The following is a 115,343-nucleotide window of genomic DNA, read 5'->3' on the forward strand; positions in this document are numbered from 1 at the left end:
CAAAGCTGCGACTGCGGGCATCTGACCAATTCTGGTGTTCGCCATATGCCGTGCCTGCGGCGGCAAGAGCAGCAGAGGCGAAGAAGTGCTGAGCTTTGTCTTTTCCCGTCCAGCTTTGAGCGGCCAGCAGGATAGTCTGCTCAATCAGGGATGTCGAGGATCCATTTTGGCGGGAGCCAGGCTAGCGTCCGGTGAGTCGGAAAGGGATAAAAAGGTCGCCAGTCGGGAGGCAAACATAGGTTGTCTCTGCAGGATTAATCATAAATACCAATAATTCGGTGACACTCACTTACCACTTATTATTGGTCAGCGTTGGCCACTCACGCACCATCAATCATCTCCAATAACCTTCGCATATCGTGCTGATTACTCTATTATTTAACGTTATAAAGCGGTGATGAAGAGTTATTCTGCGAAGACATTTAGGAAATGTGGCCGAATCCAAAGTAGCCCATTCTTAACAGCGAAAAAGCCGCTGCTCTGAAGGCCATTTAGGCTCTGATCTTTATTGCTGTAAGGTAAAACCATTCCGCTTATAAATTCTCTCTACATTTAATCTGAATTAGTCTGACCCTCTGCACGACTGATTTTTATTTCGTTATATTGCGTTGAATGAGATGAAAAAAGACCCCGAAGGGCCTTTTTTTCATCTAACATATTAAAATATATAATGAATATAGATACTTAATGGTCGCCACCTTGAGATGCGCCCAGACCGGTTTGCGAGCGAACGAACTGCGCTCTGAACAGCAGGCGTTCTTTCTTGCCGGTTTCTGAATTATCAGTGATAGAGAACAGCCATGTACCGACAAAGGCTACAATCATTGAGAATAAAGCTGGGTATTCATATGGATAGATTGGTTTCGCGTGACCGAGAATCTTGACCCAAATGGTTGGCCCCAAAATCATGAGCACTACGGCGGTAATCAATCCTAACCAGCCACCGACTAATGCGCCTCGCGTAGTCAGCTTGTCCCAATACATTGAAATGATGATTATTGGGAAGTTACAGCTGGCGGCGATTGAGAAGGCTAGGCCTACCATGAAGGCAATATTCTGATTCTCAAATAGAATCCCTAAGCCGATTGCTACAACCCCTAATACCACCACGGTAATTTTAGAGACGCGTAATTCATCACGTTCCCGTGCTTTACCGTTCTTAATTACGCTGGCGTATAAGTCATGGGAAACCGCTGAGGCGCCGGCTAATGTCAGGCCGGCAACGACAGCCAGGATGGTGGCGAAAGCTACGGCGGAGATAAAGCCAAGGAAGAAGTTGCCCCCAACGGCGTTAGCAAGATGAACCGCCGCCATATTGCTGCCGCCCAACAGTGCGCCAGCCGCATCTTTAAAGGAAGGGTTTGGGCCAACCAGTAAAATAGCGCCGAAGCCGATAATAAAGGTCAGAATATAGAAGTAACCGATAAAGCCAGTGGCGTAGAACACGCTTTTACGGGCTTCTTTTGCATCACTTACGGTAAAGAAGCGCATCAAAATATGTGGCAAGCCGGCGGTACCAAACATCAGAGCCAGACCCAGTGATAACGCAGATATAGGATCTGAAACCAGTCCTCCGGGGCTCATGATTTTGAGACCGTTAGGGTGAACTTTGATGGCTTCGCTAAACAAAGTATTGAAGTTGAAGCCGACTGATTTCATGACCATCACGGCCATGAATGTTGCGCCCGCTAGCAGCAAGACTGCCTTGATAATTTGTACCCAAGTGGTTGCCAGCATCCCGCCAAATAGCACATATAAAACCATCAGAATGCCGACTAATACTACGGCCACATGGTAGTTCAGGCCAAAGAGCAGCTCGATAAGTTTACCTGCACCAACCATCTGAGCAATCAGGTATAAGGCAACCACAACCAGCGATCCGCAGGCTGATAGGGTACGGATTGGGCGCTGTTGCAAACGGTATGACGCAACGTCGGCGAAGGTATAGCGACCCAGGTTACGTAGACGTTCGGCAATCAGGAACAGAATAATTGGCCAGCCGATCAGAAAACCAATGGAATAGATCAGCCCATCGTAGCCCGAGGTATAAACCAGTGCAGAAATACCAAGGAATGATGCGGCGGACATAAAGTCACCGGCGATCGCTAACCCGTTTTGAAAACCGGTGATGCGACCGCCAGCGGTGTAATAATCTTGTCGGGAGCGAGTACGTTTTGAAGCCCAATAGGTGATATACAGCGTAGCGCCAACAAAGAGTAAGAACATCACAATAGCTTGAATATTCAACGGTTGACGCTGAACTTCACCGCTGATTGCCTCTGCCTGTGACAGCGCAGGCAGAGTCAGTAAGGAAAGTGCAGACCAATGGCGGATCTTCATTGCTTCACCTCGCGAAGAATTTCTGCCGTCATGCGGTCGAACTCACCGTTAGCGCGGACAACATAAATACCTGTAAGAACAAAAGAAATTACGATTAAACCTATGCCGACCGGAATACCGCGCGTGATGCTGGCCCCCGCATATAGCGGAGTCCCCAACCATTGAGGTTCAAAGGCAATGAGAAAAATAAAGCCAACGTAGAGTGCTAAGGTAATTGATGATAACAGCCAGGCAAACCGGCCTCGTTTTTGTACCAACTCTTTGAATTTCGGATTATTTTCAATCTCTTGATAAATGCTGTCATTCATCAGAGTTCTCCTGTGAGGCATTAATTAAGTTGCCGCTCTCTGGCGGTGTAATTTACGACGTTGCTTGCATTGATTGTTTTTCTTCCAGTAATTTTTCTACTACGCTCGGATCGGCCAGCGTTGAGGTATCCCCCAGATTGCTGGTATCACCTGCGGCAATTTTGCGTAATATGCGGCGCATAATTTTCCCAGAGCGGGTTTTTGGCAATGAATCTGTCCAATGCAAAATATCCGGCGTCGCAATTGGCCCAATCTCTTTGCGTACCCAATTACGTACTTCGCTATAAAGTTCCGGCGTGGGTTCTTCTCCGTGATTCAAAGTGATATAGGCATAAATTGCTTGACCTTTTATATTGTGGGGAACGCCAACCACCGCTGCTTCAGCGATTTTCGGATGAGAAACCAGCGCCGATTCAATTTCAGCGGTACCTAAGCGGTGACCGGAAACGTTGAGAACGTCATCCACGCGGCCAGTAATCCAGTAGTAGCCGTCTTCATCCCGACGGGCGCCATCTCCGCTGAAATACATACCTTTAAAGGTTGAGAAGTAGGTTTGCTCGAAACGATCGTGATCGCCAAACAGGGTTCGGGCCTGACCCGGCCATGAATCGGTAATCACCAAATTACCTTCGGCTGGACCTTCCTGCGGATTCCCCAGATTATCCACCAACGCTGGCTGTACGCCGAAGAACGGGCGGGTAGCTGAACCGGCTTTCAGCTCGGTTGCACCAGGTAGTGGAGTAATCATGAAACCACCGGTTTCGGTCTGCCACCAGGTATCCACAATTGGGCATTTACCGTTACCGATCTTGTTGTAATACCACTCCCAGGCTTCGGGATTAATTGGTTCACCAACTGAACCCATCAGACGCAGCGATGTGCGCTTGGTGCCTTCAATCGCTTTATCGCCTTCGGCCATCAATGCGCGAATCGCCGTTGGAGCGGTGTACAGAATATTGACCTGATGCTTATCGATAACCTGACCTAAGCGGTTAACGCCCGGATAGTTAGGAACGCCTTCAAACATTAAAGTGATAGCGCCGCAGGCCAGCGGGCCGTAAAGCAGATAGCTGTGACCGGTGACCCAGCCCACATCGGCGGTACACCAATAGATATCGCCCGGATGATAGTCAAACACGTACTTGAAGGTCATGGCGGCATAAACCAAATAGCCGCCGGTGGTGTGAAGTACGCCTTTAGGCTTACCAGTAGAGCCAGAGGTATAAAGAATGAATAATGGATCTTCTGCATTCATCTCTTCAGCCGGGCAATCCGCTGAAACGCTCCCAATCAGGTCATGCCACCATAAATCTCGACCTTCCTGCCAGTAGCCCGGTTTGCCGGTACGTTGGAAGACCACGACATTATTGATACTGGTGATAGCTGGGTTTTTTAGCGCTTCATCAACGTTCTTTTTCAACGGAATAGCGCGGCCAGCACGGATACCTTCGTCAGCGGTGATAACCAGTTTGGAGTTGGAATCAATAATACGACCAGCAACCGCATCCGGTGAAAACCCGCCGAAAATGACCGAGTGAACGGCACCGATACGCGCACAGGCCAGCATAGCCACAGCTGCCTCCGGCACCATTGGCATATAAATAGCCACTACGTCGCCCTTTTTTACGCCAAGTTTTTTCAATACATTGGCGAACTGGCATACATCGTGGTGTAGCTGTTTATAACTGACGTTCTTGGATTGGGTGGGATCATCACCTTCCCAAATAATTGCGGTTTGATCACCGCGCTCGGCCAAATGGCGATCCAGGCAGTTAGCGGATAAATTTAGCGTGCCATCCTCAAACCAGCGAATACTGACGTGGCCAGGATCAAATGAAGTGTTTTTAACAATGCTATAGGGCTTTATCCAGTCGATAATTTTCCCCTGCTCTCCCCAGAAGGCATCGGGGTTTTGTACAGATTGTTGATAATAATCATGATATTGGGCTGGGTTGATCAGGGCATTTTCTGCAATTGCAGCGGGAATTGGGTGTTTATGTAGTTGGCTCATATTTATTCTCCTTTAGATTGTTAATAATATGTCAACTAAAGGTTAATTATAGTGTTGGCCATCGTTTTGTTTCTTTTTTGGGCGACAGATCACGCAGAAAAGATGTTGTTTTAGGGACTTACTTAATGCGCTGTGTGTTGTATCAATATCTCAATAGGGAAGGGATTTCATCGAGAAATGATGTTTGATGAGATGAAATACTCCTGTGGGCCATTTATTTCATCGAAAGAAGTATTACACCGTGATTGTATATGTAGGTGACTTTTCCGTTCAAATAGCGACTAAGACAAAATCCATTCGCAATAATAGCAGGGAGTTTATCTAAAAATAATTTTGATTATGATTAGCCCCGGCCGATGATTAAGTTTTTATTATTACTTAATGGTATTTAAAATAAGTAGATATTCTTAATAGAAATAAAAAACCGAGTTTAAAAATAACAGCATAGTTATGCAGCAAAGGTTTGTTCGATTAATCATGATTTTTCTCATTTTCAGATGAAATTATTGGGGGCTTTGGTTGCAGAATACCCAAAATAGGTAGAAAATCGAAATAGCACCCATTTAACAAAACGCGAACAAAATAAGACGTTAAATACAACAATCCGCTGATTTTATCGGCGAATTAATTTCGCCTATTTTTTATACCTAAAGGTGAAGTGCTTATTTGCTATGGTTTAAATTTATTATTTTAATAACAGTTGGTTATGGCTTATCACTCTTTCTTCTTACCAGAAGATATCCAGCCTAGTGGGTTAGGCCAGAGTAAACAAGGCTTGCAGAACAACGGGTTGAAATGATACTGATTGAAAAGGTGGACGGCTGGCGGGAGGCCGATCCGCGGATTTTATTAACTATAGCCCCGTATTTAATGATTAAGTATTCCATCTGAAGTGCATGTCCATCATGCGCTTTGGGGAATGCTTTGAGGGATTTTTTTGGGTATGAAAAGTGTAAAAATAAGTCTTGCTTGGCAAATCCTAATTGCGCTTGTATTAGGTATTCTGGTGGGTGCGATTCTCCATAATCAGACCGAGTCTCGTGATTGGTTAGTCAGTAATATTCTCAGCCCTGCTGGCGATATCTTTATTCGCTTAATTAAAATGATTGTGGTTCCTATTGTTATTTCAACGCTGATTGTGGGTATTGCTGGCGTTGGAGATGCAAAGAAATTAGGGCGAATTGGCCTGAAGACCATTATTTATTTTGAAGTGATCACCACTATCGCCATTATTGTCGGTATCACTTTGGCGAATGTTTTCCAGCCGGGTCATGGCATCGATATGTCGACGCTAACCGCAGTGGATATTTCTCAGTATGAAAAAACCACGGCACAGGTACAAAGCGGTAGCCATAGTTTGGTGAGTACGATTCTATCGCTGATCCCATCGAATGTTTTCTCCTCGATGGCCAATGGCGATATGTTGCCGATTATCTTTTTCTCGGTACTGTTTGGGTTAGGGCTATCTTCTTTACCTAAAGAAACCAAAGAGCCGCTGCTTAACGTGTTCAAAGCCGTTTCCGAGAGCATGTTTAAAGTCACACATATGATCATGCGTTACGCCCCAATTGGTGTATTCGGCCTGATTTCCGTGACCGTAGCGAATTTTGGTTTTGCCGCCTTGCTTCCGCTCGCCAAGCTGGTGATATTGGTTTACGCCGCAATTCTTTTCTTTGCCTTGGTTGTGATGGGCGCAGTTGCCAGAGCCTGTAATCTGCGCATCTGGACGTTAATTCGCATTCTAAAAGATGAGCTGATTCTGGCTTATTCGACCGCCAGCTCAGAAACTGTTTTGCCGCGTATCATCGAGAAAATGGAGGCCTACGGCGCGCCGAAGTCGATTACCAGCTTTGTGGTGCCAACCGGCTATTCCTTTAATCTGGATGGTTCTACGTTGTACCAAAGTATTGCGGCGATCTTTATCGCGCAGCTATATGGTATTGAGCTTTCTATTGGTCAGGAAATTGTTCTGGTGCTGACCTTAATGGTTACCTCTAAAGGTATCGCGGGGGTTCCGGGCGTGTCATTTGTGGTGTTGCTGGCAACCTTAGGCAGCGTGGGCATTCCATTAGAAGGTCTGGCATTTATTGCTGGCGTTGACCGAATTCTGGATATGGCGCGAACTGCGTTGAACGTTGTGGGTAACGCATTGGCCGTATTGGTAATTGCCAAGTGGGAACACCAGTTTGATAGGAAGAAAGCCCGTGAATATGAGAAATCTTTCTTCGCAGAACAACAAACTCCAGCTAGCCAAGGTTAGTTAACGCTTATCTGGATCGAAGCCCGCGGTTTGCCGAATGTACGCCGCGGGTTTTTTATACCTGATACCTTATTTCTCTTCGATAAACTCGATTATTTAGCGTTCTAACTTCTGTTCTGCACCCATGTAGCTTCCCTTATCCCGATAATATATCTCCGTTCCGCTGCGTGGCTGGAAAGATAAAACCCTTACGAATTATACAGGATTAAATACTCTGCAGGCTTAAATTGCCTTATCATTGCGAGTCTTTTTAACTTTTTATTCTATCGGCGATAACAAACCTTGCTGCGTGGGGGGATGAATATTGCGTGGAGGAAGCATGACCTGGCAGTCGTTTAAATCCGAATATCTGGTGCGATTTTGGGCGCCGCTTCCGGCGGTGATCGCCGCGGGGATCTTATCGACCTACTATTTTGGTCTGACCGGTACTTTTTGGGCTGTGACCGGTGAGTTCACACGCTGGGGCGGGCATGTAATGCAGTGGTTCGGCGCTAACCCGCAGGAGTGGGGCTACTTTAAAGTGATAGGTTTCGAAGGTACACCGCTGGATCGCATCGACGGAATGATGATTATCGGCATGTTTGCAGGTTGTATCGCTGCGGCGCTGTGGGCTAACAATATTAAGCTACGTAAGCCTCAACACGGTATTCGAATTGCTCAGGCGCTGGTAGGTGGGATTATTGCCGGTTTTGGCGCTCGTCTGGCTATGGGCTGCAATTTAGCTGCATTCTTTACCGGTATTCCTCAATTCTCATTACATGCCTGGTTTTTTGCCCTAGCAACGGCGGCTGGCTCCTATTTCGGGGCAAAATTTACGCTGTTACCGATATTCCGTATTCCGGTGAAATTGCAAAAAGTCAGTTCAGCAGCGCCGTTAACGCAAAATCCTCAGCGCGCAAAGCGCCGTTTCCGTCTGGGTATAGTGGTATTCGCGCTGGCGTTATGCTGGGCGTTAACCGAATTATTCCAAGCGCCTAAACTCGGCATTGCTATGCTATTTGGCATTGGTTTTGGCTTATTGATCGAACGGGCGCAGATTTGCTTCACATCGGCTTTTCGCGATCTTTGGATTACTGGCCGCACCCATATGGCAAAAGCCATTATTCTCGGTATGGCGGTGAGCGCTATCGGTATCTTTAGCTATGTTCAACTGGGCGTTGCGCCGAAAATCCTGTGGGCAGGGCCAAATGCGATAATTGGTGGCCTGTTATTCGGTTTCGGTATTGTGCTCGCTGGTGGCTGTGAAACCGGCTGGATGTATCGTGCTGTAGAAGGGCAAATTCACTACTGGTGGGTCGGTTTAGGCAACGTTATGGGTGCCACTCTATTGGCATATTACTGGGATGATTTTGCCCCAGTGCTCGCGACAGACTACGACAAAGTCAATCTGCTGGACACCTTCGGCCCAATCGGTGGGCTGCTGGTAACCTATCTGTTATTAGGCATCGCTTTTGCCGCTATGTTGTGGTGGGAAAAACGCTTCTTCCGCAGTCGTAAAGCCGCCGCGCCGATTTTATCTAAGGAATCACTATGAGCACCCAACCGATAGTTCCAGATTACCGATTAGACATGGTCGGAGAGCCCTGCCCATATCCAGCAGTCGCTACGCTGGAAGCTATGCCACAGCTCAAACCGGGGGAAATACTGGAGGTGATCAGCGATTGCCCACAATCGATCAATAATATCCCGCTAGATGCACGTAATTATGGCTATAAAGTGTTGGATATTCAGCAGGATGGGCCGACCATTCGTTATCTCATTCAAAGGTAGATACTCCCTAGGCTTTATTGACGGTTTGGCTACTGCGCATCGCCATTCTGGTTTTGCGCAGTGTTCGCTAATAAGCGCCTTTAACGTTGTAGGCGATAGGGGCGATCACTTCGATAGTTCCGTTGTTTAGAATGTCTGCCGGTGGCGCGGGCATTGGCTGAGCGCGGGAAATCAACGTCATAGCTTCGTGGTCAAGAATTCTGGCTCCGGAGCTGGTGATCAGCTCTGCTAATAACACCTTTCCTTTCAGATCAACCACAAAACGCACATGACTCACCCCTTCCAAACGATAGCGTAACCCTTCTCGGGGATAACGTTTATAGCGATCGATATGGGCTAACACTTCCCCTTGCCATGCGGCTTTACCGTTGATTGCCGCTGAAGAAGCGCTGGAAAAGTTGGCAGCGTTTTTCTCAGCCGAACCGGGCAATGGGGCACTGGTGGTTGATGCGGGATTTTCGGCGATGACCGGCAACGAGGTTTCGGCTGGTTTTGGTTTTACTACCGGCTTTTTCTTGCTATCGACATTCTCTGGCCGAATCGCGTGAGTACCACGGGGAGAAAGCGCCAGCTTCGGCTGCTCCAGTAATTCCTTCTTTACCGGTTGAACGTCATCAGGAGCCGCCATTTGCTGCAAAACACCTTGTGGTACGTCAGTTGGCGGGGTTTTAGCTTGCTGAAAAATCGCTATTTCCACCATTACCGCCGGTGGCAAAGCGCCCTGGGGTGAAAGCTGACTCCATCCGCCTAGCATTAACACTGCGGCCAGTAAATGTAGCGTTAATCCCATCAGTAAACTGGCGGTCCAGCGGGTGCGTGTGCCGTCAGGTTGTCCAAAAGTGTGTGGTGCAAAGTGAGCCGCTGCGGTGATTGGGCCGTGGCTATGGGCTGGCTGTGGGTAGAATGATTTCATTGCCGACTCCGCAAACGCCGTATTCTCGACGTTATTCTATTGATTATAAGCACTTTTCATAACTGACTGTTCATGCCGCGCCCATGATATTTATCACGATCTCTGCACTCAACAACACCGACAGCCAAGTCGCGAATTATACGTAACAATAAGCATATTGATAGTTATAGGCATTATCATTTGCATTTATTCTGGGTTTTGCTTATAACCGCCAGCTTCAGAAGAGCGGAGCCTATGAGTATTCGCCGAGTCAGCAGAGAAAATTGTGGAACGCTATTTTACAGCCAGATGTGGGCAACCGGATTGATGTACCTGACGGCTTCAATACCTATGCTGGCCTGAACAGCACAGGGCAAAAGGACCGCACGACTTTAACGGATGCATTCATGGATAAACCACCATCAAACAGGGTGAGTTTGGCCTATCAGGCCACTTACGGTCAGTTGGTTAGCTTCTTTCGTAAAAGACTGGATAACGCCAGCGATGCCAAGGACTTATCACAGGACGTATTTACACTGTGGTTGAAACGCGCCAGGCAAACACCGGTGGAGCATTCGCGTGCCTTTTTGTTCAAAATTGCTCATCGGGTGCTTATCGATCATTGGCGTGCCACCGGGAAACAGCGACTATTATTATCTGAAAATCATGAAGATAGCCTGGATAGACAGGATATTGCGCCGGCAGAAACCGAACCGCAGCGTTTATTTGAACACCAACAGCGTTTAAATCGGCTGGAGGACGCGTTGCAAAGCCTTTCCCCTCGTCGTCGGGAGGCTTTTTTAATGCACCGCTTTGACGGTTTATCGCAAATTGAAGTGGCCGAGAGAATGGGCATTTCTGTCAGTATGGTAGAAAAGCACATTGCCGGTGCTTTGGTGCATTGTAAACGCTACGTAGCGGAACAGGAGAGTGAGCACAATGATGGACGCTAGCCGCCTTCTGGAAACAGAAATCGACGAACAGGCTGCGCTGTGGTTTAGCCGCAGTCAGGGGCGTCGCCTTACCGATGCGGAACAACGGCAATTTCAGGAATGGTTACAGCGCTCAGCGGCTCACGCTGAGGCTTTTCGGCAGATGCAGCAAATCTGGGGGGATTGCGCCCTGATTGCGCGCCCGGCCAGTGCGGCACAGCCTAAGGTGAAACCGAGCTGGTGGCGTCCGCTGCGCGGCTGTGCCGCTGGGGCTTTCTTTTTGCTTGCTCTGTGGTTGCCTGCCAGTCAATTGCCGCTAGTGCTGATGCAAGATATTCATCTGCAAACCGATAATTATGCTCGCGAAGTGGTGCTGTCCGATGGCAGCCGCGTGCACTTGAATCGATATACTAAAATGCGTGTCCACTATGCCAAGGAAAAACGCCAACTCTGGCTGGATCGTGGCGAGGTGTATTTGCAGGTGGCGGAAAATAAGCAGCGACCTTTTTTAGTCTATGCCGGAGAAAGTCAGGTACGGGTTGTGGGCACCGAGTTTGACGTCCGCTATGACGCTGAGGAAATGGGGGTGGCGGTACGTCAAGGTATCGTCGCGGTGACCGGGCGGTCATCTATGGAAACCGTGATGCTGCATGCCGGAGATTCAGCTCGCTTGCGGAAAGGGGAAAACGATCTCCAGCGAGGTCAGCGGCAGGCGGATGAAGTCGGCGAATGGCGTAGTGGGCAGATTTCATTCCGCAATCGCCCATTGGGCGAGCTACTAAAAGAGGTGGCGCGCTATCGGTCAGGGAAAATCGAGTTGATCGACGAGCGTTTGGGATCGCTGCCGGTTTCCGGTTCGTTGGATTTAGCTCACCCGGATGAGTTCTTAAACGCTTTACCGCTGCTTTTGGCGGTGAATGTGGTACAGGATGATCAGGGTAACGTATTGATTCTGCCGCGCCCGCAACAAAAGTAAAAAATAATTCATTTCATAGGTGAGGATAATTCTCATTCTCTCGTCTTCCCTGATGCCTCTGCCCATTGGCAAGGCATTTTTATTTTCTAGGGAAGAAATTGCGAGATGACTTACAACAAAAAGAAACCTTCTGGGGTGCCTGTTCTTTCTGCCCTAGCGCTGGCAACGCTGCTGATGAGTCAAGAGGCAGGCGCCGCCGATCTACAGCTCAATATGGTGGAACAACCGTTAGCCAACGCTATTGCCAATGTGGCGCAGCAAGGCCAACTGCATGTGTTATTCGATGAATCCGAGCTGCGTAACCGGCGGGCGCCTGCTCTGCATGGCTATTACAGCCCGCAGTCTGCGTTACAGCAATTACTGGCGGGCAGTGGTCTGGAGTTGGTTAGCAGCGGTAGCGGTTTTGTTATTCGTCCACAGGCGGTGAAAGGCGCTAACACCGGCGCTATTATCCTTCCGACCACCTCTGTGATGGGTGAAACCAGCGGTCGGGCAGCGGATAATCTGATGTCGGCTCCGCAGGTGATCACTTCGGAAGAGATTCGCCAGCGTCCCACCGGCAACGGTAACATTACCGAATTATTGCGTACCAATCCGGCGGTACAGTTTTCTAACAGCGGTAACACCAGTCTCAATCAAGGGGAAATCAAGCCGAGTGCGATTTCTATCCACGGTTCCTCCAGCTACCAAAACAACTATAAGCTGGATGGCGTTAGCTTTAACAATGACGTCGATCCGGCCAGCAGTGGCAATGGTGAAACCACGACCCGCGTTGACAGCAGCGATCAGGGGATCTATCTCGATAGCCGTTTAATCGACAGCGTGACTGTGTTCGATAACAACGTTCCGGTGGAATACGGCGGTTTTACCGGCGGTACGCTGGATGTCACCAGCCGTCGCTGGCGCGGCGATAACAGCGCCCATTTATATTTCCGCGAAACCCGTTCGGCGTGGAATAAGGTGTTTACCGATCCCGGCACCGCTTTTGACAGCTCAAAGAATGACACCAGTCGGCCGGATCGCTTCCAGCCGAAATACAGTAAACAGAACTTCGGCGGTTGGTTTGAAGCCGGTATAACCGATAATCTGGGCGTGGTTTTCTCTGCTTCGCATCGTATTTCGGATATTCCGACTTATACCAGCGGCGGCAGCGGTTTACTGATAGGGCCGAATAATGAACTAGAAGGCGTCTCAATGGACGGCGGCTACCGCAGCCAGAAACGGGTGTCTGATAACTATTTCGCCAAGTTCTCATGGGATGCCAATGAGCGCACCAGCCTGCATTTATCCGGCAATTACTCGGCCTATACCAGCTCGCTATTTTCCAGCAGCGTAATCAATTCAGGCTATGATAACGATCATAATGGTCTGAGCACGACGTTGCAGTTAGAGCACCGCTTTGATTTTGCCAACCTAGACTTAACCGCCGGTTACCAAAAGCTAGTGGATGAGCGCACCAATGATGTGAAAGATTTCTTCGCCCTTGAAGATTATTCAAACTGGCCGGATACGGGTTATTACAACAATGGCGGGCAGGGAGACTTGATCACCCGACAAAACAGCGCCACGACGAAAGGGGTGCTGCGCTTTAATCAATTCGAGGCGCTGGGGATGTTCCACTCGCCAAACGTTGGTTTTGAAGTAAATAAAACCGAGGCGCGCTATCAACGGGATCGAGATTACTACCGCTATCGGTTCTATGGATCGCCAGACTGGCTCACTTCAGATACTCAGCCCAGCAATATCACCCGCTTCCGCGCTGGAACCTATAAAGCGGATTACACCAGCTACGCTCTGTTCCTCGACGACAGCATGCAGTATGGCCGTTTGACCCTGCGTCCGGGCGTACGTGTGGATCGGGATGATTTTGTCGGGCAAACCAATATTGCTCCGCGTTTGAGCAGCAGCCTAGATATTTTCGGAACCGGTGATACGGTGCTGATCGCCGGGGCTAACCGTTACTATGGTCGTTCAATGCTGACCTATGCGCTGTATGAAGCGCAAAACGCCGGTATGCAGAATTGCTACTACGACTGTAACCTCGATCCCCATCAGGTTGAATGGGACGACGTGAAAGATTTCGAAGGTATCGATAAGCTTTCAACGCCTTATAACGATGAGTTAAGCCTCGCTCTGCAACAGCAAATCATGAAAACCCAGTGGCGCTTGCAATATGTTCATCGCGAAGGTTATGACGAAGTACGCAGCCGTACTAAGTATCCGAACAGTGGTAATACTTTGCAGTCGCGCATTCGTACCTTTGATAACGGTGGCCGCAGTAGCAACGATACGGTCTCACTTTCCGTGAGCAACAATCAGCCGTGGGAAACAGGCGCAGTGACTCATGCGATGACCGGTTCCCTGAGCTGGCAACAAAGTAAGAGCAATACGCCGAAAGATCAGGGTTACGCTTTCTTCGACCCAAGCACCAAGCTGGATTCGGATAAAGTCTGGTACGACGGTAAGGTAATTAACGCTTCCGATTTACCTTCCACCAACTTTAACTCGCCGTGGCGCTTCAATCTGGAGCTGACCAGTGATTGGCAGGAACACAACTTGACCTTCTATAACTTGCTGCAATGGCGTGGTCCGCGGGATCAGGCGGTACGTTACCAGCAAGATTATTACACCGATCCGACCACCGGCTCGCAGATGTTGAAATACGAGAAGACCCACTTTGCCAGCACCCTCCGCTGGGACACTAAAGTGACATGGAAACCTGATTTTGCCTATGGCGCGGGGATCTCGGTCGAGGTGAATAACGTACTGAACAAACGCAACGTGGCGGACACTTTTGTGTATGAAGACAAAGTGTTGCACTCCTATGAACCGGGGCGCCAGTTCTGGCTGCAACTGAGTTACGACCTGTAATTTTGTTGCGAAGTCACTGAACACAGTCGGGTTGCTCAGGCAGCCTGACGTTTTGGTTTTTAGGTCAGTACAAGATCGGTTGATTGATGAAAACGTTAAAACAGTTCTGTTATCTCGCTAGGCCTTTTTGGGGCGTTGGCAGCGCCTGGTTTGCTTGGTTGCTATTGGCGGTAGTGCTGGTGCTCAGCCTATCATCGGTTTGGTTCAATGTGCGTCTTAACCAGTGGAACGGTGATTTTTACAATGCGCTACAGCAGCTAAACAGTCAGGCACTCTATCAGTTACTCCAGCATTTTATCGTGCTGGTTAGCGCGTTGATTCTGGTGGTGGTGTTTGCGGATTATTTGAAACAACGGCTAATCATGCGTTGGCGAATCGGTATGACAGAATATATTCTGGCACGCTGGCTTTCTCGGGACGGGCAACACTATGCGCTGAAAATCAACGCGTTGGAGCCAGATAACCCAGACCAGCGAATTGCCGAGGATGTGCGTTTGCTGATTGAATCTAGCCTGCGCCTGTTGATTACCTTCCTGCATTCCATGCTAACACTGGTGTCGTTCGCCGCCATTTTATGGCAACTCTCTGGCAGCCTGAATTTTTCCCTGTCGTCCCACAGTTTCACCATCCCTGGTTACATGTTTTGGGTGTGTATTTTCTACACCTTGATTGGCATTGGCCTGACCCACTGGATCGGCTATCCACTACGTCAGCTCAATATGGAAAAACAGCGTCGTGAGGCCGATTACCGCAGTGGGCTGATTGCCCGACGGGAAGCCAGCGACGCTATTGCTGGCCAGCGCGGTGAATTACACGAGCGGGCGGCTTTGCTACAGCATTTTCGCGCCATTGCCGATAACTGGTATCAGCTGATTCGCTATGAGAAAAACCTATCGTTCTTTACCGTTGGTTATCAACAGGTTAGTGCATTGGCGCCGATTTTTTTTGCGTTACCAAAATTCCTTGCCGGTGAACTGTTATTGGGCGGATTGATGCAAATCCGTCAGTCATTTGCTCAGGTGGCGGGTGCGCTGGGCTGGTTCATTTTCTCCTATCGGGACATTGCCGCCTGGCAAGCCACCGTAACCCGTTTGTATAACTTTGTGGTGCTGCTGGAAGCGGAGCCGTCCAGCCCGGTAGAAACGGCATCGGACGACGCCATGCCGCTACGAGCCCGTCTGAATTTACAAACTGCCGATGGTAATTCGCTGCTGCGAGGCATCATCGTAGAGGCTGTGCCGGGTAGCTTGACGCTGATTCAGGGACGATCCGGTATTGGTAAGTCCACGTTATTACGCGCATTCAGCGGCCATTGGCCACATTACCGTGGGCAGATTACCCGCAGCGCCAGCGTGCACTGGTTGCCGCAGCGTTTATATCTGGCGCATGAGCGACTGGACGATTTACTGGCATACCCGGCAGAACGCAGTGCTTTTAGCGATGAACAGTATCGGGACGTCCTGACACAGGTTGGTTTACCGCAGCTAGTTTATCAATTGCCCTTATCGACGGCGTGGCAACAACGCCTTTCCGGCGGCGAACAGCAGCGGCTGATGTTTGCCCGTTTGTTATTGAATAAGCCAAGGTTGATTCTGTTGGATGAAACTACCTCGGCGCTGGATGCATCCAGCGCGCGCCATCTGCTGCGGTTGCTGCGTTCGGAGTTACCGTGCAGTGCCATTTTACTGGTCAGTCACCAGACATTCTTGGCCGATCTCGCCGACCATCGCTTGTATCTGGATGGCCAATCTTTTGTTTCTCAAGGAGTTGCCACACCATGTTTAACCGACTAGTGCTTGTGTCGCTTGTCTGCGTATTGTTGGGTTGCACGCCGACAACCCGTGACATCGAGCTAACTGACGGGCAGTCCTTGCCGATTCGCCGTGATGTGCAGCACTTCACGCTGGATAATGGCCTACAGGTTTATTTGCTACCGCGAGCGCAGCCGGGCGTGGAAATGCGGCTGCTGGTGAACAGTGGTTCATTGCAAGAGAGTGAAAAACAGCGTGGTTTAGCGCATTTTGTCGAGCATATGGCGTTTAAAGGCACGCGTAATTTCCCCGGCACTTCCAGTTTTAAATCACTAGAAAAACAAGGTATTACATTGGGAAGTCACGTTAATGCAGTGACTAGCCTAAATGCCACGACTTACAAGCTTTCTCTGCCTAACGCAGAGGAAAAGCAAATTCAGCTCGGGCTGCGGATTTTATCCGATTGGGCGACCGGTATCAGTTTTGAACCAGAAGCTTTTGATAAAGAGCGGTCGGTGATTGTAGAAGAGTGGCGTTTGCGTCAGGGCGTGGGTTTCCGTATTAACCAGTCACTGGAGCAACTACGTTATTACGGTAGCCGCTATGCACAACGCGATCCTATTGGCTTGCTGGATGTGGTACAGCAGGCTCCGGTATCTGAAGCCATGGCTTATTATCAGCAATGGTATCAGCCGCAGCGAATGGCTTTGGTGATGGTTGGAAACTTTGAATCTACGGAAATACGTCAACAAATTAATAGGTTATTCTCCGCTCCTGCTACCCAACCCTTGGTTCAGGATAATCCAGATTGGAAGAAGTTTGTGCCTCAGTCTGGCATATTAATCAGTGAATTATTCGATGCAGAACAAGGCTCGCGCATTATTCAGTTGGGGTTACAGCGTGATTTGCCGGTTTCATTCAATAGTGCTAACGGCCAGTGGCGGGATCTGCTGGATACTTTGTGGCTGACCATATTTAACCAGCGCTTATCACTGCTGGTGGATAACGAAATGCTTTCGGTTGCCAGCATTAATCAACAGCCCGCGTTGCTGGATAATCAGCGTATTCAGCATTTATTAATTGCTCGCCCGCTGGGGAGTGATTACAACGGAACGCTGAAACAGCTATTTACCGAGCTACAGCGCATGGCCAGCACACCGGTGAGTGCAGAAGAACTGAATGCCGCGCGTCAGCAGATATTAACCAAATTGCGTCAGCAGGCTGCTGGCGAAAGTCGTTATCAGCATGGTTATCTTGCGGATAATTTGACTGCGGCGATTGAGCTCAATTTACCAATGCTGGATAAACAGCAGCAACTAGCAATGACGGAAACTTGGTTGGCCGCGATTGGCCCGCAGCATGTTCAGGCGCAGGTGGCGGAATTGCTGGATACTGGTTCAGTACGATTAGCATTAATTGGCCCGGATACGGATAGAAAGCAGGTGGATAGTCAAGCGATCGCGGCGTTGTGGGACGCAACTCGTCAAACCCAGCCCGGAGCGTTCACCCTAAAACCTAAAGCGGTGACTTTAACGCTGGATACGCCGGCGGCCGGGAGGATGGTACAGCGCCAGATTTTGCCTATCGCCAATACGCAACGGTGGACGCTGAGTAACGGAATGCGGGTTATTGTTAAATCGGACGCGGGAATGAAAGATAACGTACAGATTTCATTACGTATTCCCGGTGGACGCTCGCTGGAAGAAGAGAATGGGGTCGGTGAGGTTAACTGGGCGATGCGCTTACCTGAAGTCAGCGGCTACGGGAAATACAGCCCGCGCCAGTTGGCTCAACTGAGTAAACAGCAGAATTTGGCACTGACGCCTTACGACGAGATGTTATTCCACGGTTTACGCGGCTCTGCGCCAGCGGAACATCTGGAATCCCTATTGCAATTGCTGCACTTGAAAATGACTGCACCGCAGTTTGCAGCCGATAAACTGGATCGGCAGAAACAGTCCTATGCTTTGGGCATTGATAAGCAACCGGTAGAGCGCCGTTTCCTCGATAGCATTACTCAAGAAGGCTATCAACATGGGGAGCGCTTATTGGTGACAGCTAACGGTCCGTGGCGCAACTTTAACGTAAAAGGGCTAGAGCAACGCCATCGTCAGCTATTTTCCGCCACGCAGGATATGACGCTAACTATTAGCGGTTCGCTGGATGAAGGGACGTTGCAAACGCTGGTGGAACGTTGGATGGGCAGTCTTCCTCGTACTGAGCAGCGACTACATTGGCGTGATTTGGGCATTAAGCCGCTGAATCGTGCAATGTCAAAGGACTACCCGTTAGCCAGTAGTCCTAAGACTATGGTTAGTATGCAATTCTCATCGTATGCGGTCTGGTCGCAGCCGAATCAGCTAGCCTTACAACTGATGGATAAAGTGGTTTCTCTACGCTTGCGCTATGCGCTGCGGGAACAGGCCAGCGGCGTTTATACTCTGGGCTTTAGCCAAATGGTAGCCAAGTTGCCAACGCCTTATTATTTGGCTCGATTGAACTTTACCTCTGCGCCAGAAAGGGCAGAAGAAATGGCACAATTGGCGCAGAAAGTGTTGACGCAGGTTGCTGAAGAAGGAATCAGTCCGCTGGAGTTGAGTAAAGCCAAAAAAGCCTGGCGAATTGAGCAGGAAGAAGGGCGAACCAGTGCCAGTTATTGGACTGATGCTCTGGCTCAGGTTGGTAGTGATGACGGCAATTTTGCCCTGCTGGCTCAAGAGGTAGAGCAGTTGGAAGCGGTGACGCCAGAACAGGTCAATGCACTAGCCGCTCAATGGTTAGGAAGAAACCCGAAAATATTTACCCTTAGCCCCGCGAAGTAATTTTATCGTCGGATAGCCACCTTCCTTGAAGGTGGCTTTTAATATGCGAAAACCTGCGAATAAATAAAAACATTCACCTTAGTAAATAGATAAAATATTATTCGTATTTATTACTTTAACTACTGAAACGTCGAATAATGGAAGAAAAATTCTCGCTACGTATTTGCGTCACTTCATTAGGCCAGAGTGGATTGACGGGAATGTAATATTTTTCTTTTTTAGCTTCGATGATCAACTCCTTAAATTCGTCTATATCTTTTATCACGCAAATATCATTCAATCTTCCGAGTGGCTTGGGTAGCACGAAGGTCGCCGGGAAATTGGCCTCTATGTCGCTTGCCGGGCTGCCTGCATCAGTGCTGTGATGAACAACCGGTTCACCATCGCCCACCATAGTTTTATTTATAAGTGGTATCATTGCGCGAATTCGCGGTGAGGCATTGCCAATATTGCTGTCTTCCCGCTCATAAAATTTAGCGGGATCAAGATATTCCGCCTGAAAATATTTATTAACTACCTCACTATGACGACGATTCTTATAAACATCCATATTTCTTTTGAACACATCATGGGAAACTTCTTTGAGCATGAAGTTATCTTTAGGACCGTAATCTCGTAAGTGTGGCGCAATCATCAATAAATCGTAATCAGCGGTCAGCGGTTTGTTATTTTCACCAGGCGGTGCCAGCACCTCAATGGTCTCTCCATGATGTTGAACTAAATATAAATCCGCTTGTTCTTTTACTGGTATTAACTCAAATTTATACGGTTTTCCATTGGGGGTTCTGGCATCTAGCGCGATGGGCAAACCCTTAGCATCTATTTGAATATCGACTATGTTTTTCTTCATCAAGAGATCTAACCTTGATGCAGTTATTTTCAGCGGTACTTTTTGCGCGTAGCCTTCGTCAATGCAGGCTTGAATTTGTTGATTAAATAACGCAATTTTATCTGGCTTATCTACCAGTTTGCTCAGCTCCTGCTTAACGCAGATAAATGCAGTCTGAGGCCCCCAGTTAGCACTTTTGCCCTTAATATGAAAACCCTTAGTTGGATATCCATTTCTAATCAGATCTGTTGCCATAATATCCACGGGCCTGATACCTATCAGGCAATTACTTTCTTGTGCTAATACCTGTAATTTAATTAGATGCTCAGGCACTATACCTACGCCGCTCTGATCACAAAGCGTTTTTATTTCCTCTAGTCTAGTTATATCAACTTTAGGTATTGAAGATGTAGAGGCATTCGCTCCTGGTGTAGGGGGTTCTGACGCAGGTAACGGCAAGTTTTGGGGTGTTTTATAGTTATTGTTTACAAGCATTCGTGTCCCCAGTGATTTATATCGTTATTGATAGTATCTATTCTGTCTTTTTTTTGTGTTTTGTTTTTATATTTTTCGCTTATTTATTATTGTAATAATTAGGTTGTTGATTTTTTTACTTTAATGGGTTTTTTAATTAATGATGAGAGATGCAATTTATATTATTGTTGTATTGGTTGCTTATAGTTTATTTTCTCAGTATATATATTATCTTAAGTTACACCTTTATAAGTTTAGCGATGATTAAATAAGAGCGGTGAGGAATATTTTAGTATTGCGCTTGATTTATACAGCGCTATTTTCGTTATTTTTAAATGTGACGATATGTGTTTTGCTGAAACATTTGATGAGTACAGGGGTGATCGTTATCACATTTTTATTTTCTATCCACCTTTATGGTTAAAACTACAGATTTGTTATATTTAAACATAAACACAACCATTTATTAACATTGGGTGTGACATAGCGATAAAGTATTAGGACAGTAAAAAGGTTTGCTCTGACGGTCTTGATTTTCATTAAATTTATTCTTATTCCTGAACGCCGGACTCTCTTTCGTCGATTTCCTGTCAATTTCATTTTGTTATTAACGTTTTTTAAGTGAAATTTAATTCCCCTCACCTTTTCGGATAAATAAAAATAATCTCTCTCTTAATGTCGACTCCGTTGCATTTCTCGAAATAAACTACTGTTCATTAGATGTTAGCCGCTTCTTTTTGCTATTTCCGTCACATTAATCCAGTTTTTCGTGCCGTAGCATCCAGCCCTATTATATATATTATTCTTTGAATTATTATTGGCTAGGGCTATAAAGATGAAAATTTACAATGACTTAAGAATGACGATTAACGACGTGATTAGCGCGCAAAAAAGATTAAAGGGACATATCTATAAAACGGGTCTGGCGAGATCAAATTACCTTAGCGAGCGTTGCCATGGTGAGATTTACCTCAAATTTGAAAACATGCAGCGTACCGGTTCATTCAAGATTCGCGGGGCATTTAATAAACTCAGTTCACTGACTGAGGAAGAAAAAAAACAGGGTGTCGTTGCCTGTTCCGCAGGGAATCATGCGCAAGGCGTTTCTCTATCCTGCGCCATGTTAGGAATTAACAGCAAAGTTGTTATGCCCAACTGTGCGCCAAAATCAAAAATTGCGGCGACCAGTGAATATTCTGCTCAGGTGATACTGCACGGGGAAAATTTCAATGACACCATTGCCAAAGCCAGCGAAATTATTGAATTGGAAAATAGAATTTTCATTCATCCCTTTGATGATGAAAAGGTGATTGCCGGTCAAGGGACCATTGGTTTAGAAATACTCGAAGATCTTTACGATGTCGATAATGTGATTGTTCCTATTGGCGGTGGTGGTTTGATTGCCGGTATTGCTTTGGCGATCAAATCAGTCAATCCAACCATTAATATTATCGGTGTGCAATCGGAAAACGTTCATGGCATGGCGGCCTCTTATTATAACGGAAGCATTACTAATCATCGTAAAACCTCGACATTGGCTGATGGTTGTGATGTCGCGCGTCCAGGTAATGCAACCTTTGAAATAGTCAAAGCGCTGGTTAATGACATTGTTTTGGTCAGCGAAGATGAAATAAGAAGAAGTATGATCGACCTTATTCAACGTAACAAAATCATAACCGAGGGTGCGGGGGCATTAGCATCAGCGGCATTACTGAGCGGAAAGTTAAAAGATTATATCACCGGCAAAAAGACCGTCAGTATTATATCAGGCGGCAATATTGATTTATCACGAGTATCACAAATTACGGGGTTAAGCAGTATTTCGTAAAATATCTTAATAAGGAATTTATTAATGGATATCGATAATGCTATATCAACACCACTCAAAACAAAAACGTGGCGTAAGTCAGATACAACCTGGACTTTAGGATTATTTGGCACCGCGATAGGCGCAGGTGTTTTGTTTTTCCCTATTCGTGCAGGTATTGGCGGGCTCATTCCAATATTAATCATGTTGGTTTTGGCTTATCCAATCGCTTTTCTTTGCCACCGCTCATTGGCTCGCTTGTGTTTGTCAGGTAAAAATTGTTCAGGGGATATTACTGAAACGGTTGAAGAGCACTTCGGTAAAACCGGTGGCGTCGTTATTACCTTCCTCTACTTCTTTGCTATCTGCCCGCTTCTATGGATTTACGGCGTTACTATTACCAACACCTTTATGACCTTTTGGGAAAACCAGCTTCAGTTAGTTCCGCTAAACCGAGGTTTGGTGGCGCTAGGATTGCTGCTATTGATGTCCGCAGTGATTTACTTTGGCAAAGATCTCATGGTTAAGGTCATGAGTTTCCTAGTATTTCCATTTATTGCTTGCTTGGTGCTTATTTCAGTCTCGCTGATTCCTTACTGGAATACCTCGGTTATTGAGCAAGTGGGTGTCAATGATATTTCTCTGTTCGGACATGACGGAATACTGGTAACGGTGTGGTTGGGCATTTCCATCATGGTGTTTTCCTTTAACTTTTCACCTATCGTTTCTTCTTTTGTCGTATCAAAACGTGAAGAATATGAGCCGGAATTCGGCCGTAGTTTCACGGAGAAAAAATGTTCTCAAATTATAAGCAGAGCCAGCATATTAATGGTCGCGGTTGTTATGTTCTTTGCTTTCAGCTGTTTATTTGCGCTATCGCCTCAGAATATGGCAGAGGCCAAGGCGCAGAATATTCCCGTACTGTCCTATCTCGCTAACCACTTTTCCGCCATGGCGGGAAGCCAGTCGGCTTTCTCAGTTACATTGGAGTATGCCGCTTCACTGATTGCGCTGGTTGCCATTTTTAAATCTTTCTTTGGGCATTATCTGGGCACGCTGGAAGGCCTTAATGGTTTGATTGTTAAATTTGGCTATCAGGGTGATAAAACCAAAGTCTCTAGCGGTAGGTTAAATCTGATCAGCATGGTCTTCATTATGGGATCGACCTGGATAGTGGCATATATCAATCCCAATATCCTCGATTTGATTGAAGCTATGGGAGCACCCATTATCGCCTCATTACTGTGTCTGCTGCCGATGTATGCCATTCATAAACTGCCAGCGCTGGCCCGATTCAGGGGTCGACCAGAAAACTATTTTGTCACTCTCGTCGGTCTACTGACCATTCTCAATATCGTCTACAAATTAGTTTAAGTATGGCGCTAAAAGCCCTCAACTTGCCCTCAATAATACATGGGCGGAGTAATGACATGACTTTAAACCCTACGGTTCTGGTTATTAATAGCGGTTCATCATCCATTAAATTTTCAGTCCTGAATTTGAGTAATTGCGAAGCCATCACCTCTGGAATTGCAGACGGTATTGGTTCCGAAACATCTTTTTTAAGAATTGATAAAAACGCGAAGATTCAATTGGGTAAGGGAAGTTATGCTGATGCGTTGACAGCTATTTCCGATGAGTTGGCAAAGTGCGGACTGGATAAATCTATTACCTTAATTGGCCATCGAGTTGCCCACGGTGGTGAAATATTCAGTGAATCAGTGTTAATTAACGATCGCGTTGTTGATGAGATAAAAAAAGTTTCACCTCTGGCACCTTTACATAACTACGCAAATTTGCATGGTATTGAGGCTGCGCGTCAGTTATTCCCTGGCATTAGGCAGGTGGCCGTTTTTGATACCGGTTTTCACCAAACGTTGAAACCGGAGGCATATATTTACGCACTGCCTTACCGTTATTTTCGCGAGCAAGGTGTCCGACGCTACGGTTTTCACGGCACGTCTTATCGTTATGTGGCGAGTAAAGCCGTTGATATTCTCGGATTTGATGAGCAGGACTATGGCCTGATTATTGCGCACCTTGGCAATGGTGCATCTATTTGCGCCATTCAGGATGGTAAAAGCGTCGATACATCAATGGGAATGACGCCATTGGAAGGTTTAGTTATGGGAACCCGTAGCGGTGATATGGATTTTGGGGCACTAGCTTATCTGGCGCATCGAACCGGACAAAATCTAGAGGATTTGGATCATGTCTTAAACAAGGAATCCGGGCTTTTGGGCATTTCTGGCTTATCCGGCGACATGCGGGTTTTGGAGAAAGCCTATCGTGAAGGGCATGCAGGGGCACGTTTAGCGATAAACGTTTTTGTACATCGGCTTGCCAAACATATAGGCGGACACGCCAGTTCGCTGCGAAGGTTTGATGCTTTGATCCTGACTGGCGGCATTGGTGAAAATTCGGCGCTGATCCGTCAGCTAACATTGGAGCATCTTGGCGTTTTTGGTTTTGAGATCGATTCAGGGAAGAATGCTCAATTACAGTGCGGTGTCACTCAGGTTATTACCACTAAGGCGTCGAAAGTCATTGCCGCTGTGATTCCGACAAATGAAGAGAAAATGATTGCCCTCGATGCTATCCGCCTTGGCTATGCGCAATGCGGTGCTGCGGTTCCCGAGGCGGCCTTTTGACGGAGACACAAAATGGGACGCAATAGAGAATTCGGATAAATATGGGTGTCTGGCTATGCGGATTTTCGGCGATGTAGAAAGTTTTAATGCCTTAAGCGGTGAATCTCAGTAGCGGTAATGAGTTTTCGTGTCGTCATCAGGGTACTCTTATTTTCAATCCAACCCTCCTTTATCGGAGGGTTGGTAGTGGCACGATATGCTCGTATTTTCAGTGCATTGCGGTAGTATAGGTCGGGAAATATGAGAAACGGAGAAGGGTAATATCAATATATTGCTTATTAGGTCAGATCATAAACAATAATTTAGTTGATAATCAAGTTCATGGGATTTGTTTATATTTTACTGGTAGATAGTATTACTCAGTGTGTTTTATTTAAAATAATAAAAACCCGACATTGGCTTTTTTAGTATAAAAAATCGCTTTAGAAAAATTATAATATTTATATCTGCGCTCGTTGGCAACGATGTATCGGGTAACATTGATCTCATGTTCTATCTCCATTACCCTCTTTCCCTTTGAGTCCATCTCCTTGCTATGTAATAGGGTATTAAACCTTAGCGCTATTAATTAAGGAGACGCGTATGTTGAGCGGGAATATGGGGGCGGCTGGCCTGCGGTTTACGCTAAATGTTGGTGCTCTCCCACCTGAAAGATTACACCTTCAAAAATCCCCGCGGGTCCGCAGAATTCAGTGAATATGCCCGCGATCTTGAACACCAGGAGGAGAGATATCTCCATTACGATTATCCTGGCCGTAATAAAGATACCCAACCGGTTAGATATTGACTGTATTTTGACGCTGATAACTCTATCTGCTTGACCTATGCCAATGGTATTAGCAGTTTCTATCATTATTATGATAAAGGGCCTTTTGTATCAGGTGTTAATATCACTCCATTTTTGGTTAATGGTAAAAATAGTCTCCCTGTAGAGGTCGCTGGATTAGGGGGATTAGAGGGAGATGAGACATACCCAATTGATGCCAAATATGAGCTATGGATTACTACTGCAACATTACAAGGTGAAACAGAAATAGCTAGGGTAATTGCGACGGAAAATGAAAAGAAACAACCAACAGGTTTAAACAGTTCTGATTATACAGGGAAGAATAGTGGTTTTCCAGTGATGGGAAATTCAATAGAAAGCTATATTACTTATAAAATAACTCGTGATTTTACCATTCGTGATATTCCTGATTGGACTTGGATTAAAGCCACGCCCTTTGAACCCTCGGTAGAGAATATGGCTAAATTACGCCGGGCATATACTGACCTCAGACAACTAATATTGAATAAAGATGGCGCGGGCATTCGACGAATGGCGCAAATGGCATTTAGTGAAAAAGAAATGGTAGAGGGACTCAGGTCGGGAGCTTGGTACGTCTCTCTTGACTTTGATTATTTTCCACCTCAATTTATCACTGTAGAACCTATCAAATGGGAAGATTTTGAATGAGTAAGTGTGAATGGTGGAAGATTAGTTAAATTAGTCTATAAAGGAAATCCGGCTACTGGTTTTTTAGATAAGGATGGCAAGTCTGTCTTTAGCTATGCCCTTTATTTCTCTTTAATTAATGGAAAAGTAATACTGACCGGCAGTTATCAATAAACGGTGGCGGAATTTGATAATTTCCTGCCGGCGTATTTAATGTCTTGTTGGACATATTATTAAGTAATTTACCGGGCAATAACTACCGTAAACGGAGGAGGCGCGATGTCACAAGCAGTAAAAATAGGTGATACAGGCACTGACCATGATGGTTTTTCTGCAACGGTTAAGGCCGACAATAAAGCCATGGCATAAGAAGGTGATGCGTTGCTAATCGAACCTATTTAATGCGGATGCCAGAAAGCAAAAAACCAGCCATAGGCTGGTTTTTCTAAATAGTGGTGCCCGGACTCGGAATCGAACCAAGGACACGGGGATTTTCAATCCCCTGCTCTACCGACTGAGCTATCCGGGCAACGGGGCGTATTAAACTCGATTACCGTAGGCTCGTCAATGTAAATCCTTCCACTTCTTGATTGCCTGCCTAATGTTTCAGCGTTTTAGCCGATTTTGATGCGTTATCAGTCATTTTTTGGCACTGAGTGACATAGCGCAGTGAGTTTCTTAAAATGTCAGGGATGACAAATTGCCCATTACGATGTTGCTAAGCTCATCATTAAATTGGTTATAAAGAGCCTGACTGATTGGTTCTGGGTAACTCAATACCACCAGTTCGTGATCGGCAATATCCGGATGATAGCTGGGGTGATGGTGCGCGAAGCTGTTTTCTACGAAGCTGAGCCGTTGGTAGAAGCGAAGGCGCTGACGGGCGATATCAGTCGTCAGTGGGTCGATCTCCAGAATAATAACCGGATGCTGTCGTATAACTTGCTGAAGTATGCGTTTGCCATATCCTTGCGAGCGCTGCTGACTACTGACAGCCAGATGTTCAATATAGGTATAACCGTTAAATGCCCATGAACACATCATTCCTACAAATAATTCCCCATCGAACCAGGCAAGTAACGAATAATTATCGTTGTTTAGCGCGTTAGTTTTGGCTTCAGGAGTGCGTTTTTCATGGCGGGGGAAGGCGCTTTCATACAGTTTGTCTACTTCGGCAAAGTAAGGTGCATCGGTGTGTGTAATGCGACGGCTGGTTAACATTCCGGTTTTTTCCACAGCGAGAATGAGTCATATAAACGAAATAAGCCCCGCTTGAACACGGTCAACGCGGGGCTTATCTGTTTGGTTCAATGGGAAAACTTAATCTATCAGGTGAGCAATGTCATCATGATCGACAGAAGGCGGCGCCTGGCGCAGGCCTTTGGTCAAATAAACCAGATAGATAAACCCAATGACCAACCATATCAATCCTACCTTCAGTGCGTCGGGTTCCAGATTGACCCAAAGCCACACCGACATCACAAAACCCATCATCGGGAGTAGGCCATACTTCATCATGGCGCTGGTGCCGCGGCGTTTCTCATTGATCAGGAAGTGTTTGATCACACTGAGATTTACAAAGGTAAATGCGCCAAGTGCGCCGAAGCTAATCATTGATACCACCATGCTCAAATCGAGGAACAGTGCGGAGAGCGAGATAATCGCGACAAAAATGATGGCTCGATAAGGCGTGTGGAAGCGTTGGTGAAGATGGAAAAAGATTTTGCGTGGCAGCACGCCTTCACGGCCCATGGCGTAAAAGATGCGTGAAACCCCGGTCTGAGCCGTCATGGCAGAGGCATACACGCCGGTCAGATAGGTCGCCATAAAGAAGGTGTACATCCACTTGCCGCCTACTTTTTCCGATATCACCAAACTGGCGGTATCTTGTACCGGAATCAGCGCTTTCCAGTCTGGATAGATAAGGTGAGCGGCATAAGAAACGGCCATAAATATTGTACCGGCCGCGATAACGGTAATCAGAATAGCGCGTGGCAGCGTACGTTTGGCGTCATGCGCCTCCTCCGCCATGGTCGCTATGGCATCAAAACCGAGGAAGGCCAGACAAAGCACCGCCGCGCCGGATAACAGACCGGAAAAGTCGGATGAGTCGACCAGCAGCGGTTTTAACAGTGCTTCTGGGCTGAGGTCGGCCTGACTGAACGATAGAGCTAAAAATAGAACGATAAAGACCATTTGCGCCGAGATCAGCGAGAAGTTAACTGAAGTGAGCAAGCGAACGCCGAGGATATTCAGCAAACTGACGCTGGCGATCGAACCCAGGACAAAGACTGCCGCAGGAATAGCCGGGAATGCTTCGTGTAAAAATATACCTAAAACTAAATAGTTAAGGATCGGCAGGAACAGATAATCCAATATTTGCGCCCAACCCACCAGAAAACCGGTTTTACCGCCAAAACAACGCTGTACGTAAGAATAGGCAGAGCCAGCCAGCGGTAGCGCGCTGGTCATACGACAATAGCTCAGAGCAGTAAATAAAATGGTGATGATAGTGATGAGATAAGCGATAGGTAAGTGGCCATGACTGAGAACCGTCACCTGACCGTAAGTGGTGAATACACCCAGCGGAACCATATAAGCGAGGCCGAAGGCGACCAAGGCTGGCGTTTTAAGAACTCTGCGTAACTGAATATTTTGTGGCATTACCCTATCATCTCCTGGTATCAACGGATACCGTCGTTCTGGTGTTCAAATATAAAAAGGGAGCGGATTTTGACACAGGGGGTTCGGGTTGGAAAGCTTAGCGTGAGTACAGAGAGTAATAATAGCCAAAGACGCGGTTTTTTTACGGGTGAATAAGATTTATTTTAATTAGCAGAGAAGGGCGATAGCGCGATTATTTTTTTTAATTATTGGGAATATATAAAATTCATCAATGTTAATAATAGATATCCTAAAGTGGTGTGTTTGGTTAATTTGGTCAGCGTTTATATTCTGCTATTTAAATACAAAGTGATAATGCTTAATAAAGAGTGATAATGGCCTAAAATAAAAAAGGCAGCGCCGCCGCACTGCCCCTTTCTTATAACGTTAGATTAACTTTGGTAAACGATTTTTCCACCGATCAGCGTTTTTTCGATTTTGGTCTGATAAATGGTTTCTGCCGGTTGCTCAAACAGATTATTTTTCAAAATAATTGCATCGGCAAATTTACCGACTTCCAATGAGCCAATGTATTGTTCTTTGGCAATCATATAGGCAGCGTCAATAGTTGCCGCTCGCAGTACTTCGATTAACGTCAAATCGCGGTCGTTATCTAAACGCGGGCCAGCAGGTTTTCCTTCGCTATCCCACGCGCGACGAGTCATTCCCACCTGAAGGTTATACCACTCATCCAGACGATCAATCGGCCAGTCGCTGCCATAAGCCAGACGCGCGCCCGCATCGAGGAAACGTGCGGTCGGCTCCATATGCTGGAAACGTTCTTCTCCCAGCATTTCCCGCTCTTCGTCGATCAACACTCCCGGCAGGCCACACCATTGAAATGACAGCACCGCTGTAGCTTTCAGTTTGGCAAAACGTTCGTATTGATGGGCTGCAACCAATTCATTGTGTGCCAGACCCGGACGAATATCCTTCTCAGGATAAGCTTCACGCATCTTCTCAACGGCGTTGAGCACCATTTCTATGGCACCGTCGCCGACGGTATGGGTATGGGGATGCATACCGGCGCGAGCACATTCCACCATCAGGGCGTCCACCACAGGAGCCGTAAAGTACAGATCGCCGTAACGTTTGGTTGGCTGCCAGTCTGGTTGCTCGGCTGTACCGCGATTTTCACGATAGGGTTCCAGCAGCGAGGCCGTCATTGTCGGCGGTTGGAGTACACCATCAATAAATAATTTAACGTGATCTACAGCTAAACCTGGCTCTGGCGTCCAGTTTTTATCACCCCATTGGCGGCCAAACGCGACAATTTCATCAACGGCTCGTCCGGCATCCTGCGGGCCTTGCAGACTGTCGGGAGTGACTTCTTTTGCTCCCAGCAGTCGCAGCGTCAGTTCACCACGATCGCGCAGTGCGCCGAATGCGGATAATTGTTCGGCAAAGACGCGGGTATCCATCACCGTTGTAACGCCCTGAGCATTTAAAACCTGCTGCACATAGGCGGCGGTATTGATATTTTGCTCTGGTGTGCCGGATGGAATGCTATCGAAAGCGCGCATGGCGGGCGCATCTTCCAGAATTCCGGTCAGTTTTCCCTGCTCATCACGGGCAATTTTTCCATCGGACGGCGTTGGGGTATTTTCATCGATCCCCAACAGTTCCAGTGCGCGACTGTTGGCGGCCAGAGTGTGGCAGTCATTGGAAAACAGCACCACCGGACGGCGAGTCTTTAAGGTGTCCAATGCAGCGCGGCTCATATCTGCGCCGACAGGAATCATGGCCTGACGCTGCCACGCCCGCACCGGTAGCCAGTCGGTATCACCCTGACTTGGATCGGCATCCAGATGTTGTTGGATGAATGCCAGCGTCTGTTCAACGGTCAGCGCCGCATAGTTCAGGTGGCAGCCGCGTAGCTGCTTGCCGCCCCAAAACGGGTGCATATGGCTGTCAATCAGTCCCGGCATCATCAGCTTGCCTTGCAGGTCAATTAGCTGAGTTTCTGGGGTGGCGAGGCGAAGTATCTCGTCATCGCTGCCTATTGCCAGGATATAACCCTGCCCGATAGCGATAGCGCTACAGATCGTATTATCCCGATCCGCAGTATAAACAGCGCCGTGGTAATAAATCACTTCGGCAACAGAGGTTTGTTGGGCCATTTCTGGAATCTCTATGAGTCTTACTGAAAATAAAGGGCCACTATAATGCGGGTTGAGCGCGATAGATGCAAAGCCGCTGACCCGGAACTTAACTCAGCGCGCCGTTTTTACGGCACTGGGCGACGGCCAGAACGTCTTCCGCCAGACGTTTTGCCACTTCCACATCCTGCGGCTGACGTTTGATTAATAGCTTGCTCAGGCAGCCTTCCAGAATTAACTCCATTTGCTGTGCCACCATTTCAACGTCGTCGGCCTCCATTTCATGCAGTAATTCTTCGGTATATTGCAGGGAGGCCTGTTTCTGCTGTTCCGCCAATTGATGGATCGGATGGTCGGTTTCTGGGAAGAAGCTACAGGCGGCGATAAACAGGCAGCCGGGATAACGCTGTTGCTGAACCTGTTCATTCAGTGTCTGGTAGCGAGCCAGCAGCTTTTGCTGTGGCGTCAGGTTTTCGTCGAGCTGTAGCTGCCGACGCCAGGTGTCGATTTGCTGGCCGTGGTAGCGCAGGCAATCGTATAGCAGCGCTTCCCGATCCGGCCAGAAACGTTGAAGGTCGCTGACGGGCAAGGATAATTTTTCTGCCAGCATTTCCAGACTGGTCGTTGCGAGGCCTCGTTGCTCTAACAGGTTGAGGGCGCTGCTCAAAACGTCTTCTCGTTGCACGTTGCTTCTCCTTCCACATCGGTGTTTTGCTAGTGTGGATTACCGCTGGCTATTCTGCAAATGAAGCAAAAACGCTTCGGCATCCATATAACCTGTGACCCGCGATGGCGTCATTTCATTTCCCTGTTCGTCGAAAAACAGGATGGTTGGCAATCCCAGTACGTTGAGCGCTTTCAGCATTGCAGCGCTTTCCGCATTATTGGTTGTCACATCGGCCTGTAGCAGCACCGTGTTGGCTAACTGAGATTGCACCTTAGGATCGCTAAAGGTGTATTTTTCAAACTCTTTGCAGGCTACACACCAATCGGCGTACAAGTCCAACATCACCGGTTTACCTTTCGCTTTTGCCAGCGATTCCTGTAATTCCGGTAGATTATTAACCTGCTGGAAGTTGAGATGGCTAATCGTCGTTTGCTGCGTAGCACTATGACCAAAAGCCCAATCCTGCAACGGTCGTGCTGCAATCAGTAATCCTGCCAGCAGCAGAAGTTGCAGCGCTCGAACCCAGCCTTGATGCGCTTTTAAGCTGATAATAAATGCCCAGCCAAAGAAGGCTACCGCCAGCATGCTCCACAGGCGAATGCCCCAAATATCGCCAATAATGCGTTCCAGTAGGAAGACTGGCAGTGCCAGAATTACAAAGCCGAATGCTTCTTTCACATATTGCATCCACGGCCCACTGCGCGGTAGCAGGCGGTTGCCAAATAGCGTGACCGCAATCAGTGGAATCCCCATTCCCAGTGCGTACAGGTACAGCGTACCGCCGCCGGCCAGCATGTTTCCGCTTTGGGCGATATACAACAAAATGGCGCTGAGAGGCGCAGTGGTACAGGGGGAGCAAATTAATCCGGCTAGCGCTCCCATGGCAAAAACGCCGAATAGGGAACCGCCGCGTTGATGGTTGCTCCACTCGGCTAAACGGGTTTGCAGGGAAGCTGGTAATTGCAGGGAATACAGGCCGAACATCGATAGCGCCAGCAGCACAAACAGTACCGACAGCCCAATCAGTACGTAAGGATGCTGCAACGCCGCCTGAAACTGTAGCCCGGCAGCGGCCACCACTAATCCTAATAAGGTATAAGTCAGCGCCATTCCTTGGACGTAAACCATAGCTAAAACGAAAATTCGTCCTTGGCTATGGGGTTTTTCTCTTCCAAGAATAATGGCTGAAATCAACGGATACATTGGCAAAACGCAAGGTGTGAAAGCGATGCCTATGCCAATCAACAGAGCCCAGAGCGGAGAGAAGGGCAATGAGGCCGGTTCAGATTCGGTTTGTGTTGGTGGCGTAACTGGCGTTTCCAAAGCCGTGTACGCCGTGGCGACAATAGCGCTCAGCGGTACAATTCGGGTTTCCGGCGGATAACAGAATCCGGCATCCGCGCAGCCTTGATAGGTCACGCTGACGCTGGCTCCTTTCTCTGTCTGACTTATCGGGATTTGTAAATCCAGACGCTGTTTGAAAATCGCGACTTCGCCGTAGAACTCGTCTTTATGAGCAAGGCCTGCGGGAATGTTCACCGCGCCAAGAGTCGCCTGCTGCGGAACAATCTTGATCTGCTGGCGATACAAATAATAGCCGGGGTGAATTTGCCAGCTTAAATCGAGCTGCTCGCCCTGTTGTCTAAAATCAAAGGCAAATGCCTGATCGACCGGCAAAAAGCGGCTCTGACCGTTTTGGCTAAAAAGAGATGCCTGAGCACTTTGAGGTGCCAGTAGCGCGCTGCACAGCAGCAGTATCAGTGTAAAGAAGCGTTGAGCCATGACAGGTAATCTTTATCTCCATCCCGAACCGGCAAGACCAACAATTCTGGCGTCTGGTAAGGGTGATGTTGTTTGATAAAACTCAGTAATGCCTGCTGATGGGTGCTATTGCTCTTGAATAGCATTTGTACTTCGTATTCCTGCTGCAAACGTCCTTCCCAGTAATAAAGAGACGTTGCGCCGGGCAGCAGCGTAGCGCAGGCCGCCAGCTTTTCCCCCAGAACTCGCCCTGCGAGATCTTGAGCACTGGCTTCATCAGGTGCGGTGCACAGTATGACAATCACATCAGAATCAGACATTTTAACCTCGTTAGGAAAAGCTGACAGTCATGCACTATACCCCGAAGGAGGGGCGTGTCTGAAGATGATTTATCCAATATGGAGATTAATGCAGCGGAAGAAGAGGGGATTGATGAGGGCGCACTGGGCGCCCTCGGGGAGAACTAGAGAACCAGGCCACCCATCACGAAGCCGAATACAACGGCCAGCGCGACCCCAATGGTGCCGGGAATAAAGAACGGATGGTTAAAGACGAAGCGACCAATACGAGTGGTGCCGGTATCGTCCATTTGAACCGCCGCAACCAGCGTTGGGTAGGTTGGTAGAATGAAGAGACCAGAAACCGCTGCAAAAGAAGCAATCGCCGCCAGTGGAGAAACGTTCAGTGCCATTGCCATTGGCATTAGCGCCTTGGCAGTCGCAGCTTGAGAGTACAGCAGCGCAGAGCAGAAGAAGAAAATCACCGCCAGCAGCCATGAATGAGCCTGAATCAGGCCACCCGCCGTTTCTTTAATCCATACCAGGTTGTGCTGTACGAAGGTGTCGCCCAGCCATGCCACGCCCAGAATACAGATACAGGCGCTCATACCGGCTTTAAACGTGCTGGAGTTGAGGATGGCATCTGTATCCACGGAGCAGACCAGCGTGGTCAGCGTTGCGACGCTCAGCATGATAATCAGAATCGCGTTGGTGGTGTTCATCAGCGGCGTTTCTACCAGACCGACGCTTGGGCTGTTGATAATGGCATAAGCCACCACGCATAAAACGCCCAGCAGGAACAGTAATACCGAGGTTTTAGCCCGAGGCTTGATCACTTTTACCTGGTCGCCGCGCAGCGTGACCAAACCTTCTTCGAGGCGTTTTAGATAAACAGGGTCATCGGACAGTTTGGAGTTAAAACACCATGACACGATCAGCGACATTAAGAATACGGCGCACAGCGTGGATGGAATAACGATCATCAGCAGATGCAAATAGCTAACTCCGTGGCCTTCCATTACCGAGGACATATAGACCACGGCGGCAGAAATCGGAGATGCCGTAATGGCGATTTGCGCTGAAACCACTGCCGTAGACAGCGGACGGCAAGGTTTTATGCCTTGCTCCTTCGCCACTTCGGCAATCACGGGTAATGCGGAAAGAGAGATGTTCCCTGTACCGGCAAAAATGGTCAGAAAATAGGTGACCAGAGGAGCCAGAATAGTGATGTGTTTTGGATTTTTACGCAGCAATTTCTCAGTTTGCTGTACCAGATAATCCATACCGCCTGCGACCTGCATCGCAGAGATAGCGGCAATTACAGCCATAATGATTGAAATAACGTCAAAGGGAATACTGCCGGGTTTTACACCAACAATGGCTAAAACCAATACGCCAATGCCCCCTGCAAACCCTATCCCGATACCGCCCAGCCTGGCCCCTAAAAAAATGGCCAGCAGAACAATGACTAATTCTACGGCTATCATAGTGTTTACTCCTTGAATGAAATGAAAATAAAAAGTTATGAAGTTGTGTTTGTCAGAAAGTAAAAAGGCACGCTGTCCAGAGGAGCTAGCGTGCCTTTAAGGGCTACCGGATGGTTATTTTATTGTTCGTTTTCATCGGTATAGCGTTTTGCTTTGTAGGCTGGGTGCATCAAGTTCTCAACGGAGAAAATATCATCCAGCTCGGCTTCAGTTAGCAGGCCGCGTTCAAGAACGACTTCCCGCACATTTTTACCGGTTTCCGCACAGATCTTCCCAACGATGTCACCATTATGGTGGCCAATGAAAGGGTTCAGATAAGTTACAATACCGATGGAATTAAACACGTAGCTTTCGCAAACTTCTTTATTTGCCGTAATGCCATTAATGCATTTCTCCAGCAAATTGTAGCAAGCGTTAGTCAGGATGTGGATAGATTCGAACATCGCCTGACCAATCACCGGCTCCATAACGTTCAACTGGAGCTGGCCCGCTTCGGCCGCCATAGTAACGCAAGTGTCGTTTCCAATCACCTTAAAGCAAACCTGATTCACAACTTCTGGAATCACCGGGTTGACTTTAGCTGGCATGATAGAAGAACCAGCCTGCAATTCTGGCAGGTTGATTTCATTCAAACCGGTACGTGGGCCGGAGGACAGCAAGCGCAGGTCGTTACAGATTTTTGACATCTTAACAGCCAGGCGTTTCAGCGCACTGTGTACCATCACGTAAGCGCCGCAGTCAGAAGTTGCTTCAATCAAATCTTCTGCTGGAACTACTGGCAGATTACTGATTTCAGCCAATTTCTTCACGGCCAATTCGGAATAACCTTCAGGAGTGTTCAGTGCGGTACCGATAGCGGTCGCGCCCAGATTCACTTCCAGCAGGAGTTCGGCGGTGCGTTGCAGGTTTTTGGTTTCTTCGTTTAGTAATACCTGGAATGCGCGGAATTCCTGACCCAGAGTCATAGGTACAGCATCCTGCAATTGGGTACGACCCATTTTCAGAATGGTTTCGAATTCTTTGGATTTTTTACCGAAGCCGTCACCTAACTGGTTGATAGCATCGATCAATTTCATGATAGATGCGTAAACCGCGATGCGAAAACCGGTAGGGTAGGCATCGTTGGTAGACTGGCACTTATTCAGATGGTCGTTAGGGTTCAGGTACTGATATTCACCCTTTTGATGCCCCATCAGTTCCAGACCAATGTTGGCCAGAACTTCGTTGGTATTCATATTTAATGAGGTACCTGCACCGCCCTGGAATACATCGACCGGGAACTGGTCCATGCATTTGCCTTTATCCAGAACTTCGTCACACGCCCGAATGATGACGTCAGCAATTTTGTGTGGGATGGTATGTAATTCTTTGTTAGCCATCGCGGCGGCTTTTTTTACCATCACCATACCGCGGACAAATTCAGGCACGTCACTGATTTTGCTATTGCTGATGTAGAAGTTTTCAATCGCACGCAGGGTATGAACACCGTAGTAAGCCTCTGCGGGGACTTCTCGTGTACCTAACAGGTCTTCTTCGATACGAATGTTATTTGACATGAGAACCTTCTCTATTGTGCTGTCTAATTATTTGCTTGTTGAATAATTTATGTCGCCGTGGGCAACAAGTGCGGAAGGATTAACCGTTCAACTTATTGCTGCCACGATCATATGCTGCTTGTAGATAAATGCCTTGAACTCAGATCACTATATGGTGGTAATTAATCAACAGGATTTGATATCTGTGATTGTTCTCACAGTTAGATAAAACCTTAATAAAAGAGAGTGGACTGCTTGAAAAATGTCATGAGCACCACCACGTTAGTGTAGTCGGCATAATGCGCCGCGGCGGCGTTGCCCCCATTCTCATGGTTTTCGTCTGAAGTGCCCTGATACGGCCCTCGACGGAAGCTAAATGAACTGAATAAGGAGAGTACGGTGCGTTGGTTACCGTTCATGCTGATATTTTTATTGGCTTACATAGAAATATCGATATTTATCAAGGTGGCAGCCGCTTTAGGCGTGTTGGTTACTTTACTGTTGGTGATTTTTACCTCCTGCGTGGGTGTGTCTCTGGTGCGCAATCAGGGGGTGAAAACTTTTATGCAAATGCAACAGAAGCTGGCTGCGGGTGAAAGCCCAGCGGCAGAAATGGTGAAAAGTGTATCTCTGGTGCTGGCTGGCTTCTTGTTATTGATACCGGGCTTCTTTACCGATTTCCTCGGTTTATTATTGCTGTTGCCGCCAATTCAAAAGTCTCTGACTTTGAAACTGATGCCGCATTTAAATATTTATCGTTCAGGGAGCACTGGCCCGACGGCGGGTGGGAATACCTTTGACGGCGAATTTCAGCGTAAGGACGATGGTCGCTTCCACGTGGAACACCGTGACGAAGAAAGCGAACGTTCCCGCGATGACCGTTTTAAAGACGATAAATAAGCGCAACGAAATTTTATAATGCTATGTTTTTCAAAAATAAAATCACATGGTGAATATGACCGTGGCCGCAGTGGGGCTGAGTGAGCCCAATTTGCCCTTTTCAGACAAAAAAATTAAAAATTTTTTGTCTTCTCCCTTGAAGGGAGGGGCAAACGTCCCCACTTAGAAAGCCACGGTACTGGTTATGAAGGCAGACCGGTATCAATCCTAAATCTGATACGGACCTTCTCAAAGGAGAGCTATCAATGAAAATTCGTCCATTGCATGATCGCGTTATCGTCAAGCGCAAAGAAGTTGAGTCTAAATCTGCTGGCGGCATCGTTCTGACGGGCTCTGCAGCGGGTAAATCTACCCGTGGTGAAGTTCTGGCCGTCGGCAATGGTCGCATCCTGGATAACGGCGAAATCAAGCCACTGGATGTGAAAGTAGGTGACGTGGTTATTTTCAACGATGGCTACGGCGTGAAGTCAGAGAAGATCGACAACGATGAAGTGTTGATCATGTCCGAAAGCGACATTCTGGCAATTGTTGAAGCGTAATCGCGCTCTCACTATCTTCTGAACTGAACGAGTTTAAAGGAAATACCAATGGCAGCTAAAGACGTAAAATTCGGTAACGACGCACGCATCAAAATGCTTCGCGGCGTAAATATCCTTGCTGACGCAGTTAAAGTCACCCTGGGCCCTAAAGGTCGTAACGTAGTTCTGGACAAATCTTTCGGTTCACCAACTATTACTAAAGACGGTGTTTCTGTCGCGCGTGAAATCGAGCTGGAAGACAAGTTCGAGAACATGGGTGCTCAGATGGTAAAAGAAGTTGCCTCTAAAGCGAACGATGCTGCGGGTGACGGTACGACCACTGCAACCGTGCTGGCTCAATCCATCATCACTGAAGGCCTGAAAGCTGTTGCTGCTGGCATGAACCCGATGGATCTGAAGCGCGGTATCGACAAAGCCGTTATCGCGGCGGTTGAAGAACTGAAAAAACTGTCTGTACCTTGCTCTGACTCTAAAGCTATCGCTCAGGTCGGTACTATTTCTGCAAACTCCGACGAAACCGTGGGTAAACTGATTGCAGAAGCGATGGAAAAAGTTGGTAAAGAAGGCGTTATCACCGTTGAAGAAGGTTCAGGCCTGCAAGACGAGCTGGACGTTGTAGAAGGTATGCAGTTCGACCGTGGCTACCTGTCTCCTTACTTCATCAATAAACCAGAAACTGGTTCTATTGAACTTGAAAGCCCATTCATCCTGTTGGCTGACAAGAAAATCTCTAACATCCGTGAAATGCTGCCAGTTCTGGAAGCCGTTGCTAAAGCCGGTAAACCACTGCTGATCATCGCTGAAGATGTTGAAGGCGAAGCGCTGGCAACATTGGTAGTTAACACCATGCGTGGCATCGTGAAAGTTGCTGCGGTTAAAGCACCTGGCTTCGGCGACCGTCGTAAAGCTATGCTGCAAGACATCGCGACTCTGACTTCAGGTACCGTTATTTCTGAAGAGATCGGTCTGGAACTGGAAAAAACCACTCTGGAAGATCTGGGTCAGGCAAAACGCGTTGTGATCAACAAAGACACCACTATCATCATCGACGGTGTGGGTGACGAAGCTGCGATCCAGGGCCGTGTTGCTCAGATCCGTGCTCAGATCGAAGAAGCAACTTCTGACTACGACAAAGAAAAACTGCAAGAACGCGTAGCTAAACTGGCTGGTGGCGTTGCGGTTATCAAAGTTGGCGCAGCAACCGAAGTTGAAATGAAAGAGAAGAAAGCTCGCGTTGAAGATGCTCTGCACGCAACTCGTGCTGCGGTAGAAGAAGGCGTAGTAGCGGGTGGTGGTGTTGCACTGATTCGTGCAGCTCACGCTATCTCTAACCTGAAAGGCGATAACGAAGATCAGAACGTGGGTATCAAAGTTGCGCTGCGCGCAATGGAAGCTCCACTGCGTCAGATCGTGGTTAACGCCGGTGAAGAAGCTTCTGTTATCGCGAACAACGTGAAAGCAGGCGAAGGCAGCTACGGTTATAACGCTTACTCAGAAGAGTACGGCGATATGATTGCAATGGGTATTCTGGATCCAACCAAAGTTACCCGTTCAGCTCTGCAATACGCAGCTTCTATCGCTGGCCTGATGATCACCACCGAGTGCATGATCACTGACCTGCCACGCGACGATAAAGGCGCTGACATGGGCGCTGGCGGCATGGGTGGCATGGGCGGTATGGGCGGCATGATGTAATGCCCCACACCCTATAGCTTCATTGATTGCGAATAAGCTATAAACCTAAAGCGAGCGGGGAAATCTGCTCGCTTTTTTCTTTTCTCCTTCTCTACTCCGGCTCTATCACGGCCAACTTTGCCATAATCAACAATCCCGCACCTTTCCTTCACTTGTTGCTAAATTGATGAAATCCGTATTTCTCCGTAGATATAATCTTGTTAACGGATGTTAGGGTTATCTCTTTATTTAATGAATTTAATGGGTGGCTTAATTCCGCCATGTGATGCCCACTGGGATTTTTTTAGCCACAGCGCAGAGTTAGCGTGTAAACTGTAGACTATTATTGCCCAGATAAATGTGGCAACGGATGCCTAAGCGGCGACTTTGCTTTCTGGTAAACTTTGGCGTGATTCTCAATATCTGATGGGGAAAAAAATGCGGATTAAAGTATTACTTGGTCTTTCAGCGGCAATGTTGCTGGCTGGCTGTAGCTCTACCACCCAGCTAACTGCGGCTGGCGAGCAGGTTAAGTTCTCAGATACTAAGCCTGGCAGCGAATGCCAGTTAGTTGGCGAAGTCAGCGGCAGCCAAAGCAACTGGTTATCCGGTCAGGGCGGTGAAAGCAGTTCTATGCGCGGAGCAGCCAACGATCTGCGTAATAAAGCGGCAGCGATGGGCGGCAACGTGATTTTTGGTGCAACCAGCCCGAGCGAGACCTTCTTGTCCAGCTTCGCTCCGTTAGACAGCAAGATGGTTGGCCAGGTTTATAAGTGCCCATAACCTTTGCTGACCAGAGTTTAAGCGAAAAGAAATAAATCATCAGGAGATGCCAAGGTATCTCCTGATTTATTTTGCAGGCTAGCTTTGCGTCAAACGTAAATCCAAAGGCGTTTTACTCGGCTCCCCGCCAATTTCCCGCGCTAGCCTTGGCACCAGATAACCAGAAACCCGACTGAGTAGCCCTTTCATTAGCAATCTTGCCTCATCATCATCCACCATAAAATGCGCAGCGCCCTGTACTTTATCCAGCACATGGATGTAATACGGCAGAATTCCTGCGTCAAACAGCGCATTACTTAACGCTGCCAGCACGTCGGCATCGTCATTTACATCCCGCAGTAATACACTTTGATTCAGTAGAGTTACGCCGGCCTGTTTGAGGCGCGTCATGCTGTCACGCAGCGGTTGGTCGATTTCATTTGGATGATTGATATGCGTCACCATCAGTACCTGCAAGCGAGAATCCACAAACCGCTGACACAGGGTAGAGGTAACGCGCGCAGGAATAACAACCGGTAGACGGGTGTGAATGCGCAGGCGTTTCAGGTGTGGAATGGCCTCTAACTGGGTGAGCAGCCAATCCAGTTCGTGATCTTTGGCCATCAGCGGATCGCCGCCGGAGAAAATAATCTCATCCAGTTCTGGGTGGAGAGCAATATAGTCCAAAGCCTGTTGCCAGTTGGCCTTGTTGCCTTGATTGTCCTGATAAGGAAAATGACGGCGGAAGCAGTAACGACAGTTAACGGCGCAGCCGCCTTTTACCAGCAGCAGTGCGCGATTACGGTATTTGTGCAGCAAGCCCGGAACAACACTGCGCTGTTCATCCAGCGGGTCGGTAGTAAAACCGGGAGCGGTGACGAACTCTTCGCGTGCGGTAAGGACTTGTAGCAATAAAGGATCTTTTGCATCGCCGCTACGCATCCGCGCAGCAAAGGCGCGGGGCACGCGCAGCGGAAACAGGCGACGGGCGTCTCTACCTTGCTGTAGCTCGGCATGATCATTTAGCGCTAAAAGACGGAGTAATTCATCAGGATCGGTAATTACATCGGCGAGTTGCTGCAACCAATCTTCTCTAATTGGCATGTTTCGGGTTACAATGTTTGCCATTTTTTGGGCTTAACACCAGTTTCAATATTCAGAGGGCCATTATGGCGACTTATTCTAGCAACGATTTCCGTCCCGGTCTTAAAATCATGTTCGAAGGCGAACCTTACGCCGTTGAATCAAGTGAGTTCGTGAAGCCAGGTAAAGGCCAGGCTTTTGCGCGCGTGAAAATGCGTCGCCTTCTGACTGGCAAACAGTTGGAAAAAACCTTTAAATCTACCGACTCTCTGGAAGGCGCAGACGTCATGGATATGAACCTGACTTACCTGTACAACGACGGTGAGTTCTGGCATTTCATGAACAACGAAACTTTCGAACAGCTGGCAGCAGATGCTAAAGCCGTAGGCGAAAACGCCAAATGGTTAATCGATCAGGCTGAATGTATCGTTACCCTGTGGAACGGTCAGCCTATCGTTGTGACTCCACCAAACTTCGTAGAGCTGGAAATCACTGATACCGATCCAGGCCTGAAAGGTGACACTGCTGGTACCGGCGGCAAGCCTGCAACCCTGAGCACCGGCGCAGTGGTTAAAGTGCCATTGTTCGTACAGGTTGGCGAAGTCATCAAAGTTGACACCCGCTCTGGCGAATATGTTTCTCGCGTCAAGTAATTGTCGTAGAAGCATTTAAGATATGTGCCATTGATTAACTGTTTTGAATGTATCAGGCAGTTAATTGATATTACGCCCCAATAATTGGCTAGTATGCCCAAATATTGGGGTGTTTTTATTTGAGCAGATTTTATTTGTACTTTAAATATTTTGTGCTGATCAAGTCACAACGATGTTATTAAGTTACCCTATGAATTATAAAAAGAAATTGATACTTTATTTTAACTATTCTGGTTAATAACTTTTATCTTACCTTAGTGGTGAATAATAATATTAAAATTAATATCAGGGTATTATCCCTATTATTAGAGGCTGAGCCTGAATCTACGTTGAATGAATTTGTTGTTTATATCGCAAGCAAAATATGCAACATAGCCAGATTCTGGCTGAGTGGGTAGATTTGTCTATTTTAGACTAACCTTAATAGGATTGTGCTATTTCTCATCCTATAAGGATTTTTACTATGCTTAAAAAAAGCCTCGCAGTTATCTTCTCTCTTTTGGTTATTTCCTTCCTAAGCGCCTGCAACACCACCCAAGGTATTGGTAAAGACGTGCAAAAAGCAGGTAGTGCTATTGAGCGCAGCGCGGAATAAACCAACGTGTGTCCTAATACGTCAAGGCCGGCGGTAACGAGCCACGTTACTGCCGGGTGTTTTATTTAGACTCCCTGATTGTTGGCTAAATCCAGATAAAGTGAAAGACGATTACTTGCCCCCAGTTTGAGGCGAATATTGCGTTTGTGCGTGTACACCGTTTTAACGTGGATATTTAGCATCTTGGCTATTTGCTTGTTAGGCAGGCCTTCCTGCCAGTAATGTAAAATGGATTCTTCCCTATGGCTAAATAACACTGGGGCAGACTGCAACGGCGGCTCTGAATAGTTCCCCATGGGGTTGCATAAGGCCGCATCAAGCAGCTTTTCCAACTGGGTTATTTCCTGTTGCTTAGTAATCACTTTCCAGGCGCCGCGATCCAATAGGTATTTACTAATACGTGGGGAAGGAGAGTTTAGATAAACCAATAATTTACTGTATGAGCAGGCGCGTAATAGCGATTCCAGAATCTTGGGGTTATGCATCTCGAGAAAGTAAGGGTAGAGATCGGCAATAACCAGTTGGGGTCGCCACAGTTTAATTTGCGCATCAGCGACCACCAGATTATTCGTTTGCGCCAAGGCTACCTGTGCCCGCGAGTTAATTAGCCACTCCACCCCAACGCGGCTAAAGCGGCATGGGTCAATCAATACGACTTTCTTCATTTCAATCCCCTACAAATCCATATGAAGGACGTTCAACCGCATCTGTCCCGAAGTTTAGAGATAGAGAATTTCCACCGTCGCAGTGGCAGAAAATGGCCCGACTTTAATTTCGCCGAGAGGGACCAGCTCAGCGCTGAGTAACACTTCGTGCTGTGTATCTAACGCGGTGAAATCTGCTAAAAAGAACGGTTTAGCCAATGGAATCTGATTATTGGTTGCCAGATCGGTTAGTTTGATACCAAAGCCACTGTCTGCGCTGGGTAGCAGATAGTCGCCATAAGCATTGGGAGTCGTGATATAGCCGTTAATTTTAATCGGTGTTTTACAGCCGCTTTTATCCAGAACCAGTGAAAAAAACTGTTTCGGTACCGCCGGTGAAAAACCGGTAGGCGTCTTCTGCACGGTGCCGAAATCGACGACACCGGGGGACGGTGTAATGGTGACATCCACGGTACAGTCGGTTGCGGTAATGAGATTTAAGTCGGTAATAACATAGGTAAAATTGGCGCGAGCGTTATTTAGCCCGTATTTGCCGTCCAGTTGGTACAGGGTATAGGTGCTATCCGGCGTTGGTGAGAACGGGTCCAGCCCACGTTTGCGGATAATCGGCTGAAAGGTGACGGCAAAGGTGACATCAGGACACTGTGCTAGCGGAATTCCCGCTTTACAGGCTGGTATCACGCTACCGGTATTAATTCCCGCACCATCGCCGCCGCCCTGCGGCCACTGGTCAATGCCGTTAAAACGCATGCCGAATTCAATTCCCCAGTTCAATGGGTTGGTGTTTCTGGGATTGACGTAGAAGTAAACGTTCTCCATTTCGCGAATATTGTTATCGCGATAACAGCGAGCGGAAATACTCCGTGTGGGGCCACGCCAAATCACGCTGTAATCGGGGAGAGTGGTGGGTACTTTGACCGTTGAGCCGATACTTTCGGTCAGAGTTAAACCGCTGCCATCGGTGCGAACGCAGGCCAGGGCCCAAACGGTGGGTGACAGAAAGGCCAAAGCCATACCTAGGCAAAGAAGAGAGGCTAAACGTCGCATTATGACCTCTGCTTATCGTTACTGGTGCATTGAGAAGCTAAGCAATCGTAGGCGGTATCCTGCTGGCCACCATAATCATTCATATGAGATATATAAATTCGGCCGTTAACAGGACGGTTGGTGGGTACAACGATGCTTTCTCCTGGCGATAACATTTTTGGTTCAAATACCAGCGGGGACTTTCCGGCTCCTATGGCGATGGCCACTAAGGTGACATGCAGCGGCGTCGTATTTTTAATGGTGAGCTGTTTACCTTGGGTGGTGATGGCCAGTTTGGCGGCATTATTTTCCCCGCGCGGAGGAATAATGGCGGTAGGCCGGTAAAATAATTTGATTTTAGAATGCAGGGCAATTTGCAATGCGTTCGGTTTATCTGTTTTCGGCGGGATTTCGCGAATATTTAAATAAAAAACTGACTCTCGATCTTTAGGGATCGTGTTATCCGGTAGGAGGGTGACGCGAACGACGTTGCGATCGCCTGGCTCCACTCGTTGTAACGGAGGTAATGCTAGAAAAGGCGAAGCGATCTTTTTCCCTTCGCTATCTTCGATCCAAGACTGCGCCACATAAGGCAAGGTGCTCTTATTGGTCAACGTGATGCTAATAGACTGCGCGCCTTCCTGATAAATGATCCGTGTGCGATCCAATACCAGAGCCGCCTGAGCAGAGCTTAGTCCAACGCAGAAAAGCAGCGTCAGTATGGTGATGAAATAGCGATGTAATGTTCTCTTCATATTCAATTCCTAAGCGTCATTTTTAACAAAAGGGTTAGCGGCAACTTATGGGTTGAGGCGTCGTAACGGTGTCAGGCAATACCTGCGGCAGGACGAGGGTGCAGCTTTTATCCGACCAGCGAACTTTAAGCTGACTCTCTGGTTTCACGCCGATCAGGTAGGTCAAGCCGTCTTCGCCGACAATGGCGTTAGCTTTACCGGTTTGGGTATTGGTGACTTCGGCCCCGAACGGCACGGAAACACCCCGGTAATCCTTTAGTAATACCAACAGCTTGCTGCCCTGATTCATTTCAAACGGCAGATAGCCGATGGCACCTTCAGTCAGTACTAGGCTGCGGATCGGCGCATGGGCTTCGGCATTCGCGGGGAGGTTATTCATATCCACTCGCGCCTCGAAATTTTCATAGGGAGGAGCGCCATCGATAATGGAATAACCGAATGAATTAGTGTGGTTTTTACCGTTATTAAAGGTCACATCTGAAACACCGTGGGTATCAACCAATAAGCGTGTATTGCCGGAACTACCAGAGGAATGTAGCGCGGAGCCGTGCAAAGTACTGACCATAGAACCGCTGAGATTAGCGCTAGCGGAATGATAGCTGTCAGATACATAACTGCCGCTTAATCCCAGCTGATAAGCATCTGATTTATGCTGATAGAAACCGCTGACCAGCGCGTTATTTTGCTGGCCGCCGGTAGTTAGCTGGTAATAATCGTCCTTACCTCGGTTTTGTCGTAGAGACACGGTTTGGTCAAAGCGACCACGGCCAGTTTGCTGGTTATAGCTCACGCGGGTCTGCCCTTCGAGAGGTATGCTGATCCCCAAATAACTCACCAGATCGTTACGATCCTGATCTTTGTTATAAGACAGGGAAATATTGAGAGAGACATTTTTGAATTGCTCAATGTCAAATAGCGTGCTGGCAGAAAGATCGAAACGTTCGCTGGATTTAGCGTTCCAGTACGCATCGTGGGTATAAGAAAGATAGGTAGAAAATCCATCGAACTGTTTAGCCGTAACGAGCGAGTAGCGTTGTTTATTATCTCGCTGTAATACCCCGTTGCTGGCATGGGTAAATTCGCTGAGGGAAATGAATTTCTTATCGGAAAAACGATAGCCAAAGAAGCGGATATCGGCATCGAGGCTGTCGAAACGTTTGGCATAGTTAAAACGATAGGAATGACCAAGATATTGTTGATCTTCCAAAGTCGCGCGAGCTTGGGTCACATCGAGCGAAACTGCGCCGAATTGATATAAATCTTTACCCAGACCAACGGCGGCAGAATGGTAATCGTTAGCCAGAATGGTGCCACCGTAGGCAGACCAGGTGCTGCTGAGGCCATAGGAGATTTCACCCATGGTAAAAAATGGGTTTTGTACGTGATTGCCGCCGTTGGTCGGTTTACCCATCGCGGTGTTATAGCGAATTTGCCCCTCTCGCGTTAGAAAGGGAACTGAAGCGGTGTTCACGGTAAATTGGCTGGTGGAACCGTCTTCTTCTTCAACGCTGACCTGTAGCTCGCCTTGTACGGCGCTGCTCAAATCCTGAATATTGAACGGACCGGGCGGCACGGTGGTTAAATAAATGGTTCTACCCTGTTGGCTGACGGTTACCTTGGCATTCGTTTTAGCGATACCGGTGATCCGCGGCGCGTAGCCGCGCAGGCTGGGTGGCAGCATACGCTCGTCGCTGGCGAGCTTGATGCCGCTGTAACTGAGCGTGTCGAAAATATCCGAGGTTAAATAGGTTTGCCCCAAAGTGAGCTGCGATTTTATTGAGGGCAACGGACGAAAGGCATGGATGTTATTAAAATCTAAAGATTGATTGCCTTCGTTATTACTGTAATTAGCAAACTGATAGTCGCCGCGAAAGCGCCATGCACCTAAATTAGCCCCAGTGGTGCCAAATGCAGAAAGGGAATTAACTCTATCCTCATGTTTATTCTGGCGTGTATTTCCGATGATGCGGTAATCCATCATCAGGCCGGCAATACCGTTATCCCATTGTTCTGGTGGAGTATAATTTTTGTCATAATATTCCAATAGGGATTGCGGCACGGTAATTTTCAACTGGCCGTTATTCTTATAATAACGTGCGGTAATACCGGGTAAATCAGCAGGCATTAAGCATGAGTGTTCAGGCAGAGATGAGATATATTCTTGTTTCAAACCAAAAGTGTTAATCAGACTGCGTGGCAAACAAGGTTGTGTTTGCGGATGTGTCGTATTTTCGACAAAGTTAATTTCTTGTTGTTTGTAGTAGTTATTATTTACAACTATATCGACGAGATAATTTCCCGGAGCCAATCGATCGGGCGCAGAGAATTGTGAAAGGTCAGCCTGACCTTGTTCACCAATTTTTAAAAATTCAGTATTAAACTCTACGCCAACAGCCTCGAAGGCAAAAAAAGGTACGCAGAGTACCCACTTATAAAAGCTATAAGTTTTCACAATTCTTGCCCTGTATGTTTAGGGGGAATATATTCCCCCTTAATATTAAAGCCGTTGAGTCTTATTAGAGATAATTAACGGTAAATTGCGCTGTAGAATCTGCGTCACCTGCGGTTACGCCAGCATCAGTGGCTTCATACATGGCCGAAAATTGCAGTCGGTTATCCCCGTTGCTCAACATAATAGGTTTAGTGGCGGTACCTAATGCCAGATATTCATTATTGCCGGCCTGTAGACGGATACCCACGTGAGTTGCTGCGCCGGTAACGCCTAACAGTTCGCTATTTTCTGAGTGGCCGGCACCGGTAAAGGTTACGGTGGCATTTTTAGACGTAGTGGTATCGCAGTCGGTCAGTACGATATCGAACTTAGCAGCAGTCGAGCGGTCACCTTTTGCCGTAAATAAATGGGAAGGAACCTGACCTAAATTAACGGTTTGATCTAAAGAATTAGAGTCAATACCGCAGGCGCCGGTGACGATTTCGCCTTCAAAACGAATGGTTCCAGGGGAACCGGCAGCAGGTGGTGCCGCATGAACAGCCGCAGAGAAAGATGCTGCAATAACAGCAGTTAATAATAACTTTTTCATTATCAAATCCTTGAGATAAAAATGATGTTGTTAAATTCCACATATTACTGGCGTGGGGAATAAGCAGGCGAAGCCCTGATTTGTTAAATCATGAATTTAATTACCTAGCTTAATTCTCGGCTTAATATACTGCAAATTTTGTTTTTTACATTATATTCGATCGATGATTGTGCTAATTTAGGATAATTATTTGTCTCTAAAGTAAATATTGAAATATAAGATCGAATTTTGCAAAAAAAATAGCTGTGAACTAGTGTTAAATAATGAATTTAATGGAATTTTCTTTGGCGTGTTTTTGTAAAATCAATAAATAAATTGTGATTAAGATAATGGAAATGAAATATAACCATGCTAGGACTATTCTTAATTAGGTGTTTAAGGTTATTCCTAGTGGTGATTATATGTACTTCAATAGCTGATTAATAATTTTAGATATTTAATTTTTGTTTTTTTATTCTTTTAATGGTTTTATTAAATTTTAACGGGTGAAGGTCATTCCTGTTATATCGTTCTATCGCATTCCTTAGCTTTTCTTCGGCGTAAGGTTATTCCTGCTAACTTATTGATGACCGTTAGGCGTCGTGCTAATTTAAACACGGTTTTATTTGCAGTCCGGGACGACCCGGCAAAACCGCTGCTATCTGGGGACGACCCCTCCCATTAGGATGATTACTATGGCTTGGGTTATTCTGGTTATTGCCGGATTATTAGAGATTATTTGGGCTGTTGGCTTAAAATATACTCAGGGTTTTACTCGTTTGGCGCCCAGTATTATTACGCTGGCGGCGATGGTTGTGAGCGTGGTGCTATTGGCTCATGCAATGAAAAGCCTGCCTGCGGGAACCGCTTATGCGGTTTGGACTGGAATTGGCGCGGTGGGTACGGCCATTTTAGGTATTGTGCTGCTCGGTGAGTCCGCTAGCGCGGCACGTTTGCTTAGCTTAGGCATGATTGTCGCTGGTATTGTCGGTTTGAAATTAGCGAGCTAAGCTAAACGTTAACGAATTGATAAATATCAGAATAGAAAAGGGTCGATCTTCGACCCTTTTTCAATCTCAGCTCTCGCTTATTCCTGCTTCACCCAGATCAGTTTTTCCACTGGGAAACCATAGCCTTTGGCAGTTAACAGTAGTTTTTCACGTACTTCGGCGCTGAGGTTTGGCGTACGGGAGAGAATCCACAGATAATCACGATTAGGCCCGCATACTAGCGCATAGCCATAGTTTTCATCTAACTCAAAAATGTTGTAGCCGCCATAAAATGGGCCGAAAAAGGAGACTTTTAGCGCCGCCCGATTGGGTTCCCCAATGAAATAACCTTTGCCTTCACTTTCCTGCCAACGCTGTTTTTGTGGGTTATAGCCGCGGTTAATCACTTTTATCCCGCCATCACTGCGTAGCGAGTAATTCGCCGTCACCTGCTCTAAACCTCGCTCAAAGGAGTGATCCAGACGGGCAATCTCATACCAGGTGCCCAGATAGCGAGGTAACTGAAAGTTATCGACAACTTTGACATCTTTTGGCGGCGTTACACTGCACGCCACGGAGAGCAGGGCAGACATAAGTACTGATATTTTCGACCACAGTGGGATAGACATAGTGAGGCATCCTGTTAGTGATAAGTTCTTATTGAAAATAACTCTCATTTATCAGTGATGCAAATCTATCAGTGATGCAAATATAGGAGGGCATGACAAGTGGAGCAAAAGGAAGACGGCCCGCGCGAGGCAGGCCGTTTTGTGCAGAATTACAGAGTGAGAACGCCAATAGCAGCAACTACGCTGAGGATGGCAGCCAGACCATAGAAAACCCATTTTCCCGCTGGCACATGAATTTTCAGATCATGCATAGCGTGATGAATACGGTGCAGGCCACACCACAGCGGCAGAATAATCATCAGCAGCAGGAAGACGCGACCGATGAAGCTCTGGCTGAAAGCCAAAACCCGCTCGTAGCTTAAAGCGTCGCCTGGATATGCGCCGAGGGGGAGCAAAATAGCAACCAGCAGAATAATCGCCGGTGCAATAATGGCTCCCCACATGCCGCCAGCACCAAAAAGACCCCAGAAAATCGGTTCATCGGAGCGCTTAGGAACTTGATTCATCTTATTTCCCTCGGGTTAGATTAAGGCGACGGCCAAAATGACCGCTGTCGCCACAATAGTCACCACCCAAAGCGTTTTAATGATCAGCTCTGGTCCCATTTTGTCGTCTTTTACCACTATATTGACGGCCTTAGGTGCCAGTTCAAACCAGGTTTTGGTATGAAGCAACGCGGCCAATAGCGTGATGATATTAATCAGTAGCACCAGCGGGTTTTGCAGGAAGCTAACAAATCCTTCCCAGCCTGCTGGGCCACCTTTCAGGGCGAAAACACCGTAAATCAGGATAATACTAAACCAGACCGCCGGAACGGAGGTGCCTTCACGCAGCATATAGAAGCGGTAAAAACCCAGCTTCTGCCACCAGTTCGGGGCCATGGTGCGGACATAAGGTTTACGTTTAGTTGTCATTGCTGTTTCCCCTCCCTTATTGTGGCTTCAGCATAGCGATCATGAAGTCTTTCGCACTCTCAACCTTGCCCTGCTGAATCGCGGCGGCCGGGTCAACGTGTTTAGGACAAACTTCAGAGCAATAGCCGACGAAGGTACAGCTCCACACACCGTTGTTACCGTTGAGCTGCGGCATACGCTGTTTCTTGCCGTGATCGCGGGTATCCAGATTGTAACGGTGTGCCAGTGTAATCGCTGCCGGGCCGATGAACTCTGGGTTTAGACCGAACTGTGGGCAAGCGGCGTAGCACAGACCACAGTTGATACAACCGGAGAACTGATGGTATTTCGCCATCTGTGCCGGAGTCTGGCGGGTTGGGCCATCTTTGGGATCTTGTTTATTGCCGATAATGTAAGGCTTGATGGCTTCCAGACTCTCGATAAAGTGAGTCATATCTACGACCAGATCGCGTTCGATCGGGAAGTTGCCTAAGGCTTCGACTTTCATGCCCTCGGTGTATTCCCGCAGGAAGGTTTTACAGGCCAGTTTGGGTACCCGGTTGACCATCATGCCGCACGAACCGCAGATCGCCATACGGCAAGACCAGCGGTAAGACAGATCTGGCGCCAGATTGTCCTTGATATAACCCAAGGCATCGAGCAATGAAGTTTGCTCATCGTAAGGCACTTCGAAAGTTTCGAAGTGAGGTTCGCTATCCTGTTCAGGGTTGTAGCGCATGATCTCCATTTTCAGGACTTTCATATCAGCCATTCGCCTGCTCCTTATCCTTTTTATCTTGTGCCGTCTTCTTATCTTGCGCGGTGGCTTCTGCGCCGTAGACACGCTTGGCCGGTGCCAATTTGGTAATTTTCACATCGCTATACTCGAGGCGCGGCGTGCCGCCCGGCGTGTGGAAGGCCAGAGTATGTTTGAGGAAGTTGACGTCATCACGTTCGGTACAACCTTCGTCCAGACGCTGGTGGGCACCGCGAGACTCTTTACGGTTAAGTGCGGAGTGCGCCATACATTCAGCCACATCCAGACCGTAACCCAGCTCGATGGTGTACAGCAGGTCGGTATTGAATACGCTGGAGTTGTCGGTGATTTTCACGCGTTTAAAGCGCTCTTTCAGCTCGGCCAGCTTATCGACGGTTTTCTGCATGAGTTCTGGCGTACGGTAGATACCACAGCCTTCCTCCATGGAAAGACCCATTTCATCGCGGATTTTAGCCCAGTTCTCCGTTCCTTCCTGTTTCATCAGGTTGGTCAGGCGGGCCTCTACGTCGCGGGTTTGCGCATCCAGCGCGCTGCCGTTCGCTGGACCACTTTCCATGGCGCGTTGTGCGGCTTGTTCACCGGCTACGCGGCCAAAGACCACCAGTTCGGCTAGTGAATTAGAACCGAGGCGGTTTGCACCATGCAGACCAACGGAAGAACATTCACCGACGGCAAATAGCCCTTTAATACGGGTTTCACACTGCTGATTGGTTTCGATGCCACCCATGGTGTAATGTGCGGTTGGGCGCACTGGGATCGGATCTTTTACCGGGTCGACACCCACATAGGCTTTTGCCAGTTCGCAGATGAACGGCAGGCGTTCCAGCAGTTTTTTCTCACCCAGATGACGTAAATCCAGATAAACCACATCGCCACGCGGTGTCGCAATGGTGCGGCCAGCGCGCCATTCGTGCCAGAAAGCCTGAGAAACTTTATCTCGCGGCCCCAACTCCATATATTTGTTTTCTGGTTTACCCAACGGAGTTTCTGGCCCCATGCCGTAGTCTTGTAGATAGCGGTAGCCATCTTTATTCACTAGAATACCGCCTTCGCCACGACAGCCTTCGGTCATCAGGATGCCTGAACCAGGCAAGCCGGTTGGGTGATACTGTACAAACTCCATATCCCGCAGTGGAACACCGTGGTGGAAAGCCATGCCCATGCCATCACCGGTGACGATACCGCCGTTGGTGTTGTAGCGATAGACACGTCCGGCACCGCCGGTCGCCATGATAACGGCATTGGCGCGAATCTGGATTTTCGTGCCTTCCATCATATTCAGCGCAACAACGCCGCGCGCCTGTCCATCATCCACTAAGATATCGAGAACAAAATGTTCATCAAATCGTTGTATTTGTGGATATTTCAGGGAGGTTTGGAACAGAGTGTGCAGCATATGGAAGCCGGTTTTATCGGCGGCAAACCAGGTGCGTTCAATCTTCATACCGCCAAAACGACGAACGTTTACAGAACCATCGGGTTTACGGCTCCACGGACATCCCCAGATTTCCAGCTGCGCCATTTCTTCCGGGCAACTGTGAACAAAGTGGTCAACGACATCCTGTTCACAGAGCCAGTCGCCGCCAGCAACCGTATCGTTGAAATGGTAGTCGAAAGAATCGTGGTCCTGAGTGACGGCGGCTGATCCCCCTTCGGCGGCCACGGTGTGGCTACGCATTGGGTAAACTTTCGAGATAAGAGCAATCTTCAGTTGGGGGTTGGCTTCCGCTGCGGCTATTGCTGCACGTAAACCAGCACCCCCGGCCCCGATAATGGCAAGGTCGGCGTTAAAGGTTTGCACTGCGCTTCTCCATTGTTCAAGTTAAATTCTTATAACCTTGGTACCTGAAGCTGCGGTGGGTTAACTGTATTTTCTCAACCAAATCACAGACCTGAATCAGTTTATCGGGATCGGTTTACCAGTTGCCTACCTGTAACTTCAATGGCCTCGGCTATATAAAAGGAATGTCTATTCTTAATATGGTTTTTAATATTATTTCCTTGCTAATCAATTGCTCGATGCAAGGGGGAACTCATTAAGAATAGCAATTTCTTACTTTTTGTATGGGAATGAGTATACCTAATCATAAGTAGTAGAAATTTGATGTGATCGATTGTTTTGTTTTATTTGAACCTCTGCGCGCGGGCTAACTGGCAGAAACGTGATCGCAGACAGGATCTGCTGTTGCTAAGGATTTTTGACGGCGGGTTATGCTGAATTTGTGGCATAAATAGGCAATCTTTGTCGCAAATTTGTTTGCCTGATAGGATGCGAGTAGACTGCATCCCCTGTTTGATTTCGGAGTTAACCACCATGAGCGAAACGGCAAGCTGGCAGCCAAGTGCACCTATCGCCAATTTGTTGAAACGCGCAGCAATAATGGCAGAAATACGACGGTTCTTTGCCGATCGTGGCGTATTAGAAGTTGAAACGCCAGCCATGAGCCAAGCGACAGTGACAGATATCCACCTGTCTCCTTTTGAAACCCGGTTTGTTGGCCCGGGTGCTGCCGATGGCATGACGCTGTACATGATGACCAGTCCGGAATATCACATGAAGCGCCTACTGGCGGCTGGCAGCGGCTCCATTTATCAATTGGGTCGTAGTTTCCGCAATGAAGAGGCCGGTCGTCACCATAATCCCGAGTTCACCATGCTCGAATGGTATCGTCCTCATTATGATATGTATCGCTTAATGAATGAGGTCGATGACCTGCTACAGCAGATTCTGGATTGTAGCAGCGCAGAAACGCTGTCTTATCAGCAGGCTTTCCTGCGCCATTTGGATGTCGATCCACTGTCAGCGGACAAAACCCAACTGCGGGAAGCGGCAGCGAAGCTGGATTTGAGCAACATCGCCGATACAGAAGACGACCGCGACACGCTGTTACAGCTGCTGTTCACCGTTGGCGTAGAACCGCATATTGGCCGTGAAAAACCGGCCTTTGTGTATCATTTCCCCGCGTCTCAAGCGTCATTAGCTGAAATCAGTACCGAAGACCATCGGGTAGCTGAGCGTTTCGAGGTGTACTTCAAAGGCATGGAGTTAGCCAACGGTTTCCGCGAGCTGACCGATGCCAATGAGCAGTTAAAACGCTTTGAACAGGATAATCGCCGCCGCGCCGTTCTGGGGTTGCCGCAAAATCCAATCGATGTGAATCTGATCGCAGCGTTACAGCACGGTATGCCAGATTGCTCCGGCGTTGCGCTGGGTGTCGATCGTTTAGTGATGCTGGCCCTAGGAGCGGAGCGATTGAGCGAGGTTATGGCTTTCCCTGTCGATCGGGCCTGATGACCTGTCGTCCTTGACGCTGCAGCGGTGTTCGCTGCGTTCACTCACCCGAATCACTGACAGGTGTCAGCTCATCGGGATGAGTTCGCTGGCTGCCTTGCTGCAACGGCAATGCCTGTGGGTAATGTCAGGGAATCTTTGACGCTGCAGCGGTGTTCGCTGCGTTTACTCACCACAACCAGAGGTGGGTGAAAGTTCTCTAAGATTGTCCGATGGTAAAAATGGCCCGATTCCGCAAAGAATCAGGCCATTTTTTTACCCAAAAACCAGGCTAATGAATCACTACAGGCTGCCCGGTGTGCGGGTATTATTGCGAGTTGGCGTGTTACCCACGCTACGGCCAGCGCGCCCCAGCGTTTCCATTCGAACCTGGAATGGTGGAAACGGCAGAACAATACCGTGCTCGCGGAAGCCTTCCAGAATCAGTTGATGTATCTCGTGGCGCATTGGCAGGCGATGAAGCATTTCGGCGGCATAGATGCGCAACTCGAAAATCTGGATGCCTTGCTGTAGATCCATCAGGAATGCTTCTGGCCCAGGGTTATCCAAGACCATGGAACAACGTCTGGCGGCGGTAAGCAGCAGTTCGGTCACTTCTTCGCTATTGGCTTCTGCCGGAGCCGGTACTGTTAAGACCACACGAGTAATCGGATCGGACAGTGACCAGTTAATGAATTGCTCGGTGATAAAGGCCTTATTCGGCACGATAATCTCTTTGCGATCCCAGTCGGAAATGGTGGTGGCACGGGTATTGATTTTGGTTACGCTACCGGTCAAATCGCGAATAGTGACGGTATCGCCAATACGAATCGGTTTTTCAAATAAAATGATCAGCCCGGATACGAAGTTGGCAAAAATTTCCTGTAAACCAAAGCCTAATCCTAAACCTAGAGCGGCGACCAGCCATTGAAATTTCGCCCATTCAATCCCCAGTAGTGAAAAGCCTAATAGACCGCCGAACAAAATTACCAGATATTTGGTAATAGTCGAAATGGCATAACCGGTGCCAGGCGTCAGATCCAAATGCTGTAATAACGCCAGTTCCAGCAGGGCAGGCAGGTTCCGCACTAACTGTGCCGTCACGATCACGACCAAAATGGCGATGATCAGCGATCCCATAGTGATCGGCTGGATAGATTCGACGCCGTTGATAGTCGAAGAAACATCCCATAGGCGAATATTTTCTAGGAAACCAAAGGCTGAATGGATCTCTGACCACAGGAAGATCACTGAAACCAGCGCGATCATAGTGAGTATGGAACGTACCAGACGCAACGATTGAGCGCTGATCACGTCCAGATCGATAACCGGCTCATCTACATCGACCGAACCCTCGGAACTGTTCGTATGCGGCGTATCTTCTTCACCTCTGGCACGCTGCGCCAAGATATCGGCCCGACGCTGTTTCGCACGGTCAAAGGCAATACGGCGGCGCTGAATCAGCATCCAGCGGCGAATAATATGGTAAATCACTAGCAGGAAGAACCAGATGGCGACCGAGGTTTCCAGACGAGCCAGCAGCGCCTGAGATGTGGTTAGATACCCCATCAGCGACGCCAGCGCGGCAATCAGTGGAGCGGAAAGCAGCAGTCCCCACAGCGCCTGATTGACCTTATTCTCTCCCGAACCTTTTTTATCAAGATACAGTGGAATACCGGCACGTTTCAGGCTGTTGGTGACCAAACTTAGCGCGATACACAGCAGTACAAAGCACAGTCGGCCTAATGTTCCAGCGAATTCGCGGTCGTTATAATTTTCAAAGGTAATCAACGCCATCATCAACGGAATAATCAGCCACACCGACATACGGTAAAAGCGCATCGCACGCGCGACCTGATCCGGTGCCCAGCGGAAATGGGTAATAAACAGGCCGTGAGGATGAGCAAAAGCGGCACTGATCATAAACACCCACAGTACCGGAACCGTGGCGGTCACCGCATTGCCAATGGCAATCGCCATCGGGTAGGACCAGGCGTTTTGCAATCCGTATCCCAGCGCCGCCCAGAGCACAGGTAGCGGCAAGGCCACCAGAATCGACCAGAAAACGGTGCGTAACGTTAATGAAAACTGATCTTGGGTAACTTTGCCGACCCGGCTGCTGGCTCGCTCCAAAAACGCATGATAATGGCGACGGGAACTGACGCTAAAGCTAACAAACAGCAGCGCGCCGATAATCGGAATCAGCGTTTCCTGACTGGTCACCATCATCACAAAGGCGCCGCTGAGCTGGGATAAGGTATCCAGCGAAAGCAGTCGTGTCAGGTCACGAGCGACATCAATCGGATAAGACAAGGAAATTGGGCTAACGTCCGCAACCCAAAACAGGTAGCGGTGGGTCGCCTCGCGGATTTCATTCAGGGCATCAACCAGTTGACTATTGGCGACTTTCAGCTTCGTCAGTTCGAGAATCTGCGTGTCATAGCCAGAAAGCAGCGAATTGAGTAGTTCTCGCTGGGTGCGCAGTTGAGCGTCCATGATGCGTTGTTGCTGAGCCGTCAGCGGCGTACCGTCGTCCTGCGTCGCTTTAGTATCTTTTTGCTGCTGCTCCAGCATCCCTTCATAGGTTAGACGCTGAACTCGTAGCTGAGCCATATCTCGATCCAACTGTTGAGATTTTGGCATTTCAGGCAAGCGGGCTACGTGCGCTCGCAGGGTTTCCCCCAGTGCAGTGGATACACCCAGCCATTGCGCCTGTTCGCGGATGGTGCTGAGAGTCTGCCGAACTCGCAGAGTGTCTGCCGCCGCCTGACGTTGTTGAGAGGAAATCAGGTCCATGCGCTGAGCCTGACTGTTCAGCGCGCGGGATAAATCTCGGTTAGTTTCTAGCTGCTGGCTGATGGAGGCAGGGAGATCCCCCCCTTGTTCTGCCAGTAATTCGGTGCGCTCCAGCGCTCTTTCCGCTTCAAGCTGGCGCTGATTATTCAGATTATTACGCAGCGTCTGCAATAAGGTGTCTGTCCGTTCATGGCTATTTTTATACACTTCGGCGCGCATGCGGGACAATTCTTGGCGGTTATTGGCAGAAAGCTGAGAAAGCTCCAGCTCATTCACTTTGGCTTTACGAGCCGTAACTTCCGCCTGTAATAGTGCAAATTGCGCCTGTGCCAGCGGAGACGTTGGTGAGTTTTGAGATTGAAGACGCGACGTAGCTTCACCTAACAGGCGGCGAGCATCTGATTGTTGTTGAGGAAGTTGTCCCAGAGAGTCGCTAATTTCCCGCAAACGATCCTGTTCTTGCTGCATCTGACGCGAAAGTTCCAGCAGTTGGCTGCTGGTTTGCAGGATTTGCTGCTCCATCTCATTGGTCGATAAATTAGTTGGCACCGGCAGCGGCTTATCGCTATCCGGCGTCAACTGTTGACGTAACTCTCTGGTTAATTTAGGGAAATCATCAATGACTTTCTGGTACTGCTGCGCCCGCTCGTCGGACTCTTTCGCATCATTAAGCCAGTTGAGAGCACCTTGCAGCGCCTGAACAATTTCCGCCTGGTTGGCGGTTCCTTTATTCGCCTCTGCCTGCTTCAGCTCTTGCCTGAGCTGAGCCTCATTAGGCTGAGTTGCCGCATAAAGCGGCAGAGAGAGAAAAATACCAAGCAGGAATGTGGTTATCAGGCGCACGTTTTGCTTCCTTAAATCAAGTTACGCCATAAAGCGTTAGGTTAGCATGGAGGAGTCGGGGGAACGGCTTCAGCCAGTAGCTCACCCATACGGGTGATGGAGCCACTGTTTAGCTGCGGAGCCAGATACACTTTGCCTGATGCAAACAGGTTAATCACCGTTGAGCCCAGTTTGAAGCGACCCATTTCCTGCCCTTTTTCCAATGTAATCGCACCTTCTTCACCGGCCTGTGGGTAGGTCCAGCGGCGGATAACCCCTTCGCGGGTTGGATTGGTTGTTCCTGCCCAAACGGTTTCAATGCTGCCGACAATGGTGGCACCGACCAGAATCTGCGCCATCGGGCCAAAAGCGGTATCAAAGATACAGATCACGCGTTCGTTACGGGCAAACAGGTTAGGGACATTGGCTGCGGTCAGCGGATTGACGGAGAATAAATCCCCAGGCACATAAATCATTTCACGCAGTACACCGTCACAAGGCATATGCACTCGATGATAATCGCGCGGCGCCAAATACGTGGTAATAAACGTGCCGTTCTTGAATTCTTCAGCCAACAGGTAGTTACCGGCCAGTAAAGCTTCCAGCGTGTAATGGTGGCCTTTTGCCTGCAAGATTTGGTCTTCGCGGATAGCACCAAGTTGACTGACGGTACCGTCAGCAGGCTGTGCTAGCACATTGTCTTCCGCCACAACAGGACGTGCATCCGGGCGTAATGGACGAACGAAAAATTCGTTGAAAGTGGCATAAGCGGTGAATTCTGGGTTCTGCGCTTCTTTCATATCCACGTTATAGAAACGGGCAAAGCCTTTAATAACCAGTTGAGTCAACCAGCCGCCTTTTTTGTCTGCACCCCAGCCAGCCAAGCGTGTAAGCCCTTGCTTGGGAAGTAAATATTGCAGTCTGATTTTGATGCTATCCAGCACGAGAACCTCTTGGATTAGGCATTAGCCATTAGATAAAAGGGGCGCATTGTAACGATCGGCGCCCGCAATGTTAGTTATTCAGAATCTGAAAGCGGTTTGCGTGGTTTGACTTGTTCCATGCTTTCCAGAATTCGATGGTAGTTATCGAAACGCTCTTCGGCAATATCACCGCGTTCCACCGCTTCGCGCAGGGCGCAGCCGGGATCGCTGGTATGGCTGCAATCTCGGAACTTGCAATGACCAATGTAGTTACGGAATTCGACAAACCCTTGCGTGATTTGTTCCGGTGCTAAATGCCACAGGCCAAATTCGCGCACTCCGGGTGAATCGATCACATCGCCGCCGTGCTGGAAATGATACAAGCGCGCAGCGGTGGTAGTGTGTTGTCCTAAACCGGAGTTATCAGAAACTGTGTTGACCAAAATTTGCGTATCACTTGGTGGTAACAGGGCATTCAGCAGGCTGGATTTACCCACGCCGGATTGGCCGGCGAAAATGCTGATACGACCAGCCAGCGCCTGTTCAAAGGCTTCCATCCCTTCGCGGGTTTGGCTAGACACTTCCAGTACCTTGTAATCGATGCGGCGATAGATATCCATCATGCCATCGACGAATTTACGGCCTTCGGCATCTAACAGATCGACTTTATTCAGTACGATCAGCGGCTCTACGTCCAGCGTTTCACAGGCCACCAGATAGCGATCAATTATATTGAGTGAGAGTTCCGGCAAAATGGCCGAGACGATCACGATTTGATCGATGTTAGCAGCGATCGGTTTCACGCCGTCGTAAATATCAGGGCGGGTTAAAACCGAAGTACGTTCATGTACCGCTTCAACGATACCTTTAACTCGAACACCTTCCTGCTGAATACCCGGTCGCCAAACGACACGGTCACCGGTTACCAAAGAGGTAATGGTGCGACGGATATTACAACGGTGTTGGGTGCCATCAGTGGCTTCAACGTCGGCATGCTGACCGAAACGGCTGATTACGATACCTTCTTGCGCATCGCCAAGCTGAGAGTCATCTAACTCAGGTTTTCTATCAGTGCGTAGCCGGCGCTGATGGTTAGCCTGCACGCGGCGTTGTTGACCTTTGGACAGTTTATTCTTGCTCACTGCGCCTCACTTGAATCTGCATTTATCGCTCGTTGCGACCAAAAGGACTATGATACACATAATTTTATCATTTAACCGTTTGTTCGGTTGATCCCCCCGATGAATAGGCAGGAAATATCATGGTAGGAAATGAAAATAATCTGATCTGGATTGATCTGGAAATGACCGGTCTCGATCCAGAACGGGATCGGATTATTGAGATCGCAACGTTGGTAACGGATGCCAATCTTAATATTCTGGCAGAAGGCCCGGTTTTGGCGGTGCATCAATCTGATGAGCAACTGGCGCTAATGGATGAGTGGAATGTGCGTACTCATACCGGTAGCGGCTTGGTTGAGCGCGTAAAAGCCAGCCCATTCAACGACCATGATGCAGAAATGCAGACCATTGCTTTCCTCGAACAATGGGTACCCGCCGGTAAATCGCCTATCTGTGGTAACAGCGTGGGTCAGGATCGCCGCTTCCTGTTCCGCTATATGCCTGCGCTGGAAGCTTACTTTCACTATCGCTATTTAGACGTCAGTACATTGAAAGAGCTGGCTCGTCGTTGGAAACCGGAAATCCTGCCGGGCTTTAAAAAGCAAAATACGCATCAGGCGCTGGACGATATTCGTGAATCTGTGGCGGAACTGGCTTATTACCGCGAACACTTTATCCAGCTTTAGTCTTTAATAGATAAAATCTGGCTTAAACACGGCAGAATCTTGTTCTCAGTACTATGATTCTGTCGTGCAAATCACGGGTTTTCAGCGCGTAGCCGATTTATTCGACACCCGTCGCTGGCAAAAAGTACATATTGCTGATTTAATCGACACTTGAACGAAAAAATGATTTTTTTGCTTTCAGGGGCTTGCAGCAAAACGGAATTCTCGTATAATGCGCACCCCGTACCGATGAAGATTTTCGCCAGTTAGCGAGATCGAATTTAGTACGTAGAGCGGGAATAGCTCAGTTGGTAGAGCACGACCTTGCCAAGGTCGGGGTCGCGAGTTCGAGTCTCGTTTCCCGCTCCAAATTTTTAAAGTAGTGGCAGAAGCTAACGATGTCGGCGAACCATTCGCTAATATCTGTGATGCGGGAATAGCTCAGTTGGTAGAGCACGACCTTGCCAAGGTCGGGGTCGCGAGTTCGAGTCTCGTTTCCCGCTCCAATCTTCAGCCATGAATACCAAATGCCGTCAAGCAGACAGCAAGGTGCATCAGCATCTCAATGCGGGAATAGCTCAGTTGGTAGAGCACGACCTTGCCAAGGTCGGGGTCGCGAGTTCGAGTCTCGTTTCCCGCTCCAATTTTATCTTCATCTCCAAAATAATTATCCACAGACAGTTCGCGCTTTTTGCCGTGCCTTTCACAGAATGTATTAACTTCTTCAACAGACTTATCCACAGATTCTGTATTTTTTATATACTGATGCTAATTAAACCAATGACTATTGCCTAATTTTAACTATTTGTTTTAATTGTTTATTTATTTATGGGAAAACGTTATGGCGATCTCTTGCGCTTTTTTTCCCACTTGATTGGCAAGGCATTTTTATTTTTATGCACAGGGCGCTTGACGGGTTTATTACGGAAAAGCCCACGGGTGAAAAGTTATCATGCGTCCCGCGGCAGCCCTTTCTCAATGGCCCGAATCAGCCTTTTTTTCTGCGATAACTGCACTTCTACACTTTGTTCTGCGCGCCGCGCCAACTGCCTATCGATAGCCCAGGCGATATGCTCATCTAGCATAGGGTCGATTCCTTTACGACTTTCCAGCGCTAGCACAATTTCATCCTGATAGGCGGCATTTCCCAAAGCCACCGAGATATTACGTAACCAGCGCAGATGGCCAATACGGCGGATCGCGGAACCTTCGGTAACTCGTAGAAACTTTTCTTCATTCCAAGCGAACAGATCCAGCAGCTTTGGCGTATGTAATATCGCACGCGGGCTGAAATCTTCTTCATCTGTTAATTGAGAGAAGCGATTCCACGGGCAAATCAGTTGGCAATCATCACAGCCATAAATACGATTTCCCATCAACGGCCTAAATTCTTCGGGAATAGCGCCTTCCAACTCAATGGTGAGATAGGAAATACAGCGGCGAGCATCCACGGTGTAAGGTGCGACAATGGCTCCGGTTGGACAGGTTGTCATGCAGGCCACGCAGCGGCCACACTGTTCCTCTTGCGGTTGATCGATTGGCAACGGCAAATCAATCAGTAATTCCCCAAGGAAGAACCAGGAGCCAGACTCGCGATTAAGAATAAGTGAGTGCTTGCCAACCCAGCCAATGCCAGCTTTGGCGGCGAGTGAACGTTCCATTATCGGCGCTGAGTCGACAAACGGACGAAAGTTGACGCCGTTTTCACTCGATTGCTGCGCGCAATATTCCTGAATTTGATCGCCCAATTTCTTTAACCGTTGCCGCAATAGCTTGTGATAGTCGCGTCCCAAGGCATAGCGGCTGACATAACCCAATTCTGGGTTGCTCAAAGTGCTGGCAAAGGCGGCTTTGGCTGGCAGGTAGTTCATGCGCACGCTGATAACCCGCAGCGTACCGGGCAGCAGTTCATGAGGTCGCGCCCGCAACATACCGTGGCGCTCCATCCACGCCATTTCACCGTGGTATTGCTTGTCTAACCACGCCTGCAATCGAGGTTCTTCCACAGAAAGATCGGTATCGCAGATTCCAACCTGCTGGAAACCTAGCGATTGCCCCCATTGCTTGATATGTTGGGCTAATTGATTCAGATCGAGGGGGTGTGCCATGACGGACCATAGTAAGAAACAAAACGGCCTAAGTTTACCACACTCTGTTTTTTCTGCGGACTGGGTCAGACAACATGAAAGCGTTGCTGCTGCCGCTTTGTCACTTTCTCTGTTTGAACTGATGGTTAGAGCGGGTGAAGCCGCTTTTGCTCTGGGTCGCCAATATTATCCGAAGAGTCGACACTGGTTGATTCTGTGCGGTCATGGCAATAACGGCGGTGATGGATATATCCTGGCGGCACGCGCTCAAGCGGCGGGTTTGAAAGTGACATTAATTGCCTGTGAGGGCAATCGTCCATTGCCTGCTGAAGCTGCTCTGGCGCGTGAGCAGTGGTTATCGGCGGGGGGCAATATTTTTCCTCAGGATTATGTTTGGCCGCAGAATATTGATTTAATTATCGATGGGTTGCTGGGCACCGGTTTACGTGCCGCGCCACGGGGTGGCTACGCTACTTTGATTGAAATGGCAAATAGATATCGGGCACCCAAAATTGCGCTGGATATTCCTTCTGGTTTAGGGGCGGAAACCGGCGCGGCTCCTGGTGCAGTGATGCGAGCCGAGCACACTCTGACGTTTGTAGCGCTAAAGCCAGGGTTATTGACTGGGCAGGCGCGGGATTGGGTTGGCCAGTTGCATTGCGACGATCTGGGTTTGTCTCCCTGGCTTGATCAGCAAATACCACACATTGAGAGAATTACCACTGATAATCTCAGCAAATGGTTGAAACCGAGGCGACCTTGTTCTCACAAAGGTGAGCAAGGTCGTCTATTGTTGGTAGGGGGCGATAGAGGTTTGGGGGGCGCAATACGGATGGCGGGAGAATCCGCACTTCGCAGCGGTGCTGGATTGGTGCGAGTGCTTACTAACAGCGTTCATGTTGCTCCTCTGCTCACCGCTCGCCCTGAACTGATGGTACAGGCACTCAGCGATAATTTATTGATTGAGGCTATCGATTGGGCAGACGCTTTGGTCATTGGACCGGGGCTGGGGCAAGGAGAATGGGGAAGGAATGCTCTGAAATTACTGCAACAGAGTGATAAACCTGCGTTATGGGACGCAGATGCGCTCAACTTGCTGGCATTAAATCCGCAGAGGCGTCAGAATCGAGTGTTGACCCCTCATCCCGGTGAAGCGGCTCGTTTGCTCGGTTGTACCGTCGCTGAAATTGAGAGTGATCGCTTACTTTCAGTTCGCCGACTGGTAGAGATATACGGCGGCATAGTGGTACTAAAAGGTGCCGGTACGCTGATAGCCAGTGAGCAGGGCGAGATGGCGATAGCCGATGTGGGGAATGCGGGCATGGCGACCGGCGGTATGGGCGATATTTTGTCCGGTATCATCGGCGGTTTGATAGCGCAAAAGCTGGTGCTGTATGATGCGGCTTGCGCAGGTTGTGTGGTCCACGGCGCGGCAGCAGATCAACTGGCTGAACAACAAGGCACCCGGGGTTTACTGGCGACAGATTTATTGCCGGTGATTCCGAACTACGTTAATCCTGAGTTAGCAAAATAGATATCAAGAATGAAAGAACTCGTTTTACCTTTGCCTGATGAGGCAGCGACCGTTGCATTGGGGGCTCGTTTGGCGCAAGCCTTCGAAGGTGCCAGCGTTATTTATCTGTTCGGCGACTTAGGTGCCGGAAAAACCACATTCAGCCGCGGCTTCTTGCAAGCCTTGGGACATCAAGGCCACGTAAAAAGCCCTACCTATACCTTGGTGGAGCCTTACGCGTTGACGCCTCGGCCGGTTTATCATTTCGATCTTTACCGATTGGCGGATCCGGAAGAACTTGAATTTATGGGGATTCGCGACTATTTCGATCAACAGGCTATTTGCCTAGTGGAATGGCCACAGCAGGGAGAGGGCTTCTTGCCTAAGCCTGATATCGAATTACATTTGGACTATCAGCCGCAGGGGCGTGAAGCCCGGCTGGTAGCGCTGTCTGATTCTGGTGCAAATGTTCTGCACCGCTTAGCCTCTGCGCAAGGATAAACTGTCGATGATGCTTAGCTGGAGAGGCTGTTTAGCCACCGCATTGTTGGTTGTTTCTAGCGTATTGGCCGCTCCGGCGGCATGGGCGATGAAGTTAACCGATATCAAAGTTACCAACGGTTCCGGCGAAAGTCAGATAACCCTGAGCTTCGACGGCAAGCCGATTTATGCTTTCTTCCCGCTAAGCGGGCCGGAGCGCGTTGTGCTGGATATTCGTCAGAGCGGTAATCTTTCCGGTTTACCGCTAGAGTTCAGTGGGCAGAATCTGCTGAAAAGAATTCGCTCCAGCCAGCCGAAAGACCCGCAAAGCACCCGATTGGTATTTGAGCTGACGCAAAAAGCCAAAACACGCGCAGTGACGCAGCAAGTGGGCAATCAATATAACGTGGTATTCACTCTGACAGCCGCTGGTACGCCGGCGCGTCAAACTCAAACGGTGACCACGGCGACGCCAACGCGACAGGCACCCAAGGTCACCGGCAGTAATCCGTTCAATAATAAGCCAACGGTAGTGACCAGCAGCCCGACCATCACCACCTCAACCACGCGTCCGGTTAAAACCAGCGCGCCAGCCAGTAGCGATCGCGTGGTGGTGGCTATTGATGCCGGTCACGGCGGCCAGGACCCTGGCGCTATTGGGCAAAATGGTCTGAAAGAGAAAAACGTTACCATCTCCATTGCCCGTAAACTGGAGGCATTGCTCAATAATGACCCGATGTTTAAGCCGGTGTTGACGCGCAACGGCGACTATTTTATTTCGGTCATGGGGCGTTCAGACGTGGCGCGTAAGCAGGCTGCCAACGTGCTGGTTTCCATTCATGCCGATGCGGCACCGAATCGCAGCGCCAACGGTGCTTCGGTCTGGGTACTGTCTAACCGTCGCGCAAACAGTGAAATGGGTAACTGGCTGGAGCAGCATGAGAAACAATCTGAGTTGCTGGGGGGCGCGGGTGACGTACTCGCTAATACTTCCGCCGATCCTTATCTCAGTCAGGCGGTGTTAGATTTACAATTTGGTCACTCCCAGCGGGTGGGTTACGACGTAGCGGTAAAAGTGCTACATGAGCTTCAAGCCATTGGTTCTATTCATAAACGTAGGCCGGAACACGCCAGTCTCGGGGTGTTGCGTTCACCGGATATTCCCTCTTTATTAGTGGAAACCGGCTTTATCAGTAATGGTACGGAGGAGCGGCTGCTCGGCAGCAGTGCGTATCAGGATAAAATTGCCCGAGCGATTTACAAAGGCTTGCGCAGTTATTTCCTGTCGCATCCGCTACAAGCCGACCCAAAGGTCGAAAACCGTCCGCTGGGCGCAACAGCGGCGGTTGAAAGGTCAGCGCGTCAAAGTGGTGTTAATCAGCCTGGTCCTGTAGTCAGCGCGGCCAGCAGTGGGGGGAAAGCCCCCACCAGCGGTAAATCGTTGATTCACGTGGTGAAACGGGGTGAAACTCTATCCGGCATTGCCAGCCAGTACGGTGTCAGTATGGTGGCGATGCGGCAGAATAATACGCTAAAGAAAGACGTGGTGTGGGTTGGACAGCGCCTGCGAATTCCCGCCTCCAGCGGCGCGGTAGCTAGCGTTGCTAAGGCGCCTAGGGTGAAGAAAACCAGCCCAGCTAAACCGATCAAGCATCAGGTTAAACGCGGGGATACTTTATCCGCTATTGCGGCGAAATATGGTGTATCCCAGAGTGAGATTCAACGAGTGAATAAGTTGAAGTCTGGTTCGGTTCAACTTGGCCAAACGCTCACGATTCCACAGTCTTAACCCAAGGGATTTGTCATGCCGATTCAGATATTACCGCCACAGCTCGCCAACCAAATTGCCGCCGGTGAAGTGGTCGAGCGGCCTGCGTCGGTAGTCAAGGAGTTGGTGGAAAACAGTCTGGATGCCGGTGCCACGCGAATCGATATTGATATTGAGAAAGGCGGCGCAAAATTAATCCGCATCCGTGATAACGGTTGTGGGATAGCTAAAGACGACTTATCGCTGGCGTTAGCGCGCCATGCAACCAGTAAAATCAGTTCGTTGGAAGATCTGGAAGCCATTCTCAGCATGGGCTTTCGCGGTGAGGCATTGGCCAGTATCAGCTCGGTTTCCCGTTTGATGCTGACCTCGCGTACCGCCGAACAGAACGAAGCCTGGCAGGCTTACGCAGAAGGGCGGGATATGGCGGTGACCATCAAACCCGCAGCCCATCCGGTAGGCAGTACGCTGGAAGTGCTGGATTTGTTTTATAACACGCCAGCGCGGCGTAAATTTATGCGCACGGAAAAAACCGAATTCGGCCATATTGATGAAGTGGTACGCCGCATCGCGTTGGCGCGCTTCGACGTGGCGATTAATCTGACTCACAACGGCAAGCTGGTTCGCCAATATCGAGCGGCCCCAGATCCTTCGCAGCATGAACGCCGTCTGGCCAGTATTTGTGGCCCGACCTTCCTGCAACATGCGCTAGCAATTTCATGGCAGCACGGTGATTTGAATATTCGTGGCTGGGTGGCCGACCCCAGCGCCGCCCGAACGCCTAGCGAGATGCAATATTGCTATGTCAATAATCGCATGATGCGCGATCGGCTGATTAATCACGCTATCCGTCAGGCTTATCAGGATCTGCTGAAAGACGATCAGCAGCCCGCTTATGTGTTGTATCTGGATATTGATCCTCATCAGGTGGATGTGAATGTCCATCCGGCCAAGCATGAAGTTCGCTTCCATCAGGCACGTTTGGTACATGATTTTATCTATCAGGCGGTGACCAGCGTTTTACAGCAAAGCGCAGAACCTGCGCTGATTGTCTCCGAAGATGGCGAAATTGAAGCTCCGCGCTGGCAGCCGGAGAATCGGGTGGCTGCTGGTGGAAATAAATACGCTCAGCCACAGCCGGGAAAAACCGCCGTTCAGCAGCAATACGTGGCTCCACGGGTTGCCTGTGCGGGATCCCATAGTTCTGCACGTGAGCCTCGAGCGCCAGCCTATACGCCTCCAGCGCCTTATCAAAAACAGCAGGGGGAGCTGTACCACGAATTGCTGAAACCGGCTCCTGCGACGGATAAATTGCCAGATAAACAGCCTGCGGCAGTGACAAAAAGCAGAAAGGGTGAAGAACCGCTGCGCAGCGGACAATACAGTTTTGGCCGGGTGTTGACGGTGCTGCCACCATGTTACGCGGTGATAGAATATGGTCCAGGCTTGGCATTGCTTTCTCTAACGGTTGCCGAACGCTGGCTGAAACAGGCGCAGCTTAATCCGCCAGAGGAAGGGTTGCGTCCGCAGCCGCTGTTGATTCCGCTTAAACTGACTTTGGATAAAAACGAAGCCACGGCCTGCCAGCATCACCAGAAATTATTGATTACCATGGGAATAGAACTGGCGATTGAACACGGACGAGCGACGCTACGAGCAGTATCTTTACCATTACGCCAACAAAATTTACAAAAACTGATACCGGAACTGTTAGGCTATCTGTCGCAACATAAGGAGATGTCGCCGGAGGTACTTGCCACTTGGATTGCCCGCCGTCTTGGCAGTGAGCATGAGGTCTGGAACGTATCCCAAGCGATACAATTATTGACGGATGTCGAACGTCTTTGTCCGCAGCTGGTGCAATCACCCCCTGCCGGGCTTTTACAACCTATTGATATACAGGCCGCATTGGCAACTTTAATCCATGAGTAATACTGAGAATTTGAACCGGCCCCCAGCGATATTTGTGATGGGGCCGACCGCTTCCGGCAAAACGGCGCTTTCCATTGCGCTGCGTCAACATTTGCCCGTGGAGCTTGTCAGCGTGGATTCCGCGCTGATTTATCGCGGTATGGATATCGGCACCGCCAAGCCCAGTGCAGAAGAGCTGGCACTGGCTCCCCACCGATTAATCGATATTCGCGATCCGGCTGAATCCTACTCGGCCGCTGATTTCCGTAAAGATGCTCTGAAAGAAATGGCTGAGATTACCGCCGCCGGGCGTATTCCGCTGCTGGTGGGGGGCACTATGTTGTACTTTAAGGCACTGTTAGAGGGATTGTCTCCATTGCCTTCTGCCGATCCAGAGGTGCGTCAGCGTATTGAGGAACAGGCTGCTGAGCGAGGTTGGGAAGACCTGCATCAGCAACTGGCTGAAATCGATCCGGTTTCTGCCGCGCGGATTCATCCCAATGATCCTCAGAGACTTTCCAGAGCACTGGAAGTTTTTTTTATTTCGGGTAAAACTTTAACGGAACTGACTAAAATTTCGGGTGAAACCTTACCTTATCAGGTTCACCAATTTGCGATTGCGCCTGCTAGCCGCGAATTATTGCACCAGCGTATTGAATTACGTTTTCGTCAAATGCTGGATGCAGGATTTGAAACCGAGGCTCGGGCGCTTTTTAACCGTGGAGATTTGCATACGGACTTGCCTGCCATTCGTTGTGTTGGTTATCGCCAGATGTGGTCTTATCTCGCTGGTGAGATCGATTATGACGAAATGGTTTTCCGCGGAATTTGTGCGACGCGTCAGTTGGCAAAGCGACAAATGACTTGGCTACGAGGTTGGGAATCTGTTCATTGGCTCGACAGTGATAAGCCAGAACAGGCTTTAGACTCTGTAATACAGGTTGTTAGTGCATAGGTTGAATGATTGTGTACAATTGATTAGTACTCAGCGCGCAGATTTTTTTTACGCAGTTTATTTTCGAGCCGATAGGTTCTTAGTTAAAAACAACAAGCAAATAAGGAAAATATAGAATGGCTAAGGGGCAATCTTTGCAAGATCCGTTCCTGAACGCATTGCGTCGTGAACGGGTTCCGGTTTCTATTTATTTAGTGAATGGCATTAAACTGCAGGGCCAAGTTGAGTCTTTCGATCAGTTTGTCATTCTGTTGAAAAACACAGTTAGCCAGATGGTATATAAGCACGCTATCTCTACTGTTGTCCCGTCTCGCCCGGTATCGCATCACAGCAATAATCCGAGTGGCGGCACCAATAATTATCATGGTAGTAATCCGTCTGCGCAGCAACAGCCGCAGCAGGATAGCGATGACGCTGAATAAAGCGCATTGCTGGTCAACCATGACGGAGAGCATAAGCAACATTGATTGTCTTATGTTCTCCGCACTAGCGGTTTTTACCCGTTTGAGAGGTTGCACGCTTGTTTGACCGTTATGAAGCCGGTGAGCAGGCCGTACTGGTTCATATCTATTTCTCGCAGGACAAAGACACAGAGAATCTCAGCGAATTCGAATCGTTGGTATCTTCTGCTGGCGTAGAGGCACTGCAAATTGTGACGGGCAGTCGCAAAGCGCCTCATCCCAAATACTTTGTCGGTGAAGGAAAGGCCGAAGAAATTGCAGATGCCGTTAAGGCCAGTGGCGCATCTGTTGTCCTGTTTGATCACGCACTTTCCGCCGCGCAGGAGAGGAATCTTGAGCGCCTGTGTGAATGTCGGGTGATCGATCGTACCGGATTAATTTTAGATATTTTTGCCCAACGGGCGCGTACGCATGAAGGTAAGTTGCAGGTTGAATTGGCGCAATTGCGTCATATTGCCACTCGACTGGTACGCGGCTGGACGCACCTTGAGCGTCAAAAAGGTGGGATTGGCCTAAGAGGGCCGGGGGAAACCCAACTTGAGACCGACCGCCGTTTGTTACGTGACCGCATTAGCTTGATCCTCAATCGCCTAGAGCGCGTGGCCAAGCAGCGTGAGCAAAACCGACGCGCGCGCAACCGGGCTGAAATACCGACTGTTTCGCTGGTGGGATATACCAACGCCGGCAAGTCCAGCCTGTTTAACCGAATTACGTCAGCCGACGTTTATGCGGCCGACAAACTATTTGCCACGCTGGACCCAACGCTGCGCCGTATTAATGTGGCCGACGTTGGCGATACGGTATTGGCGGATACTGTAGGATTTATTCGACATTTGCCGCACGATTTGGTCGCCGCATTCAAAGCGACATTACAAGAAACGCGGCAGGCTTCGCTGTTATTGCATGTGATTGATGCAGCTGATTCACGCGTAAGCGAGAATGTAGCCGCGGTCGACACCGTGCTGGCAGAAATTGAAGCGGACGAAATCCCTACGCTGTTAGTGATGAACAAAATCGATATGTTGGACGATTTCGAGCCGCGTATCGATCGCAACGAAGAAAACCTGCCGGTCAGGGTTTGGCTCTCAGCCGAAACCGGCGCAGGTATCCCGTTGCTCTTTCAAGCGTTGACGGAGCGTCTTTCTGGTGAAATCGCACACTATGAATTGAGCTTACCGCCTCAGGCTGGCCGTCTACGTAGCCGTTTTTATCAGCTTCAGGCAATTGAAAAAGAGTGGATAGAAGAGGGCGGGCATATCGGTATGGTGGTTCGACTGCCTATCGTTGAATGGCGTCGTCTCTGTAAACAAGAGCAGGAGCTGATCGACTACGTCGTTTAATTGGCCCCTTGGGTTAATGAAAGAGTCGGGTTTGATCGAACTTGTGAGATTGAGGGCCAGCTTCTTATAGGGAAGTGCGCTCTTGGCCTGAAGAAAACCAATCATAGAAGAATGGAGCTAAAACATGGCGTGGAATCAGCCCGGTAATAACGGACAGGACCGCGACCCGTGGGGGAGCAGCAATAATAATGGCGGCAACTCTGGCGGAAATAATAATAAAGGTGGCCGTGATCAGGGGCCGCCGGATCTGGATGATATCTTCCGCAAACTGAGCAAGAAACTGAGTAGTTTCGGCAAAGGTAGCGGAAGTGGTAATGGTAACGGTGGCGCAACACAGGGTCCAGGCTTTAGCGGACGCATTGTGGGTATCGCTGCAGTAGCCGTTGTCGTCATTTGGGCCGCAAGTGGTTTCTATACCATTAAAGAAGCCGAGCGTGGCGTTGTGACACGTTTGGGCAAACTGAGCCATATCGTTCAACCAGGTTTGAACTGGAAACCGACCTTCATTGATGAAGTGACGCCGGTGAACGTTGAATCCGTGCGCGAATTGGCCGCTTCAGGCGTGATGCTGACATCCGATGAGAACGTGGTTCGCATCGAAATGAACGTTCAGTACCGTGTAACCGATCCGGCAGCTTATCTGTTCAGCGTAACCAACCCTGATGACAGTCTGCGTCAGGCGACGGACAGCGCAGTACGTGGTGTTATCGGTAAATACACCATGGATAAGATTCTGACCGAAGGTCGTACCATCGTTCGTAGCGATACTCAGCGCGTATTGGAAGAAACCATTCGTCCATACAACATGGGTATTACTCTGCTGGACGTCAACTTCCAGGCCGCTCGTCCGCCGGAAGAAGTGAAAGCCGCCTTTGATGATGCGATTGCTGCACGTGAAAACGAACAACAGTACATCCGTGAAGCAGAAGCTTACGCGAATGAAGTTCAGCCACGTGCTAACGGTCAGGCGCAGCGTCTGTTAGAAGATGCTCGTGCTTATGCCGCGCGTAAAGTGCTGGAAGCGCAGGGTGAAGTCGCAGGCTTTGCCAAGTTGTTGCCAGAGTACAAGGCTGCACCGGAAATTACTCGTGAGCGTCTGTATATCGAAACCATGGAAAAAGTCCTGGGTCATACTCACAAAGTATTGGCTAACGACAAGAGTAATAATCTGATGGTACTGCCATTGGATCAAATGCTGCGTGGACAGGTCGGTGCGGATAAAGCCGGTGCTAGCAAAGACTCAAGTCTGATTCGTTTGAATCCGTCTTCCTCTGCGGCAAGCAGTCCGGAGAAGAGCACGACTAGCTCAGACTCTGGCTCTGTCATGGATCAGCGCAGGGCAAATGCCCAGCGTGACACTTCCACTCGCGTAGGGAGAGAATAATCAATGCGTAAGTCGATCTTATTCGTCGTGGCTGTGGTGCTGATTGCGCTCTATGCTTCATTATTCGTGGTACAGGAAGGCCAGCGCGGAATTGTGCTGCGTTTCGGTAAAGTACTGCGTGATAACGATAACAAGCCTTTGGTGTACGCGCCTGGGCTGCATTTCAAGATTCCTTTCATTGAAACAGTGAAGACCTTGGATGCGCGTATTCAGACCATGGATAACCAAGCTGACCGCTTCGTGACCAAAGAGAAAAAAGACCTGATTGTCGATTCATACCTGAAATGGCGTATCAGTGACTTTAGCCGTTACTATCTGGCAACCGGCGGTGGCGATATTTCTCAGGCAGAAGTGTTATTGAAACGTAAGTTCAGTGACCGTCTGCGTTCTGAAATCGGTCGTTTGGATGTGCGTGATATCGTTACGGATTCTCGTGGTCGCTTGACCTCCGATGTCCGCGATGCCCTAAATACCGGTACCGTAGATGACGAAGCTGTTACTACCGAAGCCGATAATGCGATTGCTTCCGTGGCTGCGCGTGTTGAAGAGGAAACCCGTGGCAAGCAGCCAGCTGTGAATCCGAACAGCATGGCGGCACTGGGTATTGAAGTGGTTGACGTGCGTATCAAGCAAATCAACCTGCCTGCTGAAGTCTCTGATGCGATCTTCCAGCGTATGCGCGCTGAGCGTGAAGCGGTAGCTCGTCGTCACCGTTCACAAGGTCAGGAAGAAGCGGAAAAACTGCGTGCAACTGCCGACTACGAAGTGACTCGTACTTTGGCAGAAGCTGAGCGTCAGGCGCGTATTACTCGCGGCGGCGGTGATGCAGAGGCAGCTCGTCTATTCGCAGATGCATTCAGTAAGGATCCAGATTTCTACGCCTTTATTCGTAGCCTGCGAGCCTATGAGAATAGCTTCAACAGCGGCAACGATGTGATGGTGTTGAGTCCAGACAGCGATTTCTTCCGCTATATGAAATCTCCGGATAATTCCAGCAAACGTCCGTAAAGGGGGTTCGCGTGTGATGCAAGGCCCGTTAACGCGGGCCTTTTCTTTTTAAGGCAAACAATGAACTCCACAATCTGGTTAGCTCTGGGGCTGGTTTTGGTGCTTGAAGGGCTAGGTCCGATGCTTTATCCCAAAGCATGGCGCAAAATGATTCAGGCGATGACGCAATTACCTGACTCCACGCTACGTCGTTTTGGCGGTGCATTAGTGGTTGCTGGCGTCGTGATCTACTACATGTTGCGTAGCCGCATGGGTGGCTGAATCCAAGCGCAAAAACTGTGCAAGCATGTGTTAAAAAGTGCTGAAAGCACACGGGTGAGATGTTAGAATCCTTTTTTAAGGCAACCTGGTGATTTTTGAGATGGGTAAGAACGTCGTCGTACTGGGCACCCAATGGGGTGACGAAGGTAAGGGCAAGGTCGTCGACCTGCTGACTGAACGGGCTAAATATGTTGTGCGCTATCAAGGTGGGCATAACGCTGGCCATACTTTGGTTATCAACGGTGAGAAAACCGTTCTTCATTTGATTCCCTCAGGTATTCTGCGTGAAAACGTCACCAGCATCATCGGCAACGGTGTTGTACTGGCTCCTGATGCGTTGATGAGAGAGATGACAGGGTTAGAAGCGCGCGGCGTACCAGTACGTGAGCGACTGTTACTCTCTGAAGCATGCCCGTTAATCCTGCCATATCATGTGGCTCTGGATAATGCGCGTGAAAAAGCACGTGGTTCGAAAGCGATTGGTACCACCGGTCGTGGTATCGGTCCTGCCTACGAAGATAAAGTTGCTCGCCGCGGTCTGCGTGTGGGTGATTTGTTCAATAAAGAAACCTTCGCTGCAAAACTGAAAGAAATTGTGGATTACCACAACTTCCAGTTAGTGCATTACTACAAAGTTGATGCAGTTGATTATCAGGAAGTTCTGGATAGCCTGATGGCTGTCGATCCTCAGACCGGCGTTTCTGTTGCCGATATCCTGACTGGCATGGTTGTTGACGTTTCTGAACTGTTAGATAGCGCCCGTAAGAAAGGCGAGCTTATCATGTTCGAAGGCGCGCAAGGCACCTTGTTGGACATCGACCACGGTACCTATCCGTACGTGACTTCGTCTAACACCACCGCGGGTGGCGTTGCGACAGGTTCTGGTATGGGTCCACGTTACGTAGATTACGTACTGGGTATCATGAAGGCTTACTCTACTCGCGTAGGTGCTGGCCCATTCCCTACCGAACTGGAAGACGAAACCGGCAAATTCCTGCGTACGCAAGGTAACGAATACGGTGCTACCACCGGTCGTGACCGTCGTACTGGCTGGCTGGATATCGTTGCCGTCAAGCGCGCCGTTCAGATCAACTCTCTGTCAGGTTTCTGCATGACCAAATTGGACGTGCTGGATGGCCTGAAAGAAGTGAAAATCTGCGTGGGCTACCGTATGCCAGACGGCCGCGAAATGGATACGACTCCATTGGCAGCTGAAGGTTGGGAAGGTATCGAGCCAATCTACGAAGTTATGCCAGGTTGGTCAGAAAAAACCTTCGGCGTGAAAAAGTACGAGCAGCTACCTCAGGCAGCGTTAAACTACATCAAACGTGTAGAAGAGCTGACTGGCGTTCCGGTTGATATTATCTCTACCGGTCCAGATCGTGACGAGACTATGATCTTGCGCGACCCATTTGATGCCTGATTGATAGAAATACCGTCAAATCTATGCGATCAAAATACTCAAACCGGGCTTATGCCCGGTTTGTTGTTCCTCGGTAAGCAGTTTTTACGCCAAAAACCTCCACCTCCATCTAAATGATTAGCCGCAAGCTTTGTGGCTGGTTTATCATTCAAAGAATACGCTTTCATAAATAACACTTAGACTGGTGTCATCGCAGATGAGTTTTAGCAGAGTAAACTGATACTCAGGGGTATACGTGCAGTTAACAAGTTTTACTGATTATGGCCTACGGGCGCTTACCTACATGGCTTCGTTACCACCGGGGCAGATGACTAGCATCTCTCAGGTGACTGAGGTCTATGGGGTATCGCGCAATCACATGGTGAAAATTATCAACCAGTTGAGCCGTGCCGGATTAGTGACCGCAGTTCGAGGCAAAAACGGCGGTATTCGGCTAGGCAAACCGGCAGAAAGTATCCGTATCGGCGACGTCGTGCGTGAGCTTGAGCCTCTGTCTTTGGTGAACTGTTGCAGCGATTTTTGCCATATCACCCCAGCCTGCCGTTTGAAACAGGTGCTCCACCAGGCTGTACAGAATTTCCTTAAAGAGTTGGATAACTACACTTTGGCCGATATGGTTAAAGATAACGCTCCGCTCTACAAGTTATTACTTGTTGAATAGTGTGTTTGCTTAATGAATAACGTTGAGCAACCTGCTGATGACTACGGAGGAACCGCAATGTCACAAGATCCTTTCCTGGAGCGAGAAGCAGAGAAGTATGAATCACCGATCCCAAGCCGGGAATTCATTTTAGAGCATCTCGCCAAACGCGAAACGCCAGCCAGCCGTGAAGAGTTGGCCACAGAACTCAATTTATCCGGCGAAGAGCCTTTAGAAGCTCTGCGTCGCCGCCTGCGTGCCATGGAGCGCGATGGCCAATTAGTCTTTACCCGCCGTCAGTGCTATGCGCTGCCTGAGCGTCTTGATTTACTGCGCGGTACCGTTATCGGTCACCGTGATGGTTTCGGTTTCTTACGAGTTGAAGGCAGCAAAGACGATTTTTACCTGTCCTCAGACCAAATGAAAATGGCTATTCACGGTGACGTGGTGCTAGCTCAGGCCATGGGTGCCGATCGTAAAGGTCGTCGTGAAGCGCGTATTGTTCGCGTATTAGTGCCGAAAACCAGCCAAATTGTAGGCCGTTACTTTACCGACGCAGGCGTTGGTTTCGTGGTTCCGGACGACAGTCGCCTCAGCTTTGATATCCTGATTCCGCCAGATTCCATCAGCGGCGCCCGTATGGGTTACGTCGTGGTGGTGGAACTGACTCAGCGCCCAACTCGCCGCAGCAAAGCCGTGGGTAAAATCGTTGAAGTGCTGGGTGAAAACATGGGCACTAGCATGGCGGTAGATATCGCTTTGCGCACCCATGAAATCCCTCATACCTGGCCACCGCAGGTAGAGAAACAAGTCGCAGATTTGAAAGAACAGGTTCCTGAAGAAGCGAAGAAAGGCAGAGTGGATCTGCGGGACCTACCGTTGGTCACTATCGATGGTGAAGATGCCCGTGACTTCGATGATGCGGTGTACTGCGAGAAAAAACGTGGCGGCGGCTGGCGGTTGTGGGTAGCGATTGCGGACGTGAGTTACTATGTGCGACCGCGTACCGCACTGGATGACGAAGCTCGTGCTCGTGGTAACTCGGTGTACTTCCCGTCGCAGGTTGTACCGATGTTGCCGGAAGTGCTGTCTAACGGCCTCTGCTCGCTGAATCCGCAGGTAGACCGTTTGTGTATGGTGTGTGAGATGACCGTCTCCTCCCAAGGCAAACTGTCTTCCTATAAATTCTATGAAGCGGTAATGAGCTCCCACGCGCGTCTGACTTATACCAAGGTTTGGCGAATTATTGATGGCGAAGAATCATTGCGTGAGCAATATAAGCCGTTGGTACCGCATCTGGAAGAGCTCCATGCGATGTATAAAGCGCTGGATCACGCGCGTGCAGAACGTGGCGGCATTGCTTTCGAAACTGAAGAAGCCAAATTTATCTTCAACGCAGAACGTCGTATCGAACGCATTGAGCCAACTATGCGTAACGATGCGCATAAACTGATCGAAGAATGTATGATTCTGGCTAACATCGCTGCGGCGCGTTTTGTCGAAAAACATAACGAACCGGCTTTGTTCCGTGTCCATGATCGCCCAAGCGATGACCATATTTCCGCACTGCGTAGCGTGCTGAATGAGCTGGGTCTGGTATTGGGTGGTGGAATGAAACCAGAGCCAAAAGACTATGCAGTTCTGATGGATGAGGTTGCCGATCGTCCGGATCACGAAATGCTGCAAACCATGTTGCTGCGTTCGATGAAACAGGCGATTTACGATCCGGAAAACCGCGGTCACTTCGGTCTGGCATTGGCATCTTATGGCCACTTTACTTCGCCGATTCGTCGTTATCCTGATTTGGCGATGCACCGGGCAATTAAGTATCAGCTAGCCAAAGAGCAGGGTTCGGTGAAAGAACGTTGGACACCAACCGGCGGCTGGCATAGCGATTACGAAGATATGTTACAACTGGGCGAACATTGCTCTATGACTGAACGTCGGGCGGATGAAGCCACGCGTAACGTTGCTGACTGGCTGAAGTGTGACTTCATGCAAGATCAGGTAGGCAAAGTGTTTACCGGTATTATCGCCAGCGTGACCGGTTTTGGCTTCTTCGTACGCCTAGATGATCTGTTTATCGACGGTTTGGTTCACGTTTCCAGCCTAGACAACGATTATTACCGCTACGACAATATTGGCCAGCGGCTGATCGGCGAATCTTCCGGCGTGGTTTACCGTTTGGGTGACACCGTTGAGATTCGCGTGGAAGCGGTCCACATGGATGAGCGTAAAATCGACTTTGCTTTGGTGTCTAGCACGCGTAAACCACGCGGCGAAGGGAAAACGGCTAAAGACAGAGAGAAAAAAGCGGGCCAACGTACCATGCGTGGCAGCGCACCTTCACGTCGTGAAGGCGGACAATCTCGTCGCGGTGCTGCCGATGGCGGTGCGAGTAGCGGACAAAAACGTAATCGTCGAGGCAAGAAACCGGCTAATTTCGAGCCTGATAGCGCTTTCCGTCCTGATGCTGCCAAGCCAACGGACAAAGCACCTACGGAGAAAAAAGCCAAAGCGAAAAAAGCTTCTGAAAAGACCCGGAAGATTGCTGCGGCGACTAAAGCCAAACGTGCTAAGAAAAAGTCGACCAGTTAGTACTCACAGGGCGGCGTAGCGTCGCCCTGATCAAAGCCTAACCCTTAGTGTTACGCATTATTTAATCAACGGCGGGTCATGTACAGGACTCGCCGATACATGTAAAAGAGCATCATGAGCGAAATTATTTACGGTATTCACGCCGTCAAAGCCCTGTTAGAACGCGACCCACAACGTTTTCTGGAAGTTTTTATCCTGAAAGGACGGGATGATCGTCGTTTGCAGCCAGTAGTTGCAGAGCTGGAGGCCGCCGGTCTGGTGGTGCAGGTTGCCAGCCGCCAATGGTTGGATTCTCAGGTAGAAGACGGTGTTCATCAGGGGATCGTCGCGCGCGTGCGGGAAGGCCGCCAGTATCAGGAAAACGATCTGCCGGGCCTGCTGGCCAGCGTAGAATCGCCTTTCCTGTTGGTTTTGGACGGCGTTACCGATCCGCACAATCTGGGCGCTTGCCTACGTAGCGCCGACGCTGCTGGCGTTCATGCGGTTATCGTTCCCCGCGATCGTTCCGCTCAGTTGAATGCGACGGCGAAGAAAGTAGCCAGCGGCGCTGCGGAGAACGTACCATTGATTCGAGTGACCAATCTGGCTCGTACTCTGCGCGTATTGCAAGAAAATAATGTCTGGATCGTGGGTACCGCAGGGGAAGCCGGTTATACGCTGTATGAAAGCAAGCTGACTGGGCCAATGGCTCTGGTAATGGGTGCTGAAGGTGAAGGTATGCGTCGCCTGACTCGTGAACATTGCGATGAATTAATCAGTATTCCGATGGCGGGGACCGTATCTTCTCTAAACGTATCTGTGGCTACCGGTGTGTGTCTGTTCGAAGTTGTGCGTCAGCGCGGTTTGAAAGCTAAACTCTAATTATTTTCATAGCGTCATATTTTTAAAATTTAATGTTGTTAAAGGCAGTTCCCGCGGGAACTGTTTTTTTTGCCTGAAATATACTTAAGGATATATTTAATACACAATTAAAATAAGTACTTAACGATATTTCCATGATTTAATAATTCAGTAAATTGATATTATTATTGTTTTAAAGTTCTAATAAAATCTAATAATTATTAATTACGGCTCAATCCTATTCATACGTATATTTATCCAGTAGTAAGCATTTATGTCAGTGATCATAAAATGCATTACTTCTGATATCTTTTGATATACATGGAGATTTATGAAATGGAAATTAAATCTATAAAAGTCAAAATAATTTCTGCTCTGATCCTTTCAGCTGCGTTATCTCCTGCGGCCTTTGCTGCGGATAACAGCGCAGAAATTACGGTTAAAGGTAAATTAATGCCGGGCGCATGCAAATTGGATGTAAACGGCGGGGAAATTAGTTATGGGAATATTTCTTTACAGGAGTTGGTTGAAAAAAATGAGAGAATCATTGAGTTAGGAAAGAGAGATATTGAGTATGTTATTAACTGTCCTCAAAAGACAACAGTATCAATGAGTTTTGTTGATAACCGTAAAGGTAGTGTTCCGGCTGAAATTGGCACCTCTTATTTTGGTTTGGGTGAAGGTGCTCTAAATATGGAAGATGTAAAGGTCGGGTTTGGTGGTTATAAAGTCTCACTGACCGAGCCTAAAGTTGATGGAGAGTCTGCGCTTCTAGGTGGTATTAATGATGTCGAAGGACAAGCATCGGTCGACTTAGACAAGTTTGAAGATCAGAATATTACTTATTTCAATGTTGATAAAAGTCGTTATGAAGGGGCACTATTTTCAGGTCGTTATAACGTAGATACTAAAATCATCAACCCTAAAGAGTTTAAGCAAGGTTCTATTATTGAGCTTGATGGTTCCGTTACCATGAATGTGTCTTATCTCTAATAACCTCTGTTAATTAAATGGATGCTTTATAGCATCCATTCATTGCTATTCTATTGCCATTATAAGTAACGAAAGTAAGGCTATAGGGATGTAAGTTCATATAAAAAACGGATAATTTATGATGCGGACTCATCTGGTTTTATCAGTGGCTATTTTATTTTTTATCGCAAATTTTTCCCATGCGAAGACAACAGGTGCTTCGACTCCAGGCATCCAAATTAATGACTCAGTGATTGTCATTAATACTGCGGAAGGGGAAGCAACCACTACGTTGACCAATAAGGCCGCGAACCCAGTAATGTTACATTCTTCCTTGGAGTTTGTAGCCGAAGATGCCACTGAGAAAGTGATTGTCTCACCCAGCGTTGCCCGTATTGAAGCCGGCGAGACACAAATGGTTCGTTTCTTCCTAAAGGACGAATTTAGAAACTCACTGACTAAGCAAACCATGGTCAGAGCTATATTCCAAAATATTCCACCTAAAGGAAAGAATAACGTTCGTTTGACCATTAGGCACAACATTCCGTTGATTATTCATCCATCAGGTTTAGCAACTCACAATAAACCTTGGGAATTTCTCAAATTCAGTCGCAATGCTCAAGGGAATATTCTGGTGAAGAATGAAGGAGACTATGTAGTTCGTTTATCTAATTCTATCGAGTTGCAGCCAGGAAAGGGTTCTGCTGAGTTAACGCAGAATTATATTTTACCAGGAAGGAGTCTGGTGGCAATTACGGATAAGGCATTCAAAGGTCAGGCGAGTAGCGTAAAAATACAACCAGCTAATTTATACGGATATATTACTGAGTCTTATTCTTCCGAACTGAAGTGATCGTTAGATAATATCGATGTAAAGCTCGTTGTATCACACGGAGATAGAAAAAATGAAACCGAAGAAGAAAAGCATTCGGTTATTTTTATATTTTAGCATTTTTCTTATTTCCGTGAGATCTTTGGCTGATGATGGCGTTGAGTTTGATACTGGCATTCTTGAAGAACGCGGTGTGTCTGCCAGTACGGCAGATTATTTTAAATATAAAGCCAGATTTAGTTCAGGAAATCATTCCATTGAGTTAAATATTAATGGTGTAGCTCGCGGCTGGGTCGATATCACGTTTAATCAGCAGGGTGAGCCGTGTTTTAGTCCAGATTTTTACCAAAAAAGCGGAATTATTCCTCCTCCAATGGAGAAAGGCTGTAGTGATTTACGGCTACATTATCCCAGAGCTTTGGTGAATTTATTCCCCAGTACGTCACGTATTGAAGTGATACTCCCGGCGGAGTTATTGCAAGTCGGTGAAACTGTTACGGGGAATTATGAAACCGGCGGCTCAGCGCTGTTAATGAATTACGACGCGCTGGCGATAAGGAATCAGAACGGTAGCAATAATCTGCAAGCCTCCACGGAGGCTGGTTTTAATAGCGGCAACTGGATTTTTCGTTCCCGTCAGATTTTCAGCTATAAAGATCGGCGACAGCAATGGAGTCGGTTATATAGCTATTTACAGCGTACTTTTATCGAAAAAAAAACGACGCTGCAAATGGGGGAAATTAACCTGAATAGTGGCTTATTCAGCACGCCACAAATTTACGGGTTGCAGATAATACCTGAAAGCGCTTTAGCCAGCAGAGAAGGCCGCGGAGCAACGGTATCAGGCATTGCCCCAACTCAATCGAGCGTAGAGATACGTCAACGCGGAGCCTTGATTTATGTGACTCAGTTGCCGCCGGGTCCTTTTACTTTAACCCAAATTCCTATTACTTCGACCCGCGCAGATTTATTGGTCTCGGTGATAGGCATTGATGGGCAGACTCAGCGTTTCAGCGTGCCAGCGGCGAGCTTCAGCTTGCAGTATGTTCCCAGAGCGCGCGGTATTTATGCCGGAATGGGCAGAACCGGGCCAGGTGCCAATCGGCATCAGGAAAGCTGGCTAGGAACGTTGACAGACATTCGCCCGTTAGGTGACTTATCGGATATCACTCAGGGTATTTTGCTAGGCCCCCGTTACCACTCTGCCGGATTGGCAGTAAATACCGGTTTGATTCCCCGAACTTTTTGGGCGGTAAATACAGTGGCCAGTTGGGATCGCCAGAATGAGAAACAAGGCGTTCAATGGGGGAGCCACGTTGGCGTGAAGCTGGTTTCCTCATTGAAACTGAATTTATCGACTATGCATCGAACGGTCGGATTTCGCCAGTTCCAGCATAGTTTGCAAGAAAGGCCAGTGGCGGAGTTACCCGCGGTGGAGCCAAAGAATAAACATCCTAACGCGGATAAAAGTGACGTTAAGAATCAATACAGAGCGCAGTTAGGTTATAGCCAATCGCTGTTGGGCGGAATCAGTCTGGGTTATACCCAATCGGAATCTTTTGCTAAAAAACGGGAACGCCGTTGGAGTTTGGGGTGGAATAAACAGCTGCCCTACAACATTAATTTTAATCTGAACATGGAAAGAAACCTGAATAGCAAAGGAGACAATATTATCTATGGAAATATCAGTATTCCACTGAATTCTAAAATGTCCTTAAGCAATACTCTTTCTCAAAGCAGAGGGAGAACTCAGCAACGCGTTGGTTTGAATCATCAGGTTAATAATCAGTTGGGTTACAGTCTGGGGGTCAGTAAAACCGCGGCTCAACCGGGGCAGACGCTAAGTGGTACGCTGAGGTTATTACCTAAATATGCCCAGCTAGGCGTGGGGTATTTTCAGGATAATGCGCGAAATAGCAGTTATCAGCTTCAGGCCAGTGGTGGCGTGGCGGTGCATAGTGCAGGCGTGACTCTTTCACCTTATGCGATTCAGGATACTTTTGCCGTTATCGCGCTGCCGGGCATCAGTGGCGCAGAAATACAAACTAATTCAGGTCCGGTATGGACCGATCGGCGAGGCTATGCGTTAGCTCCCAGTTTGTCGCCGTTTAGCACCTCCCGACTGGAAGTTAACACGAAGAAACTGGCGCGAAATATCGATATTAAGAATGGTATTCGATTAGTGGATGCCAGTCGGGGAGCGGTGCTTAATTACAATTTTAAAGCAAATAAAACTCGGCGGATTTTGCTCTCGATACGCCTTGCATCGGGGGAGTATGCCGCTGAAGGTAGTGATATCACGGATAAAGAAGAGAATTATGTTGGCACTGTTGGTAGAAAAGGAGCGTTGCTGCTGAGCAATAGCGACGGAAATCCGGACTTATACATTAAGGACAATGAAAATGGGGTATGCCAGTTGGATTACAGCCTGCCTGAGGCAGATGATGCGCCAGTTTTATATGAAGAAGCGGATGCTCTCTGCCTGTAAAAATAATTCTATAAGCGGCGGTTTTAAACTGGCGGTAGCGGCCCTGCTGCTAAGTTTTACCGGAACGGCACTGGCGCAGTGTCAAATCAGCGTGACTCAGTCCCAACTGCATTTCGGCTCTTTTTCTCGTGCCCAGCTTAAGGGCGCGACGGAGCGCGGCGTCAGTTTGGGAAAACACTATTTCAATGTGGATGTGCAGTGTCCGCAGCCGCGTTTATTTGCCATCGCTTATCGGGGGAATAGCCAAAGCGGTGAAAGCTATTCTTTGGATTCAGGCCGCGCCAGAGTTGAGCTGATGCCTTCTGCAGCGCAGGCTGACGGGCAGCCGATCATATTGTATCTCGGCGCTCGCTCTGCGTTTCCTGCTGGGAATAATGCGGAACAAGCGAAACGCCCTTTGCACCCATTGACGCGAAATATGATTTACCCCGGTCGGCAAGCGGTTAGCCAATTAAGTTTTCAGATGACGGCAGAGGTGTGGCTGGCGGCAAATGCGCTAAACCGCGGTGAGAGGGTTCACCTGAATGGCATTGGCACATTTGATGTGATGGAGTACCAATAATGAACCGCTCTCTCAATAGGTATTTTGCTCGTTCTCTTTCGATTGTCATCGGAGCGGCGAGTTACGTATTCGCTAATCTGGCTAGCGCAGATACTTCTGTCAGCATTCATTTCAGCGCTGAAATCGAGCCGGTAGCCTGTCGGGTTTCCATCGATAGCGCCGTTGATTATGGCGAAATAGCTCAGTCTAAGCTCTCTGATACTCACTTTACTGCTTTGTCACATCGGGCTTTGCCGCCTATCAGCGTAGAATGTGACGCCAAAACTGCGCTGGGATTTAGGGCTACGGATAACCGTTCTGGCATCGCGGCAGATGCCAAACTGACGGGCAGCAGCGGTACGGTTATTCCGCCAGAACATCACTTTAGCCTTGGGCGAACCTATGACGGACGGCCGATTGGCGCTTGGGGCGTAATATTTTCTTCCGGCACGGTGGATGGTCGCACGGCGTGGATTACCGGAGCCTCGACGGAGCCATTCCATGCGGCACATACGTTAAACCCGAAAGGAAAAGTGGCTCAATGGATGGAGAATGGCACCCTCGCTATGGGTAAAACTTTTACGCTGCAAGGGGAAGTCGTGGCCGGTATCGCGAAGAAATCCGAATTACCTAGCGGCGATATTATCGTTCTGGATGGCATGGCTACGCTGGAAATTGTTTATTTGTAAATTAGTTAGCTGTAAATAGTGAGCGATTAACTTTACGCCTTGTCCCGCATTATCTGCAGTGATTACCGGCAAAAATACAAGGCTGAACCATACTTAATCCTGATTTTTATGCTAATAAATCTTAGGGAGAAAGGTATGGATTGGCGGACGCACGAAGTGTTCAATCAGCCTAAGCCATTATCAAACAGCAATTTATTTTTGTCTGATATGGCATTAAAGGAAGCTGTCATACGCGAGCAGGCCGGTTGGGATAATGAAGCATTAATTTCAATGGGCGCGCAGTTGGGATCGGCCGAATCGCTGGAGTTAGGGCGTCTGGCTAATACAAATCCTCCTGAACTATTACGCTTTGATGCCGCTGGGCGACGTCTGGATACGGTAAGGTTTCATCCCGCCTGGCATGTCCTGATGAAAGGATTGGTCGGTAATCGGGTGCATAACCTGAGCTGGCAAGAAGATGCTCGTATCGGCTCTGTGGTGGCCAGAGCGGCCCGTTTGATGCTGCATGTACAGGTTGAGGCTGGAACCCTTTGCCCGATAACCATGACTTATGGTGCTATTCCTCTTCTGCAAAAATCCCTACCGGCACAATTTCAATCTTGGATACCTCCTTTACTCTCAGATCGTTACGATCCTCACGTCGTCCCCGGCGATCAAAAACGCGGTTTATTAATCGGTATGGGAATGACGGAAAAACAGGGGGGGTCTGACGTCTTGAGTAATTCCACGCGAGCAGAGCCTTTGGGCGCTCGCGGTGCCGGTGAGGCTTATCGGTTAGTCGGTCATAAATGGTTCTTTTCCGTGCCGCAAAGCGATGCGCACTTAGTTTTGGCACAGGCCGCAGGTGGATTGTCCTGTTTCTTTATGCCCAAAATTCTGCCTGGTGGTAGCAGTAATTCCATTCGTTTAGAACGTCTGAAAGACAAGCTGGGCAACCGCTCCAATGCCAGCAGCGAAGTGGAGTTTGATAATGCCATCGCCTGGCTATTGGGTGATGAAGGCGAAGGTATCCATCATATTTTAAAAATGGGCGGTCATACCCGTTTCGATTGTGCGTTAGGCAGCCACGGTATTATGCGGCGAGCCTTTTCCGTCGCTCTGGATTATGCCAGCCAGCGGCAGGCCTTTGGTAAGAATCTGATCGACCAACCGTTGATGCGTCAGGTGCTCAGTCGTATGGCGCTGCGTTTGGAAGGCCACACGGCGCTGTTATTCCGCTTGGCAAAAGCGTGGGAACACGGCAGCGCGGAAGATGCGTTATTCAGCAGGCTAATGACACCAGCCGCTAAGTATAAAATATGCGGGCAGGGCAGCGCTTTTGTCGCCGAAGCGATGGAGGTGTTAGGTGGAATCGGCTATTGCGAACAAAGCGAATTGCCGCGCTTATACCGTGAAATTCCGGTTAACAGTATTTGGGAAGGCTCCGGCAATATTATGTGTCTGGATGTGCTGCGGGTTTTACGTAAGCAGCCCGCAGCGATTGAAATGTTGAATCAAAATTTTTATGAGGTTCGCGGGCAGAATCGTTTGTTCGATCGTTCCTGGCGCCAGCTGACTTTCCGGCTAAAAAATCCTCAGGAAGCGCAGGGGCGAGAATTGACGCTACAACTGTTTAATCTGAACTGTGCTGCTCAATTGCTGCGTTTTGCATCACCGCCGCTGGCAGACGCATGGTGCCGTATGACGCTGGATCATCGGGATCAATATTCTATTCCGGAACCGCTTTGCGAACTGCTACTGACCAGAGCCGCAGCCGTTTAGCGATACAGAATGGCCTGTGAGTACCACAGGCCCGGAATGACAGAATCGCTATTCATAATGACTAAATAGTAACGCGCTCCGCTGGCATTGGCTTTGCTACGGAGCGCTGCTTCAGCATCCATCGGGCTGCCGTATACCTGCACCGAAGCCATCCCAATTTTTTGTAATGTTCCGCTTTGAGCGCGGTTAATTTCCTGCGCGAAAGGCTGCGGCGCGGGAGGAGGTAGCGGCGTGGTTTTCAATGCACTACAGGCGGAAAGGCCCAGCGTGAACAGCAGAACGGCTAAGGCGCGATAATAGGTCATGGTGTGTTTCCTGTGTCGATATTGCCTCACTTTCTCTCAGTGTAACGCTCAAACATTCATAACTACCAGACATGTGTCATTTCTGATATATCTCGGAGGAAATTGGTTTAAGACTTTATTCAGCAGGTTTGGCACTATGGTGGTGCGTTTAAAATTGTTTTGGCTGATAAGGCTTGTTTGACCCATAAGGACTGTTGTTATGGTTGAGATGTCGTTAGAAAAAGTACAGGGCATTGAGGTCATTCACGCCGCGCCAGCAGGCAAGCGTCATCAGCCTTTGCCGACCCTTTTCTTCTATCACGGTTATACCTCCTCCAAAGAAGTGTATTCCTATTTTGCCTATGTTCTGGCGCAGGCGGGATTTCGCGTGGTGATGCCGGATGCCGATATGCACGGAGCCCGATTTGACGGCAATGAAACCCGGAGACTGGGCTGTTTCTGGCAGATTTTGCGTTCAAATATTGATGAGTTGGATGAAATTAAGCAGCATTATCAAAAAGCTGGATTGATTGATGGCGATCGAATTGGCGTGGGCGGCGCATCAATGGGCGGAATGACGACTCTGGGAGCCTTGGTGCGCTATCCGTGGATCAAGGCGGCCGCTGATTTTATGGGGTCAGGTTATTTCACTACTCTGGCCAAAACGCTGTTTCCTCCTTTGCCTGGTGCTGATTCAACAAAGCAGGATGAATGGGAACGTCAAATTGCTCCATTGACTGAATATGAGGTGACTCAGCAACTGGAGATAATTGCCAGCAAACCTTTGCTGGTCTGGCATGGTGAAGCGGATGAAGTGGTTCCGGCGGTGGAAAGTGAGCGTCTGGTCGCGGCTTTGAAAGAGCAGGGGTTGGATCATCATCTGAGTTACCTGACCGAGCCAGGTATCGGCCATAAAATCACGCCAACGGCGCTGACGGCGGGCGCGGCATTCTTTCTGCACTATTTATAGTTTTTGCACTATTTATAGTTATTGCCGCTCATTTATGGATAGGCACTAAAGGTAAGAAAAAACCCCCGATAGACGGGGGTAAAGTGTTTTAAGGGCTGGATTGTCTTATTGTCGGTCTTTCTCTGGTGTTGTATTTATCGATGCAATTCTAGCGGTAAAGAACGGCGTTAACGTGAATAGAACTGTTGTCTCCCGGTTCATGCATAGCGATGATTTGGTAGGCGGTTGCGCCGCGTTCATCGGCTAATTTGCTAACCTGCGAGGTGGCATCGTCAGGGGAAACCACATTGTGGCCCAGTGACACTGCGCCAACGCTAACGCGCTGTTGCTGCATTGCCTGTTGAGCGCTGATTTCAGTGGCGGCGAAAGTGCTGGCCGACAGGAATAAACTGAGGGCCGCGGCGATAGTGAGTGTGCTTTTCATAGGTAACTCCAATATCTTATTTATATACTTTGAATAAGTTATCTGTCTGCTGCGCCGCTTGTTTTGCGGTGGATGTAACTAATAATAGTTCTCTTTCATAATTAATAAATGCGCCATCTCTGACCGACTCTTTCAAAAAATATGAATAATTTTTTCGCTGACCTGATGATTTTGTTGAAAGATTTAAAAAACTAATGGATCCCCATCCATAGTTCATGGGGTGAACAAAAAGTGCTATTTATTGGCTAGAACGGATATAGCTCGAATAATTCCTCGGCAATCCTTGAGTTTCCCCCCTCACGCAAGTATAGTTACGCGTCATTTTTCAGCCGCACACAAACACGTTCCTTGCCTCCATGGGCCGCGGCTGACCCTATCAGGAGGCTGAATAATCCGTAAGGAGCAATTCGATGCGTCATTACGAAATCGTTTTTATGGTCCATCCTGACCAAAGCGAACAGGTTCCGGGCATGATCGAGCGTTATAGTGCAACAATCACTAACGCCGCTGGTCAGATTCACCGTCTGGAAGACTGGGGCCGCCGTCAACTGGCTTACCCGATCAACAAACTGCACAAAGCTCACTACGTTCTGCTGAACGTTGAAGCCCCGCAGGAAGCGATCGATGAGCTGGAAACAAACTTCCGCTTCAACGACGCCGTTATCCGTAGCATGGTTATGCGCGTTAAAAACGCGGTAACTGAAGCATCACCAATGGTTAAAGCGAAAGACGAGCGCCGTGAGCGTCACGACTTCGCATCAGAAACCAATGATGATTCTGAAGCTGGGGATTCTGAAGAGTAATTGCCGTGGTGGCCGCTAATCGACTGGTACTCTCTGGCACTGTGTGCAAGACACCCATTCGAAAAGTGAGTCCTTCCGGTATTCCTCACTGCCAGTTCGTGCTTGAGCACCGTTCAACGCAGCAGGAAGCCGGGTTTAGCCGACAAACATGGTGCCGAATGCCCGTGATTGTCAGTGGACACCAGTCACAAGCATTAACTCACAGTATAACGGTCGGCAGTCAGTTAACCGTGGAAGGCTTCATTAGTTGCCATCAAGGGCGCAATGGGCTTAACAAATTGGTTCTGCATGCCGAGCAGATTGAATTGATAGATTCTGGAGACTAGCCTAATGGCACGTTATTTCCGTCGTCGCAAGTTCTGCCGTTTCACCGCGGAAGGCGTTCAAGAGATTGACTATAAAGACATCGCTACGCTGAAAAATTACATCACCGAAAGCGGTAAAATTGTCCCGAGCCGTATCACCGGTACTCGTGCCAAATACCAGCGTCAGCTGGCCCGTGCTATCAAGCGCGCGCGCTACCTGTCTTTGTTGCCGTACACTGATCGTCATCAGTAATCGGCCACTGTCCATTAACGACTTTGAGAGGATATGGTAATGCAAGTTATTCTGCTTGATAAAGTAGCAAACCTGGGCAGCCTGGGTGATCAAGTTAACGTTAAAGCGGGCTACGCTCGTAACTTCTTAGTACCGCAGGGCAAAGCTGTGCCGGCAACTAAGAAAAACGTTGAGTTCTTCGAAGTGCGTCGCGCAGAACTGGAAGCCAAACTGGCTGAAGTTCTGTCTGCCGCTGAAGCTCGCGCAACTAAAATTAACGAATTGGGCAGTGTTACAATCTCCTCTAAAGCAGGGGATGAAGGTAAACTGTTCGGCTCTATCGGTACTCGTGACATCGCTGATGCAGTATCTGCAGCTGGCGTTGAAGTAGCGAAGAGCGAAGTTCGTTTGCCGAATGGCGTTCTGCGTACTACTGGTGAACACGAAGTTCACTTCCAAGTACACAGCGACGTGTTCGCAAAACTGAACGTAGTTGTGGTTGCAGAAGCGTAAGTTACGCTGCTGTTAACCCGTTAAAACGCCAGCCTTGTGCTGGCGTTTTGCTTTTCTGAGAATGACTAAAAAGCCCCTGTAACCCTGCCAGTGACGATAATTCCTTTCCAGCCTCCAGACGTAGCGATATCACGCCGCGAGCCTTTGGCTGGGCGCTGATAGCCTACAGAGAGAGAAATGGGAGACCGGGGCGTTTGGATCAAAGCCCAGGCCAGATTATGGCTGTGAAATCTGGGCTTTATAACGCCTTAGCATTCGCGCTGAGGATTAACGATCGCGGCGGTAAGAACCGTCTGCTTGGCGGCTAAACAAGACTTCCGCACTGTTGGTCGTTTCAATAGCTAGCGCGGCTACGCTGCCTTGCGTGTCCAGCATGATTTTCACTTCTTGTCCGGCTTTCAGGTTACTCAGTGGCTTATCATTGCCTTCTACCTGCGCCATGGCAAACACTTCATTTACCGGTAAGTTATTATCGCGGAACAACTGAGCCAGCGTTTTACCCGCTTGTACCTGATAACTTTGCCAGCTCCCCTGCGGTAACGTCGAAGACGGCTGGTTTACTGTGGGATTGCTCCCGCGTAATTCGGCCTGTAACGGAATATCTGTCGGTTCTGCCGTCACCGGAAATTGCCCATTGCCGTTGTTACTGGAAGAAGGCCAAAGCAGCGCCAGCAACAATACCGCTGCGGCAATGATGACCCAGCGACGATGGAAGAGAGGCAAGGGCTCCATCCAATGGAAACCATCCGGCAGATGCCAGATTTTTTGCAGCCAGTCTTTAATAACGCGTTGTTTTCCCGGCGACGTGATCTGTGGTGCTGATACTTTGTCGTCATCCATTACCGTTTCTGGCGGTAAGAGATCGGGCTCGCCAATGGAGGGCTCGGCTTTGACACGGTTTTCAGGCTCATCGGTCGGTTTATCTGGCAGAATTCGCTGCCGGATAGTCAGCCAAGTATGTAACAAAGGCTGATAGACCCGATTGTTTTTCCTTCTCCTGGGCGCGATTCTGCCCATGGTGACCTCTCTTTCAACTACGTAAAAAAAAATCACAGTGCTCGATCAGCGACTGCTGGATGGAACCTCTTCCCTGTTACTTGTTAGTATAGTTTGCTAACTGATTGATGCAGAAAGAAACAGGGATAATGCTGCCGAACGGGCTGTTTTAAGTCGGTGTGGAACCATTGTTTCTTTTTCTTCGACAAAAGTCATCATTAGCGATGCAAGATTTTACCCTACTCCCTTGCTGCTGTTATGCTTGCACCTTCGACTTTTTAAAGAATTAAGGAAAATCCATGACAACCCCTTCTTTTGATAGCGTAGAAGCGCAAGCAAGTTACGGTATCGGTTTACAGATAGGCCAACAATTACAAGAGTCCGGCTTGCAGGATTTGCAGCCAGAAGCCCTGTTAGCGGGTTTGCGCGACGCAATGGAAGGGAATACACCGACAGTTCCTGTTGATGTTGTTCACCGTGCGCTGCGTGAAGTTCATGAACGCGCCGATGCCGTTCGTCTGGAGCGCCAGCAGGCACTGGTTGTTGAAGGTGCTAAATTCCTGGAAGAAAACGCTAAACGTGATGAAGTGACCACCACTGAGTCCGGTTTGCAATTCTCCGTGCTGCAACAGGGTGAAGGGCCAATTCCTTCACGTCAGGATCGTGTGCGCGTGCATTATACCGGTCGCTTGGTTGACGGTACCGTATTTGATAGCTCCGTAGAACGCGGCCAGCCAGCTGAATTCCCGGTTAGCGGCGTGATCCCAGGCTGGATTGAAGCGCTGACTTTGATGCCGGTTGGTTCTAAATGGCAGTTAGCGATTCCACACAATTTGGCCTACGGCGAGCGTGGCGCTGGCGCATCTATTCCACCATTCAGCGCGCTGGTATTTGACGTAGAACTGCTGGAAATTCTGTAAATTCTGAACGGTTAGTGTGAAAAAGGGCGATCCATGATCGCTCTTTTTTTATGGCTTTTCTACGGATTAGTTGCCGCTTAACGCTCTGGGAAACAGCAGATTATTTTCTAAGTGAACGTGTTCCATCAAATCGCCGACGAATTCGTTGAGATTGGCATAAAGTGCGCGCCAAGTGGTGCAGGCTCCGGGCGGGGGCGTGATGTTATTGGTGATCTGTTTGATGGTTTCCAATTGCTGCCCTGCCGCTTCATGCTCTGATTCCATCACGAAAATCGGCACGCTAGCCATTTTCCCCATTCCTTTGGCAATCATGGGGAATAACACTTTTTCCTCTTTTTCCATATGCTGTAGTAAATCCTGATGTAGCACGCTGAGCTGCACTGCTAAACCTCGTGGACAGGTGGGTTTTGCAGCGTGTACGCGCTCTACCTTTTCTGCCATTAATACCAGTTCCGGCAATTGCTCGCGGTGCCGTTCATGATAGCGGTTGAGAATAAAACTAATCAGGTGTTCCTGCGGCACCTCTTGCCAGTTTTGCACGGCCTGAGTTTCTTTTTGCAGCATGGTGAGCTCTGCCTCCAACGCGTCAATATTCAGCTCTCTGCGCTCGGCGGCACGTTGTAGTGTCTGTCTCCCTCCGCAGCAAAAATCGAGTTCATACCGGCGAAATAGCGTAGTGGCTCGTGGTATGGCAATAGCCAGAGAACCAAGAGATTGATTGCGGTAATCCATAATGACACCTCTTTAATGTGTGATCTCCATAAGTTGTATTATAAATACATGTTATAATGTGCGCCATAGTTATTAAGAGGTAGTAAGGATGAGGGAGAAATAGCAAAAGCGCTCCGTAGAGCGCTTTAAGGAAGGATTATTTTTTCTGCAAATCGACCTGATAAACTTCAAAACCAATGTCATCCAGTCCCTGAGCCTTCATGGGGTACTGGGATTTTTGCTTAATAAATTCAGCGGCTTTGGCGCTTGGTGAAGTTTCAAAACGAATATCTAATGGCTGTGAACGGGTGATTTCTGCCAGACGCCAGTTGTTATCCGCTTGAGGCTTAACCTGACCGTTCTTCTTGGTTTCTGCGCTGATATAGGCAGACAGTACCGAACGGTTCTCATCCGGTGAAGCAAAGGCAATATGATCATCGCCGGTGCCCGCAAATTTGCCACTGTAAGCGCGGTAGTTATTGGTCGCGATCAGGAAAGTGGCCTTTGGATCTATTGGTTTACCTTTGTAAGTCAGGTTTTTAATACGTTCGGCTTTATCGTTGATCAGATTACAGTCGCCGTTGTAGCGAGCCGGCTGTGTCACATCAATTTCATAGTTAACGCCGTCAATCACGTCGAAGTTATAGGTACGGAAACCGTTCCAGTTAATCAACGACTGCGGTTTACTGCTATTCACATCGATCTGATTGAATTGCCCGGCAGAACATTCCAGCCACTGCTTCACTTCCGCGCCGCTGGCTTTCACTACGACCAGAGTATTGGGGTAGAGATACAAATCTGCGGCATTACGGAAGGTTAAATCACCTTTTTCGACTTCAACAAAACTGGCCGGATCGTTTTTGCGACCGCCTGCTTTGAAAGGCGCTGCGGCAGAAAGTACGGGTAAATCGGCTAGATCCGGATCGCCCTGAATAAAGTGTTCGGTATAGGCGCGCTGAGCGTTGTTGACAATCTGTACAGTTGGATCGTCCTGAATCAGCGACAGGAAGCTATACATATTATCGGAGGCTTTTCCGATAGGTTGGCTGACAAAATCGCGGGTGCTTTTATGGTCATCGGTCAGTACTTTAACCAGCTTGGCGTTTTCCGGTGCCAGTGATTTTTTGTTGGCTTTATCGTAGATAGGACGGGCTTCTGCCTTCGCCTGTTCGACCTGCCAGCGACCTTTATCGTTATTCAGTACAAAGTCTACAACGCCCAAATGGTCGCCCCATTGGCCCGGCATTACTGCGGGAATGCCGTTTAGCGTACCTTGCGCAATATTCGCACCTTTAATCGCGGCGAAATCTTTACTTGGGAAGACGGCGTGGGAGTGCCCGAACATAATGGCGTTGATTCCCGGAACTTGGCTGAGGTAATAAACTGAGTTCTCAGCCATGGTTTTATACGGCTCGCTGGATAGGCCTGAGTGCGGGATGGCGATAATCAAATCAGCCCCTTGCTTACGCATCTCCGGTACCCATTTTTTCGCGGTTTCGGTGATGTCGTCTACGCGGACTTTGTCCGTCAGATTAGCTTTATCCCAGATCATGATTTGTGGCGGAACAAAACCGATATAACCAATACGTAAATTATGGGTTTTACCGTCGCGATCTTTAACCGCTGTATCAGCGATCAGGAAAGGTTGGAACAGCGGTTTACCGGTTTTTACATCAATCACGTTAGCATTCACATAGGGGAATTTGGCTCCCGCCAGTGATTTCTTCAGGTAATCCAGACCGTAGTTGAATTCGTGATTCCCGATGTTTCCTACGGCATAATCCAGCGTATTCATCGCCTTGTAGACCGGATGAATTTCGCCCTCTTTCAATCCCTTGGCTGCCATGTAATCCCCAAGTGGGCTGCCCTGAATCAAGTCGCCGTTGTCTACCAGTACGCTATTAACCGCTTGCTGACGCGCTGCGTCAATCAGGCTGGCGGTGCGAACCAAACCGAACTGTTCGGTCGGTTTATCCTTGTAATAATCGAAATCCATCATGTTGCTGTGGAGATCGGTGGTTTCCAATACGCGTAAATCAACCGTAGCGGCCTGAGCTGTGCTGGCAATCAGACAGGCGAGTAGGGACAACGTCAGGGGACGCTTTATCATGGCTTTCTCCATTGTGGCTTTCCATATGAGAGCTATTCGACATGTATCGCAAAAGCAGATGTAATTTTAATTAATTGTGGCAATAAAGTGTGAAGTTTGGCAGAAAGCCGGCCAGATTAACGCGTAGACGCTCACAGATGCGGCAGGTTAATCACCTTGATTTTATTACATGTTAAGTCGGTGATGGCTATTAATGGCAAAAGTCACTAGTCTGCTACTCAAGCCGAATTCATCCTTTAGGTGAGTTTTATTTTGGTATTTACCTCTAGAATAAATAGAGGGAAAAGGGCGTTGCCAACCGGTGATAGCCGGACAGCGGTGAGCCGAACAGCGACGAAAAGTATGTCGGATAACTTCAGAGGTGGATGATGTTAGAGCAAATTTGCCAGTTGGCACGCGATGCTGGGGCGGCGATTATGGCCGTCTACGATGGAGAGAAACCTCTTGATGTAGCACAGAAAAAAGATGATTCCCCGGTAACCGCGGCGGATCTGGCGGCGCATGATATTATCAAAGCCGGTCTGGCAGCGCTGACGCCAAATATTCCCCTGTTGTCGGAAGAAGATCCTCCGGCGTGGGAAATTCGCCAGCACTGGCAGCGTTACTGGCTGGTCGATCCTCTGGATGGCACTAAAGAATTTCTTAACCGAAACGGTGAATTTACCGTGAATATCGCGCTGATCGAGCAAGGTACGCCAACCTTGGGCGTGGTGTATACGCCAGTGATGGATGTGATGTACAGCGCCGAGAACGGCCAGGCTTGGAAAGAAGAAGGTGGGCGCCGGATGCAGATTCAGGTTCGTGATGCGCAATTACCACTGGTGGTTGTGAGCCGTTCCCACAGTGATGACGAGCTAAGAGACTATCTGGCTCAACTGGGCGAGCATCAAACAGTCTCCGTCGGTTCTTCCCTCAAGTTTTGTCTCGTGGCCGAAGGGAAGGCGCAATTGTATCCCCGTTTTGGGCCGACTAACATTTGGGATACCGCCGCAGGCCATGCGGTGGCCGCAGCGGCCGGAGCGCAGGTCAATGATTGGCAGGGTAAACCTTTGTCTTATACCCCACGTGAGTCTTTCCTGAACCCCGGCTTCAGAGTGTCGCTGTTTTAAGACTTCAGCAACTGGTGCAGTTGGGCGATGACCTGCTGCACTTCTTCCGCACTTAATGCCCCATCTTTAACGAAACGAACGTTACCTTGCTGATCCAGCACCACGATGGTGGAGCTTTTGGCGGCCAGATCCCAGGCTTTCTTCACGTTGCCATTGCTGTCGACAATAAACTGCGACCAGGGAAATTCACGCTTGCTGTCTTCAATGCTGTTACGCACAAACATAGCAGTGCCGATAATGGCATCGTCGGTATCGACGATTGTCGTCGTTTGGTAACGATCGTGCGGTAATTTGGCGGCCTTGATTGCTTCAATCAAGGGGGCATTCATCTCTTTGGCACTGCTGCGGCCAGCGATATGTTGCACCACCCGGACTTTGCCGGCTAATTGCGAGCTATTCCAGTTTTTATAGCTAAACTTATTATTAGCCAGATCTAGTTCACCTTTATCGCTAACACCCACCGGAGGCACACGCTGATCGAGTTGAATGTTATGAGCCGAGGCAAGCAAAGGTGTGAAAATAAGGGAAAGAATGAGCAGGCTATTTTTTATCATGTGATGTCCTTGACGATGCTAAACGATGGAATTAGGCACTTGCGCCGCAGATTGAGGCAAGTTTTCAAATCATAGGTGCAGATCCGAGGTCTGTCCTGTCTGATGCCAATTTTAGTAATCGTTACTGTTTAGATGGTTATTCTGCCTTAACGGCCGTTTATGTTCGTGTGATTCTGTAATTTTATGTAAACGCAGTATGTATGACTACTTTTGGCGGAACTTAGCGCCACTCTTCAGGTCTATTACTCTGCAATTATCTTACGCTACCTGTGATCCTGGTCGCTTAGGCCATTCGCGGAGCGTATTTGTGTCATGGGAGGAAAGCAAAAAAATGAGGATCTTCCAGCGTTACAACCCCGCTAAAGTCGCGATGTACGTCAAAACCCTATTCCGCGGTCGGCTATATATCAAGGATATGGGGGCTTTTGAATTCGACAAAGGTAAAATTTTGCCTCCGAAAGTACGAGATAAACGCCACTATAGTGTGATGTCCGAGGTCAACCGCCAGGTTCTACGGCTACAGTCAGAAATGGGTTGATAAGGCGTAAAGCAGTAGCGCCGAATGAATTGCGGCCCCGATAATGGGGCCGCTAGTATTTTCAGCAAGTCATTCTGATCGTATCAATCACGCATCGCTGCTTTCGTGTGGCGCTTTGGGCAGAATAGGAGCCGGAGTATCAGTGAGCTTGGTAACCAGTAGCTGATCGATCTTGTAGCTATCGATATCGACTACTTCAAACTTGTAGCCGGCATACTTGACGAAATCCGTGCGTTTCGGAATTTTACGCAGCATATACATCATAAAACCGCCGATGGTTTCATAATTGCCAGACTGCGGGAACTCATCGATATCCAGCACGCGCATCACGTCATCAATAGGTGTACCGCCTTCAATCAGCCATGAGTTTTCATCACGAGCAACAATTTGTTCTTCCTGCCCTTGGCCGACTAAATCTCCCATCAGCGTGGTCATTACGTCATTCAGAGTAATAATCCCAACCACCAATGCATACTCGTTAAGAATAACGGCGAAGTCTTCTCCGGCAGTTTTGAAGCTTTCCAGCGCCTCAGAAAGCGTTAAAGTATCTGGCACTATCAGCGCAGAGCGGATTTGTACGCCGCTGCTCAGTACCAAACTCTGGTTTCCCAGCACGCGGTTTAGCAAGTCTTTAGAGTCGACGTAGCCCACGACCTGATCGATATGACCGTCGCAAACCAGAAACTTGGAGTGTGGATGAGTCGCGATTTTCTCTTTGATGCTTTCTTCGCTTTCCCGCAGGTCAAAATAAATCACGCTTTCGCGAGATGTCATGGATGACGGAACGGTACGGGATTCCAGCTCAAAAACGTTCTCAATCAGTTCGTGCTCTTGTTTGCGCAGTACCCCAGCTAATGCTCCGGCTTCCACCACGGCGTAGATGTCATCGGATGTAATGTCATCCTTACGAACCATTGGCAGTTTGAATAAGCGGAAAATCAGGTTGGCCATACCGTTGAAGAACCACACTAACGGACGGCAGATCATCAGGCAGAAACGCATCGGGTTGACGATCCGGACGGCAACCGTCTCTGGTGCAATCATACCGATGCGCTTCGGGGTTAAATCGGCAAACAGGATGAACAGGCTGGTTACCAGAACGAATGAGCAGATGAAACTGACCTGGTCTGCCATTTCGGGCGACATAAAGCGCTCGAACACCACTTTGAATGACGGCGAGAAGGCGGCGTCACCAACAATACCACCCAAAATAGCGACGGCATTCAGGCCGATTTGCACCACTGTAAAGAAAATGCCCGGCGTCTCTTGCAGTTTCAGCACACGAAGTGCGTTGATGTCTCCCTCATCAGCAAGAAGTTTAAGTTTGATTTTGCGTGAAGCAGCCAGCGATATCTCCGATAAAGAGAAAAAGGCACTTACCGCGATCAGAAAAAGAATCAGTAAAATACTGTTTAACATAATCTATCCGTGTCGTACCGACGATTCAGTCGGCGATCGTAAGGAAGGGTCATACATAAAAGTTAAAATGGCGGGCAGGAAAGCCGCCATCGGGCTGTGTCAACAGCCCGGATAGTATAGCAGCAGCAATCAGATGGCCGCTAGCCCTACAAATTCGGCGGCAGGCAAACCCCAATGCCCCCTAAACCACAGTAACCGTGAGGATTTTTATACAGATACTGCTGGTGGTCGTCTTCTGCATAATAGAAAGGCAAAGCCGCAGTAATCTCGCTGGTAATGGTGCGTTTATCACCGGCCTCTGCCATTGCTTGCTGGAATCGGGCGCGGCTGGCGTTAGCCTGCTGTTCCTGTTCCTGGGTCAATACGTAGATAGCCGAACGATACTGAGTACCGATGTCGCCGCCCTGGCGCATTCCCTGAGCCGGATCGTGGTTTTCCCAGAAGATCTGTAGTAACTGGTCGTAGCTAATCACTTTGGGATCAAACACCACTCGCACCACTTCGGCGTGAGCAGTGCGACCGCTGCAAACTTCATGATAAGTCGGGTTTGGCGTATAGCCTCCGCTGTAGCCTGCGGCGGTGCTATAAACGCCCGGTTGTTGCCAGAACAGGCGCTCTACGCCCCAAAAACAGCCCATGGCAAAAATCGCTTCTTTCATTCCTTCTGGAATATGAGTCATTGAGTGGCCATTTACGGCGTGAGTAGTTGCAACCGGCATCGGGGTGGTACGTCCCGGCAAGGCATCTTGTGCGTTAATAACGGCTGATTTTTCTGAATTGTGCAGCAAAATGAACTCCGGTTATCACAGTGTTAAAGGATAGATAGTTGTATCTGATTGCGAGTTTGCACACAATAAGAGGCATATTGCGTTAATGTATCAGCTTAACGCAGAATTTCAGGGGCGACAGGCTTAAATCGGTCTTCATAAAGGGAAATAGGGTGTGAAAACACCGCCATATATCCGGTAACCGGTGAGATCGTTTTTTACAGGAAAGTAAAAATTAATCAGGAGTACGCGTGTCTCGATACCCTATTGTGTGTTTTTTGTGTGCATTACTCGCCACACCGTTCGCTTATGCCGCCAATGTTCGGCTACAGGTTGAAGGTCTTAGCGGGGATTTGGAAAGAAACGTTCGGGCGCGATTATCGACTATCAGCACCGATGAAGTCAGCGCCGATGGCCGGTTCCGCGCTAGGGTAGACGAAGCAATCCGTCAGGGGCTTAGAGCGCTTGGCTATTACGATCCCACCATTGAATTTGATTTACAGCCCAAGCCTGCACCGGCGCGTTCAATATTAATCGCGAAGGTCACTCCGGGTGAACCGGTATTAATTGCTGGCGTTGATATCGTGTTACAAGGCGGTGCGAAAACCGATCCTTCCTATCTCGCTTTGGTACGCCGGGATACGCCAAAAATCGGTTCAATTTTGAACCATGGCGAATTCGATAGCTTCAAAGGTTCGCTGACTAATCTGGCGCTACGCCGGGGTTATTTTGACGCTAACATGATAAAAAGTCAGTTAGGCGTAGCGGCTGAATTACGGAAAGCCTTTTGGGATATCGATTTTGACAGCGGCGAACGCTATCGTTTCGGTACGGTGAATTTTCAAGGTTCACAAATTCGCGACGATTACCTGCAAAATTTGGTTCCTTTCCACGCAGGGCAAGATTACAGCTCGGATGATTTAGCCGAACTCAACCGCCGTTTAGCGGCCACCAATTGGTTTAACTCCGTGGTGGTTTCTCCTGATTTTCGCGATGCGAAGAAAAGTAAAATATTGCCATTAGACGCCGTGCTGACGCCCCGCACGGAAAATACCGTTGAGCTAGGCGGTGGTTTTGCCAGCGATATCGGCCCTAGGGTAAAAGCCAGTTGGCGTAAACCGTGGGTTAATAATCGTGGTCACAGTTTTACGACGAGTGCCAACGTTTCGGCCCCTGAGCAAAGCCTAGATTTTAGCTACCGTATTCCTGTGCTGAAAAATCCACTTGAGCAATATTATCTGCTACAAGGCGGTTTCAAACGTACCGATCTGAATGACACTAAATCTGACACTACTACACTGAACGTGGCGCGTTTCTGGGATATGTCCAGCGGCTGGCAGCGCTCTATCAACCTGCGCTGGAGTCTGGACCACTTTACGCAGGGTAACGTTACGGATACCACTATGCTGCTGTATCCGGGCGCCAGTGTGAACCGCACCCGTCAGCGCGGCGGGGCGATGCCGTCGTGGGGAGACAGCCAACGTTACTCGGTGGACGTTTCTGATACTACCTGGGGCTCTGACGTCGATTTTGCCGTGTTCCAGGCGCAAAATGTGTGGATTCGTACATTAGGTGAGAAAAACCGCTTCGTTGCTCGAGGAAATCTCGGTTGGATCGAAACCAATAACTTTAATCGAGTCCCTCCATCTCTGCGTTTCTTCGCCGGTGGCGATCGCAGCGTGCGTGGTTATAAATATCAAAGCATTTCACCGTTGGATAGTTCCGGTAAATTGAGCGGTGCATCCAAGCTGGCTACTGGCTCCATCGAATATCAATATAACGTCACTGGAAAATGGTGGGGTGCCGTGTTTATCGATTCGGGTGAAGCAGTGAACGATATTCGTAAGAGCGATTTTAAAACCGGTGCGGGTGTTGGCGTGCGCTGGGAATCCCCGGTTGGACCGATTAAATTTGACCTCGCAGCGCCGATTGGCGATCAAGAAACCCACGGAGTCCAATTCTATATTGGTTTGGGGCCTGAACTATGAGTTGGCTAAAGAAACTCAGTATCGCATTTTTACTCATTTTGCTGTTGTTGATCGGCACTCTGGCCGGTTTGCTCGGCACCACTGCCGGTTTGCACTTTCTGATCAACAGCGCGGCGCGTTGGGTGCCGGGGCTGGATATTGCCAGTGTCAGCGGCGGATGGCGGGATCTCACGCTGAAAGGCGTTCAGTACCAAATGCCGGGCGTGACGGTGAAAGCCGGCCAGTTCCATCTTTCCCTGCAGTTATCTTGTCTTAAACGTAGCGAACTGTGCGTTAACGCTTTGACAGCGCAGGATATTGACGTGATTGTCGATACAAAATCGCTGCCGCCTTCTGAGCCTACGCAGCCGGATAGCGAACCAATGGGCGAGCTGAGCACGCCGTATCCGATGACTCTGCGGCTGCTGGCGATTAACAATGTCAAAGTGACCATCGATGATACGGCGATTTCGCTGGATGAGTTCCGCACTGGCGCTCACTGGCAACAACGCGCGTTAACCTTGATGCCAACCAAAATTAGCGGGTTGTTGATTGCCTTACCGAAAACCGCGCCAGTTGCTGTACCGGACGCGATAAAACCGGCGGTAGACACAGCAATTGCAGTCAAAGAAGCCACGGAAAAAGCAGCGGAGAAAGTGGCTGATTCCACGCCAACGCAAGGTTCAGCTCAGTCCTCCGAGCCAGAAAAACCGCTAGGGGAAACGTTAAAAGCCCTGTTCGCTAAGCCGTTGCTGCCAGAGTTGCCTGATTTTCGTTTGCCTGTCGATTTGCAGATTCAGGAAATCAATGCTCAACAGCTGCGTATGACCGGCGATACCGAAGCATTAATCACTAGCCTGATATTGAAAGCCAGCACGCAAGAGCAAAGGGTGACGCTGGAAACGCTGGATATTAAATCCCCGCAGGGTGGCTTGACCGCCAGTGGGCAGGCTACGTTGGCAGATAAATGGCCGCTGGAGCTGGTGGTAAATAGTGCCGTCAACGTTGAGCCGCTGAAAGGCGAGAAGATTAAACTGAATCTGGGCGGCGGTCTGCGGGATCAACTCACCGTGGCGCTAAATTTGTCCGGCCCGGTTAGCGCTCAGCTTGACGCTCAAGCTGAATTGGCTAAAGCCGGTTTACCTCTGGTTTTGACCTTGCAAAGCAAGCAGCTGCGTTGGCCATTCACCGGCGACGCTCAGTTCCAGGTCAATAACTTCAAAACACGTTTTAACGGACAGGCCACGGATTATGCGTTATCTCTCCGAGCAGACGTAAAAGGGACGGATATTCCTCCCGCCGTCATTACTTTGGACGGGAAAGGTAACGTTGAGCAGTTCAGGCTAACTCGTTTACGGTTGGCGGCACTGCAAGGAAATACCGATCTAACCGGCGTAGCCGACTGGAGTCAGGCCATTAGCTGGAACTCTGTTCTGACGCTAAATGGCATCAATACGGCGAAGCAGTGGCCGGAATGGCCTGCGAAACTGAACGGTAAGATTGTTACCCGCGGCAGTATGTACGGCGGTAGCTGGCAACTGAATGTCTCAGAGCTGACTTTAGACGGTAACGTAAAACAGAATCGCGTCACGGCCAGAGGTTCTCTCACCGGCAATGCCGCCGGACAATGGCATATTCCGGGGATCAATCTGGCGTTGGGTCGCAATAAGCTGGATGTGAAGGGCGATCTGAATGACAAATGGGTTCTCGACGCCAATATAGACGCACCGCAGTTAGATGGCGCTCTGCCAGGTTTAGCTGGCGTGGTTAAAGGCAATCTGAAGCTGCGCGGCGATCTTGCAGCACCACAGCTTGTGGCCGATCTAACCGCGACGGGTTTGCAATGGCAAGCACTACATATTCGTCGGATTAAGGTAGATGGCGATGTGCGTTCTGCTGAGCAGATTCAGGGGAAACTGGCGGTGCGGGTTGAGCAGCTGAAGCAGGACGACTTATTGGTCAGTCTGTTGACGTTAGATGCTAAAGGCAGCGAAAAGCAGCATCAGCTTCGGTTAAACGTTCAGGGAGAGCCGGTTTCTGGCCAGTTGGCGCTGGACGGCAGTTTCGATCGTCAACAGCAGCGCTGGCGTGGCAATCTGAACAATACCCGCTTTGACACGCCGGTTGGAGAATGGCGTTTAAATCGCGCTATTGCTCTGGATTATCTGAATACGGCACAGAAAATCACCATCGGGCCACATTGCTGGCAGAACCCGAATGCCGAGCTTTGTGTGCCACGGACCATTGAAGCAGGGCCAAGTGGGCAGGCTAGCATCGTGCTTAATCGCTTTGATTTAGCGATGATTAAACCCTTCCTTGGGCCGGATACTACGCTGAACGGCGTATTTAGCGGTCGGGCGGACGTGAGCTGGACAGAAGGTAGTGCCTTGCCTCAGGCCAAGGTTTCGCTGGTTGGTAAAGGGGTTAACGTCAAACAGATGGTTCAGGGGAATCCTCTGCCGCTGGCCTTTGATACCCTGAACCTGAACGCGGCACTGAATAATGGCCGGGCTCAGGCCGATTGGCTCATTAAGCTGACAAACAACGGCCAGTTTAACGGGCAGGTGCAGGTCGCCGATCCGCAAGGGCGTAGAAATCTCTCTGGTAATGTTGCTATCAGTAATATTTCGCTGGCGATGATTAATCCGATTCTCAGCGACGGCGAGAAAGCCAAAGGGATGTTGAACGCCAACCTGCGTCTCGGTGGCAATGCCAAAAATCCCCTGGTCTTCGGGCGTTTAGCGCTCGACGGCGTAGATATTGACGGTAGCTGGATGCCATTTGATGTTATTGATGGGCGTCTGGCGGTGAATTTTGACGGCATGACCTCCACTCTGGAAGGGCTGATTCGAACAACAAACGGGCAGCTTAATCTCGATGGGAGCGCGGATTGGCGTAATATCGATGCATGGCGTGCCCGTATCGCGGCGAAAGGCAACAAGCTGCGTGTCACTATCCCACCAATGGTTCGCGTTGATGTATCACCGGATATTGTGTTTGAAGCCACGCCGCAACTGTTCTCTCTTAACGGTTCTGTGGATATTCCGTGGGCGCGTATAACGGTACAGGAAGTGCCTGAAAGCGCGGTTGGTGTCTCCTCGGATGAGGTGATGTTGAATAATGATCTTCAGCCTATCGCCCCAAGAAGCACGGGTATTCCGATTAACAGTAATCTGCTTATTCACGTTGGCAATGATGTTCGCCTGAACGCTTTTGGCCTGAAAGCACGTCTGCAAGGCGATCTGAAAATGGTTCAGGATCAGCGTGGTTTGGGGTTAAACGGCCAAATTAATATACCGTCCGGTAGTTTCCGCGCCTATGGACAGGATCTGATCGTGCGTAAAGGCTTGCTGTTATTCTCCGGTCCGCCGGATCAACCGCTGCTGAATATTGAAGCGATTCGTAACCCAGATTCTACCGAAGATGGCGTCACCGCTGGGGTTCGGGTTACCGGGCTGGCAGATGCGCCGCAGCTTGAAGTGTTCTCCGATCCGGTCAAGTCTCAGCAAGAGGCTTTGTCTTACTTATTGCGCGGCCAAGGTCTGAGCAGTTCTGGCACCGATAGCAGCATGATGACCTCAATGCTCATCGGCATGGGCGTGGCGCAGAGCGGCAAGCTGGTTGGTAAAATCGGTGAGGCGTTTGGCGTAAGCGATCTGGCGTTGGATACTCAGGGCGTAGGAGACAGTTCGCAAGTGGTCGTTAGCGGATATGTCACCAAAGACCTACAGGTAAAATATGGTGTCGGTATATTTGACTCATTGGCGACGTTAACATTACGCTATCGATTGATGCCCAGGTTGTATCTGGAGGCGGTGTCTGGTATTAATCAGGCATTGGATGTGCTCTATCAGTTTGAGTTTTAACGATGCGAATTATTGTCTACGGCAGTTTACGGCGCAAACAAGGTAACAGTCACTGGATGACTGACGCTCAGCTTTTGGGTGAATATGACCTTGATGGGTATGAAATGTACAACTTGGGCCATTATCCTGCAGTGATTCCGGGGGAAGGTCAGGTGCATTGCGAAGTTTATCGGATAAACTCAGCCATCATGACCGAGCTGGATGAACTGAAGAGTAATACCAAAGATTATAAGCGTGAGCTAATTCAGACGCCTTTTGGTAGTGCCTGGATTTATCTCTATCGCCTGAATGTTGCAGGATTGCCGCGGATTCGAAGCGGTGACTGGCTGAAACGCCACGAAGAACACGAAGAAAAGTGATGTGAAAAAAAACACCGCTCATTGAGCGGTGTTTTTTTATGGAGCCGCGGCAAGAATTACTTCTTGGCAGCGCGCTCAAAAGAAGCAACGATTTCAGCTTTCGCTGCTGCTGCATTTTCCCAACCGTCAACTTTAACCCATTTACCGGTTTCCAGATCTTTGTAGTGCTCAAAGAAGTGTTTGATCTGTGCTTTCAGCAGTTCTGGCAGATCTTGCACGTCTTTAACGTGATCGTATTCTTTAGTCAGTTTGCTGTGTGGAACGGCAACCAGCTTGGCATCTTCGCCCGCTTCGTCAGTCATTTTCAACACGCCAACTGGACGGCAACGAACCACTGAACCCGGTTGTAATGGGTAAGGTGTTGGAACCAGAACGTCAACCGGGTCACCGTCTAAAGACAGGGTGTTGTTGATGTAGCCGTAGTTGCACGGGTAGAACATGGCGGTAGACATGAAACGGTCAACGAACAGAGAACCGGTTTCTTTGTCGATTTCGTATTTAATTGGATCGGCGTTAGCTGGGATTTCGATCACAACGTAAATATCTTCTGGCAGGTCTTTACCTGCTGGTACTAAGTTCAAGCTCATGTCGGTTTCCTTTTATCAAACCAGAAATGGAGTGCCGGCTATTATAGCCAACTCTTTTCTTAATTCCCGTCCTTTTCACATCTGGATAATGGAGGTATTAGCTAAATTTGGCTGAACAAGCCGCGTAGAAATCTCGTCATTGCCTAATCGTATCTATTTTCACCTGTTTTACTCGCGATTGCTCAAGAAGGTATCGGGTGCGCCGATAACTTATCTAAATAATATGCCTGCTCACTTTTAGTTAACGCTTTGTAATCTTCATTCTTCGCAGATAACCGGGAAAAACAGATGTTAAAAAAGATTACCGTAAAGACTGGGTTGATCGCCCAGTTGAGTTTGATGTCGTTGATTTTATTAGTTGTTAGCGTAATTGGTATCAACTCTATTCACGAAAGCTCTAATTCTTTGCGGATCATTAATCAGATTCAGGGAGAGGAGTTGGGGGCGTTATCCAATAGTTTTAATGCGACGTTAAGTGCCAGAGCTGCGGCTGCCTTGGCCGTCAGGCAAATGGAAATCGGCCTGATTGATGATTCCCAGAAAACGGCCAACAAAATTGAAGCCGATTTGGCCCAATCCCAGCAAGAAATGAAGCGCTTTATTGCCGCGGTCACTGCCAGAGGAGAAGGGGAAGATCTAGCGAATAATATTCAACAAAGTTATAAATTCTATCTCGAGCAAGGCGTGGTTCCGATGCTGGAAGCGATCAAAGCGGGCAATGCGGACGATTACTATGAAGCGCTGGAAAACCGGATTTCCAGTATCAGCGGTGCTTTCGATGGAGATGTGCAGCAATTCCGCGCTTATGCGTTGAATGCAGGCCAGCAGCAGATTGAGCAAGCCAATAGCGCTGCACATATTAAAGTTGCCATTATTGTCGCTTCGGGGCTAATAACCTTGTTTTCCGCGATAGTTGCCTGGTTTGCTTTGCAAATTATTATTTTGCGCCCGTTGGAGCAGTCTATTCATCAATTGGAGTTTATTGCGGCCGGAGATCTGACCCATAGTATTAATGGTGAAGGTAAAACCGAACTGGCGCGCTTGGCCAGAGCTTTACAGGCGATGCAGCAATCGCTGGTGGCTTCGGTGAGCCATGTCCGGGATGTTGGCGGTCAGATTGGTATCGGATCGCGGGAGTTAGCCGCAGGTAATACCCATCTTGCGCAAAGAACCGAAGAATCAGCCGCTTCGCTGGAACAAACTGCCGCCAGCATGGAGCAACTGACTTCTACGGTGAAAATGAACGCGGAGAATTCAGACCAGGCAAACCGTTTGGCCATGAGCGTCTCTGAGATCGCTAATCAGGGGAGTTCGGTGGTTAATCATGTGATGGATAAAATGCAGGCGATCACCGCCAGTTCTCGAAGGATTTCCGATATTATCAGCGTGATGGATAGCATAGCGTTTCAGACTAATATTCTGGCGCTGAATGCGGCGGTAGAAGCGGCCCGCGCTGGAGAACAGGGACGAGGTTTTGCCGTCGTCGCCGGTGAAGTCCGTAATTTGGCTCAGCGCAGCGCCCAGTCAGCCAAAGAAATTAAAGGGTTGATTGTGGAATCGCAAAGTCGGGTACGGGAAGGGGCTGATATGGCTGAGTCCGCCGGTAAAACCATGAATGATATTGCCCGTGAGGTAAGCCGGGTAACGGCATTAATGAAAGAAATAACCGCTGCGTCCCATGAGCAAAGCTCTGGTATTGAGCAGGTTAATCTGGCGATTACACAAATGGATCAGGTCGCGCAGCAAAACGCAGCGTTAGTTGAACAGGCTGCGGCGGCAACGCGCTCGCTAGAAGAGCAGGCGGATGCGCTTGCTGCCAGCATGGCGGTCTTTAAGCTGCAGCCGGATGAAGAAACCGTGGCAGCATAAAAAAAACAGCGGCCATAGCCGCTGCTTGATTCAATCTATATGGAATAATAATTAATCTGGGAACTGAGCGATAAAACGCTCTGCATCTTCCACCATAGATTTGGTACCGACGAAGAATGGCGCACGTTGATGCAGCTTCTCCGGCACGATATCCAGAATACGATTCACACCGTCGGTGGCTTTACCGCCGGCTTGTTCAGCCAGGAATGCCATTGGGTTGCATTCGTACAGTAAACGCAGCTTCCCTTGCGGGTGGCTGGCGGTACTTGGATAAATATAGATGCCACCTTTCAAAAGGTTACGGTGGAAGTCTGCGACCAGAGAACCAATATAGCGAGAAGTATAAGGACGCTGGGTTGCATCATCCTGCTCCTGACAATACTTGATGTATTTCTTCACGCCCTGAGGGAATTTGATGTAGTTCCCTTCGTTGATCGAATACATGCAACCGGTTGCTGGATAGCGAACTTTCTCATGGGATAAACAGAAAACACCCAGCGATGGGTCGTAGGTAAAACCGTGAACGCCGTAACCGGTAGTGTAGACCAGCATGGTGGATGAACCGTAGACCACGTAGCCTGCCGCAACCTGAGCGCTGCCCGGCTGAAGGAAATCTTTTTCTGTGACGGGTTCGCCGATTGGCGTAATGCGACGATAGATAGAGAAAATAGTACCGACTGAGACATTCACATCAATATTAGAAGAGCCGTCTAATGGATCCATCAGAACCACATATTTGGCGTTCTCTGCTCTCTCACCTTCGAAGATAACGATGTCATCTTCTTCTTCAGACGCGATACCCGCAACTTCGCCACGCGCTTTAAGAGCGGCTTTCAGTTTCTCATTGGCATACAAATCCAATTTCATCTGAACTTCACCCTGCACATTTTCAGCGCCGCTGGTGCCGAGAATATCGACCAGACCTGCTTTATTGATGTCGCGGTGAATGATCTTAGCGCCTAACTTGATCGCTGACAGTAACGCAGTTAATTCGCCTGTGGCGTGAGAGAAGTCTTGCTGTTTCTCGACGATAAATTCGCCTAACGTTTTCATGACACAATCCCTGAATCTACGGTTGAATATCGAATTACTAACAAACCACTTACAATGTGCTCGCAGTGTAGCCCAAAGCTAAGATTGATTCATAGGCAATTCCATTTCTTCTCTCGGATTCTGAGCGGTAGAATAGCCGCAAACTCGATGTAATCAGACGGAAACATTTATGCGCATTCATATTCTTGGTATTTGCGGCACGTTTATGGGGGGGCTGGCAATGCTGGCACGCTCATTGGGGCATGAGGTCACTGGGGCCGACGCTAACGTTTATCCACCGATGAGTACCTTGTTAGAGAATCAAGGGATCAGTTTGATCCAAGGATACGATCCGGCTCAGCTCGATCCTGCACCGGATCTGGTGATCATCGGTAATGCGATGACTCGAGGCAATCCTTGTGTAGAAGCGGTTTTAGAACGCGGTATTCCTTACGTTTCTGGCCCACAGTGGCTACACGATCAGGTTCTGCCTGAGCGCTGGGTTATTGCGGTCGCAGGCACTCACGGTAAAACCACCACCGCCGGTATGGTGACCTGGATTCTGGAAGCCTGTGGCTATGAGCCAGGCTTTGTGATTGGTGGTGTACCGGGTAATTTTGACGTTTCTGCCCGTTTAGGAAACAGCCCATTCTTTGTGATCGAGGCCGACGAATATGACTGCGCCTTCTTCGATAAGCGTTCCAAATTCGTTCATTACAGCCCACGCACGCTGATCATGAACAATTTGGAATTCGATCACGCTGATATCTTTGACGATCTTAAAGCGATTCAGAGGCAGTTCCACCATCTGGTGCGTTTGGTGCCGGGCAAAGGCAAGATCATCCTGCCAGATAACGATAATCATCTGAAACAGGTGATGGCGATGGGGTGCTGGAGTGAGCAGGAATTTGTGGGCGAAACCGGCAGTTGGTCAGCGAAGAAAGTCACGGTTGATGCCAGCTCTTATCAGGTATTCCTAGATAATGAACTGGTTGGCGAAGTGAATTGGTCGCTGGTAGGTGAACACAATATGCATAACGGGCTGATGGCCATTGCTGCCGCTCGGCACGTGGGTGTACAGCCAGCCGACGCTTGTCGCGCTCTCGGTGATTTTATCAATGCCCGTCGCCGTCTTGAGCTACGTGGCGAAGCCAACGGCGTAACGGTTTATGATGATTTTGCTCATCATCCAACGGCTATTCTGGCTACTTTAGCTGCGCTGCGTGGCAAGGTTGGCGGGACAGCGCGGATTTTGGCGGTGCTGGAACCTCGCTCTAACACCATGAAAATGGGGTTGTGCAAAAATGAGCTGGCACCGTCACTCGGCCGAGCTGATGAAGTCTTCCTGTTCCAGCCGCAGCATATTCCGTGGCAGGTGGTGGAAGTGGCCGAAGCCTGTATTCAACCGGCGTCATGGAGTGCTGATATTGATACGCTGGTAGAAATGATCGTAAAAACCGCTCAGCCGGGCGATCACATCCTGGTCATGAGTAACGGCGGTTTCGGTGGAATCCATAGCAAACTGTTGGAGGCGCTGGATAAAAAGGCTCATCAACAGTTATTAAACTGATTGAGATAAAAAAAGCCCCCGAAAGGGGGCAAAAGGGTTCGCTGGATAGGACAGCGAGGGATTATCTGGAGTGAATATTTCTTACTTTTTCTTGCTCAATAGACTCATGTTTATCTGTTTATGGTTAAAAGATTATTGAGCAAGTCAGTCTGTTTAGGATTTGCTGGTTAAAACACCGTGCGTTCGTCCTTATTTGTAAATCTTGGCTGTTGCATGCCAGCCATTTTCTTGACGCATTTCAATGATTTTATACGCTTTAGCGCCTTTGCTATCGGCTTTGTCGGCAAGTGCCTGAGTAATATCAGAAGGCGCGCCGGTAATGCCACTCACGCTGATGGTTCCCATATCGGTCAGTCTGTTGGTTTGAGCATTATTAACAGACTCGGCGGCTGAGGCACCAAAAGCGATAACGGAGAATAAGCCTAGTGCAGCGATGGTATGTTTGATTTTCATGATCTTTTCCTAAAAATAGCCAACAACCAGAAAGCATTATTATCGATTCTGCTACTTAGAGGCTGTTGTTTTGATTGTGTTTCTATATCTGACTGAATCTGGCAGCGCAATGCGCCAGGTCAGGATTTACTGGTAGATTTTTGCTGTAGCGTGGAAGTTGCCGTCTTCGCGAGCCTCGATAACCTGATAAGCCTTGGCACCTTGAGCATCTGCTTTGTCAGACAGTGCTTGACGAATATCTGAAGGCGTCCCATTCACACCGCTAACGGTGATGGTGCCAACAGACTGTAAGTTAGCAGCCTGGCTTGCGTTGATTGAATCCGCTGCAAATACACCAAATGACAGTGCAGAAAGAACGCTTAAAGCTGCTACGGTAGTTTTAATATTCATGTTATGACCTCTTAATGTTCTTTTATTAGTTTGCGTAAATGTGATTTACGTCACGAAATGAGTATACATCTAGTCACTAAAAACATTAATAGCTGACTAATAATATTTTAAGTTACTTTAATGTGGGTTATTAGTTTTTAATAACCAAACGGAATAAAAATCGATCAAAAAATGAGTAATTGAGACAAAAGAGTAGATATTTCAAACGGGTGGGTGTTTTTGACCAAAAGTGCGAAAAATTTTAGCGTGTATTTGCTGCTTAATTAAAAATAGTAATTGTCCGTGCTGGTTATATAAGGAAATCCAGTGATATTGACTGCATGCAGTATGCCTCTCGGCAAATTGCTCAGAGGTTAGCCATATCTATAGGAGGATAACGAACAAAGAAGCAAAGCTGCGTGCGTTGGAAAGGATGGTCTGATGCAAGGTAAAGGAAGATGACTAAGGAAATAGGCTGTCACAGAGCGAAGATGGCAAAGGGATTGAAAGGAAAAGTATGTGCGGTAAAAGGCCAATAGAACCTTGATTCTACTGGCCGCGATCTTTTTGGCTGGGATTACAGCTCTTGGTCGAATAAATCTAAAATAGCGTCATGCAGCTGTTGAACACTAAAGCCTTTGGCTGGCGTAGTGAAAATTGTGTCATCTCCGGCAATGCTACCCAGGATGCCTTCTGCTTTTCCCAATGAATCTAGCTGGCGAGCGATAAGCTGAGCCGCACCAGGGCTGGTGTGAATCACCACGACAAAATCATTATAATCTACGTCGAGAACCAGATTTTTCAGCGGGCTGCTGGTCGTTGGAACGCCCAATTCTGCTGGCAGACAGTAAACCATCTCCATTTTCGCATTGCGGGTTCTAACAGCACCAAACTTGGTTAGCATGCGTGATACTTTGGATTGGTTAATGTTTTCAAACCCTTCCTCCTGCAATGCCAAAACAATCTCGCCCTGAGAACTGAATTTTTCCTCTTTCAATAACGCTTTAAACGCTTTGATAAGGTCTTCTTGTTTTGCGGGATTTCGCATTTTTCACCTAGGGGAATGGAGAATTAGGACGCCAATTATGCATTTAAATGAATTTTTATTCAACGTTAGCGTGCGTAGGAAGTAATAAAAGCTCTTATATCAGTGCAGATGACAATTTAGCGTAAATATATCTCTAATTATTATGCCTAAGCTAAATGTGTAGCAATCAAACAGTCGTGACAAAAATGTTATTAAAATGATGTTGTTCTGATGTTATGGAAGGGTGTAATGTAACCGCCGATTAACCTGTTGTGGATGCTTAAATTATTTTTAGAAGAATGTGCGCTATATCATTAATCGATAAGCGAATTACTCTAAAATAAGCCGACTTCACACCCGTTTTTAATGCGTGATATCTCAATCTGACTGTTAATAGATTGTGTTTAAAATCGCAATAAACTAAGGTGCGTAAATAGATGAATTCACGGCAAATTTAAATTAAATATAACAAGGAGTATAGGATGAAAGTTGCAGTTCTCGGTGCCGCTGGTGGTATCGGCCAGGCCCTCGCTCTTCTACTCAAGACTCAGCTTCCTTCAGGTTCAGACCTTTCTCTGTACGACATCGCTCCGGTTACTCCGGGTGTAGCTGTAGATCTGAGCCACATCCCTACGGCAGTCAATATTAAAGGTTTCAGCGGCGAAGACGCTACACCCGCTCTGCAAGGCGCTGATGTAGTTCTGATTTCTGCCGGTGTAGCCCGTAAACCTGGCATGGATCGTTCGGATCTATTTAATGTTAACGCTGGGATCGTTCGTAATCTGGTTGAGCAAATTGCCCGTACTTGCCCAAAGGCATTGATCGGTATTATCACTAACCCAGTAAACACCACCGTAGCTATCGCAGCTGAAGTACTGAAAAAAGCTGGCGTATACGACAAGAATAAACTGTTTGGTATCACCACTCTGGATACCATTCGTTCAAATACCTTCGTTGCTGAGTTGAAAGGCAAGCAGCCTCAGGATATCGAAGTGCCGGTTATTGGTGGTCACTCTGGCGTGACTATTCTGCCATTGCTGTCACAGATTCCTGGCGTGAGCTTCACCGAGCAGGAAGTTGCCGACCTGACCAAGCGTATCCAGAATGCAGGTACTGAAGTCGTTGAAGCAAAAGCCGGTGGCGGGTCTGCAACGCTGTCTATGGGTCAGGCTGCTGCACGTTTCGGTTTGTCTCTGGTTCGCGCTCTGCAAGGCGAAAGCGGTATTGTTGAATGTGCTTATGTGGAAGGCGATGGCAAATATGCTCGCTTCTTCGCACAACCAATTCTGCTGGGAAAAGAAGGCGTTGCTGAACGTAAAGACATTGGCAAACTTAGCGCCTTTGAGCAAAATGCATTAGAAAGCATGCTGGACGTGCTGCACAAAGATATCGAACTAGGCGTAGATTTCGTCAACAAATAAGAATCGTTGATTGAAAATAGCGGGGGGGTATTTCCCCCTGACTGTTTCGTCTAAGAAGCCGCAGGTGGCAAGCACCGGCGGCTTTTTTTATGTTAGTAACTTATGGCTGTACTGAACGAATACGCGTTTTCCTATCCAGTAAGGCCCCTGTTCTGGCGTCAAAATAGCGGGAAGGCCAGATTTCCGAGGGATGGATCTCCAGACATTCCGCAATTAGCCACTCACCTTTCGGCCAGGGACGTGTCAGGGCATTAGCTAGCGTTGATGAGCTAAGACCGGCATTTCGAGACAACGCCGCTAGGGTTGTCCCTTTCTTCCGCAGTGCCGCAATAACGTCGGCAGGGTGCCAATCAGATTTCCTTAAAATCATCTTTAATCCTTTTTTTACTAAGCTGCTGGCATGTTAGTGGTATAACTAACCGTGTATCGTTAATCATATTACGAACGAAAAGTAATCATTTAGAAACAGGATAACATCAAATTTCCAAATGATTTTCAAATCTTTTCTAAAAATTCCTTTTTTGCGTGTTACCGCATAGTAGAGAAGAAAGGCTATGAAAAAAGAGTGGTTTGCTGCCAAGGAACTGACAGGTATCGCGGGGTTGCCCTCGTCTCCACAAGGAATCAACCTCATGGCAAAACGTGAAGGTTGGAAACAACGGCGTCGCCGGGGAGTTCAGGGTAAAGCGGTTGAATATCATATAGATAGTTTGCCGGTAAGCGTGCTTAGTCTGCTACGACTCAAAGAGGACCCGGTAGATTATGTCGTCACGCGACAGGAACCGATAGCGGTATGGGTAGAGGCCTACTATCAGTTAACCGAAGCGGAGCGCGACAAAATCATTAGTTTTATTTTGCGTGAAGGGATTGGTTCGTTAATGACGCGTTTAGCCATTACCTGATTAATGCTGAGCGGGGCATCTATTTTATCGCGCTGTGCGGATGCCCGAATTGTTGAGTAAAACCGAGAGTAGATCATCAATGAAGAAACAGTGGTTTTCAGCCAGGGAATTAGCAGGCATCGCAGGATTACCCTC

General features: G+C 48.7%; 99 protein-coding genes and 4 tRNA genes (1 of these 103 running past the window's edge). 60 read left to right on the top strand and 43 right to left on the bottom strand.

Features of this window, described 5'->3' with window-relative positions; all coding sequences use genetic code 11:
• Window positions 1-684: 684 nt before the first annotated feature.
• Genes actP through acs form a run of 3 tightly spaced genes read right to left on the bottom strand, consistent with a single transcriptional unit; the run spans window position 685 to window position 4,659 of the window.
• Entirely contained in the window at window positions 685-2,340 is a 1,656-nt protein-coding gene (gene actP / locus AD970_RS11830; RefSeq protein ID WP_049599142.1) for a cation/acetate symporter ActP, read from the bottom strand.
• On the bottom strand, window positions 2,337-2,648 hold the full coding sequence (locus tag AD970_RS11835) for a DUF485 domain-containing protein (protein ID WP_049599145.1): 312 nt from the start codon (window positions 2,646-2,648) through the stop codon (window positions 2,337-2,339). The genes actP and AD970_RS11835 overlap by 4 nt, the downstream gene beginning before the upstream one ends.
• Before the next feature lie 52 nt (window positions 2,649-2,700).
• Complete coding sequence (acs, locus tag AD970_RS11840) at window positions 2,701-4,659, bottom strand: acetate--CoA ligase (RefSeq protein ID WP_049599148.1); 1,959 nt, start codon at window positions 4,657-4,659, stop codon at window positions 2,701-2,703.
• A 943-nt stretch (window positions 4,660-5,602) separates the two neighbouring features.
• Here acs and gltP point away from each other — a divergent pair.
• From gltP to yedF, 3 genes are all read left to right on the top strand, one after another.
• Window positions 5,603-6,919 (top strand): glutamate/aspartate:proton symporter GltP, encoded by a 1,317-nt coding sequence (gene gltP / locus AD970_RS11845; protein WP_049599151.1) that lies wholly within the window; start codon window positions 5,603-5,605, stop codon window positions 6,917-6,919.
• Window positions 6,920-7,238: 319 nt separating this feature from the next.
• Window positions 7,239-8,453, top strand: coding sequence for a selenium metabolism membrane protein YedE/FdhT (gene yedE, locus AD970_RS11850; RefSeq protein WP_049599152.1), 1,215 nt, complete (start codon window positions 7,239-7,241; stop codon window positions 8,451-8,453).
• On the top strand, window positions 8,450-8,689 hold the full coding sequence (yedF, locus tag AD970_RS11855; protein WP_049599155.1) for a sulfurtransferase-like selenium metabolism protein YedF: 240 nt from the start codon (window positions 8,450-8,452) through the stop codon (window positions 8,687-8,689). Before yedE ends, yedF begins: the two co-directional genes overlap by 4 nt.
• Before the next feature lie 67 nt (window positions 8,690-8,756).
• Here the strand turns inward: yedF and AD970_RS11860 are convergent, their stop codons facing one another.
• Window positions 8,757-9,602: an energy transducer TonB family protein gene (locus AD970_RS11860; protein ID WP_084728153.1), complete on the bottom strand. Its 846-nt coding sequence runs from the start codon at window positions 9,600-9,602 to the stop codon at window positions 8,757-8,759.
• A 386-nt stretch (window positions 9,603-9,988) separates the two neighbouring features.
• On the opposite strand from AD970_RS11860, the gene AD970_RS11865 reads away from it, so the two are divergent.
• The 5 genes from AD970_RS11865 to AD970_RS11885 all read left to right on the top strand — a co-directional run bounded on the left by AD970_RS11865 (window position 9,989) and on the right by AD970_RS11885 (window position 18,933).
• A complete protein-coding gene (locus AD970_RS11865; protein ID WP_049599560.1) occupies window positions 9,989-10,534 on the top strand; it encodes an RNA polymerase sigma factor in 546 nt (181 codons plus the stop codon).
• A complete protein-coding gene (locus AD970_RS11870) occupies window positions 10,521-11,489 on the top strand; it encodes a FecR family protein (RefSeq protein ID WP_049599158.1) in 969 nt (322 codons plus the stop codon). Before AD970_RS11865 ends, AD970_RS11870 begins: the two co-directional genes overlap by 14 nt.
• A 105-nt stretch (window positions 11,490-11,594) precedes the next feature.
• Entirely contained in the window at window positions 11,595-14,360 is a 2,766-nt protein-coding gene (locus AD970_RS11875; protein WP_049599161.1) for a TonB-dependent receptor, read from the top strand.
• An 86-nt stretch (window positions 14,361-14,446) separates the two neighbouring features.
• Complete coding sequence (locus AD970_RS11880) at window positions 14,447-16,153, top strand: ABC transporter ATP-binding protein/permease (RefSeq protein WP_049599562.1); 1,707 nt, start codon at window positions 14,447-14,449, stop codon at window positions 16,151-16,153.
• Window positions 16,138-18,933 (top strand): M16 family metallopeptidase, encoded by a 2,796-nt coding sequence (locus tag AD970_RS11885; RefSeq protein ID WP_049599163.1) that lies wholly within the window; start codon window positions 16,138-16,140, stop codon window positions 18,931-18,933. The genes AD970_RS11880 and AD970_RS11885 overlap by 16 nt, the downstream gene beginning before the upstream one ends.
• A gap of 115 nt (window positions 18,934-19,048) precedes the next feature.
• Here the strand turns inward: AD970_RS11885 and AD970_RS11890 are convergent, their stop codons facing one another.
• On the bottom strand, window positions 19,049-20,257 hold the full coding sequence (locus tag AD970_RS11890) for an anthrax toxin-like adenylyl cyclase domain-containing protein (protein ID WP_084728154.1): 1,209 nt from the start codon (window positions 20,255-20,257) through the stop codon (window positions 19,049-19,051).
• A gap of 814 nt (window positions 20,258-21,071) precedes the next feature.
• Here AD970_RS11890 and tdcB point away from each other — a divergent pair.
• The 4 genes from tdcB (at window position 21,072) to AD970_RS11915 (ending at window position 26,150) form a co-directional block, all read left to right on the top strand.
• Window positions 21,072-22,064, top strand: coding sequence for a bifunctional threonine ammonia-lyase/L-serine ammonia-lyase TdcB (gene tdcB, locus AD970_RS11895; protein WP_049599166.1), 993 nt, complete (start codon window positions 21,072-21,074; stop codon window positions 22,062-22,064).
• A 24-nt stretch (window positions 22,065-22,088) separates the two neighbouring features.
• Window positions 22,089-23,417, top strand: a complete 1,329-nt coding sequence (gene tdcC, locus AD970_RS11900) for a threonine/serine transporter TdcC (protein WP_049599169.1) — start codon at window positions 22,089-22,091, stop codon at window positions 23,415-23,417.
• 56 nt (window positions 23,418-23,473) lie between these two features.
• The gene (gene tdcD / locus AD970_RS11905) at window positions 23,474-24,694 is read left to right on the top strand and encodes a propionate kinase (protein ID WP_049599172.1); all 1,221 of its coding nucleotides are present in this window, start codon (window positions 23,474-23,476) and stop codon (window positions 24,692-24,694) included.
• An 817-nt stretch (window positions 24,695-25,511) separates the two neighbouring features.
• On the top strand, window positions 25,512-26,150 hold the full coding sequence (locus AD970_RS11915) for a hypothetical protein (protein WP_157045523.1): 639 nt from the start codon (window positions 25,512-25,514) through the stop codon (window positions 26,148-26,150).
• A gap of 432 nt (window positions 26,151-26,582) precedes the next feature.
• Here the strand turns inward: AD970_RS11915 and AD970_RS11920 are convergent.
• From AD970_RS11920 to aspA, 9 genes are all read right to left on the bottom strand, one after another.
• Window positions 26,583-26,658: transfer RNA gene (locus AD970_RS11920), tRNA-Phe, on the bottom strand.
• 149 nt (window positions 26,659-26,807) lie between these two features.
• A complete protein-coding gene (locus AD970_RS11925; RefSeq protein ID WP_049599179.1) occupies window positions 26,808-27,350 on the bottom strand; it encodes a GNAT family N-acetyltransferase in 543 nt (180 codons plus the stop codon).
• 99 nt (window positions 27,351-27,449) lie between these two features.
• Window positions 27,450-28,793 carry an APC family permease gene (locus tag AD970_RS11930; RefSeq protein WP_049599182.1) on the bottom strand — a complete coding sequence of 448 codons (1,344 nt, stop codon included), beginning with the start codon at window positions 28,791-28,793 and terminating at the stop codon, window positions 27,450-27,452.
• Window positions 28,794-29,185: 392 nt separating this feature from the next.
• Window positions 29,186-30,913, bottom strand: a complete 1,728-nt coding sequence (locus AD970_RS11935; protein WP_049599185.1) for an amidohydrolase — start codon at window positions 30,911-30,913, stop codon at window positions 29,186-29,188.
• 88 nt (window positions 30,914-31,001) lie between these two features.
• The gene (locus AD970_RS11940) at window positions 31,002-31,577 is read right to left on the bottom strand and encodes a transcriptional regulator (RefSeq protein ID WP_049599187.1); all 576 of its coding nucleotides are present in this window, start codon (window positions 31,575-31,577) and stop codon (window positions 31,002-31,004) included.
• Between the two features lie 39 nt (window positions 31,578-31,616).
• Window positions 31,617-33,341, bottom strand: coding sequence for a protein-disulfide reductase DsbD (locus tag AD970_RS11945; RefSeq protein ID WP_049599190.1), 1,725 nt, complete (start codon window positions 33,339-33,341; stop codon window positions 31,617-31,619).
• Window positions 33,317-33,640 carry a divalent cation tolerance protein CutA gene (gene cutA, locus AD970_RS11950; RefSeq protein ID WP_049599193.1) on the bottom strand — a complete coding sequence of 108 codons (324 nt, stop codon included), beginning with the start codon at window positions 33,638-33,640 and terminating at the stop codon, window positions 33,317-33,319. Before cutA ends, AD970_RS11945 begins: the two co-directional genes overlap by 25 nt.
• Before the next feature lie 143 nt (window positions 33,641-33,783).
• Complete coding sequence (locus AD970_RS11955) at window positions 33,784-35,085, bottom strand: anaerobic C4-dicarboxylate transporter (RefSeq protein ID WP_049599196.1); 1,302 nt, start codon at window positions 35,083-35,085, stop codon at window positions 33,784-33,786.
• A gap of 119 nt (window positions 35,086-35,204) precedes the next feature.
• A complete protein-coding gene (gene aspA / locus AD970_RS11960) occupies window positions 35,205-36,641 on the bottom strand; it encodes an aspartate ammonia-lyase (RefSeq protein ID WP_049599199.1) in 1,437 nt (478 codons plus the stop codon).
• A 378-nt stretch (window positions 36,642-37,019) separates the two neighbouring features.
• Between aspA and AD970_RS11965 the strand changes: the two genes are divergently transcribed.
• The 4 genes from AD970_RS11965 (at window position 37,020) to AD970_RS11980 (ending at window position 40,516) form a co-directional block, all read left to right on the top strand.
• Window positions 37,020-37,520, top strand: coding sequence for an FxsA family protein (locus tag AD970_RS11965; RefSeq protein WP_049599200.1), 501 nt, complete (start codon window positions 37,020-37,022; stop codon window positions 37,518-37,520).
• Between the two features lie 245 nt (window positions 37,521-37,765).
• Entirely contained in the window at window positions 37,766-38,059 is a 294-nt protein-coding gene (locus AD970_RS11970) for a co-chaperone GroES (protein WP_004722430.1), read from the top strand.
• Between the two features lie 48 nt (window positions 38,060-38,107).
• Window positions 38,108-39,754 (top strand): chaperonin GroEL, encoded by a 1,647-nt coding sequence (gene groL / locus AD970_RS11975; protein ID WP_049599204.1) that lies wholly within the window; start codon window positions 38,108-38,110, stop codon window positions 39,752-39,754.
• A 417-nt stretch (window positions 39,755-40,171) separates the two neighbouring features.
• Complete coding sequence (locus AD970_RS11980; RefSeq protein WP_049599206.1) at window positions 40,172-40,516, top strand: DUF4156 domain-containing protein; 345 nt, start codon at window positions 40,172-40,174, stop codon at window positions 40,514-40,516.
• 78 nt (window positions 40,517-40,594) lie between these two features.
• Here AD970_RS11980 and epmB read toward each other — a convergent pair whose 3' ends face one another.
• Entirely contained in the window at window positions 40,595-41,623 is a 1,029-nt protein-coding gene (gene epmB, locus AD970_RS11985) for an EF-P beta-lysylation protein EpmB (protein ID WP_049599209.1), read from the bottom strand.
• 41 nt (window positions 41,624-41,664) lie between these two features.
• Between epmB and efp the strand changes: the two genes are divergently transcribed.
• Both efp and AD970_RS11995 read left to right on the top strand, forming a co-directional pair.
• Window positions 41,665-42,231 carry an elongation factor P gene (gene efp, locus AD970_RS11990; protein ID WP_049599212.1) on the top strand — a complete coding sequence of 189 codons (567 nt, stop codon included), beginning with the start codon at window positions 41,665-41,667 and terminating at the stop codon, window positions 42,229-42,231.
• 463 nt (window positions 42,232-42,694) lie between these two features.
• A complete protein-coding gene (locus tag AD970_RS11995; RefSeq protein WP_049599214.1) occupies window positions 42,695-42,826 on the top strand; it encodes an entericidin A/B family lipoprotein in 132 nt (43 codons plus the stop codon).
• A gap of 65 nt (window positions 42,827-42,891) precedes the next feature.
• Here AD970_RS11995 and AD970_RS12000 read toward each other — a convergent pair whose 3' ends face one another.
• The 5 genes from AD970_RS12000 to AD970_RS12020 all read right to left on the bottom strand — a co-directional run bounded on the left by AD970_RS12000 (window position 42,892) and on the right by AD970_RS12020 (window position 48,313).
• On the bottom strand, window positions 42,892-43,491 hold the full coding sequence (locus AD970_RS12000; protein ID WP_049599217.1) for a helix-turn-helix transcriptional regulator: 600 nt from the start codon (window positions 43,489-43,491) through the stop codon (window positions 42,892-42,894).
• Between the two features lie 54 nt (window positions 43,492-43,545).
• Window positions 43,546-44,538: a fimbrial protein gene (locus AD970_RS12005; RefSeq protein WP_049599220.1), complete on the bottom strand. Its 993-nt coding sequence runs from the start codon at window positions 44,536-44,538 to the stop codon at window positions 43,546-43,548.
• Complete coding sequence (locus AD970_RS12010; protein ID WP_049599223.1) at window positions 44,538-45,272, bottom strand: fimbrial biogenesis chaperone; 735 nt, start codon at window positions 45,270-45,272, stop codon at window positions 44,538-44,540. The genes AD970_RS12005 and AD970_RS12010 overlap by 1 nt, the downstream gene beginning before the upstream one ends.
• A gap of 34 nt (window positions 45,273-45,306) precedes the next feature.
• Window positions 45,307-47,724, bottom strand: a complete 2,418-nt coding sequence (locus AD970_RS12015; RefSeq protein WP_049599224.1) for a fimbria/pilus outer membrane usher protein — start codon at window positions 47,722-47,724, stop codon at window positions 45,307-45,309.
• Between the two features lie 64 nt (window positions 47,725-47,788).
• Window positions 47,789-48,313, bottom strand: a complete 525-nt coding sequence (locus AD970_RS12020) for a fimbrial protein (RefSeq protein WP_049599227.1) — start codon at window positions 48,311-48,313, stop codon at window positions 47,789-47,791.
• A gap of 674 nt (window positions 48,314-48,987) precedes the next feature.
• Here AD970_RS12020 and sugE point away from each other — a divergent pair.
• Window positions 48,988-49,302, top strand: a complete 315-nt coding sequence (gene sugE, locus AD970_RS12025; RefSeq protein WP_049599231.1) for a quaternary ammonium compound efflux SMR transporter SugE — start codon at window positions 48,988-48,990, stop codon at window positions 49,300-49,302.
• A gap of 77 nt (window positions 49,303-49,379) precedes the next feature.
• On the opposite strand, the gene blc is transcribed toward sugE, so the two are convergent.
• The 5 genes from blc to frdA all read right to left on the bottom strand — a co-directional run bounded on the left by blc (window position 49,380) and on the right by frdA (window position 53,382).
• The gene (gene blc / locus AD970_RS12030; protein ID WP_049599567.1) at window positions 49,380-49,904 is read right to left on the bottom strand and encodes an outer membrane lipoprotein Blc; all 525 of its coding nucleotides are present in this window, start codon (window positions 49,902-49,904) and stop codon (window positions 49,380-49,382) included.
• Between the two features lie 155 nt (window positions 49,905-50,059).
• Entirely contained in the window at window positions 50,060-50,416 is a 357-nt protein-coding gene (gene frdD / locus AD970_RS12035) for a fumarate reductase subunit FrdD (RefSeq protein ID WP_049599234.1), read from the bottom strand.
• A 15-nt stretch (window positions 50,417-50,431) separates the two neighbouring features.
• Window positions 50,432-50,824 (bottom strand): fumarate reductase subunit FrdC, encoded by a 393-nt coding sequence (frdC, locus tag AD970_RS12040; protein WP_049599237.1) that lies wholly within the window; start codon window positions 50,822-50,824, stop codon window positions 50,432-50,434.
• A 16-nt stretch (window positions 50,825-50,840) separates the two neighbouring features.
• Complete coding sequence (locus AD970_RS12045; protein ID WP_049599240.1) at window positions 50,841-51,575, bottom strand: succinate dehydrogenase/fumarate reductase iron-sulfur subunit; 735 nt, start codon at window positions 51,573-51,575, stop codon at window positions 50,841-50,843.
• Window positions 51,568-53,382, bottom strand: coding sequence for a fumarate reductase (quinol) flavoprotein subunit (gene frdA, locus AD970_RS12050; RefSeq protein ID WP_049599243.1), 1,815 nt, complete (start codon window positions 53,380-53,382; stop codon window positions 51,568-51,570). The genes AD970_RS12045 and frdA overlap by 8 nt, the downstream gene beginning before the upstream one ends.
• A 513-nt stretch (window positions 53,383-53,895) precedes the next feature.
• Here frdA and epmA point away from each other — a divergent pair.
• Entirely contained in the window at window positions 53,896-54,873 is a 978-nt protein-coding gene (gene epmA, locus AD970_RS12055) for an elongation factor P--(R)-beta-lysine ligase (RefSeq protein WP_049599246.1), read from the top strand.
• A 282-nt stretch (window positions 54,874-55,155) separates the two neighbouring features.
• On the opposite strand, the gene mscM is transcribed toward epmA, so the two are convergent.
• The 3 genes from mscM to rsgA all read right to left on the bottom strand — a co-directional run bounded on the left by mscM (window position 55,156) and on the right by rsgA (window position 60,535).
• On the bottom strand, window positions 55,156-58,491 hold the full coding sequence (gene mscM, locus AD970_RS12060; RefSeq protein WP_049599248.1) for a miniconductance mechanosensitive channel MscM: 3,336 nt from the start codon (window positions 58,489-58,491) through the stop codon (window positions 55,156-55,158).
• A gap of 41 nt (window positions 58,492-58,532) precedes the next feature.
• Window positions 58,533-59,414, bottom strand: a complete 882-nt coding sequence (gene asd, locus AD970_RS12065) for an archaetidylserine decarboxylase (RefSeq protein ID WP_049599251.1) — start codon at window positions 59,412-59,414, stop codon at window positions 58,533-58,535.
• 74 nt (window positions 59,415-59,488) lie between these two features.
• Window positions 59,489-60,535 carry a small ribosomal subunit biogenesis GTPase RsgA gene (gene rsgA / locus AD970_RS12070; RefSeq protein WP_049599253.1) on the bottom strand — a complete coding sequence of 349 codons (1,047 nt, stop codon included), beginning with the start codon at window positions 60,533-60,535 and terminating at the stop codon, window positions 59,489-59,491.
• Window positions 60,536-60,654: 119 nt separating this feature from the next.
• On the opposite strand from rsgA, the gene orn reads away from it, so the two are divergent.
• The 4 genes from orn to AD970_RS12090 all read left to right on the top strand — a co-directional run bounded on the left by orn (window position 60,655) and on the right by AD970_RS12090 (window position 61,822).
• Window positions 60,655-61,200 (top strand): oligoribonuclease, encoded by a 546-nt coding sequence (gene orn, locus AD970_RS12075; RefSeq protein WP_049599255.1) that lies wholly within the window; start codon window positions 60,655-60,657, stop codon window positions 61,198-61,200.
• A 272-nt stretch (window positions 61,201-61,472) separates the two neighbouring features.
• Window positions 61,473-61,548, top strand: a tRNA-Gly gene (locus AD970_RS12080).
• Between the two features lie 61 nt (window positions 61,549-61,609).
• A tRNA-Gly gene (locus AD970_RS12085) sits at window positions 61,610-61,685 on the top strand.
• 61 nt (window positions 61,686-61,746) lie between these two features.
• Window positions 61,747-61,822 (top strand) — tRNA-Gly (locus AD970_RS12090).
• Window positions 61,823-62,129: 307 nt separating this feature from the next.
• On the opposite strand, the gene queG is transcribed toward AD970_RS12090, so the two are convergent.
• Window positions 62,130-63,287 carry a tRNA epoxyqueuosine(34) reductase QueG gene (queG, locus tag AD970_RS12095; protein ID WP_049599257.1) on the bottom strand — a complete coding sequence of 386 codons (1,158 nt, stop codon included), beginning with the start codon at window positions 63,285-63,287 and terminating at the stop codon, window positions 62,130-62,132.
• Between queG and nnr the strand changes: the two genes are divergently transcribed.
• From nnr to AD970_RS12195, 20 genes are all read left to right on the top strand, one after another.
• Window positions 63,286-64,800 carry a bifunctional ADP-dependent NAD(P)H-hydrate dehydratase/NAD(P)H-hydrate epimerase gene (gene nnr / locus AD970_RS12100; protein ID WP_049599260.1) on the top strand — a complete coding sequence of 505 codons (1,515 nt, stop codon included), beginning with the start codon at window positions 63,286-63,288 and terminating at the stop codon, window positions 64,798-64,800. The genes queG and nnr overlap by 2 nt on opposite strands.
• Before the next feature lie 9 nt (window positions 64,801-64,809).
• Window positions 64,810-65,280 carry a tRNA (adenosine(37)-N6)-threonylcarbamoyltransferase complex ATPase subunit type 1 TsaE gene (tsaE, locus tag AD970_RS12105; RefSeq protein ID WP_049599261.1) on the top strand — a complete coding sequence of 157 codons (471 nt, stop codon included), beginning with the start codon at window positions 64,810-64,812 and terminating at the stop codon, window positions 65,278-65,280.
• A gap of 7 nt (window positions 65,281-65,287) precedes the next feature.
• Complete coding sequence (gene amiB / locus AD970_RS12110; RefSeq protein ID WP_049599264.1) at window positions 65,288-67,048, top strand: N-acetylmuramoyl-L-alanine amidase AmiB; 1,761 nt, start codon at window positions 65,288-65,290, stop codon at window positions 67,046-67,048.
• Between the two features lie 15 nt (window positions 67,049-67,063).
• Window positions 67,064-68,959, top strand: a complete 1,896-nt coding sequence (gene mutL / locus AD970_RS12115) for a DNA mismatch repair endonuclease MutL (RefSeq protein ID WP_049599268.1) — start codon at window positions 67,064-67,066, stop codon at window positions 68,957-68,959.
• Complete coding sequence (gene miaA, locus AD970_RS12120) at window positions 68,952-69,893, top strand: tRNA (adenosine(37)-N6)-dimethylallyltransferase MiaA (RefSeq protein WP_049599273.1); 942 nt, start codon at window positions 68,952-68,954, stop codon at window positions 69,891-69,893. The genes mutL and miaA overlap by 8 nt, the downstream gene beginning before the upstream one ends.
• Window positions 69,894-70,009: 116 nt before the next feature.
• Window positions 70,010-70,315: an RNA chaperone Hfq gene (gene hfq, locus AD970_RS12125; RefSeq protein ID WP_042527076.1), complete on the top strand. Its 306-nt coding sequence runs from the start codon at window positions 70,010-70,012 to the stop codon at window positions 70,313-70,315.
• 98 nt (window positions 70,316-70,413) lie between these two features.
• Entirely contained in the window at window positions 70,414-71,694 is a 1,281-nt protein-coding gene (gene hflX, locus AD970_RS12130) for a ribosome rescue GTPase HflX (protein ID WP_049599277.1), read from the top strand.
• 124 nt (window positions 71,695-71,818) lie between these two features.
• A complete protein-coding gene (gene hflK / locus AD970_RS12135) occupies window positions 71,819-73,078 on the top strand; it encodes an FtsH protease activity modulator HflK (protein WP_049599280.1) in 1,260 nt (419 codons plus the stop codon).
• A gap of 3 nt (window positions 73,079-73,081) precedes the next feature.
• On the top strand, window positions 73,082-74,086 hold the full coding sequence (gene hflC / locus AD970_RS12140) for a protease modulator HflC (protein ID WP_049599283.1): 1,005 nt from the start codon (window positions 73,082-73,084) through the stop codon (window positions 74,084-74,086).
• 60 nt (window positions 74,087-74,146) lie between these two features.
• Window positions 74,147-74,347, top strand: coding sequence for a DUF2065 domain-containing protein (locus AD970_RS12145; protein ID WP_049599286.1), 201 nt, complete (start codon window positions 74,147-74,149; stop codon window positions 74,345-74,347).
• Window positions 74,348-74,447: 100 nt separating this feature from the next.
• The gene (locus AD970_RS12150; RefSeq protein ID WP_049599570.1) at window positions 74,448-75,770 is read left to right on the top strand and encodes an adenylosuccinate synthase; all 1,323 of its coding nucleotides are present in this window, start codon (window positions 74,448-74,450) and stop codon (window positions 75,768-75,770) included.
• A 235-nt stretch (window positions 75,771-76,005) separates the two neighbouring features.
• Window positions 76,006-76,431, top strand: a complete 426-nt coding sequence (nsrR, locus tag AD970_RS12155; protein WP_049599288.1) for a nitric oxide-sensing transcriptional repressor NsrR — start codon at window positions 76,006-76,008, stop codon at window positions 76,429-76,431.
• Between the two features lie 57 nt (window positions 76,432-76,488).
• Window positions 76,489-79,008: a ribonuclease R gene (gene rnr, locus AD970_RS12160; RefSeq protein WP_049599291.1), complete on the top strand. Its 2,520-nt coding sequence runs from the start codon at window positions 76,489-76,491 to the stop codon at window positions 79,006-79,008.
• A 114-nt stretch (window positions 79,009-79,122) separates the two neighbouring features.
• The gene (rlmB, locus tag AD970_RS12165; protein WP_049599294.1) at window positions 79,123-79,869 is read left to right on the top strand and encodes a 23S rRNA (guanosine(2251)-2'-O)-methyltransferase RlmB; all 747 of its coding nucleotides are present in this window, start codon (window positions 79,123-79,125) and stop codon (window positions 79,867-79,869) included.
• A gap of 315 nt (window positions 79,870-80,184) precedes the next feature.
• A complete protein-coding gene (locus AD970_RS12170; protein ID WP_049599296.1) occupies window positions 80,185-80,841 on the top strand; it encodes a DUF1120 domain-containing protein in 657 nt (218 codons plus the stop codon).
• 118 nt (window positions 80,842-80,959) lie between these two features.
• The gene (locus AD970_RS12175; RefSeq protein ID WP_049599299.1) at window positions 80,960-81,673 is read left to right on the top strand and encodes a fimbria/pilus chaperone family protein; all 714 of its coding nucleotides are present in this window, start codon (window positions 80,960-80,962) and stop codon (window positions 81,671-81,673) included.
• Window positions 81,674-81,725: 52 nt separating this feature from the next.
• Window positions 81,726-84,140, top strand: coding sequence for a fimbria/pilus outer membrane usher protein (locus AD970_RS12180; RefSeq protein WP_049599302.1), 2,415 nt, complete (start codon window positions 81,726-81,728; stop codon window positions 84,138-84,140).
• Entirely contained in the window at window positions 84,112-84,702 is a 591-nt protein-coding gene (locus AD970_RS12185; RefSeq protein ID WP_157045524.1) for a DUF1120 domain-containing protein, read from the top strand. Before AD970_RS12180 ends, AD970_RS12185 begins: the two co-directional genes overlap by 29 nt.
• A complete protein-coding gene (locus AD970_RS12190; RefSeq protein ID WP_049599307.1) occupies window positions 84,702-85,370 on the top strand; it encodes a DUF1120 domain-containing protein in 669 nt (222 codons plus the stop codon). The genes AD970_RS12185 and AD970_RS12190 overlap by 1 nt, the downstream gene beginning before the upstream one ends.
• A gap of 135 nt (window positions 85,371-85,505) precedes the next feature.
• Entirely contained in the window at window positions 85,506-87,131 is a 1,626-nt protein-coding gene (locus tag AD970_RS12195; protein ID WP_049599310.1) for an isovaleryl-CoA dehydrogenase, read from the top strand.
• Here the strand turns inward: AD970_RS12195 and bsmA are convergent.
• Window positions 87,128-87,436 (bottom strand): biofilm peroxide resistance protein BsmA, encoded by a 309-nt coding sequence (gene bsmA, locus AD970_RS12200; protein WP_049599312.1) that lies wholly within the window; start codon window positions 87,434-87,436, stop codon window positions 87,128-87,130. The genes AD970_RS12195 and bsmA overlap by 4 nt on opposite strands.
• Window positions 87,437-87,635: 199 nt before the next feature.
• On the opposite strand from bsmA, the gene yjfP reads away from it, so the two are divergent.
• Window positions 87,636-88,385 carry an esterase gene (gene yjfP, locus AD970_RS12205; RefSeq protein ID WP_049599314.1) on the top strand — a complete coding sequence of 250 codons (750 nt, stop codon included), beginning with the start codon at window positions 87,636-87,638 and terminating at the stop codon, window positions 88,383-88,385.
• A gap of 148 nt (window positions 88,386-88,533) precedes the next feature.
• Here yjfP and AD970_RS12210 read toward each other — a convergent pair whose 3' ends face one another.
• Window positions 88,534-88,809, bottom strand: a complete 276-nt coding sequence (locus tag AD970_RS12210; protein WP_049599317.1) for a YdgH/BhsA/McbA family protein — start codon at window positions 88,807-88,809, stop codon at window positions 88,534-88,536.
• 410 nt (window positions 88,810-89,219) lie between these two features.
• Here AD970_RS12210 and rpsF point away from each other — a divergent pair, with 410 nt between their 5' ends.
• From rpsF to rplI, 4 genes are read left to right on the top strand one after another with little or no spacing between them, the layout of a single operon-like run.
• Window positions 89,220-89,612, top strand: coding sequence for a 30S ribosomal protein S6 (gene rpsF / locus AD970_RS12215; RefSeq protein WP_038241841.1), 393 nt, complete (start codon window positions 89,220-89,222; stop codon window positions 89,610-89,612).
• A 5-nt stretch (window positions 89,613-89,617) separates the two neighbouring features.
• Complete coding sequence (gene priB / locus AD970_RS12220) at window positions 89,618-89,938, top strand: primosomal replication protein N (RefSeq protein WP_049599320.1); 321 nt, start codon at window positions 89,618-89,620, stop codon at window positions 89,936-89,938.
• A gap of 4 nt (window positions 89,939-89,942) precedes the next feature.
• Window positions 89,943-90,170, top strand: coding sequence for a 30S ribosomal protein S18 (gene rpsR / locus AD970_RS12225; RefSeq protein WP_000135199.1), 228 nt, complete (start codon window positions 89,943-89,945; stop codon window positions 90,168-90,170).
• A gap of 39 nt (window positions 90,171-90,209) precedes the next feature.
• Window positions 90,210-90,662: a 50S ribosomal protein L9 gene (gene rplI / locus AD970_RS12230; RefSeq protein ID WP_049599324.1), complete on the top strand. Its 453-nt coding sequence runs from the start codon at window positions 90,210-90,212 to the stop codon at window positions 90,660-90,662.
• 267 nt (window positions 90,663-90,929) lie between these two features.
• On the opposite strand, the gene AD970_RS12235 is transcribed toward rplI, so the two are convergent.
• Window positions 90,930-91,679, bottom strand: coding sequence for a LysM-like peptidoglycan-binding domain-containing protein (locus AD970_RS12235; protein WP_049599327.1), 750 nt, complete (start codon window positions 91,677-91,679; stop codon window positions 90,930-90,932).
• Between the two features lie 278 nt (window positions 91,680-91,957).
• Here AD970_RS12235 and AD970_RS12240 point away from each other — a divergent pair, with 278 nt between their 5' ends.
• Window positions 91,958-92,578, top strand: a complete 621-nt coding sequence (locus AD970_RS12240) for a peptidylprolyl isomerase (protein WP_049599330.1) — start codon at window positions 91,958-91,960, stop codon at window positions 92,576-92,578.
• A 66-nt stretch (window positions 92,579-92,644) separates the two neighbouring features.
• On the opposite strand, the gene ytfE is transcribed toward AD970_RS12240, so the two are convergent.
• Both ytfE and AD970_RS12250 read right to left on the bottom strand, forming a co-directional pair.
• A complete protein-coding gene (gene ytfE, locus AD970_RS12245) occupies window positions 92,645-93,310 on the bottom strand; it encodes an iron-sulfur cluster repair protein YtfE (protein WP_049599333.1) in 666 nt (221 codons plus the stop codon).
• A 136-nt stretch (window positions 93,311-93,446) separates the two neighbouring features.
• The gene (locus tag AD970_RS12250) at window positions 93,447-95,411 is read right to left on the bottom strand and encodes a bifunctional 2',3'-cyclic-nucleotide 2'-phosphodiesterase/3'-nucleotidase (protein ID WP_049599335.1); all 1,965 of its coding nucleotides are present in this window, start codon (window positions 95,409-95,411) and stop codon (window positions 93,447-93,449) included.
• Window positions 95,412-95,767: 356 nt separating this feature from the next.
• On the opposite strand from AD970_RS12250, the gene cysQ reads away from it, so the two are divergent.
• Window positions 95,768-96,508: a 3'(2'),5'-bisphosphate nucleotidase CysQ gene (gene cysQ, locus AD970_RS12255; RefSeq protein WP_049599337.1), complete on the top strand. Its 741-nt coding sequence runs from the start codon at window positions 95,768-95,770 to the stop codon at window positions 96,506-96,508.
• Here the strand turns inward: cysQ and AD970_RS12260 are convergent.
• Window positions 96,505-97,062, bottom strand: coding sequence for a YtfJ family protein (locus tag AD970_RS12260; RefSeq protein WP_049599340.1), 558 nt, complete (start codon window positions 97,060-97,062; stop codon window positions 96,505-96,507). The genes cysQ and AD970_RS12260 overlap by 4 nt on opposite strands.
• Window positions 97,063-97,393: 331 nt before the next feature.
• Between AD970_RS12260 and AD970_RS12265 the strand changes: the two genes are divergently transcribed.
• Entirely contained in the window at window positions 97,394-97,600 is a 207-nt protein-coding gene (locus AD970_RS12265; protein ID WP_049599343.1) for a DUF1107 domain-containing protein, read from the top strand.
• An 87-nt stretch (window positions 97,601-97,687) separates the two neighbouring features.
• Here AD970_RS12265 and AD970_RS12270 read toward each other — a convergent pair whose 3' ends face one another.
• Both AD970_RS12270 and msrA read right to left on the bottom strand, forming a co-directional pair.
• Window positions 97,688-99,019, bottom strand: a complete 1,332-nt coding sequence (locus AD970_RS12270; protein WP_049599346.1) for a hemolysin family protein — start codon at window positions 99,017-99,019, stop codon at window positions 97,688-97,690.
• 146 nt (window positions 99,020-99,165) lie between these two features.
• Window positions 99,166-99,804 carry a peptide-methionine (S)-S-oxide reductase MsrA gene (gene msrA, locus AD970_RS12275; protein ID WP_084728156.1) on the bottom strand — a complete coding sequence of 213 codons (639 nt, stop codon included), beginning with the start codon at window positions 99,802-99,804 and terminating at the stop codon, window positions 99,166-99,168.
• A gap of 233 nt (window positions 99,805-100,037) precedes the next feature.
• Between msrA and tamA the strand changes: the two genes are divergently transcribed.
• From tamA to AD970_RS12290, 3 genes are read left to right on the top strand one after another with little or no spacing between them, the layout of a single operon-like run.
• Complete coding sequence (gene tamA, locus AD970_RS12280; RefSeq protein ID WP_049599351.1) at window positions 100,038-101,774, top strand: autotransporter assembly complex protein TamA; 1,737 nt, start codon at window positions 100,038-100,040, stop codon at window positions 101,772-101,774.
• The gene (gene tamB / locus AD970_RS12285; protein ID WP_049599353.1) at window positions 101,771-105,619 is read left to right on the top strand and encodes an autotransporter assembly complex protein TamB; all 3,849 of its coding nucleotides are present in this window, start codon (window positions 101,771-101,773) and stop codon (window positions 105,617-105,619) included. Before tamA ends, tamB begins: the two co-directional genes overlap by 4 nt.
• Before the next feature lie 2 nt (window positions 105,620-105,621).
• The gene (locus AD970_RS12290; RefSeq protein ID WP_049599356.1) at window positions 105,622-105,978 is read left to right on the top strand and encodes a gamma-glutamylcyclotransferase family protein; all 357 of its coding nucleotides are present in this window, start codon (window positions 105,622-105,624) and stop codon (window positions 105,976-105,978) included.
• A gap of 56 nt (window positions 105,979-106,034) precedes the next feature.
• Here the strand turns inward: AD970_RS12290 and ppa are convergent, their stop codons facing one another.
• A complete protein-coding gene (ppa, locus tag AD970_RS12295) occupies window positions 106,035-106,565 on the bottom strand; it encodes an inorganic diphosphatase (RefSeq protein ID WP_049599358.1) in 531 nt (176 codons plus the stop codon).
• 288 nt (window positions 106,566-106,853) lie between these two features.
• On the opposite strand from ppa, the gene AD970_RS12300 reads away from it, so the two are divergent.
• Window positions 106,854-108,434, top strand: a complete 1,581-nt coding sequence (locus AD970_RS12300; RefSeq protein WP_049599361.1) for a methyl-accepting chemotaxis protein — start codon at window positions 106,854-106,856, stop codon at window positions 108,432-108,434.
• Window positions 108,435-108,485: 51 nt separating this feature from the next.
• Here AD970_RS12300 and fbp read toward each other — a convergent pair whose 3' ends face one another.
• Window positions 108,486-109,487, bottom strand: a complete 1,002-nt coding sequence (gene fbp / locus AD970_RS12305) for a class 1 fructose-bisphosphatase (protein WP_049599364.1) — start codon at window positions 109,485-109,487, stop codon at window positions 108,486-108,488.
• 169 nt (window positions 109,488-109,656) lie between these two features.
• Here fbp and mpl point away from each other — a divergent pair, with 169 nt between their 5' ends.
• A complete protein-coding gene (mpl, locus tag AD970_RS12310; RefSeq protein WP_049599367.1) occupies window positions 109,657-111,036 on the top strand; it encodes a UDP-N-acetylmuramate:L-alanyl-gamma-D-glutamyl-meso-diaminopimelate ligase in 1,380 nt (459 codons plus the stop codon).
• Window positions 111,037-111,225: 189 nt separating this feature from the next.
• Here mpl and yhcN (AD970_RS12315) read toward each other — a convergent pair whose 3' ends face one another.
• The 3 genes from yhcN (AD970_RS12315) to argR form a co-directional block, all read right to left on the bottom strand.
• Window positions 111,226-111,489 (bottom strand): peroxide/acid stress response protein YhcN, encoded by a 264-nt coding sequence (gene yhcN / locus AD970_RS12315; RefSeq protein ID WP_049599369.1) that lies wholly within the window; start codon window positions 111,487-111,489, stop codon window positions 111,226-111,228.
• Between the two features lie 126 nt (window positions 111,490-111,615).
• Window positions 111,616-111,879 carry a peroxide/acid stress response protein YhcN gene (yhcN, locus tag AD970_RS12320; RefSeq protein ID WP_049599371.1) on the bottom strand — a complete coding sequence of 88 codons (264 nt, stop codon included), beginning with the start codon at window positions 111,877-111,879 and terminating at the stop codon, window positions 111,616-111,618.
• 556 nt (window positions 111,880-112,435) lie between these two features.
• Window positions 112,436-112,906 carry a transcriptional regulator ArgR gene (gene argR, locus AD970_RS12325; protein ID WP_049599374.1) on the bottom strand — a complete coding sequence of 157 codons (471 nt, stop codon included), beginning with the start codon at window positions 112,904-112,906 and terminating at the stop codon, window positions 112,436-112,438.
• 461 nt (window positions 112,907-113,367) lie between these two features.
• On the opposite strand from argR, the gene mdh reads away from it, so the two are divergent.
• The gene (gene mdh, locus AD970_RS12330; RefSeq protein ID WP_049599376.1) at window positions 113,368-114,306 is read left to right on the top strand and encodes a malate dehydrogenase; all 939 of its coding nucleotides are present in this window, start codon (window positions 113,368-113,370) and stop codon (window positions 114,304-114,306) included.
• Between the two features lie 100 nt (window positions 114,307-114,406).
• Here mdh and AD970_RS12335 read toward each other — a convergent pair whose 3' ends face one another.
• Complete coding sequence (locus tag AD970_RS12335) at window positions 114,407-114,676, bottom strand: helix-turn-helix domain-containing protein (protein WP_049599379.1); 270 nt, start codon at window positions 114,674-114,676, stop codon at window positions 114,407-114,409.
• 184 nt (window positions 114,677-114,860) lie between these two features.
• Between AD970_RS12335 and AD970_RS12340 the strand changes: the two genes are divergently transcribed.
• Together AD970_RS12340 and AD970_RS12345 are read left to right on the top strand one after the other, a co-directional pair.
• On the top strand, window positions 114,861-115,208 hold the full coding sequence (locus tag AD970_RS12340; protein ID WP_049599381.1) for a DNA-binding protein: 348 nt from the start codon (window positions 114,861-114,863) through the stop codon (window positions 115,206-115,208).
• Between the two features lie 79 nt (window positions 115,209-115,287).
• Window positions 115,288-115,343: the start of a DNA-binding protein gene (locus AD970_RS12345; protein WP_049599384.1), read on the top strand. It continues 292 nt past the right edge of the window; 56 of the gene's 348 nt are visible here — the first part of the coding sequence; its start codon is at window positions 115,288-115,290; its stop codon lies off the right edge, out of view.

The sequence above is a fragment of the Yersinia nurmii genome (assembly GCF_001112925.1).
Classification (GTDB): domain Bacteria; phylum Pseudomonadota; class Gammaproteobacteria; order Enterobacterales; family Enterobacteriaceae; genus Yersinia; species Yersinia nurmii.

Excerpts from the sequence above, each read along its gene's own strand:
- AD970_RS11925 (WP_049599179.1), bottom strand. The coding sequence starts at position 27,350 with ATGTTAACCAGCCGTCGCATTACACACACCGATGCACCTTACTTTGCC.
- AD970_RS12045 (WP_049599240.1), bottom strand. The coding sequence starts at position 51,575 with ATGGCTGATATGAAAGTCCTGAAAATGGAGATCATGCGCTACAACCCT.
- tamB (WP_049599353.1), top strand. The coding sequence starts at position 101,771 with ATGAGTTGGCTAAAGAAACTCAGTATCGCATTTTTACTCATTTTGCTG.
- AD970_RS11980 (WP_049599206.1), top strand. The coding sequence starts at position 40,172 with ATGCGGATTAAAGTATTACTTGGTCTTTCAGCGGCAATGTTGCTGGCT.
- efp (WP_049599212.1), top strand. The coding sequence starts at position 41,665 with ATGGCGACTTATTCTAGCAACGATTTCCGTCCCGGTCTTAAAATCATG.
- AD970_RS12210 (WP_049599317.1), bottom strand. The coding sequence starts at position 88,809 with ATGAAAAGCACACTCACTATCGCCGCGGCCCTCAGTTTATTCCTGTCG.
- AD970_RS11835 (WP_049599145.1), bottom strand. The coding sequence starts at position 2,648 with ATGAATGACAGCATTTATCAAGAGATTGAAAATAATCCGAAATTCAAA.
- AD970_RS11930 (WP_049599182.1), bottom strand. The coding sequence starts at position 28,793 with ATGCCACAAAATATTCAGTTACGCAGAGTTCTTAAAACGCCAGCCTTG.
- frdD (WP_049599234.1), bottom strand. The coding sequence starts at position 50,416 with ATGAATCAAGTTCCTAAGCGCTCCGATGAACCGATTTTCTGGGGTCTT.
- AD970_RS11945 (WP_049599190.1), bottom strand. The coding sequence starts at position 33,341 with ATGGCTCAACGCTTCTTTACACTGATACTGCTGCTGTGCAGCGCGCTA.
- AD970_RS11955 (WP_049599196.1), bottom strand. The coding sequence starts at position 35,085 with ATGATAGCCGTAGAATTAGTCATTGTTCTGCTGGCCATTTTTTTAGGG.
- yhcN (WP_049599369.1), bottom strand. The coding sequence starts at position 111,489 with ATGAAAATCAAACATACCATCGCTGCACTAGGCTTATTCTCCGTTATC.
- fbp (WP_049599364.1), bottom strand. The coding sequence starts at position 109,487 with ATGAAAACGTTAGGCGAATTTATCGTCGAGAAACAGCAAGACTTCTCT.
- AD970_RS12190 (WP_049599307.1), top strand. The coding sequence starts at position 84,702 with ATGAACCGCTCTCTCAATAGGTATTTTGCTCGTTCTCTTTCGATTGTC.
- frdC (WP_049599237.1), bottom strand. The coding sequence starts at position 50,824 with ATGACAACTAAACGTAAACCTTATGTCCGCACCATGGCCCCGAACTGG.
- AD970_RS12250 (WP_049599335.1), bottom strand. The coding sequence starts at position 95,411 with ATGGAGAAAGCCATGATAAAGCGTCCCCTGACGTTGTCCCTACTCGCC.
- sugE (WP_049599231.1), top strand. The coding sequence starts at position 48,988 with ATGGCTTGGGTTATTCTGGTTATTGCCGGATTATTAGAGATTATTTGG.
- AD970_RS12170 (WP_049599296.1), top strand. The coding sequence starts at position 80,185 with ATGGAAATTAAATCTATAAAAGTCAAAATAATTTCTGCTCTGATCCTT.
- AD970_RS12010 (WP_049599223.1), bottom strand. The coding sequence starts at position 45,272 with ATGAAGAGAACATTACATCGCTATTTCATCACCATACTGACGCTGCTT.
- AD970_RS12235 (WP_049599327.1), bottom strand. The coding sequence starts at position 91,679 with ATGGGCAGAATCGCGCCCAGGAGAAGGAAAAACAATCGGGTCTATCAG.
- miaA (WP_049599273.1), top strand. The coding sequence starts at position 68,952 with ATGAGTAATACTGAGAATTTGAACCGGCCCCCAGCGATATTTGTGATG.
- AD970_RS12145 (WP_049599286.1), top strand. The coding sequence starts at position 74,147 with ATGAACTCCACAATCTGGTTAGCTCTGGGGCTGGTTTTGGTGCTTGAA.
- gltP (WP_049599151.1), top strand. The coding sequence starts at position 5,603 with ATGAAAAGTGTAAAAATAAGTCTTGCTTGGCAAATCCTAATTGCGCTT.
- rplI (WP_049599324.1), top strand. The coding sequence starts at position 90,210 with ATGCAAGTTATTCTGCTTGATAAAGTAGCAAACCTGGGCAGCCTGGGT.
- AD970_RS12335 (WP_049599379.1), bottom strand. The coding sequence starts at position 114,676 with ATGATTTTAAGGAAATCTGATTGGCACCCTGCCGACGTTATTGCGGCA.
- rpsR (WP_000135199.1), top strand. The coding sequence starts at position 89,943 with ATGGCACGTTATTTCCGTCGTCGCAAGTTCTGCCGTTTCACCGCGGAA.
- AD970_RS12000 (WP_049599217.1), bottom strand. The coding sequence starts at position 43,491 with ATGAAGAAAGTCGTATTGATTGACCCATGCCGCTTTAGCCGCGTTGGG.
- AD970_RS12020 (WP_049599227.1), bottom strand. The coding sequence starts at position 48,313 with ATGAAAAAGTTATTATTAACTGCTGTTATTGCAGCATCTTTCTCTGCG.
- AD970_RS12180 (WP_049599302.1), top strand. The coding sequence starts at position 81,726 with ATGAAACCGAAGAAGAAAAGCATTCGGTTATTTTTATATTTTAGCATT.
- AD970_RS12195 (WP_049599310.1), top strand. The coding sequence starts at position 85,506 with ATGGATTGGCGGACGCACGAAGTGTTCAATCAGCCTAAGCCATTATCA.
- AD970_RS11880 (WP_049599562.1), top strand. The coding sequence starts at position 14,447 with ATGAAAACGTTAAAACAGTTCTGTTATCTCGCTAGGCCTTTTTGGGGC.
- tdcB (WP_049599166.1), top strand. The coding sequence starts at position 21,072 with ATGAAAATTTACAATGACTTAAGAATGACGATTAACGACGTGATTAGC.
- rlmB (WP_049599294.1), top strand. The coding sequence starts at position 79,123 with ATGAGCGAAATTATTTACGGTATTCACGCCGTCAAAGCCCTGTTAGAA.
- bsmA (WP_049599312.1), bottom strand. The coding sequence starts at position 87,436 with ATGACCTATTATCGCGCCTTAGCCGTTCTGCTGTTCACGCTGGGCCTT.
- AD970_RS12265 (WP_049599343.1), top strand. The coding sequence starts at position 97,394 with ATGAGGATCTTCCAGCGTTACAACCCCGCTAAAGTCGCGATGTACGTC.
- acs (WP_049599148.1), bottom strand. The coding sequence starts at position 4,659 with ATGAGCCAACTACATAAACACCCAATTCCCGCTGCAATTGCAGAAAAT.
- cutA (WP_049599193.1), bottom strand. The coding sequence starts at position 33,640 with ATGTCTGATTCTGATGTGATTGTCATACTGTGCACCGCACCTGATGAA.
- mpl (WP_049599367.1), top strand. The coding sequence starts at position 109,657 with ATGCGCATTCATATTCTTGGTATTTGCGGCACGTTTATGGGGGGGCTG.
- AD970_RS12300 (WP_049599361.1), top strand. The coding sequence starts at position 106,854 with ATGTTAAAAAAGATTACCGTAAAGACTGGGTTGATCGCCCAGTTGAGT.
- tdcC (WP_049599169.1), top strand. The coding sequence starts at position 22,089 with ATGGATATCGATAATGCTATATCAACACCACTCAAAACAAAAACGTGG.
- AD970_RS11875 (WP_049599161.1), top strand. The coding sequence starts at position 11,595 with ATGACTTACAACAAAAAGAAACCTTCTGGGGTGCCTGTTCTTTCTGCC.
- AD970_RS12150 (WP_049599570.1), top strand. The coding sequence starts at position 74,448 with ATGGGTAAGAACGTCGTCGTACTGGGCACCCAATGGGGTGACGAAGGT.
- yedE (WP_049599152.1), top strand. The coding sequence starts at position 7,239 with ATGACCTGGCAGTCGTTTAAATCCGAATATCTGGTGCGATTTTGGGCG.
- tdcD (WP_049599172.1), top strand. The coding sequence starts at position 23,474 with ATGACTTTAAACCCTACGGTTCTGGTTATTAATAGCGGTTCATCATCC.
- hflK (WP_049599280.1), top strand. The coding sequence starts at position 71,819 with ATGGCGTGGAATCAGCCCGGTAATAACGGACAGGACCGCGACCCGTGG.
- AD970_RS12175 (WP_049599299.1), top strand. The coding sequence starts at position 80,960 with ATGATGCGGACTCATCTGGTTTTATCAGTGGCTATTTTATTTTTTATC.
- groL (WP_049599204.1), top strand. The coding sequence starts at position 38,108 with ATGGCAGCTAAAGACGTAAAATTCGGTAACGACGCACGCATCAAAATG.
- AD970_RS11860 (WP_084728153.1), bottom strand. The coding sequence starts at position 9,602 with ATGAAATCATTCTACCCACAGCCAGCCCATAGCCACGGCCCAATCACC.
- queG (WP_049599257.1), bottom strand. The coding sequence starts at position 63,287 with ATGGCACACCCCCTCGATCTGAATCAATTAGCCCAACATATCAAGCAA.
- actP (WP_049599142.1), bottom strand. The coding sequence starts at position 2,340 with ATGAAGATCCGCCATTGGTCTGCACTTTCCTTACTGACTCTGCCTGCG.
- AD970_RS11870 (WP_049599158.1), top strand. The coding sequence starts at position 10,521 with ATGATGGACGCTAGCCGCCTTCTGGAAACAGAAATCGACGAACAGGCT.
- cysQ (WP_049599337.1), top strand. The coding sequence starts at position 95,768 with ATGTTAGAGCAAATTTGCCAGTTGGCACGCGATGCTGGGGCGGCGATT.
- hflC (WP_049599283.1), top strand. The coding sequence starts at position 73,082 with ATGCGTAAGTCGATCTTATTCGTCGTGGCTGTGGTGCTGATTGCGCTC.
- AD970_RS12005 (WP_049599220.1), bottom strand. The coding sequence starts at position 44,538 with ATGCGACGTTTAGCCTCTCTTCTTTGCCTAGGTATGGCTTTGGCCTTT.
- AD970_RS11935 (WP_049599185.1), bottom strand. The coding sequence starts at position 30,913 with ATGGCCCAACAAACCTCTGTTGCCGAAGTGATTTATTACCACGGCGCT.
- orn (WP_049599255.1), top strand. The coding sequence starts at position 60,655 with ATGGTAGGAAATGAAAATAATCTGATCTGGATTGATCTGGAAATGACC.
- AD970_RS11970 (WP_004722430.1), top strand. The coding sequence starts at position 37,766 with ATGAAAATTCGTCCATTGCATGATCGCGTTATCGTCAAGCGCAAAGAA.
- mutL (WP_049599268.1), top strand. The coding sequence starts at position 67,064 with ATGCCGATTCAGATATTACCGCCACAGCTCGCCAACCAAATTGCCGCC.
- AD970_RS12290 (WP_049599356.1), top strand. The coding sequence starts at position 105,622 with ATGCGAATTATTGTCTACGGCAGTTTACGGCGCAAACAAGGTAACAGT.
- AD970_RS12240 (WP_049599330.1), top strand. The coding sequence starts at position 91,958 with ATGACAACCCCTTCTTTTGATAGCGTAGAAGCGCAAGCAAGTTACGGT.
- AD970_RS11885 (WP_049599163.1), top strand. The coding sequence starts at position 16,138 with ATGTTTAACCGACTAGTGCTTGTGTCGCTTGTCTGCGTATTGTTGGGT.
- aspA (WP_049599199.1), bottom strand. The coding sequence starts at position 36,641 with ATGTCAAATAACATTCGTATCGAAGAAGACCTGTTAGGTACACGAGAA.
- epmA (WP_049599246.1), top strand. The coding sequence starts at position 53,896 with ATGAGCGAAACGGCAAGCTGGCAGCCAAGTGCACCTATCGCCAATTTG.
- yjfP (WP_049599314.1), top strand. The coding sequence starts at position 87,636 with ATGGTTGAGATGTCGTTAGAAAAAGTACAGGGCATTGAGGTCATTCAC.
- hfq (WP_042527076.1), top strand. The coding sequence starts at position 70,010 with ATGGCTAAGGGGCAATCTTTGCAAGATCCGTTCCTGAACGCATTGCGT.
- nnr (WP_049599260.1), top strand. The coding sequence starts at position 63,286 with ATGACGGACCATAGTAAGAAACAAAACGGCCTAAGTTTACCACACTCT.
- yhcN (WP_049599371.1), bottom strand. The coding sequence starts at position 111,879 with ATGAATATTAAAACTACCGTAGCAGCTTTAAGCGTTCTTTCTGCACTG.
- AD970_RS11890 (WP_084728154.1), bottom strand. The coding sequence starts at position 20,257 with ATGCTTGTAAACAATAACTATAAAACACCCCAAAACTTGCCGTTACCT.
- amiB (WP_049599264.1), top strand. The coding sequence starts at position 65,288 with ATGATGCTTAGCTGGAGAGGCTGTTTAGCCACCGCATTGTTGGTTGTT.
- AD970_RS11865 (WP_049599560.1), top strand. The coding sequence starts at position 9,989 with ATGGATAAACCACCATCAAACAGGGTGAGTTTGGCCTATCAGGCCACT.
- AD970_RS12270 (WP_049599346.1), bottom strand. The coding sequence starts at position 99,019 with ATGTTAAACAGTATTTTACTGATTCTTTTTCTGATCGCGGTAAGTGCC.
- yedF (WP_049599155.1), top strand. The coding sequence starts at position 8,450 with ATGAGCACCCAACCGATAGTTCCAGATTACCGATTAGACATGGTCGGA.
- tsaE (WP_049599261.1), top strand. The coding sequence starts at position 64,810 with ATGAAAGAACTCGTTTTACCTTTGCCTGATGAGGCAGCGACCGTTGCA.
- argR (WP_049599374.1), bottom strand. The coding sequence starts at position 112,906 with ATGCGAAATCCCGCAAAACAAGAAGACCTTATCAAAGCGTTTAAAGCG.
- AD970_RS11995 (WP_049599214.1), top strand. The coding sequence starts at position 42,695 with ATGCTTAAAAAAAGCCTCGCAGTTATCTTCTCTCTTTTGGTTATTTCC.
- AD970_RS12260 (WP_049599340.1), bottom strand. The coding sequence starts at position 97,062 with ATGATAAAAAATAGCCTGCTCATTCTTTCCCTTATTTTCACACCTTTG.
- epmB (WP_049599209.1), bottom strand. The coding sequence starts at position 41,623 with ATGGCAAACATTGTAACCCGAAACATGCCAATTAGAGAAGATTGGTTG.
- rnr (WP_049599291.1), top strand. The coding sequence starts at position 76,489 with ATGTCACAAGATCCTTTCCTGGAGCGAGAAGCAGAGAAGTATGAATCA.
- rpsF (WP_038241841.1), top strand. The coding sequence starts at position 89,220 with ATGCGTCATTACGAAATCGTTTTTATGGTCCATCCTGACCAAAGCGAA.
- ppa (WP_049599358.1), bottom strand. The coding sequence starts at position 106,565 with ATGAGCTTGAACTTAGTACCAGCAGGTAAAGACCTGCCAGAAGATATT.
- AD970_RS12185 (WP_157045524.1), top strand. The coding sequence starts at position 84,112 with ATGAAGAAGCGGATGCTCTCTGCCTGTAAAAATAATTCTATAAGCGGC.
- ytfE (WP_049599333.1), bottom strand. The coding sequence starts at position 93,310 with ATGGATTACCGCAATCAATCTCTTGGTTCTCTGGCTATTGCCATACCA.
- mdh (WP_049599376.1), top strand. The coding sequence starts at position 113,368 with ATGAAAGTTGCAGTTCTCGGTGCCGCTGGTGGTATCGGCCAGGCCCTC.
- AD970_RS12340 (WP_049599381.1), top strand. The coding sequence starts at position 114,861 with ATGAAAAAAGAGTGGTTTGCTGCCAAGGAACTGACAGGTATCGCGGGG.